This window comes from Desulfovibrio sp. SGI.169, assembly GCF_050313595.1.
Classification (GTDB): Bacteria; Desulfobacterota; Desulfovibrionia; order Desulfovibrionales; family Desulfovibrionaceae; genus Desulfovibrio.
Genome location: NZ_JBNPLS010000004.1, coordinates 1 through 115,343, shown reverse-complemented (window position 1 = coordinate 115,343; position 115,343 = coordinate 1). Strand labels below are relative to the sequence as shown.

Sequence of the window (115,343 nt, the reverse complement as noted above, 5' to 3'; positions counted from 1 at the left end):
CCCTTGCGATCCGGGAAGGTATACATTTCTTTCTGCACCACATCGGTTTCCTCGCCGATGGAGCGCTGAAAGAGCTCGGTAAATTCCAGGAGCGGCGTGCGCAATTCCACAAAACCGTAACGACTGAAAATATCCCGCGCGCAGCCTTCCATGCGGGTGAAATTGTCGCTCCAGGGCGGAAGCATGTCCGCAAAGCCCTTGATGCGTGCAATGCTCATACTGTTCCTCTGCTGATTTCTCGACTCTTGAACGCGTAGCGGCCCTCTATCTTGTCAGCGACGCGGCGTCAAGCCGGGCGGCGCAAAGGCCCCGGGCGACCGCCTGCGCTTTGCCGCGGCGGAGCAAGGGCCGCCGCGCTCAGATAAAATCAGGTGCGTCAGCCCCCCATAAGGGCCCTACCGAACGCCGCAGGCCCCCTCCAGCCGAAACTTCCCGCACTCGTCACAGGGTACGGGATATTCGCCGGTGAAGCAGGCCAGACAATAGCTGTCCGAATGCATAACCGAGCGCAACAGGCCGTCAATGCTCAGATAATGCAGAGAATCCACATCCAGGCGGCTGACGATTTCGGGCAGGCTGCACTGAGCCGCGATGAGCTCGCCGCGCGAGGAAAAGTCGATGCCGTAATGGCAGGGATACTTGACCGGCGGACAGGAAATGCGGATATGCACCTCCCTGGCTCCCAGTTCGCGCAGCTTTTTCACGCGGGTGATCATGGTGGTGCCGCGTACGATGGAGTCATCGACAATACATATTTTCTTGCCTTCTATCATGGCCCGCACCGGATTGATTTTTACCCGCACGCCAAAGTTGCGCATGCTCTGGGTGGGCTGGATGAAGGTGCGCCCCACATAGTGGTTGCGTATCATGGCGTGCTCATAGGGCAGTTCCGCGCACTGGGCGAAGCCCACGGCCGAATATACCCCGGAATCAGGAAAAGGCAGCACAAAATCCACATCCGGCGTGGATTCATGCGCCAGCTGCCAGCCCATCTGCTTGCGGCAGAGATACACCTGTTCGTTGAAAACAAAGGAATCAGGCCGGGCAAAATAAATCAGTTCAAAGATGCACTGGCGCGGTTTTTCGGGCAGCGGGCCGCTCAGGCGCTCACTGCGTTCGCCCCGGGCGTCCACAATAATCATTTCACCCGGCTCCACCGAACGTTCATACTCGGCTTCCAGCAGGTCAAAAGCGCAGGTTTCGGAGGCAAAGACCGGCCTGCCGTCCAGGCGGCCCAGCGCCAGGGGATGAAAGCCGAAGGGATCGCGCACGGCCACCAGGGTTGAACCGGCCAGCACCAGCAGGCAGTACGCGCCGCGCACCTGGGAGCATGCCTCGCGCACGGCGTCTGAAAGATTGTGACGCCGCAGGGACCGCACCAGCAGGTGCACGAAAATTTCCGTGTCATTGCTTGTGAAAAAGATGGCCCCCTCGTTTTCCAGCTTTTCGCGCAATTCTCCGGCATTGACCAGATTGCCGTTGTGCGCCAGGGCGATATCCCGCCCTTTGTAATGGGCCAGAAAAGGCTGGGCGTTGCAACTGGATGAGCGGCCCGTGGTGGAATAGCGCACATGCCCCACGGCGGTGCGGCCGGTGAGAGAACGCAGGCTGCTTTCCGTAAAGATGTCGGGCACCAGCCCCATGCCCTTGTATTCATGCACGCCGTCCGTGTCTCTGGTGACGATGCCCGCGCTTTCCTGGCCCCGGTGCTGCTGGGCATAAAGGCCGAAATACGCCAGACGGGCCGCGTCCTCATGCTCGTAAATGCCAAAAAGACCACATTCGTGCCGAATCATATGCTTATTTCGCCTGTTTCTTCAGTTTATTGCGCAAATGCGCAATGCGATTATCCATAACCGACGGATTGGGATATTCGTCGTGCGCCAGCTCAAATTGTTTCAGGGCTTCCGCGCCCCGGCCCAGCTGCTCCAGGGCATCGCCCAGCAGATAGCCGCTCAGACCCCGCAGGTTCCCGTCCGGCCCGCTGTCCAGAATCTGCTGGCAAAGGTCCGCCACTTCCTGCCAGCGTTCGCGGGCCATATTCTGATCCGCGAGGTCATACATGCACATGATCTTGTCATGGTCCGGCAGAGGCAGGGAAAGACATTGCTGCAAAGTCTCCTCGCCGGCCTCGAAACGCCGCTGGCTGAACTGCGCGGACGCAAGATGGCGGTAACCCTCCACGATTTCCTGCGGCGTCAGCCCGGTCAGGCCTGTATAGGCGCTCCAGGCGTCCGCCGCCCGGTCGTAACGCCGCAGGCTTTCATTAAGGCGGCCCATCCGTTCCAGCACCAGTCTGGCGCGGGCATCGTCATCCGCATATTCCGCCAGCATGACTTCCAGGTACTCCAGAGTGGCGCGCGCTTCCGAATTGGCGGAATTGACCACGGTCAGCAGCTGCTGCCAGGCTTCCCAGCGCTTGTCCGGGCTTTGTTCTTCACGCAGATAGCGCTCCAGCAGGCGTTCGGCCAGGGGCCAGTTGTGTTCGGCCACCGCCGTGCGCGCCGCGCCGAGGTCGTCCGCCAGCAGCGCGTTTTGCTCGCAGCCGGCTGCCAGACAAAGCAGCAGCGCCGCAAGAAAGCGAAACAAAACGCTAGGCATCGCCGCCCGGATCGTTTTCGCCCGCGGAATCGGCGGAATCAGCGCCGGAAGCGCCCGTGAAAGGCTCTTCCTCCGCATCCGGCCCCGCGCCGGGGTCACGCCCGGTCTGGCCGCCCTCGTCCACACGGTCAAAGCCCACCACGCGCCCGCCTTCATCCAGACGCACCAGCATCACGCCCATTGTGGCCCGGCCCTTGCTGCGCACTTCATCCACGCCAATGCGCACAATCTTGTTGGCCGAGGTCAGCAGAATGAGGCCGTCATTATCCCGCACTGGCATGGCGCCCACCACCGGGCCTGTCTTGCCCGTAACCTTGAAATTGATGATGCCCTTGCCGCCGCGCGATTGCAGACGGTAAAGGTCCACCCTGGTGCGCTTGCCGTAGCCGTTGGCCGAGATGGACATTATTTCCGTGGTCTGATCCACATCCTTGAGAATAACTCCGGCCACCACACTGTCCTGACGGCGCAGGGCGATGCCCTTGACGCCCGTGGCCACCCGGCCCATGGGCCGGATGTCCCCGCAGGAAAAGCGAATGGCAAAGCCCTCCGCCGTGGCCAGCACGATATGATTGTCTTCGCGGATGGGCCGCACCATCACCAGTTCGTCGTCTTCGCGCAGGCCCACTGCCATGAGCCCGGTCTTGCGGCAGCGGGCATACAGCGAAGCCGAAGAACGCTTGACCATGCCGCGCCGGGTGACAAAGAGAAAATACTTGTCCTCGGCAAATTCGCGCAGGGCCAGCACGGTGGTGACCCACTCGCCCTCTTCCAGGGGCAACAGATTGTTGATGTGCACGCCCTTGGCCGTGCGGCTGCCCTCAGGCGCCTGATGCGCCTTGAGCTGATGCATGCGCCCCTTGTTGGTGAACAGGCAGAGATATTGATGGTTGGTGGTGGTCAGAAATTCCTGCACATAATCGTCATCCGAGGTGTGCAGGGCCGCGATGCCCTTGCCGCCGCGCTTCTGCTGCTGATAGTTTTCCAGATTGGTGCGCTTCATGTAACCGCGGCGGGAAAGGGTGATGACCACCTCTTCATCCGGGATGAGGTCTTCAATATCGATGCCGGTCAGGGCTTCGGCGAGAATCTCAGTGCGCCTGGGCGTGGCAAAGTTTTCACGGATTTCGCGAACCTCGCGCTTCATCTCGTTGCGCAGCACTTCCGCATTGTCCAGCACGGATTTGTAAAATTCGATTTTTTGCAGAAGCTCCTTGTACTCGGCAAGCAATTCCTCGCGTTGCAGTCCGGTAAGGCGTTGCAGGCGCATATCCAGAATGGCCCGCGCCTGAACTTCTGAGAGCGCGAAAGTCGCCATCAATCCCTGACGGGCTTCGTCGGGATTGGCCGAGGCGCGGATCAAGGCCACCACCTCGTCAATATGGTCAATGGCAATGCGCAGACCTTCCAGAATATGGGCCCTGGCTTCGGCCTTTTCAAGATCGTAGCGCGTGCGGCGGATGACCACCTCGCGCCGGTGATCCACAAAGCAGGACAGGGCGCTCTTCAGGTTGAGCAGCACGGGCCTGTTGTCCACCACGGCCAGCATATTGATGCCGAAGCTGCTTTCCAGGGGCGTGAATTTGTACAGGGCATTGACTACAATATCCGGAATGACGCCGCGCTTGAGGTCAATGACCACACGAATGCCCTTGCGGTCCGACTCGTCGCGCAAATCCGCAATGCCGTCGATTTTGCGATCATTGACCAGGGCCGCGATTTTTTCCACCAGGGCGGACTTGTTCAGGCCATAGGGAATTTCCTTGATGACTATGGCCTGAAGACCCTTCTTGCGCTCTTCGATTTCCACCCGGCCGCGCACTTTCACCGTGCCCCGGCCCGTGTGGTAGGCGTCGCGCAGCCCCTTGCCCGCGTAGACAAAACCGGCGGTGGGAAAATCCGGCCCTTTCACGCATTCCATGAGGTCGTCCACACTGCACTGGGGATTGTCCAGCAGCAGTTGGAGCGCGTCGCAAAGTTCGCCCAGATTATGCGGCGGAATATTGGTGGCCATGCCCACGGCAATGCCCGACGAACCATTGAGCAGCAGGTTGGGCACCTTGGTGGGCATTACCGAAGGTTCCTGCAGGGTATTGTCGTAGTTGGGGCGGAAGTCCACGGTATTTTTGTCCAGATCGGCCAGAAACTCCTGGGCCAGCCGGGACATGCGCACTTCGGTGTAGCGCATGGCCGCCGCCGAGTCGCCGTCAATGGAACCGAAATTGCCCTGGCCGTCCACCAGGGGATCGCGCATGGAAAATTCCTGCGCCATGCGCACCAGGGCGTCATAAACCGCCGAATCGCCGTGCGGGTGGTACTTGCCGATGACGTCGCCCACGATGCGCGCGGACTTTTTGTGCGGTCGGTTGTAATTGTTGGACAGTTCGTACTGGGCGAACATGATCCGCCGGTGCACGGGCTTCAGGCCGTCGCGGGCGTCCGGAATGGCGCGCCCGACAATGACCGAAAGGGAATACTCCAGATAGGACTGGCGGAGTTCTTTTTCTATGCTGATTTGCGGATGCTGTCCGTCTTGCACTTCAGACACGTTGGCCTCACGGGTAGAATATCAGCCATGGCCGCGCGACGCGCGACCGGCAACTCAGGCTCCTATAAAAAACCTGCCCCATACATAAAGAACCAAAAGCAGCGCGCCTTCGCTCAGACATACGCGGCACACGGCCCGGAACAACTTTCCGGCATGCGCCTTGTGGCGCGAGCCCATGAACATGAAGACCAGAATATTGCTGAACAAAAGCGCCACCACGGCCGGAAAGACAAAATCATACGCCCTGGGCCAGACTTCCAGCCGGATGGTCAGCGCAAGACACATGGCCGCGCAAAGCAGCCAGCCGCCCACGACCGTCAGCCAGGCCAGCCAGCCTGTTGAGGATTTTTCTTCGGTTTTCGTTTCCATATCTGTTTTTCCGCTTCCGTTCAGAACACTTTTATTCTGAAAATGCCCCGCTGTCCGCACTGCGGGCGACAGCCGCAAGCGCCGTCCGCCTGTGAAATGCAACTTTCAAAAGCGGAATGCGCTAAATATCCAAATCCTGCACGGCCAGGGCGTTGCGTTCAATGAAATCGCGGCGCGGCTCCACACGGTCGCCCATCAGTTCCTCAAAGGCTTCGGAAGCGGAAATGGCGTCTTCGACGGAAACCTGCAACAGAATGCGGTTGTCAGGATTCATGGTGGTCACCCAGAGCTGATCCGGGTTCATTTCGCCCAGGCCCTTGTAGCGCTGGATATTGATGCCTTTGCGGGCCTCATCCAGCACCATTTGCAAAAGCTGAAAAACAGTATCAGCCGTGGTTTCACCATCCTTGCGGCCAATGCTGAAGGAAAGGCCCCCGCATTCCTCGCGCAGTTCGGAAAAAAGTTGCCAGGTCTGCCGGTAAAGACGCGAGGCAAAAAATTCCATGCCGCGCCGGGTGTGATGCGAGCCCGTGCTTTCAAAATTCGCAAACAGGCGTTCCTCGTCGTCTTCCTCGCTGCGCTGGCGTTCCAGCGTCAGCAGATAGCCATGCTCGTTAAGCCAGGCGGTAAATTCGCTGTCCCGGTCTTCCAGCATGCCGGCTTCCACCCGCACGGGGTAGGTGGTCAGCGCCAAAAAGAGGTCGCGCGGGGTTCCGGCCCCTTCCGCGTCGTTCACGCGCTGTTCCAGCTTTTCAATGCGCCGCATGAGGCTGATCAGGGCCGGGCCGCTGAAGCTTTTGCCATTGCGGGCCGTGACGCTGATATCTTCACTGACCCGTGAAAGCAGAAAGTCATTCAGCTCCGCGTCATCCTTGATGAACTTTTCCATACGCGCATTGTGCGCCCGATACAGCGGCGGCTGGGCGATATAGACAAAACCCTTTTCAACCATTTCCTGATACTGGCGGAAAAAGAAGGTCAGCAGCAGGGTGCGGATGTGCGCGCCGTCCACATCGGCGTCAGTCATGATGATGATTTTGTGATAGCGCAGTTTTTCCAGATCGGTATCATCCTGAATGCCGGCGCCCATGGCCGTGATCAGGGCCTTGACTTCCTTGTTGGCCAGCATGCGGTCAAAGCGCGTGCGCTCGGTGTTCAGAATTTTGCCGCGCAGGGGCAGGATGGCCTGATTTTTGGGGTTGCGGCCCTGTTTGGCCGAGCCGCCTGCGGAATCGCCCTCCACGATGAAAAGTTCCGATTCGGCGGGGTCTTTGCTCTGACAGTCGGCCAGCTTTCCTGGCAGGGCGTTGTCCGACAGCGCCCCCTTGCGCCGCACCAGCTCCTTGGCCCGGCGGGCCGCGTCCCTGGCCCTGGCCGCGTCCACGGCCTTGTCGATAATCAGCCGGATATCTTTGGGATTTTCTTCAAAATAGACATTCAGACGGTCATACACCACCCCGGCCACCAGACCGGCCACCTCGCTGTTGCCCAGTTTGGTCTTGGTCTGGCCCTCAAATTGCGGCTGGGGCAGCTTGACGCTGATCACCGCCGTGAGGCCCTCGCGCACGTCATCGCCGGACAAAGCCATGTTTTTCAGCTTCTTGACCAGATCCTGCTGGCCCTTGATATAGCCGTTGATGGCTCTGGTCAGCGCCGTGCGGAAGCCCACCAGATGCGTGCCGCCTTCCTTGGTGCGGATATTGTTGGCGAAGGTGAGGATGTTTTCCTTGTATCCGGCGTTATATTGCAGCGCAAAATCCACGCTGACATTTTCCACCACGCCTTCCCCGGAAATAATCGAATGGATGCCCTGTTCGCCGGAATTAAGATCAGCCACAAACTGGCGGATGCCGCCCTCGGCGTGAAAAATATGGGTTTCGCCAATACGCTCGTCAATGCATTCAATGGTCAGGCCCCTGTTCAGATAGGCCAGTTCCTCAAAACGCTTTTTCAGCGTTTCATAGGAAAATTCAAGCACCTCAAAGATTTCCTCGTCCGGCTTGAAGCGAACCGTGGTGCCGTGGCCTTCCACGTCTTCTCCGATGACCGCAAGCTGATCCTGCGGCACGCCGCGCGCGTAATGCTGCCGATAGCGCTTGCCGTCGCGCCTCACGGTGACGGTAAGCTCTTCGGAAAGCGCATTGACGCAGGACACGCCCACGCCGTGCAAACCGCCGGAGACCTTGTAGCTGGTGTTGTCAAACTTGCCGCCGGCATGCAGCTTGGTCATGACCACCTGCACCGCGGGCACGCCTTCCTTGGGGTGAATGTCCACCGGAATGCCGCGCCCGTCGTCGCGCACGGTGACGGAATTATCCGCATGCAGGATAACCGTGATCCGCGAACAATACCCGGCCATGGCTTCGTCAATGGAGTTGTCCACCACCTCGTAAACCAGATGATGCAGGCCGCGCCCGTCTGTGGAGCCTATATACATGGCCGGACGCTTGCGCACGGCGGAAAGGCCTTCCAGAATGGTAATGGACGAGGCGGTGTAGTTGCCGTTGCCGGAGGTTTCAGGAACCATCAATATTTCCTTTCTTGCAACTCGGTTGTGTATGCTCTTTCGGGGCGTCTGAAAAAGGCTTCGGACAAAGCGTAAGCGGTTTTATACGTCCTCTTCGCTGTAGTAGGTGGTTTCGGAAACCTTCATGGGCATGATGATCACCGTGTAGTCCGGATCGTCGGCGCCCCGGATGCCGCACGGCCCCTCGGCGCCGGTGAGCAGCATGTCGATTCTGCCGGAAACGAAATGCCCAAGCACATCCATCAGATTACGGGTGGGAAAGGCAATGCGCGTTATATCGCCCTTGTAGGTCACTTCCAGACTTTCCGAAGCCGAACCCACATCCTGGCCCTGGGCGGACAGCCTGACCTCGTTTTCGGCAAGGTCCATATAGGTGCAGCGGTCGCTTTCGGTATTGAAAATCAGAATGCGGCCCAGCGCGTCCATGCCCTCTTTGCGGTCAATGGTCATGGCGCTGACGCCTTCGCCCGCGAGCTTGGACATGAAAATGTTGTAGTCCGGGTATTCGTAGGCCGCGCGGGGCAGGCTGAGGGTTTCGGCCCCGTCAAGGCTGCGCAGGTAAAGACGTTTGTCTGTAATGTTCAGTTCAATTTCATCCACGCCCAGCCATTTTTTTATATCCTGAAGATATTTTTTCTGGATGAGCATGCCCTCGGCGGGCAGGCGCGCGGCCAGATCGTCATGGGTGAAGGAAACCAGGGCAAACTGGTGGCCGTTGAGGCCGCAGACGTCAATATGACCGTTTTCGCCGGGTTTCATGCACAGGCAGGCAATGGCGTCCATGGCGTCGTCGTCGCTGATGCAAAAACCCACCTTGTCCAGCACATCCTGTAAAAAGTCGCCGGACCAGGCCACCGCGTTTTCAGCCGGAAATTCCGAAAAATTCTGAAACCATTCGGAACCGCTGACCGGCAGTTTGTATGACCGCCGCCCCTGCTCCAGCAGAAGATTGCCGGAAGCCTCGTCCAGCGTGAGCTTGAGCACGCCCGCGGGCAGCTGGCGCACCAGATCGACAAAGGCCCGGCCCTGCACGCCAATGAGACCCGGCCGGCTGATCTCCGCCGGGTAACGGCCCGTAAATTCAATGTTGGCATCCGTGGACATGACCGCAAGGCTGCCCTCTTCGGCCTTGAGCCAGATGGAACGCAGATAGGCCGCGCCGGCCTTGGCCGGAATGATGGCCGCGGCTTTTTGCAGGCCTTCGATAATCTGCTCTTTGTTTACAGTAAGTTTCATATTTTTTCCTTGCTGTTATTGATAGTTGTCTGTTTGTGCCTAACTCTCAGAACATACCGTAATATTTTGTTTTTTTATGGAATATTCCGGGAAAATGCCGGGAACGCCACGCACATGAAGTCTTTTTTTCGGCTTGCGGGCCATGCTCAGAGAGCCCTTGTTTCCAATTGTGTCACAAGACGTTGCACATCTTTGTTACTAATCAGCAGTTTCTTAATTTTTTTAATAGCATGGATGACTGTGCTGTGGTCTCTGCCGCCAAAGGCCCTGCCCAGTTCCGGGTAAGACAGGCCCAGTTTTTGCCGGCACAGGTACATGGCGAGTTGCCGGGCCAGAACCAGCTCGGGGCGGCGGCGCGCGCCCAGAATGTCCTCAGCCCGCAGATTGAGCCCGCGAGCCACTTCATTCAGTATTTCACGGCAGCCCGGCGTCTTTTCCGCCCCGCCGGTGCGCACGATGTTTTCCATATCCGCCGGGGTAATATCCCTGCCGTGCATGGCGGCAAAGGCCTCCACTTTCAGCAGCAAACCCTGAAGAAGGCGAAACTGGGAGCAACGCTGGGCCAGATACAAAAGCTGTTCACGCCCCAGCTTAAGCCGCCGTTGCTTGCTGAGCGTCTGCAAATAGCGCAGGCGGACATCCAGATCAGGTTCCAGCAGTTCCACCACCAGGCCGCTTTCCAGACGGGAACGCAGGCGTTCATCCAGAATTTTCAGAGCTTGCGCCGGGCCGGCATGGGCAAAAATCATCTGGCGCGGCCCGGCATGATCCGGAGCGTTGGCCGTGGCTTGCCCGACATGCGGGCAGGCGTCCATGCAGGCTGTCATTTTTTGCTGCCAGGCGTTCTGCCCGGCCAGATCCTGCATGTCGTCCAGCACGAGAGCGTCACACTGTTCCCAGAAAAGCTCAGGCCGGCGCGCCCAGGGCGCATTCTCCGCGCAGAAGCGCGCGGCGCTCTGGCAGATGACGCGCGCCCCGCGGCGTGCGAACGTCGTTGCCAAGGCCCGCAGCAGATGCGTTTTGCCCGTGCCGCTGCGGCCGCAGAGCAAAAAGGGATTATACGCCGCGCCCAAGGCGCTGACGGCCACTTCTCTGGCGGCGGCCAATGGAAAGGCGTTTTTCGCGTTGCTGATGAACGCGGCAAAGCTGTCTTCCCCGTTGCAGACGCCTGGCGCGCCGTCGATGGTTTCATGCCTTGTTCCGCTTTCCGCGTCGCGCTCTGGCGGCGCGTCGCCTTGCTCGTACACCACGCGCAGCGGGGCTTTATTCGTAAAATGACGGTGCAGAGCGGCTTCAAAGACGCCGCGTTTGTGGCGCGCGAACCAGGCGGCGAAATATGTATGGGGAAAAACAACCCGCAAGGTATCGTTTTCCTGATGCAGGCTCAGGCCTTCAAACCAGGATTCCGCATCCTGTCCGCCGTCCTGATTCAGTATGTGCCGCAGTTCATTTTTCAGCATGGCGTTTCATGTCGCTGGCGCTGGCGCGCCGTCCTGTGGATAAGCTTTCGGACCGGGCGCCGGCGGGCGCGGATAAAGCTCCCCGTGCTTTTCCGTCTCAACAGAAGCAAAGTGGATATATAGCATAAAATATTTGCTGAAACAAGTCTTGCGCGCGGGTCGGATGCGCCCTGTGGACAGCTGTGGACAGCCGCCCTGCCGGCGGCGTCTCGCGCCGGTCAAACTGGACAAGGGACTGAGGGCCGGATATGATAATTCACTGGGGTAGCTGATGAAACGACTTTGGCTGGTGGGAATGTTTCTGATTTTGCTGGTGGGTGGCGTGCTGGTGCAGCATGCCGGCAAAACCGGTTTCGCGCCCGCCGACAGGCCGCAACAGCGGCAAAATGCCGCAGCCGGGTCTGAAACGGCGCATTCTCTGCCCGCTGTTTTACCGGATGTTCCGCCGGCGCCGCCCCGGGCCGGCGCTTCCCCGGCCCCTGCCGAAGATGCGCGCGCGCCGGCGGCCGTGGCGGTTGAAGAACCGGCTGAAGTCCGACTTTCGCAGGATGCGCCCGACGCGGCTTCCGCCGACGCGGCTCTGGTCGCGCCTTCCGTTGTCTCTTCTGCTGACCGGCCCTCCACAGACGCGAGCGCCGTGGAACAGGGTGACGGGTCAGCCTCTGGGGAGGAAGTGCTCAAAGGCACTGTGGAAAAAGGCGACACCATCAGCAAAATTCTGGAAGGCACGGGCAGCCAAGACATCTACCGGTATATCAGCGCGGCCCGGCAGGTCTTTTCCATGCGTTCTTTCCGTGAGGGGCAGCCTTACGCCATTGTTACGGATATGGCTTCGGGCCGGGTCAAGCGCTTTGAGTATGAAATCGACAACCGACGCCGCCTGGTGGTGGAAGGCGTCGAAGAGCCAGTGGCCAGGGTGGAGGCCATTGAATACGTCACTTTGCTCGGCGTGGTGGAAGCCACCATCAGCGACAATCTTTTTCAGGCGGTGGCCGATGTGGGCGAAAGCCCGCAAATGGCTTTGAAACTGGCCGAGCTCTTCGGGGCGGAAATCAACTTTATCCGCGACCTGCAGGAAGGCGACAGCTTTTCCGTACTGGTGGAAAAACGTTACCGGGAAGGGGAATACAAGGGTTACGGTCGTATTTTGGCCGCGCATTTCACCAACAAGGGCAAGACCTTCGAGGCTTATCTTTTTCGCGACGGCTCAGAGCGGGCGCAGTATTATAATCGCAAGGGCGAAAACCTGCACAAAACCCTTTTGCAGGCCCCTCTGGCCTTTACCCGTGTAACTTCCCGCTTCACGTCGAGCCGCAAGCACCCCATCCTGGGCTACAGCCGCCCGCATATGGGGGTGGACTACGGAGCGCCCACCGGCACGCCGGTCAAGGCCGTGGGCGATGGCACGGTCACAAAACGCGGGTGGGCCGGGGGTTATGGCAATCAGATTATTCTCAAGCATGCGGTCGGGCTGGAATCCATGTATTCCCATCTTTCCGGCTATGCCCGCGGGCTGCGACAGGGCCAGCGCGTGCGACAGGGCCAGGTCATCGGCTTTGTGGGCAGCACCGGCTTGTCCACCGGGCCGCATCTTGATTTTCGCCTGCGTCAGAACGGCAGGTTCATCAACCCCGCCAAGGCCATCAACCCGCGCGGCGCGCCGGTTTCCGCCAGGCGCATGGCGGAGTTTGAAAAAACCGTGGCTGAGGAACTGGCCTATATGCAGGGGCGTCGCCCCCTGGCGGGATACACTGTAAACAGTGTGGTGCCGGAACATCCCATGCTTGTGAATAATGCGTCGGATGCGGATCGGCAAAAAAAGCCCGTCCGCAAAAAGCGGCGGCGGAGTTAGCGCAAATACGGCATCAGCGGCGGCTGATGCCGTATTTGCGCAGTTTTTCGTAAAGCGTGGCGCGCGAGATGCGCAGACTGCGCGCGGTGCGCGAGACATTGCCGCCCTGTTCGGTCAGCGCCTTGCGGATGATCACGGCCTCGGCGTCGGCCATAATGTCGGAAAGGTCTCCGGCGGTCACGGCGCGCAAAGGCAGGCTCGCGCCGGGCAGAGTGTCCGGCGGAAAGTCCCCCGCTTCGATCAGATCGCCGTGGCGCATGGTGGCCGCGTGAACCACGGCATTGTGCAGTTGCCGCACATTGCCCGGCCAGGAAAAGGCCCGCATGGCCGCTTCGGCTTCCGGCGAAAAACGCAGATGCTCCAGCCCCATGCGCGAGAGCACATAGCGGGCGATGGGCAGAATGTCATCCGGGCGGTCGCGCAGGGGAGGGATTTCCAGCACAAAGGTGTTGATGCGGTAGTAGAGGTCTTCACGAAAGGAACCCGTGCTGAGCATGGCGGAAAGATTTCGGTTGGTGGCCGCCACCAGGCGAAAGTCCACATGGCGGGCATTGACCGAGCCCACGCGGCAGATGCTGCGGCTTTCCAGCACGCGCAGCAGCTTGGCCTGAATTTCCGGCGGCATTTCCCCTATTTCATCCAGAAAGAGCGTGCCCTTGTCGGCCAGTTCAATCTGGCCGATCTTGCCATCCTGGCGCGCGCCGGAAAATGCGCCGCGCGCGTAGCCGAAGAGTTCGGATTCAAAAAGATCCTTGGGAATGGCCGCGCAATTGATGCTGACCAGCGGGCCTTCGGCGCGCGGGCTTTCGGCGTGCAGCGCGTGGGCAAACAGCTCTTTGCCCGCGCCCGTGGCGCCCAGAATCAGCACCGGCGCATCCAGTCGGGCGTAACTTTGCGCCTGTCGCTTGAGGCGACGCATGATCGCGCTTTCGCCCAGAATGCTGCGCAGACTGTACTGTGGCGACAGGCTGGCCTTGATCCGGCGTTTGTACTGGTTGAGGGTGTGCCCCAGATGCTCGATTTTGGCTGAAAGTTTTTTCAGCTCTTCGGGATCATTGAAAATGGCTTGCGAAACCATGCCCGCCAGCCGCCCCTGGCCGTCGCGCACCGGAATCCGGTTGACAATCACGGGCAGGGCGTTGCCTGGTCCGAGCTGGCAGAGTTCGCCCATTTCTGCCCGGCCGTCGCGCAAGACGACGCGCGCGCGCGAGTGGGGGATGATCTCGGTGATGTCGCGCCCCAGCAGTTCTTCGGGCCGCTGCCCCAGCAAATCGGCATAGGCCTTGTTCGCAAAGCGGATGACGCCGTTCATGTCGCAAAACAGCACACCCATGGGCAGACTGTCCAGAATGAGGGAAGTTACCTCGCTGTTTTTTGCGAAAGGGGACATGACGCACTCCTTGCGCGCCTCGCGTCAGGTGACTTCGGGGCGCTTGCCTTAATTCTTATACAGACGGGCGAAGCTTGAGGCAAGCTCTCCCGCCGTGGCGATGCGCCAGCATTTGCGCCTTGCTGCGGCAGTCAGCGAAGCATATTGCAAGGTGAAATGGTGTTGATAGAATAATATATTGAAATATATCAAAAATATTTCAAGCGCTGGAATGTCGTCATGCTTTCTGGCTTGCAGAGAACCATATGCCGGGCAGGTCAAAGGCCTTCCGGCAAGCGTATTTTCTGTCGCTTGTCATGCCGCCTTGCGGGGCATGTCAGCGTGCCGCCACAGCGGCGCAAGATTCAAAGAAGCGGATACGCCAGGCTATGGATATGACATCTCGCTTCTTTTTGCAAAGCGCGCTGTGGAAAAGACATTCTGACGCCAGAGTGGGGAAGCGCCAAAAATTGAACACTCTACTGACTCAGAGTCGGGCCTGTTAATGGGCCGTTGTTGATCGTGTTCCGTCACAATTATTCGTCAAAGACGGCCTTTTTCGCGCTGGCCGCGTCACAGCGCGATTTTTGTCGGTCATGCGCATGAGCACACTCCCTCTAAAAATGCCCATTTTCTTGGCAGCGCAAAAAATTCCTGCCTGCGCTTCGGGCGGCGAGCGAAAAATCTCCCTTTTTACCGAATCCGCAAGGGTTTTGCGGCGGCGTGGCCGGGTTCATTCGCGAAAAACCACGTTTTTTCACCAACAATCCCGCAAAATTCTTCGCGGAATTCCGCGCGGAATTTTTGCAATTAGACACTAGCTGGCAGAGTGTCCAATTCAGACATAAGGTCAAAAAATTTTCTTTACCACCATTTGACAAGGTCTGTAATATGGTTGCGCAGGCGCACAAACTCTGGATCAGCGATATTGCGCGGATGCGGCAAGTGCCGCACATCAACCATTTCTTTAACGTGGGTCGGTTTCGGCGTCAGTACCAACACCCGTTCCGCCAGATAAACGGATTCTTCCAGGTTATGCGTAACAAAAATGACTGTTTGCCCGGTTTTTTGCCAGAGTTCAATCAGCAGATTTTCGATATGAAAACGCGTGCTGGTGTCGAGCTGGCCGAACGGCTCATCCATCAAGAGCATATCAGGCTCTGTCACGAAGGCTCTGGCGACCACCACTCGCTGCTTGGTGCCTGCGGAAAGCTGATTGGGATAGAAATCGCGAAACCTGGTCAAACCCGTCAATTCCATGATATTGTTGACCCTATCTGGTATTTCTTTTTCTGGAATATTCTTGATGGTTAAACCAATTTTTATGTTTTCATATACCGTACGCCATGGCAGGCAGGATGGCTCCTGAAAAACAAATGACACATTATGTTTTTTGAAGTCGATTGCATCATCATCAATAGCAATGCTTCCAGAAGTTACAGGTAAAAGACTTGTAACAACGTTGCAAAAGGTAGTCTTTCCGCAACCTGTCGGCCCTACCACACAAAGAAATTCTCCCTTGTGGATATTGAAACTGATGTCGTCCAAAACCACCAGCTCGCCGAAATGCTTGGACAGGTTTCGCACTTCAATTTTTACAGCACGTGAATCTTCCATATAATATCCTTTTTTGCTGGCCGCATGTTGCCGATGTTGTTCAGAAGCTCAGTTGTTCAGTCCGTCGCTTCGCACATATCCGTCAGCATTTCGCGGAGGCGCAGAAATTCGGGATCAGTCAGATTGCGCGGATGCGGCAAATTGATGTCATATATACCTTTGATGGATGCGGGCAATTTGGACAGCACGACTATGCGGGAGGCAAGAAAGACGGCCTCTTCAATATTGTTTGTAATGAAGATGACCGTCTTGTGCTCCTGCTGCCATATCCGCATGATTTCGCCCTGCATCAGGTAACGTGTCTGGGCGTCCAGATGGCCGAAAGGCTCGTCCATTATAAGCAGATCCGGGTCTGTCACATAGGCGCGGGCAATGGCGACGCGCTGCTGCATGCCGCCCGACAACTGGCGGGAATAATAGGTTTCAAAGCCAGTCAGGCCCACCAGCTCAATAACTTCGGCGGCCCGTTTGGCGGCCTTGTCCGCCGGGATGTTCTTGATGGTGGGGCCAATCATCACATCCTCGAGCAGGGTTTTCCAGGGAACGCAGGAAGGCTCCTGAAACACGAAAGAGATATTGTGTTTCTTGGGGTTCACCTGCTCTCCATGAATCGTCGCCAGGCCGGCAGTTGGCGCTTCGATGCCTGCCAGGATGTTGGCTATGGTGCTTTTGCCGCAACCCGTAGGCCCTACAATGACCAGAAACTCATTTTTGCTGACCGTGAAGCTGACATTCTGCAAGACGTCCATTTTTCCAAAGCGTTTGGAGATATCTACTGTGACGAAGGACATAATATTCTCCTGAAAAGACCTGCTAATCCAGTGAGATTTCCGCACGCCAACGGAATAAATGACGTTCCACCACTATGAATATTTCATTCATGATGAAGCCAATAACACCAATGACAAGCATTCCAACAATGACTTCAGCCAGCCGCATGAGTTCCGCGTATTTCAGGATAAGACGCCCCACGCCCACCATTTCGCCGCCAATCATTTCTGCGGCCACAATGCACATCCAGGCGATGCCCAGTCCCACGCGCATTCCCGTGGCGATGTCAGGCGTAACCGAGGGGATGACAATATTGCGAATGGTATACCAGCGTGAAGCGCCAAAGACTTTTACCACATTGATGTGTACAGGGTTGACCCGTGTAACGCTAAGCAGGGTATTGATGAAAATGGGAAAGAATGCCCCCAGCCAGATGAGGAAGGCATAACGGGAAAAACCCACCAGCAGCACGATGGTCATGGGAATCCAGGCGATGGGCGGAATGAAGCGTATGGGCTCCAGCACGGCGCGGGTGGAGTTATACAGTCTGGGCCACAAGCCCATGGCCAGCCCAAGGGGAATGCCCGTGAGACACGCCATGCCAAAGCCGGTAAGGATGCGAATCAGGCTCCAGAGAATGTGCGAGGACAGGGAAACCCCTTCCACATCCCCCTCGGTGGAAAGGGTAATGAAGGCGTCATAAATTTCGCCGGGCATGGGAAAGAAAGGCGATTTCTGCCAGCTGGCAAACATGCCCCACGCGATGACCACAAAAACAAGGCTACAGATGTTCCAGGCAAATGTTTTGAGTTTCTCTTTTCTTTCGGCTTCCATCCGCTCCCCCTTTTTATCGCTGTTGGCCTTTTGGCCGCTCCGGGTCGCAACCCGCAGCGGCCGAAACGCCGCGGGCTATTTCTTGAGATGTTTCTCCAGCATGTCGCGCAAAACCATATTCTTCACAAAGGCGGCAGAGTCCGGAACATGCTCTTTCTTGATTTTCTTGCTGCTGACCAGACTGTCCACCAGCATGACCATGCTCGTCTCATCCAGATAGGGCGGTTCGGGATAAGTCACGCGTTCCATTGCCTTTGCCACGTCTTCGGCCTTGATGCCTGTCGCCTTGGAGATCATCCGCCTGGCTTCCTCGCGGTTCTGGTCAAACCAGGCCATGGCTTCCAGATAAACATCCAGCACATCGGCGGCCATCTGCGGGTCGGCATTGACGGTTTTTTCGCGCGAAACAAGCACACAGCATTGATGGTTGGGCAGCACATCCTGAGAGGTCAGGAGCACATGTCCATAGCCCAGCCCTTCAGCACGGCTGACATGCGGCTCCCAAGCCACAAAGGCGTCAATTTCGCCTTTCTGGAGAAAAAGCGGCATGTCGGAAACCTTCATGTTGCGCTTGCGCACCTTGATGCCATGGGCTTCGGCCACCTTGTCCACAAGGGCGTCCTGCATGGAACCGATTCCAGGCGTGCCGACGTTTTTGCCATCCAAATCCTTGGGCGACGTGATGTCCTTTCTGACAATGAGTGCGCTGCCATTTGTATTGCTGCTGGCCAGCATCACAAAATCAAGCCCCAATCCCCGAAATGTCAGCACCGGGGCGGCGCCGCCCGTGCCATAGTCAACTTCACCGGAAGCCATGTGCTGCACCAGATTGGCGCCTGACAGAAATTCCTGCCACTTTACTTCATAGCCGCGGTTTTCCAGCAGCTTCAGATTTTTCATGATCATGGGAGCGGGTTCATGAAGCTGGTCTGCCACCAGATACCCAAAAGTAATTTTTTTTGCATTCGCCAGAGCGGCGCAGGGGGCAAGGCATAATCCCAACAGACAGAATGAAAGCAAAATTCTGGGCAGTCGCATACTTCCTCCTTTATTCAGTTTACCGACATTATGGTTCTGTATGGTTTGGGTCCGGGATCCACAAAGGCCAGCTCGCCCGTGGCCAAGGCCTGCGCCATGCGGTCTTCCGCGGCTTCCAATACCAGCCTGTCCGTTTCGTTGCGCTGACGCGCCATGCGGGATGCCGCGTCGCACAGCGCCGATGCGTCAACATCCGTCCACAGAGGGAAGGCCATGCAGAGGCTGTGCTGGGGGCTTGACCCGTCTCTGGCGGGCAGCAGCAATGCCTTGTCCATGACAAAGCAATCCGCCGCGCAGGAAAGGCTGGGCCGTTCTTTATTGCCCAGCGCGCCGCTGCCCAGAATGACGCCTCGTCCCCCGTTGAGCATGATGGTCGCTCCGGCAAAAAGGCTGTCCTTTCCCAGGTTGGCCAGTTCCGTGTTTAACGGCAGGTCATAGATTGTGCTTCGGGCGTAATCCATGACGGAAAGACGTGTAACGGCGTTGTGCCGGGTATGCTCCTGCGAAAGGCATTCCAGACGTATTTCCCGATCATGGAGCAAATCCTCGAACAGAGTTGCGCCGTTGTAGGCGGGGTCTGATGCGGAAGTCATGCCTCCGCTGACCAGCACGTCAACCATGCCGAGCCGTTCATTGGGAGCGGGCCCCACAAAGCCGGCTATACCGTTGAGCGACAGATGTTCCGCACGGGTAAACAGGCCCCGTTCAGCCACCTTGACCAGCAACATGACGCTGCTGCTTTCCATCCCGCCTGGCTGGGCCGCCACCAAGACGTCAATATCGCGAACGGTTTCAGCCGTAAGCTGGTGGGCGCAGCGAACGCGCAGCTTGTTTTGCCGGGCGGCCTCGTTAAGCATCTCATATGCGCCATGCGCGTCGGACGTCATTGCAAGCATGGAAAAACCTCTTCTTGCTGTTACGGTAGACTGATGGCCTCGGCCAGATGGATGACCTTGCCGGAGACGCCATGCTGAGCCGCCATATCGGAAAGCTGAATCATGCAGCCTGGGCAGGCGGTGACGATGTATTCCGCGCCTGAAGCGCGCACATCCCGGGCCTTTTGGGCGCCGATGGCCCTGGACACGGCATAGTGGGACACGTTGAAAGAGCCGCCAAAACCGCAGCAGCGGGAAGGCAGGGGCGTAAAGCGCTCTCCCAGAACCCGTTTTAACAGCGCCAGCGGCTCGCGGTTGACCTTCTGATGTTGAACCAGATGGCAGGGGGCATGCCATGTAACGCGGGCATGGGTAGGAAGCCTGGAGACAAAGGGAAAAGGTTCGGGAAAGCTCCGTGCGAGCAGCACTTCGGAAAAATCTCGTGTTTTTGCCGCTAAGGCGGCAAAGCGCGCGCGCTCTTCACTTGTCGCATCCAGGCTTGGCCAGACTTCACGCAGGGAAGAACCGCAGGTGGCGCAGCCGGTGACAATGATGTCGGCATGGCAGGCTTCCAGTACTTCGGCATTATGCCGGGCCATGGCCAGGGCCGTATCCATATCGCCGTTGGCGTGCATGGGAGTGCCGCAGCAGCCTTGCGCCCGGGGAACAATGACCTCCATGCCGAGGCGACTCAGCAGATCCACCATGGACACCGCCGCATTGGGCAGGGCAAATTCCATAGCGCAGCCGGCAAACAGCGCCACACGCAGGGGTGAACCCGCCTGTGACGCCGGAGGCGTCACCTCGGCTATGCGTTCTGACAAAAAGGTTTCATGCAGGGGAGGCAAGTGACGCCCCCCCGCCAAGCGGGAAAAAAAGAGCGGCAGGTGACGTACGGGCGGCAGGCTTTCACTGTCGGAACGGCCCAGACTCACATCCTTGGTGACGGGCAGCAACTTCTGGAACATGGTTGCCAAGCGCAAGGCCCGCCCCATGCGTCGCCTGTTGGTCAATAAAATTCGGAAGGCGGCCTTTTTGGCAAGCGGCAGGCCGTGACGCCGCGCGGCCTGCGCTCGCAGGCTGGCCACAATGCTGTCGTTGGGGATGCCGCGAGGGCAAACCATGGCGCATCGCCCGCAAACCAGGCATTTGTCCATAGACTCCATCAGCCCTTTCCGCTCCGCCGCAGCCTGCAGGCTGTGCATCCGGGCGTTGCGCCCGCGCGCGGTCAGTTCTTCGCGGGGGTCTTCCTCAAAAACAGGACATACTGTCACGCATGTGCCGCAACTGATGCAGCGAGCGGCTTGCGCCAAGCATCCCTGCGGGGAAAGGAAAAAATCTGCCTTTGTCATGCTAAGCCTCGGCAACTCCAAGTGTCGTTCCAACGCTGGAAACAAAGCGTCTCAGCTACCACAGCCGGCATTGAGCATCTGTCTGAAGGAGGCGGAAAGAGCCTTCCACAAGCTGACGCTTCAATTCCTCCGCCAGCCGCTCGCTGCGCAGGCGGTTGGACTGGCGGAAAATGATGGGCATCAACTTGCCAAAGAGCCGCACCTCGCCCACGCCCCGCCCCGGGCCCCGCCCCACCCCCATGAAGGCGCCCCCCAGGCAGTTCCCCGTGCAGGCGCCACAGGCGACGCAGAGGCTTTGGTCAATGGTTTTGTCTTTCCATGAAATGGCATTCATGGGACAATAGTATTCGGCTTCACACTGGAAAGAGCATCCCACGCAACGGTCAAAGTCGAACTCCACCTCCAACGGGGCGTCTTTCCAGATTTCGGAATACTGTATATGCCCGATAGCCACACGATCAGAAAAATCCCCCACATGGTGGGTGAGGTTTTCGTCAAGGCAGGAGGCGAGTCCGTCCAGGATGGCCTGATTTAAAATCGGAAAGGGCACAGCGAGACTGGAGGTTATCTCCACGCCGCAACTGGTGCGGAACCCGCCCATGTATTGCGGGTCCATATCCCGCATATCCGCCGTGGTGGAGAAGCAGACATGCCCCTTCTGAGCGCGGGTGCCGTAACCAATCAGCGTGCCTTGAGCGCCATTGACCAGAATGCGAACGCCCGGTCTGATGACTTGCAGCGAGGGGTCATTGGCTCCGGGGTTCATCTCGCCACTGCCGCTGACGGCCATGCCGCCGAGAGGCGCAATGGGCCTGCAGGCGAAGATGGAGAAAGGCAGCGCCCGGTAGGAAGGGGCATCCTTGGCGTTGGTAAAGCCCATATAGTTTTGAAAACTGTTGCGGGAGCTGTAGATGCGGGCAAAGGGCATGTCGTCCAAGGTCAGGAATTGATGCAGCCTGCGCCCGGATGTCAGCGCGCATTCCACTTCCACGGTCTGGCGCTCGACCAGGGCGCGCATGACATGCCCGCCGCCGTAACGGCCGAAATTGTCCACGCTTTCCTGGGTGCCGTTGAGGATAACCTCCACCAGGCCCCTTTCTGAACAGACAGGGAATGCCGTCAGGCAGGGCACTCCGTTAAGATGCAGACGGGAAATTCTGTCGGCGCCGCCCACCTCGCGCAACGGCAGGGTCAACATGGCCGCAGTGCCGGACATGACGCCCCGCGTTGCTGTGGTCACAACATCCACCTCCGCCAGTGCCGGAGCCTTGCCGGCGCGGACAAGCGCCTTGAATTCCATGGCCGTCATGACGACAGCGCTGCCGTTCTGAAGCTTGCTGTTGATTTCGCTGATGGTTTTTGCCTGTGTAGTCATGCTGTCGTCCTTGGTGCGGGTTCAAGCGGCAAAGCGAATATTCCCCCTGGCTGCGACCTGATCGAACGCCACAATGACGCAGCCGTCAGCGCCGCGCTCAAGCGCCCAGTCCAGCACGCCCGCAATGTCACACCGGCGACGGACGCGATTGGAAGCCGCAGTGGCCAGCGCATCGGCCAGAGCCGTATCCGTGGCCGCCACGGATACGGCATCGGCATTGCCGAAATTGAGCGATGGCCCCAAACGCCCTGATGAGGTGCAGACGCCAATGCCCGTTCCCGGCACAGTCTCAGACACTTCAATTTGCAGAAAGGCGCTGGGGGAGGACTCCGCCACAATGCCAAAGCGCTGCGGCCCGTCGCAGCGGCAAAAAACATCGCCGCCATTTTCCGCGATTACCTCGGGGCTGAGGGTAAGCATACGCCGTCCGACCATCTGTGAAATGGCTCCAGCCACTGCCGCCATGGGGCCGACCCCCGCCCGAATGCCTGCCAGGAGCATGGCGCGCACGACCTCCGCCGCTTCGGCGTCGTCAGGCCAGGGCGCAAGGCTTTGCTGAAAACCAGGATGCCGCTGGATGTAAGCCTTGACATCTTCCCGGGCCGCGCTGACCCAACGCGCGGCTTCAGCCTCATACCGTCCGTGACAGGATAGCAGCATATCTGTTTCGCCATCCTGAATGCGGAAAGAATGCAGCCTTCCAGGGCGCGCCAGCGACCTGTAAAGCCCGGCATCCAGCTCTTTCCCAGTCCAGCGGGCGGCCCGCATCAGCAAATCTCCGTCTCGCCCATACCGCGCAGGCGCTTTTCCTCCAGTGCAAAGCGCACGTCTTCCGGCCGTCCGGCATAGAGGCATTTCATGCTGCATCGGCTTGCACAGGCCGGGGCCATGCCCTGCCGCAAGCGCTGTTCGCATTCGTCACAACGGGCCGTTTGCACGGCAACCGCTTCCACCCGGTCGGCGGGGCAAAGCGTCCAGAAGTTGTAGCCGTCATCACAGTCGCATGGGGTGGAGCAATGCCGGCAGGAGGTAGGCAGGCTGACCACGCGGGGCATTTTCTGTTCCGGCCCCGCGGTCGTCACCAGCCGCCGCGCGCCCTTTTCCTGCTCCCCGAATGTTCCGTGTTCCGCCCTGCAGGCCAGGGCACAAGACCCGCAGGCAATGCAGCGGTCAACATCCACCACAAGCACCAGGCTGTCTTTGGGAAAATTTCGCAACGAATCCTGCTTTTGGTTGAACTGCCGGCTTACAAAAACAAGATGCATGTCACACTCCTCGACGCTGCACTTCCACATGCAGGGGAACAGGGCGCAGAACCATGTTGCCCGCCACCAGGGCCAAAGCCATTTCAGGAGGGAGGGCCGCCACATTTTCGGGAATGTCCGGCATGACGGCAGCCTGTGCCGTTACGGAGCCAAATTCCGAAGAAAGCCGGATCATATCCCCGTTGGCAATGCCCAGCCGCACGGCGGTATTCACATGAAAGCGCGCGGCATTATCACGGCGGCCACGCGGCCAGAGCCATTCTTGGGGGTGGTCTGCCGCCAGATCCGCCAAACCGCCCACAGCCAGCGCAAGTCCGTCTTGGGGCACGGTCTTATCCAGGGGCGGCAACACCACTTCTTCCAGATGTATCTTGCCGTCAGCCGTGGGGAATCGCATCTTGCTGCCCGGCCAGCAACTGTACGGAGTAAAGAGGATGTTATTCCGTCCGCGCACATTGCCCTGGATATAGCGGGTATTTTCAAAATCCGGCTTGTGATCGGCCTCGGCCAGACACGGCCAAAGAATGCCGCCCGTGGTCTGACCTTCATCACGACGCTCATCATGGGCCAGGTCGGCTGTGCGCACCCCCCCGGCAAGCGCTGAAGAGGCCAGCTTCCAGTCCGCCAGTTTGCGCTGGTTCGTCGCGGATTCTGGGCTATCCGCCCAGGGGGCCTTGGCTTCGGGCTTGAGCAGGCGCATAAGGCGCAGCCAGATTTCCAGCGGCGGCAGCGCTTCGCCATAAGGCGGCAACAGGGCGGAACGCCATTGCAGGGCCCGGCCGTCTGTGCGGTACGCCAGACAGGGGTATTCGCTCCAGTGCGCCGCCGGCAGCGAAACATGGGCAAGACGGCGGGTCGCATTATCAAAGCTGCCCACATGAATCAGCAGGTTTTGAGATGCCAGGGTTTCACGCGCGCTTTGCCCCGCCAGGCGTCCCAGCGGATCGCCAAAGGCCATGAACGCGCCAGAGTCAGAAAGGGCGTCTTCCAAGGCCGTCGGCGTTTCGTGCCCTTCCCAGACAAAGGGACTGGAGGCCAGCAGGTTCAGGCCGCCGCCCGGGCGCCCCAGACAGCCCTTGAGGGTCACAAGCGTGAACGCCAGTCCCAGCGTTGCATCATCAAGCCAGCGGCGCTGCTCAAGCTGCCCTGCCATGACCTGAAAGGAAAAGGCTTTGCCCAGCATGGCCGCCAGATTTTCCAGATCGGCGGCCTCCACTCCGCAAAGCGGAGCGACGCGCCTTAGCGAATATGGCTTGAGGCGTTGACGCAGCTCGTCCAGGCCGCTGGCGCAGTCTGCCAGAAATTCTGCTGAAATCATGCCCTGCCGCAAGAGAGCGTGCGCCACGCCAGCCAAGGCAAGCCCCTCACTGCCCGGTCGGACAATACAGGCGTGGCTGGCCCGGCGTGCCGTCAGCCCTCCGCGTGATCCGAGATAAAAGAGCGTTTTGCCGCGGTCCCGGGCATCCAGGAGAGGGCCAAATGTTATGGGCGCCTCTGCGGCCAAATCGCCGCCCACCAGTAAAATGGCCTCGCTGGCGCACCAGTCGCGCGGAGTGTTGCACAACAGTTGCTCAGCGCTGACCCCCAATATGCGGAACAGGCTGCCGGCCCGGCCAAAAGGCTGCGCAAGGAAGCTGCCGGGCCTGAAGGGCAGCCCCAGCAACTCTGCCGCCCAGTCCGCGCCGCAGATAAAATCGAAGGGATCACTTTCATGCCCCGCCACAACCACTTTTTCGCGGGGAATCGCCGCAAGACGATCTGCCGTGAACTTCAGGGCGGCGTCCCAGTCCACCAGCCGCCAGGGTTCACGGGGCGAGCGCCTGACGCCCGGGCATGGCAACCGCGTGGAATCATATATCTGCCCGTACAGGGCAAGCGCCTTGGGGCAAAGCGCCCCCTTGTTGACGGGATGAAATTCGTCCCCGAACAAATCAACAGGATTATCTTTGTCCCCAAACAGGGTCAGCCCGCAAGCCGACGGGCATAAGCCGCAAACGCCATGCCGGCGTTCATGGCGCGTCCTGGAGGGTAGCTGCCTTTTCCGGGGTCGGTTCTGAAGCTGCATTGGCTTGCTCCTTGCTGCACATCAACTGCCGACCAATCATTACAAAGGGTATGCCACATATATAATATGCTGTAATTACAGGATATATTTATGAAATACGAACATCTTTCACTGTATTTTTCTGATTACATAAACTTGACTTCAAATTTTTCGTTAAATAAATAAAGAGAATTAGTAGAATGTAATCAAAAAAGTATATGTCATCTTTTTATGACATAGATGGAGAGCATATGAATAATGCAGAGAAGAAAATGATACAGTTCTGTGATAATATTTTAGATTATCTGCATATTGGCATTATGGCAAGCCATATTGATGGAACTATTTGTTATATGAATGAAATATTTGCAACAATGTTCGGGTTTAACAGGCGTATTGCTATAGGTGATCATATTTGTAACTACTTTCCAGGATCTGAATTGCTTAACGTAATGAAATCACGGAAACAGCAAGTACGCGTACTCTTTAAGTTCAAAGGCAAGGAAGCCTTTATTTCGCGCTATCCTGTTTTTGACGGCGCGGCATGTGTTGGCGGCTATGTGGAGGCGTATTTTCGCGACATCCATGACCTTTCACCCCTGCTTGCCCGTATTCAGACCCTGGAACAGAAGGCCGAGTACTTTGAAAGGCGGGCCAAGGCCACGCAACCCAAGGCTGTCTTCAGTTTCAACAGCCTGGTGGGCGATAGCGAGGCCATACGTCGTCTGAAAAAACAGGGGACGCGTTTCGCCAACAGCAATCAGCCCATCCTGATTACAGGCGAGTCCGGCACCGGCAAGGAACTCATCGCCAACGCCCTGCATGCCGCAAGCCCCCGCGCTCACAATGCCTTCATCTGCGTCAACTGCGCCGCTATCCCCTCTGAACTGATGGAAGCTGAGCTTTTTGGCTATGCGGAAGGCAGCTTTACCGGCGCAAGCAAAAAGGGGCGCATCGGCAAGTTCGAACTGGCTGACGGCGGAACAATTTTTTTGGATGAAGTGGCTGAAATACCCATGAATATGCAGGCGAAACTGCTGCGTATTCTGGAGAGTCATGAAATTCAGAAAATTGGGAGCAACAGGAAAGTTCATTCGGACTTTCGCGTATTGGCCGCGACGAATAAGGATCTTCGCCAGATGGCCCATGAGGGCGTCTTTCGCATGGATCTTTACCATCGCCTCAGCGTGCTGCAACTGCACACGCCGCCCCTGCGTGAGCGCCTTGATGATCTGGATCTTCTTGTGCCGGAACTGCTTAAGCAGATTGCCCAGCAGGAGCATTGCCCGATGCCGGATATCGACAGCGCCATTTTTCCTGTTCTGAGAAAATATTACTGGCCAGGCAACGTCAGGGAGCTGAAGAACATCCTGATCTATACCTGCTTCTCGCAAGAAAACGGATGGGGCCATGTCACGCCATGCAGCCTGCCGTCCCACCTCTTTGACGTGGGTATGGATGGAGCTCATGTGGAAGGATCTCTCAAAGAGCAATGCCGTCACTACATGCGCATGGTCATTGAGAGGACGCTTGTCCGCTGCAAGGGCAACAAAACGCTCACTGCCCGGGAACTCAAACTCTCACGCAATGAACTTTATAAAAAAATCAAGGAGATGGGCATTGATGTCGCCCTTGGCAAGACGGTTGAATGATTTGTGCCGCCGGCGCGAGGCCGGCACGCCGCCAAGAGCGCCGCGGCTGAACCCGAAAAGTCAGACCAGGGCCAAAATTGTGGCTTTGCATCCACAAAAGTGAAAATATTTGAATTGCAACACGCTCTAAAGACAAACTATCCGTATTGGACGCATGCGGCTGGCATATGAAGGTTTCTCTCCTCGTGGACGTGCGGCTGTCAGTTGCCCCCCACCACAAAGGCGTGGGGGTAGAGGGCCCTGAACAGCTCCAGCATCTGCCGCGCGCCGTTGGAGTCCTGCCACGGCCCCACCTGCACATTCCACATGTTGTTGCTGCCGAACTGCAGGCGGCCCTTATGCCCGGATCGGGTCAGGATGTTGATCAGCCTGCGGGCGTTGTCCTTGCTGGAAAATGCCCCCACCTGCACATAGAAGGGGCCGGACATGTCGCCGTCTTCACGCATCTGGGGAATGCCGCCCAGGCTCTGGATGCGCACCCTGGCCGTGCCCGTGCCCATCATGTTCAGGCGTGTGGCCGCGCCGCGTGAGAGGTCGATGACCCGGTCATCCACAAAGGGGCCCCGGTCATTGACGCGCACAATGACGGAGCGGCCGTTGCCCAGATGGGTGACGCGCACCTTGGTGCCCAATGGCAAAATTTTATGGGCCGCGGTCATGGCGTACTGGTTGTAGCGCTCGCCATTGGCGGTTTTTTTGCCGTGAAAGCCCGGCCCGTACCAGGAGGCCGTGCCCACCTCCACAAAGCCGTGGGCGGACTTCAGCGGGTAATAGGTTTTGCCGCGCACGGTATAGGGCTTGCTGCCCGGCACGCCCCCCTTGCGCCAGGAGCGCGAGCCGCAGCCGCTCAGCAAAACCGCGCAGAGCAGGAACGCCAGGCAGACCCGCAAGGCGCGGAAGGCCCTGTTCATGCGGCGGGCTCCGGCAGGTTCACGCTGCGCGCGTCGCGCGCCCCGGCGGAAGCGCCCTCCAGCCCGCGCAGCAGCTTCATTCCCTCGGCGTTGAGCATATTTTGTCCCCCGGCCCGCAGCAGCAGGGCTCGCGCCGCCTCCATCCGGCCTGATTCCAGAAGGTCCCGCGCCGCCAGCGCATAGAGGCGCGCTGGCTCGTCGCCATACAGGGCCGTGAGCAGCGCCGGGTAATGCCGGCCGAACACCTCGCGGGCCAGCGGCTCCTCACAGGCCAGCCAGCGGGCCAGACGGCTGTTGTCGCCTTCGTTCGCCAGATAACGCGTGAGCAGAAAGAGCCCGTGCGACAGCACATGCAGGATGCGCCCCAGCTCGCGCGCCGAGCTTTCGGCGGTCTGGGCGGCCAGGGCGCTCAGGGGACCGTAAAGTTCGTCGGTTACTGCCGGGTGGCGGCCCAACTGGGTCAGACAATTGGCGTAATGCTGGCCCTGAAACGCGTCTTCCCTGAGCTTGGCGCATTCGTGGAAGGCATAACCGACACACCAGTCAATGAGGGCTTCCACCGGGCTTTGCGCGGTCAGGCCGTCGGGATGCGGGCCGGCCGCGCATTGCCGGGGCCCGACGCCCTGCCCTTCCGGCGCGGCGCGCGCCGAACGGCTGGCGTTGCGGAACAGGTGATGGGCCGTGTCCTTGAGGCGCCAGAACACGCCCTTGCGCATGGCCTCGCCCAGCAGCTCGCGCAGGGCCGAGTAGGATACCGCGCCGTCGCGCTCAAAACGCCGCCGCTGGTCGGACAAGAGCCGGAAGACAGTGCAGTAGTCGCGCACCAGATCGCGCACAAAAAAGGCTCTGTTGGCCAGCAGCCAGCGTCCGCTCACGCTTCGTCCTCCCGCAGCAGGGCGCGGGCCACGGCCAGATCATAGAGCCTGAGGGGGTCGGCCTCCCGGTTGCGTTCGGTCTGGTACAGGCGGGCCGCGCTCCGCACCACATCCAGGCTGAGCCAGGGATGACGTTCCCAGACTTCGGGATGATCCGCCTGCCAGAGGCGGAATTCCACTTCGCCGTCCTGTCCCCGCCGCACATAGACCCTGGCCCGGGTGTTGCCCGCCTGGGGGTGGTAATACAAGCCGAGTGCGTCTTTCATGTTCATCCGTCTGTTTGCTGTGGCTTTCACGCGCATGGAAAGAGGTTTGCTGGCATTCTATAACTAAAAAACGATGTCTTTGCCAAGACCATGCGCGTGCCCTGGCGTGAAAAGGGCCGCGCCGCTGGTGAAAATGTGGACGATGTTCGGCTTGGTGGTTGTCATCAGGAAGAAAATGGGATATGCAACGAAAAGACCGCGTTGCGGCCCGAGGGGCCGAGGTTCTGGCTCGCCCGCTCATTATGGGGCGTTCCGCTGTGGCGGAGCGAGCGTCGCGGCGGCTTGGCGGGTTGCCGGCAGTATTGTGGCGGGAGGCGTTCCGCCGCAGATCGGCTACACGCGGAAGCCCGTTTTGCGAGGCTCCGGGATTGGCGCAGCGGAACGGCATGTCACGCGGTGGCGTGATGCAATCAACCTTAGTGGAGGTATGGCAATGGCGAAACATGCAACTCCCCTGTTGGACCAGCTTGAAAGCGGCCCCTGGCCGAGCTTTGTGTCTGACATCAAACAGGAAGCGGCCGCGCGCGCCGCGAACCCCAAGGGCCTTGACTATCAGATTCCGGCGGACGCCCCCGACGATTTGCTGGGCGTGCTGGAACTTTCCTACAATGAAAAGGAAACCCACTGGAAGCATGGCGGCATCGTGGGCGTGTTCGGCTACGGCGGCGGCGTTATCGGCCGTTACTGCGACCAGCCCGAACAGTTTCCCGGCGTGGCCCACTTCCACACCATGCGCGTGGCCCAGCCCTCCGGCAAATACTACAACACCAAATTCCTGCGCGATCTGTGCGACATCTGGGATCTGCGCGGTTCCGGCATCACCAACATGCACGGTTCCACCGGCGACATCGTGCTGATCGGCACCCAGACCGTCCAGCTGGAAGAAATCTTCCACGAACTGACCCACAAGATGAATGTGGACCTGGGCGGCTCCGGCTCCAACCTGCGCACGCCCGCCGCCTGTCTTGGCCAGTCCCGTTGCGAGTACGCCTGCTACAACACGCAGGACATGTGCTATCAGCTGACCATGGACTATCAGGACGAGCTGCACCGCCCGGCCTTCCCCTACAAGTTCAAGTTCAAGTTTGACGGCTGCCCCAATGGCTGCGTTTGCGCCATGGCCCGTTCCGACTTCGCCGTGGTGGGCACCTGGAAGGACGACATCAAGATCGACCAGGAAAAGGTCAAGGCCTATGTGGCCGGCGAAATCAAGCCCAACGCGGGCGCTCACGCCGGGCGCGACTGGGGCAAGTTCGACCTTCAGAAGGAAGTGATTGACCGCTGCCCCACCCACTGCATGAAGTGGGACGGCTCCAAGCTCTCCATCAAGACCGCCGACTGCGTGCGCTGCATGCACTGCATCAACACCATGCCCCAGGCCCTGCACATCGGCGACGAGCGCGGCGCCAGCATCCTGGTGGGCGCCAAGGCCCCTGTGGTGGACGGCGCGCAGATGGGTTCGCTGCTTGTTCCCTTCATCTCCTGTGAAGCCCCCTATGACGACGTCAAGGAAGTCATCGAAAAAATCTGGGATTGGTGGATGGAAGAAGGCAAAAACCGCGAGCGCGTGGGCGAAACCATGAAGCGCCTCTCCTTCCAGAAGCTGCTGGAAGTCACCGACACGCCTGCCATGGCCTGTCAGGTGAAAGCGCCGCGCACCAATCCCTTCATCTTCTTCAAGGAAGAGGAAGTGCCCGGCGGCTGGAAACGCGACCTGGCCGATTTCCGTAAACGCCATCAACGCTAGTTACAAGGGGGACACGAACATGGCTTTTATTTCTACCGGGTACAATCCCCAGAAACCGATGGAAGGCCGTATTTCCGACATCGGCCCTCATAAGTACGACGACTATTTTCCGCCGGTGATCAAAAAGAACTTCGGCAAGTGGCTCTATCATGAAATTCTGGAGCCCGGCGTGCTGCTGCATGTGGCCGAAAGCGGCGACAAGGTCTACACCGTGCGCGTGGGCGGCACCCGCACCATGTCCATCACCCACATCCGCGAGCTGTGCGACATCGCCGACAAGTACTGCGGCGGCTACCTGCGCTGGACCACCCGCAACAACATTGAATTCATGGTGGAGGACGAAACCACCATGAAGGCCCTGCGCGACGACCTGAACTCCCGCAAGTTTGACGGCGGTTCCTTCAAGTTCCCCGTGGGCGGCACGGGCGCCAGCGTCAGCAACATGATTCACACCCAGGGCTGGGTGCACTGCCATACGCCCGCCACCGACGCCTCCGGCCCGGTGAAATGCGTGATGGACGCCCTGTTTGACGAGTTCAAGAACATGCGCATGCCCGCGCCGGTGCGCGTGGCCCTGGCCTGCTGCATCAACATGTGCGGCGCCGTGCACTGCTCGGATATCGGTCTGGTGGGCATTCACCGCAAGCCGCCCATGATCGACCACGAATGGGCCGACCAGCTCTGCGAAATTCCGCTGGCCGTGGCCGCCTGCCCCACCGCCGCCGTGCGTCCCACCAAGGTGGAGCACAACGGCGAGAAGGTGAACTCCATCGCCATCAAGGAAGACCGCTGCATGTACTGCGGCAACTGCTACACCATGTGCCCGGCCCTGCCCATCGCCGACAGCGAGGGCGACGGCATCGCCATCATGGTGGGCGGCAAGGTTTCCAACCGTATCTCCATGCCCAAGTTCTCCAAGGTGGTCGTGGGCTACATCCCCAACGAACCGCCGCGCTGGCCCAGCCTGACCAAGACCGTGAAACACATTGTCGAAGTCTACGCCGCCAACGCCGAAAAGTACGAGCGCCTGGGCGAATGGGCTGAGCGCATCGGCTGGGAAAGCTTCTTCAAGCTGACCGGCCTTGAGTTTACCCATCACCTGATCGACGACTTCCGCGATTCCGCCTACTACACCTGGCGGCAGAGCACCCAGTTCAAGTTCTAGGCAACTTGCAAACCCGGCGGCGCGCAGGCGCGCCGCCGGGACAGGAGAAAGCTCATGGCTGACGACAAAGATGTTGTTATTGAGTTTCTGAAAGGCAAATCCGCCTCCAAGTCCAAGTTTTATTTCAAGGACTTTCTGGAACTCTTTCCGGACAAGGGCCCCCGCGAGGTGAAGAAGGTTCTCACCAAGCTGGTCAACGAGGAAGTGCTGGAATTCTGGTCTTCCGGTTCCACCACCATGTACGGCCTGAAAGGCGCGGGCAAGCAGTCCCACGCCGAGGGCGAAGACTAGCGTCTGCTCGCAAAAGCAGGCGCCGCGAAGCCCCGGTGGTTTCGCGGCGACTGGCGTCAGCCGTCCGGCGGCAGGCATTTTTGCCGCACGGGCTTGTCGCGCCTGGCGACGCGAGCGGCGCAACACTTCGCTCTTGCGCGTTGTGCCGTTTTTTCAAGATCTGCCGCAACACCTGTTGTGGCATTTCTTGTTTGGCGGTCGGGCGCGGTTGAGAGCGAATTGCCTTTGAAAAGTACATGCGCTTCCGGCGGCCGCGAGGGCGGACGCCCGCGCCGGTGCGCCTGAAAAGCGCGTCTTTCAGGCGCTTGTTCCGTTCTGCGGGGAAGTGCAGCTTTCAGGAGCAAAATACTTTCATGCCTGGCAGGAGGCCGCATGGCGCTTTCCTTCTCCCTGAACAACGCGGAACGGGCCTACCTGAGCCGCGTGGCGCGTCTCTCCATTGAAAGCGTTTTGGCCGGAAAGGCCGCCTGCGCGCCTGAGCCGCCCGCGGGCGAAGATGCGACGGCGACAGGGCGGGGGGCCTTGCGCCGCGCGTTGGGGGCCTTTGTGACTCTCAGCCTGGGCGGCGACCTGCGTGGCTGCATGGGCGTCATTGCGGGCCGCGAGCCGCTGTTTCTGAACGTGTGGCGCATGGCCCGCGCCGCCGCTTTTGAAGACCCACGTTTTCCGCCGTTGCATCCGCGCGAATGGCCCGAAACAGCAGTGCGTATTTCCGTACTGGACGAGCTGACGCCCTGTCCGGACCCGCAGGCCGTTGAAGTGGGGCGGCACGGCCTGCTTTTGCGGCATATGGGCCGCAGCGGCGTTTTTCTGCCGCAGGTTCCCGTGGAACAGGGCTGGGATCGCGCCACCTACCTGGAGCGGCTTTGCGCCAAAGCGGGTCTGCCCGGCGACAGCTGGCGCGCGCCTGGCGCGAGGCTGTTCTGGTATGAGGCGCTGGCGTTCTGAGGGCGGCGGGCCTGCGTGTCTGTCGTTGCGGGGTCGGCCGTCTTTCCGCGCGTTCAGGCAGAACAGAAAATCAATGAGACGGTCTCAGCCTCTGGGCCAGGCGCGTATATCGCTTGCGGGTCTTGTTGTTCCTGATGGCCATGTGCAGGGCGCGTGATTCGCCCACCAGCACCACCAGTTTCTTGCCGCGCGTCACGCCCGTGTAGATCAGATTGCGCTGCAAGAGCACATAATGCTGCATCATGATGGGAATGATCACCGCCGGGTATTCCGAGCCCTGCGACTTGTGGATGGAGATGGCATAGGCCGGGGAGAGCTCGTCCAGCTCGTCAAAATCATAGGGAACCACGCGATCGTCAAAATTGACGCTCAGCGTGCGCTCTTTGGGGTTCAGAAAGACAATGCGGCCCATGTCGCCGTTGAAAACATCCTTTTCATAATTGTTGCGCACCTGCATGACCTTGTCGTGCAGGCGGAAGGCCCGCTCGCCCCGCCGCACCTCCAGGCCGTTGGGATTCAGGGCATCCTGAAGGCGCGCGTTCATCTGCCCCGCGCCCACGGCCCCCTTGTGCATGGGCGTGAGCACCTGGATGTCGTCCACCGGGTCCAGACCGAAGCGGCGCGGAATATGGTTTTTCACCAGGTCCACCATCAGATCCGCCGCTTTTTCCGGGTCGTTCTGGCGGATGAAGTAGAAATCGGAGAGACGGTCTCTGCTGGATTCCAGGTTCGGCGTCTCGCCATGATTGATGAGGTGCGCGTTGCAGATGATTTCGCTTTCGGCGGACTGGCGGAAAATCTCGGTCAGCTCCACCACCGGCGTCGCGCCCGAGGCGATGATGTCCGCCAGCACATTGCCCGGCCCCACCGAGGGCAGTTGGTAAACGTCGCCCACCAGCACCAGGGTCGCGCCCAGGGGCACGGCCTTGAGCAGATGGTAGAAAAGCAGGGTGTCCATCATGGAGGCTTCGTCCACCACCAGCAGGCCGCAGGCCAGGGGATTGTCCTCGTTGCGGGCGAAGCCGTCCTCCCTGGGGCTGTATTCCAGCAGGCGGTGGATGGTGCGGGCTTCGCGGCCCGAAGTTTCGGCCATGCGCTTGGCGGCCCGGCCCGTGGGCGCGGCCAGCAGAATGCGCGCCCGCACTTCGCCGAACAGCCTGATGATGGCGTTGATGATGGTGGTTTTGCCCGTGCCCGGGCCGCCGGTGAGCACCATGACCTTGCTGCGCGCCGCCGTGCGCACGGCCTCCATCTGTTCCGACGCCAGGGCGATGGGCAGCCCGCTCGTGACCTTGTCAACCAGAGCGTCAGGATTTTCAAAGCGCACAGCCTTGGGCGAATGCAGCAGGCGCTGGAGATAAAAGGCGGTTTTGGCCTCGCAATGATGGTAACGGCGCAGGTAGACGCACACCTCATGGCCGTCTTCCTCATCCCCGTCACCTGCCGCGCCGGGCTCGGCAAGGCCGTCGGGGGCCTCCGGCTCTTCCCGCACCAGACGCTCGTCACGCTCCAGGGCGGCGACGGCCTCCAGAGCCTGCCCCGGCTCCACATTCAGCTGGGCGCAGACCTCGCGCGCCAGCTTGCTTTCAGGCAGATAAACATTGCCGTCATCCGTGGCCTTTTGCAGAATATAGAGCGTCCCTGCCTGGATGCGCAGGGGGTTATCCGGCTCGAAGCCAAGCTTGGCGGCGGCGGCGTCGGCTGTGGCAAAGCCGATGCCGTGAATATCCATAGCCAGCCGGTAAGGGTTCTCGCGCACCACGTTCAGGGCCTGGCTTCCATAGGCCCGGTAGATGCGCACGGCATATGCCGGGGTGATGCCGTGGGGCTGGAGAAAAAGCAGCAGATCGCGCATGCCCCGGTGCTCTGCCCAGGATTCTTGAATGCGCGCCAGATTCTTGCGGCCCACGCCGCGCACCTTGAGCAGGCGTTCCGGCTCTTCATCCAGCACGCGGATGGCGTCTGTGCCGAAAACCTCCACAATGCGCCCGGCCAGTTCCTCGCCCACGCCCTTGATCAGGCCAGAGGCCAGATAGAGGCGAATGCCTTCGCTGGTGGCGGGCAGCATTTCTTCCGAGCTGGCAAATTCCACCTGGCGGCCAAAACGGGCGTTGTTCACCCAGCGCCCGCTCACCCTGAGGCGCACGCCCGCCTGTGGATTGACCATATGCCCCACGCAGGCGACAGGGTCGCGGCTTACGGCGCGCGACGGCGCGCCCTCCACCCTGGCGGCCCCGGGCAAGGCATTGTCCGGCAGTAGCCGCAGGACGGTATAGCCGTTTTCCTCATTATGAAAGATCACGCGCTCCACCGTGCCGGTAAGCTCCACGGCGTCGGGGTCGCGCAGCAGGGGCAGAGCGGGCATCAGTCCTCCGGCCCGTTTGTTCCGGCGGCGTTGCGCGCCTTGCGCCGCCGCGACCACCAGAACCAGTCGCGCTGTTCCGGCGGCAGATGGGGGTCGCGGGCCTGGGCCACGGCGCAGCAGAAAAGATCATACTGGCAGATGTCCACCGTGACGCCGCGCAGGCGGCAGAGGCGTTCATAAAGTTCACGCGGGTCAGCCCCGGCCAGGGCCGCCGCGCTGTCCACGCCCAGCAGGCGAAAATCCGCCAGCGTGGCCTTGCCCACGGATTTCAGGGCCGCCAGGGAGCGCGCCTTCACTGCGGCGCGCGTGTTCACAGAGCGTGCCCCATACGGCCTTGCAACAGCAGGGCGTCAGCCAGGGCCAGGGCCGTCATGGCCGAAAGCACGGGCACAATGCGCGGAATGGCGGACAGGTCGTGGCGGCCTCCGACCAGCACTGTGGCGGCCCGGCCCTGTTTGTCCACGGTGCGCTGTTCCGGGGCGATGGAGGCAATGGGCTTGACCGCCGCGCGCAGCACAATGTCCTGACCGCTGGAAATGCCGCCCAGTATGCCGCCCGCGTGGTTGGAGGCAAAGCGGACGGCAGGGAGGGCGCTCTCCGCGTCGGGCGGCGCGCCGGGCAGCAGGGGGTCGTTGTTCTGCGAACCGCGCAGACGGGCCGCCGCGAAGCCTGCGCCCACTTCCACGCCCTTGACCGCGCCCACGCTCATGATCGCGTGGGCCAGCACGGCCTCCAGCTTGTCAAAGACAGGTTCGCCCAGCCCGGCGGGCACATGGCGGGCCACAATCTGCACGATGCCGCCCAGCGTGTCGCCAGCCTTGCGGGCTTCGGCCACAGCCGCGTCCCAGAGGGGCGGGGCGGCGTCGGCGGCCGCGAAATAGGGCCGGGCCGGGGCGCGCTCCATATCCACATCCCCGGCGGGCACGGCAATGCCGCCCAGTTCCACGCAGGCGGCCTGGATGACAATGTCCGCGCGGGCCAGTATTTTTTTGGCGATAACGCCGCCCGCCACGCGCGCCGCCGTCTCCCGCCCCGAAGAGCGCCCGCCGCCGCGGTGATCCCGAATGCCGTTGTATTTTGCAAAATAGCCCCAATCCGCATGGCCGGGCCGGAACACCTCGGCCAGATTGCCGTAATCGCGCGAGCGCTGGTCTTCGTTGGCGATGTAAAAACCGATGGGCGTGCCAGTGGTGCGGCCCTCGAATACGCCAGAGAGCAGACGCAGGGTGTCGGACTCTTTGCGCTTGGTGGCGGTGGGCCCCTGACCGGGCTTGCGCATATCCAGCTCTGCCTGAATGTCGGCCTCGCACAGCGCCAGGCCGGCCGGGCAGCCGTCCAGCACGCCGCCCAGACCAGGCCCGTGGGATTCTCCAAAAGTGGTCAGACGCAGGATGCGCCCGAAGGTATTGCCCGCCATGTTTCGCCTCGTGTTTCGCGCAGCCGCGCCGCTGTTGGTGAAATGCGGGGCGGTCGTTCCCCGCGTGTCAGCCCGCGCCAATCCGGGACGAGTATATGAAAGGCCCCGGCCCCTGGCAAGAAAACATCCCGTTACGGGCCTGGCCTGTAACGGGATGCGCGGGTCAGAAACAAGGTGAGGCAAAGGCTAGACTTTCGCGGCGGTGCGCAGGTCGGCCGCCGCGTCGGTGGACTCCCAGGTAAATTCCGGCAGTTCGCGGCCAAAATGCCCGTAGCAGGAAGTTTTGGCGTAGATGGGGCGCTTGAGATTCAGACGCTTGCTGATGAAGTAGGGGCGCAGGTCAAAGACCTCGCGCACGGCCCTGGTCAGTATTTCGTCAGGAATGTCGCCGCTGCCCTGGGAGGATACCAGCACGCTCACAGGCTGGGCGACGCCGATGCAATAGGCGATCTGCACTTCGCAGACCGGCGCGAGGCCGGCGGCCACCACGTTTTTGGCAATGTACCGGCCCATGTACGCGCCGGAGCGATCCACCTTGGAAGGGTCTTTGCCGGAGAACGCGCCGCCGCCGTGGTGGCCGCTGCCGCCGTAAGTATCCTGAATGATCTTGCGGCCGGTAAGTCCGCAGTCGCCCATGGGGCCGCCCACCACAAAGCGCCCCGTGGTGTTGATGAAGATTTCGCAGTCCTTTTCGTCAAAATAGCCGGAAGGCTCCAGGATGGGGCGGATGACCTCCTTCTTTACGGCTTCGATCACGTCGTCCTGGCTGACGTTGGCCGCATGCTGGGTGGAAACCACCACATTGTTGATGCGCACGGGCTTGCCGTCCTGGTATTCAAAGGAAACCTGGGTCTTGCCGTCCGGGCGGAAGAAATCCACAATGCCGTCCTTGCGCACGCGGGCCAGTTGCAGCGAAAGCTGGTGGGCCCAGTAGATGGGCGCGGGCATCAGGGTGGCGGTTTCATCGCAGGCGTAACCGAACATCATGCCCTGGTCGCCGGCCCCCTGATCTTCGGGGCTGGCGCGCAGCACGCCCTGAGCGATGTCGGGAGACTGGTGGTCGATGGAGGAAATGACCGCGCAGGTCTGCCAGTCAAAGCCCATTTCAGAGCTGTTGTAGCCGATGTTTTTGATGGTGTCGCGCACCACCGTGGGCAGATCCGCGTAACCGCGCGTGCTGATTTCGCCGGCAATGACGGCCATGCCTGTGGTCACCAGGGTTTCGCAGGCCACATGGGCGTCCGGGTCCTGGGCCAGAAGGGTGTCCAGCACGGCGTCGGAAATCTGGTCGGCCACCTTGTCGGGATGCCCTTCAGTCACGGATTCGGAAGTGAAAAAATATTTGCCCTTGGTTTGCATTGTCGTCTCCTTGCGTATGTGAGCCCCGCCGTCATTGGCGCAGCAAAATATTGTCGATAAGCCGGGCCTTGCCCATGCGCACCGCGCAGGCCATCAGCGCCGGGCCGTCCACCGCGGCAAGCGGCGTCAGCGATTCGGGGTGCACGATGGAAAGATAGTCCAGCCGCCCCAGGGGCAGACGGTCGGCCCAGCGCCGCAGCACGGCTTCACGCAGCAGGGGCGCGCTGCTTTCTCCCCCCTGGGCCAGTTGTCGCGCGTAGAGCAGACCCGCGCGGATTTCAGGCGCCTGGGCGCGTTCTTCGGCGGTCAGGTAGACATTGCGGGAGGACAGCGCCAGCCCGTCGGCCTCGCGCACCGTGGGGCGGGCCTCAATGCGCGTGGGCACGTTGAGGTCGCGAACCATACGGCGGATGATGGCCTGCTGCTGCCAGTCCTTCTGGCCGAATACGGCCACATCGGCCCCGGTGAGCAGAAAAAGCTTGAGCACCACGGTGCAGACCCCTCGAAAGTGGATGGGGCGGCTCTGTCCGCAAAGGCTCCTGGCCAGCTCCGGCGTCTCCACCCATGTGGCGTGGTCAGGCGCGTACATGGAGCCCGCTTCGGGCATGAAAAGCACATCCGCGCCGTGGCGTTCGGCAATGGCCGCATCGCGCTCGGCATCGCGCGGGTAGGCGTCCAGATCCTCGCCGGGGCCGAACTGCGTGGGGTTCACGAACAAGCTGACCACCAGATGTTTGGCCAGACCGCGCGCATGAGTCATAAGGTCCTCATGCCCGGCGTGATAATAACCCATGGTGGGAACCAGGGCGATGTCCTCGCCCTGGGCGCGCCAGGCCCGGCATTGGGCCGCCAACTCCTGGGGTGTGGTTAATATCTGCATATCAAGGTATTGTGATATAGTTGATGAATGTCCTCTTATACATGCGCGCCACAGGCTTGTAAAGGAAAAGCGCGACGAGAGCCGGAGCAAAAGCGTGAAGGTATCGGGAGTAGGAATTGTGCGCTGGCAGGAAAACGGGCGATTTTTGGAAGGAGCGCACTCATGCGCATGAACGACAAAATCGCCCGGTGACGCGGCCAGCGCGAAAAAGGCCGTTTTTGACGGGTAATTGTGGCGAACACAACCAGCGACACCCCTGACCGCCGCGCGCGTAAAACGCCCTTGCCGACGCCGCCCCAAGCGGCTATACCTGCCCCATGCCCAAAGACACGCGCCAGCGCGCCGATCAACTGGCTTTTGAGCAGGGTCTGGCCGAAAGCCGCGAGCGGGCCCGCCGCCTGATTATGGCCGGTCAGATCGTCCTCTCGCCCACCGCGCCGGACGGTCGCCCGCTGCTGCCGCCCGGCGCGCCGCCGCAGCGCGTGCCCAAGCCCGGCCATCCCTACCCCGTCGGCACGCGCTTCGCCCTGCTGCAAAGCGAACGCTATGTGAGCCGGGGGGCCTACAAGCTGCTGACCATTCTGGAGCATTTTCACCTGGAGGCGCGCGGCCTGGTCTGTCTGGACGCCGGGGCTTCCACCGGCGGTTTCACGGATTGCCTGCTCCAGCGCGGGGCCGCGCGGGTCTATGCCGTGGATGTGGGCCGCAACCAGCTTCATGAAAAGCTGCGCGCCGACTCCAGGGTGGTCAGTCTGGAGGGGGTGAACCTGCGCCACGCGCCGCCAGAGCTGATTCCCGAGCCGGTGGACCTGGTGGCGGCGGATGTCTCTTTCATTTCCCTGACTCTGGTGCTGCCGCCCTGCATGACCTGGCTGAAGCCCGGCGGCCTGGCGGCGGTGCTGATCAAGCCCCAGTTTGAGCTGGGGCCGGGCGAGACTGTCAAGGGCGTGGTGCGCGACGAGAGGGCCCGCCAGCGAGCGGTGGATAAAATTCTCGCCTTCTGCGCGGCGCATCTGGCCTTGCGCTCCGAAGGCGTGCTGCCCGCCGCCGTCAAGGGGCCCAAGGGCAATCAGGAATACATGGCCCTGTTCAGAAAAATGTGATGTGACTGAACCCGGGAGGCCCTGTCAGGGCCTGGTGGCCTGGCATGCGGCGGATCACCGCTTTTTCGCCGGGCCGCTCGCTTTGGCGCGGTCAGCCTGTTTCTGCCGGAACAGCCTCCCCCGCTGCACGGCTTCTTTGCCGAAGCGCCCCCGCAGGGCGTCCAGGGCCTGATCAAGCCTGCGCCGCCGGGCCTCCTGCCGCGGGTCACGACCGTCACGGCCCGCCGCCCCGCCCGCAAGGCCAGGCAGCAGGAACTGAACCGGGTGTTCCTCAAAGCCGGAGACGCCCAGGCCGATGAGCCGCACGGGCTGCGCCAGCCTGAGTTCGCGCAGCAGTTCCCGGCCTGTCTCAAAGATGCTTTCCGTGGCGTTGGTGGCTTCCGGCAGGGTGCGGGAACGGGTGATCTGGCGAAAATCCGCAAACTTGACCTTCAGGGTGATGGTGCGCCCGCTGAGGCGATGCCGCCGCAGCGAGGCCCCCACCCGTTCGGCATGGGCCAGCAGCGCGCGCGCCAGAAAGTCCCGGTCGCGGGTATCGCGTTCAAAGGTGCATTCCGCGCTCTCGCTCTTCACGGGGCGCTCGGGCGTCACCGGGCGCGGATCAATGCCGTGGGCGCGCTCGTGAAGCGCCCGGCCCCATTTGCCGTAGCGTCCTTCCAGAAATTCCGGGCTGTAACGGCGCAACTGGGCCACGGTAACAATGCCCAGATCACGCAGACTGGCCGCCATGCGCCGCCCCACGCCAGGCAGGCGGGCCACCTCCAGAGGGGCCAGAAAGGCGTCCACCTCTTCAGGCCGCAGAATGAACACGCCGTCGGGCTTGTTCACGTCCGAGCATATCTTGGCCAGAAACTTCACGGGCGCGGCCCCCACCGAACAGGTCAGCCCGCCCGTGACTTCGGCCACCCTGCTCTTGATGCGCGCCGCCAGTTCTTCCAGGGGGCCGAACAGGCGCGTCAGGCCCGTGGCGTCCAGATAAGCCTCATCAATGCTGGCCGGCTCCACCAGAGGGGAAAAATCATTCAGCGCCGTCATGATGGCGCGCGAAAGCTCCGCATAGCGCCCCCGCCGCCCGCGAACAAAAATGCCCTCAGGGCAGAGCCGCCGGGCCGTGGCAATGGGCATGGCCGAATGCACCCCGAAAACCCGTGCCTCATACGAGGCCGTGGATACGACCCCGCGCGGGCCGCCGCCGATGATCACCGGCCTGCCGCGCAGTTCCGGCCTGTCCATCTGCTCCACAGCGGCAAAAAAGGCGTCCATGTCCAGGTGGATGATCATGGCCGGGCGGGGAGTGCTCCTGAGTTATCCGTCCGCGTTATTCCAGCTCTTCGCGCAGCCGCCGCAGCTCGCTCTGCACATGGGCGTCCGCGGCCCCAAGATCGTGCAGCAGAAATTCCGACATGGCCAGCGCCACTTCCCGTTCGCCGCTGAACACCTCGGCCACGCCCAGCTCGCGCAGGCGGCGGGCCTCGCTCAAAAAAGCGGTATTGGCCAGAATGCGGATGCCGGAGTTGACGGCGCGGGCGATGGGCGTCACCTCCCGCGCCGGAATGGCCGGCGTGGTCAGCAGCAGGGCCTCGGCCCGTTCCAGCCCGGCCTCGCGCAGCACCTCGGCCTGGGCCGCGTCGCCGTGTACCGCGGGCCGCCCGCGTGAACGCAGGGAGCGCACCGTATCAATATTGTTTTCTATGACCACCGGGGTGATGCCGCTGTCACGCAGAATACGGCACAGGTTGCGGCCCACCGGGCCATAACCCACCACAACGACGCGGTGGGGCCCGCCTTCCTCCATCGCCTCAGCGGAGAGATGCGGCAGGGGTGAACGCGAAAGCCAGGCCGGGCCGCGCTTTTCCAGCCAGCGGGCCACGCGCTCGATGCGCCGGTACAGCAGCGGATTGAGGGTGATGGAAATCATGGCCGCCGGAATGATGGCGTTATTCGCCTCGTGCCCGAACAGACCGTAACTGATGCCCATGGCCGCCAGAATGAAGGAAAATTCGCCGATCTGCCCCAGGGCCACAGCCACGGAGAGGCTCAGCCGCAGAGGTTTTCTGAACAGCATGGTCATGCACAGCGCGGCCAGGGGCTTGATGACAATGATGATGCCCAGCGTGGCCAGCATCAGCGGCCAGTCGCTGAGCAGGGCCGCCGGGTCGAAAAGCATGCCCACGGAGACGAAAAAGAGCACGGCGAAGGCGTCGCGCAGGGGCAGGGCCTCGGCGGCGGCACGGGCGCTGAAGTCGGACTGGCCCACCACCATGCCGGCCAGAAACGCGCCCAGGGCCATGGAGGCGTCAAAAAAGTAGGCGGCGGCCACGGCGATGCCCAGCGCCAGGGCAATGATCGCCAGGGTGAAAAGGTCACGGGTTCCCGTGCGGGCCACATAGCCCAGAACAACCGGAATAAGCTTCTGCCCCACCACCAGCGTGAACACGGAAAGCGCGGCCAGTTTGATGATGGTCAGCCCCAGCGCGGCCCAGAAGCCGCCGCTGCCGCCATCGGGCGCAAGCAGGGCGGGCAGCAGCACCAGCAGCAGAATGGTGAAAAGGTCCTCCACCACCAGCCAGCCCAGGGCCACATGCCCGGTGCGGGTGTGCAGGGCGTGATTGTCGGCAAGCACGCGGGTGAGCACCACGGTGCTGGCCACGGAAATGGACATGCCGAACACGGCTCCGGCCAGGGGCGAAAAGCCGAACAGGGACAAAATGCCCATGCTGGCCGCCGTGCACAGGGCGATCTGGGCCACGGCCCCGGCCACGGCGATATGGCGCACGGCCAGCAAATCCTTGAGATGAAAATGCAGCCCCACGCCGAACATCAGCAAAATCACGCCGATTTCAGCGCATTGGGAGGCCGTGGCCGCGTCAGCCACAAAACCCGGCGAATGCGGCCCTACCAGCACGCCCGCCAGAAGATAGCCCACCAGGGGCGAAAGCCGCATCTTCTGAGTGATGAAGCCCAGCAGCAGCGCGGCGGTCAGGCCCCCGGTCAGGGTCAGAATCAGGGTTACCTCGTGGGAGCCGCTCATGACGGATTCTCCTCATGCGCCCCGGCCTCGCCGGGCAGCCATTGCAGCCAGAGGGAGCGCCGGCGCGGCCCGTCGCCCTCGCAAAGATACACCGCCTGCCATGCGCCCAGGCGCAGTTGGCCATCCTCCACCAGAAGCAGCAGGGAGGCACCATGCAGGCTGGCCTTGATGTGCGCGTCGCTGTTGCCCTCGGCATGGCGGTAATCGCCGCGCTCCGGCGCGAGACGGCTGAAAAAGGCCAGCATGTCCCGCCGCACGTCCGGGTCCGCGCCCTCGTTGACGGTCAGGCCGCAGGTGGTATGCGGGCAGAACAGAGCCAGCGCTCCGCGCCGCCAGCCGCGATCACGGGCCATGCGTTCCGCAAAGGCGCGCAGTTCCGGCGTAATGTCGCGCATTTCGCAACGCGCGCGGGTGTTCAGCGCCAGTGTCTGCATAAGCCGCTCTCTTTCCGGCGGGGCGTAACCCCGGGCCGCCTTACAGCACCCTGAAATACACCGCCGGCTCCTTGAGCAGGCCCGCGTCCACCGTGCGCTGGAGCGCGTCGCTCATGGCCTGGGCCGATGTTTCGTGGGTCATGAAAACCAGGGGCACGCCATGCCCCTCGTCGGTCTTCTGTATCATCTGGGCCACGCTGATGCCCTCGGCGGCCATGCAGCCTGAAATATCACGCAGCACGCCGGGCGCATCCTGAACCATAACCCGCACATAGTAGCAGGAGCGCCACTCCTCGGGCGGCACTATGGCGGCCTTGGGCAGTTCCCTGCCCACAAAGCCCGTGTTGTTGGGCCGTTCCTCGCGGGCCACGGCCAGCAGGTCGGCCAGCACGGCCCCGGCCGTGGGCAGGTCTCCGGCCCCGCGCCCGTGGAAGAAAAGCGCCCCGGCGGCATTGGCCTCCACACGCACGGCGTTGTACACGCCGCCCACGCGCGCCAGCAGAAAGGTGTGGTGCACCAGCGCCGGAAACACCCCGGCTTCCAGCCGGATGACGCCGTCATCTCCGCAAGCGCCGTCTTTCGGGCGGCGCGCCTCGCGCACCTGGCCAATGAGCTTGATGCGATAGCCAAATTCGCGCGCCAGGCGGATATCCAGAGACGAAAGGCCCCGAATGCCGCGCACGCACAAGGCCGTATAGGGGTAGTTGACCCCGTAGGCCAGACGGATCAGCAAAATCAGCTTGTGGGCCGCGTCGTGGCCGTCGATGTCCAGCGTGGGGTCAGCCTCGGCATAGCCCAGTTCCTGCGCCTGCCTGAGGGCCACGTCAAAATCCAGCCCGTTGGAGGTCATCTCGGACAGGATGTAATTGCTGGTGCCGTTAAGAATGCCCATGAGCGACGCAATGCGGTTGCCCGTGAGGCTTTCCCTGAGGGCCTGAACAATGGGAATGGCCCCGGCCACGCTGGCTTCATAGCGCAGGATGCGCTTTTTGCGTTCGGCCTTCTGAAAGAGCGCCAGCCCCTCCTCGGCCAGCAGGGCCTTGTTGGCGGTGACGATGTGCTTGCCCTGGTCCAGGGCGCGGTCGATGAGCGCGCGGGCCTGGTCAATGCCGCCGATGAGCTCCACCAGCACGTCAATGTCAGGATCATCAGTGAGCGCCGCCGGGTCGGTGGTCAGTTGCGCCCCCTCCGGCAGGGGCGCGCTGCGGGCCTTCTGCGCGTTGCGCACCAGCACGCGCTTGACCACGATATCCCGCCCCGCGCGGCGGCGGATGATGTCCGCGTTTTCCCTGAGCAGGCGGGCCAGACCGCCGCCCACCGTGCCGAAGCCGGCCAGACCGGCCACCAGGGGTTTGCTTTCGTTGACTTTGCTCATGTCTACTCCGGCGCGCCCGAAAGCAAACGGCGCATGTTGCTGACGGCCTGCCGGGTGCGATGCTCGTTTTCAATAAGGGCGAAACGCACATACTCGTCGCCGTAGGAGCCGAAGCCCAGGCCAGGCGATACGGCCACCTGCGCTTCGGTCAGCAGCAGCTTGGAAAACTCCACGGAGCCCATCTTGCGAAACGCTTCGGGGATGCGCGCCCAGACAAACATGGTGGCCTTGGGCGACGGCACTTCCCAGCCGATGCGGGCCAGCCCGTCAATGAGCCGGTCGCGGCGGTCGCGGTAAATCCCGCGGATTTCGTCCACCACGTCTTGCGGCCCGTTGAGGGCCACTGTGGCGGCAATCTGGATGGGCTGAAAAAGGCCATAGTCCAGATAGCTCTTGATGCGGGCCAGGGCATGCACCAGACGCGGGTTGCCCAGGCAGAAGCCCACGCGCCAGCCGGGCATGGAATAGCTTTTGGACAGACTGTAAAACTCCACGCCCACATCCTTGGCCCCTTCGGCCTGGAGGAAGCTGGGAGCCTTGTAGCCGTCAAAAACCAGGTCGGCATAAGCCAGGTCGTGAACCACCCAGAGATTGTTCTCTTTGGCAAAAGCCACCACCTTGCGAAAGAAGTCCAGGTTCGTCACTTCAGTGGTGGGATTGTGCGGATAGCAGAGAAAAAGCAGCTTGGGCTTGGGCCAGGCCTGCCGGGTGGCGGTGGTCAGGTCTTCAAAAAAGTCGCGGCCCGACCCGATGGGCACGCTGCGCACATCCGCGCCCGCGATGATCGGCGCGTATTTATGGATGGGGTAGGTGGGGTCCGGGGCCAGCACCACGTCGCCGGGGCTCAGCATGGCCAGGGAAAGATGGGCCAGACCTTCCTTGGAACCCAGCGTCACGATGGCTTCCGTCTCCGGGTCCAGCTCCACGCCGTAAAGGCGGGCGTAGCGGTCACAGACGGCCTTGCGCAGATTGGGGATGCCCCTGGACAGGGAATAGCGATGGTTGACCGGCTTTTGCGTGGCCTCCATCATCTTGTCCACCACATGGCCCGGCGTGGGAATATCGGGATTGCCCATGCTGAAGTCCACGATGTCGATGTTCTGCCGACGCAATTTCATCTTGAGATCGCCCACCACCGCGAAAACATAGGGGGGCAGCCGCTGGATACGCGAAAATTCTTCCATCTTCCTTACTCGCTTGGTTTAACCGGGGAAAGCGGGCGCGCGCGGCGCGCGGCCCGGCCTGTCGCGCAGGATAGCTGACGGCGCGTCTTGTTGTAAAGGTGCGCCGCGGACGGGGCTGAAGCCAAAGGTCCTACTTCTTCCTCAGCCCCAGGCGTTCCACCACGGCTTCCGCGCCCATACGGGCAAATTCGGCCACATCCCGGCCCTGACGCGCGCTTTCGGGCAAAAGCAGTTCGGGCCGGTTGGCCAGGCTCTTGTCCGGCGTGACGCCGTATTCCGGCGGGAAGCCGTCATTGAAGTACATGCCCTGAAAATCCGCAAACTTCAGGCTGTGGGCCGTGGCGTCCAGCACGGCGTGTTCATCGCCGCCGATAAGCCCCAGGGCGCGGGCGTTGATCAGCCCGGCCAGGCATTCGCCGCCCTGGGTGCAGGCAATGTGGCCGTGGCGGTTGGCCTGAATCATGGCGTCCATGATTTGCTGTTCCGTCACCCGCACCACCTGGAAGGCTTTTTCGCCGCCAGCCTCCACAAAGCGTTCGGCCAGCTTCCGCACGCGCGGGAAAGACACGGGGTTGCCGATCATGGCGGCCTGGGCCACGCTGGGCGCGACCGTCACCGGCTGCCAGCGGCGGGCGTTTTCGGGCGCGGCGTAGTAGCGCCAGACCGGGTCCGCATGTTCGGACTGCACGCCGAAAACGCGCGGCAGGCTGGTGACGATGCCCAGATCCAGCATTTTCAGAAAGCCGGACATGACGGCCGTGATGTTGCCCGCATTGCCGATGGGCACGAACAGGCAAAGGCCGGAGACATCCCAGCCGTACCACTGCGCCGTCTCGTAGGCGTAGGATTCCTGCCCCAGAATGCGCCAGCTGTTTTTGGAGTTGAGCAGGGCCACGCGATAGTTTTCCGCCAGGTGCTCCACCACCTTCATGCAGTCGTCAAACACGCCGGGCAGTTCCAGCACCGTGGCGCCGCTGCCCAGAGGCTGCGACAACTGCTGGGGCGTGACCTTGCCGTGGGGCAGCAGCACCACGGACTTGAGCGGCGCGCCCACATAAGCCGCGTACAGCGCGGCTGCGGCGGACGTGTCGCCGGTGGAAGCGCAGACCGTGAGCACCTCGTCCCACTGATGGCGGCGACAGAGCCATTTCAGATAGCTGAAGGCGCAGGCCATGCCCCGGTCCTTGAAAGAGGCGCTGGGGTTCTGGCCGTCGTTTTTATAGGCGAAGGGCAGGCCCACCCTGTCGCGCAGGGGGGGCGCGGCCTCCACAATGGGGGTCAGACCTTCGCCCAGGTATACGATGTCTTCAGCCTCCAGCAGCGGGGCCAGCAATTCATAATAGCGGAAAATGCCCCTGAGCGCCGTGCAACGCGTGCCCGCGCGCGCGTCGAAGACCTCCCGCCAGGCCGCGCCGTCGCGCTCTTTCAGACGGGAAAAATCCAGATTCTCCAGCAAAAAGACGCCGCCGCACCGCGGGCAGGCGTACAGCAGACTGTCGCCGGGGTAGCGCGCCCCGCAGTCCAGACAGACGTATTCCATGCGGCCGCGATAGGCCGGAAAATCAGCATGCGTCATACCGGTCACTCCTTGTGTTTGCTTTTCAGCCAGGCTTTTTCCGTTCCGGTCAGCAGACGGACGATATTTTCATGATGCCGCCAGGCCACCAGAACCAGCAGGCAAAGGCTCAGGGGCAGCCACTTCCAGGCGCCGCTGAGCATCAGAAGCAGGGGCAGAACCGTCACCAGGGTCAAAGAGCCCAGAGAGACGTAGCGGCTGCGCCAGATGACCAGCAGGCAGAGCGCGGAGGCGAGCAGCAATTGCCAGAAGGCCAGGGGCAGAAAGACGCCGATGCTGGTGGCCACGGCCTTGCCCCCCCTGAAGCCCATGAAGCAGGAAAAAACATGCCCCAGCACGCAGGCCAGGCCCGTCAGGCTGACAAAAAGCGGCGTGGGGCTGATGGCCAGAGCGACCCAGACCGGCAGCGCGCCCTTGAGCACGTCGCAAATCAGGGTGGCCACGCCCCAGCCAAAGCCGCAAAGCCGGGAGACATTGGTGGCCCCGGTGCTGCGGCTGCCGCCCGCGCGGGGGTCCACATCGCAGAAGGTTCTGGCAATGACCACTCCCCAGGGCACGGAACCCAGCGCATAGGCCACGATGATCCAGAGCGTCTTGACAAACATGTTTTTCCTCCTCCAGAAAAAACGCCGCTCCAGGGCGGCTTATCCGTCCACAGTCGCCGCCTCCAGCACCTGGACTTCATTATACAGGGGATGCACCTTGCCCAGCCGCACTTCCACCGCCATGCCGGGGCAGGCCCGCTCGTCAAACATCCGGCGTCTGCCGCGCACAAAAAGCCCCTGATCCGGCAGGCTCACGCTGACAAAGGCATCGTTCTCCTCGGTGATCACGCCGGGCCACCAGACCTTGTCCCCCTTCTGGCGGAAGAAAAGCAGCTTCCAGTAGCGAGGGCGGAATCGCTGCACCTGCCCGGCGGCCTCCAGGGCCGGCGAGAGGCTGTTCAGCAGTTCCTCCAGGGCCTTCTCGTCCCAGCGCGCCCGGCCCGTGCGCAAAAAATGCACCACCTGGGCCTCATTGACAAGGTCGGGATAACGGCGCAGGGGCGAGGTCACGGGCGTATAGCGGGGCAGGCCCAGCGCCGCATGCGGCCGCGCTTGGACTTCCAGCCTGGAAGGCGTCAGGGCCCGCATGATCCGGGCCATATCCTGCGGCGCGGTCCAGACGCCCGCGTATTCCCTGGGCAAGGCCACGTCCTGCGTCCGGTGAAACATGGCCAGACCGCGCTCTTGCGCCCAGCGGGCCACAGCGGCGCTGGCCAGAATCATCATTTCCGCCACCAGCATCTGCGCGTCGGGGGCCGGCTCGTCGGCAAGCACATCCACGCGCAAATCCGCGCCTTCGCCTTCCAGACGAATCACCGGATCGGGCCTGTCCATAATTACGGCCCCGTCGCTGATGCGCGCCGTCCGCCGCCGCCGGGCCAGTTCCAGCCCCAGGCGCAGCAGCCCCGCATGCGGCGCGGCGGGATTGTCCGGCAGGGCCGCATCCGCCGCGTCCAGCACGGCCTGGCTGTCCCTGTAGGTCAGGTTGGCGGCCAGACGCGCCCTGGCCAGAAAAACCTCGCATGCGCCCGCCCGGCCCCCATGATCCACGGATACCCGCACGCAAAGCGCCGGGCGCGCTTCGCCGGCCACCAGCGAAAACACATGCGTGCCCAGGCGTTCGGGCAGCATATGACAAACGCCTTCCGGCAGATAGATGCTCGTGCCCCGGCGCAGCACGGCTTTGTCCAGCGCCCCGCCGAAGGGCCAGGCCAGGGCCGGGCAGGCCAGAGCCAGCGTCAGACTGAAGCCGTCGCCCTCGCTGCGAACAAAGAAAGCGTCATCCACATCGCGGGTGCTGGCGCTGTCAATGCTCACAAAGGGCAGGTCGCAAGGCGGCAGTTCCGCCGTCGCTTCCGGGCCTGGGCGCGCCGCCTGCTCCAGCGCGTCCACCTCCTGGGCGCAGTCCCGCCACCAGGCGTCGCCCGGCGCGTAGTCGGCCCGATCCAGCCAGAAATTGTAATGCGGGGGCAGTTCGCCCCAGGCCACAAGCAGTTGCAGGGGCAGATGGGGCACATCGGGCAAACCCTTGGACAGCATGCGCCAGAGCGTTTCATGCTCCTGACTTTCCGGGTCTGTCATGCGCGCGCGCAGCAAGGCTCTGAGCCGCTCGGCCACCTCCGGCGCGGGCCATTCGGGCGCGCCCTCCGCGGGGGACGGCAGAGCGCGCTTCTTGCAGGCCACATCCCAGAGCAGACGCAAAAAAGCCGCGCCGCCCGCAATGAGCGCCTCGCGCTCTTCCCGGCTTTTTTGCTCGGCCAGCCGCTTTTCCACCGTTTCGGCGGAGAAGACCTGAAAATCCGGCGGCTGAAAACGGAAGTGACTCTTGCAGGCCAGCAGGGCGCGACCGTAGGCGGCCACCTGATCCGGGCCCGGCTCGCTGCCGAAGAGCTCGGCGAACCACTGGGCCGGGGCCGAGGCGACCTCGCCCTGCGCCAGTTCCCAGACTTCCATAACCGGCACGGCGGCGGCCATGTCCTCCCTGATTTTCTTGTGCGCTTCCAGCAGGCGCACCGCCTCTTCCCGTCCGGCGTCAGCCGCGCATACCGGCCCGAGCCAGGGCAGCAGGCGCGCCGCCGTGAGCCGCGTTTCCCGCCGGTTGGGCAGCAAAAGGCGCAGACGGCCTCCCGCCTCTTCGGTGACCACGGCTATCTGGACGGCATTGCCCTCCATGTATTCCACAATGCAGCCCGGCGCGGGATAGCGCACACAACCCGGCATAAAAGCTCCTTATAGAGCGAATCGCCCTTAAAATGGGCTTCGTTTCCGGCGGCCGCGAGAGCGGACGCCCGCGCCGGATGAGCCTGAAAACCTCGTTTTTCAGGCGCTTGCTCCGCCCTGCGGGGAAATGCGGCGCCGTTTTTGAATGGTATGCTTCAAAAGCAAAATGCTCTTGTTCCGAGGCCGCCGCGCGGCCCGAGACCGCAGAATCCTGCATTTTTTCCGTTCTGGCAAGCCCCGCTCCGTCTTGCGCGCCGCCGGCAAAACCCGCGGCGGGCATCCCGCCTCTCAGCCGGCGCGAAGGCCGCCACTGGACGGGCAGGCGGGAAGCGGGTATATGCAGGCTCTACAGCCCAATTTCTACCGTGCCCCAGAGGCGCGCACGAGCGAGACACAGCCCATGAGCATCATTCACCAGCCGGGCGGCAACCGCGTTCTGAGCCTTCAGGAGCCGGAAAAGCCCCAGCTCTACCGTGAACTTTTCCCCTATACAAGCATTTGCCGCACATCGTTTGACGAAGTGCTGCTGGCCCCGCGCCCGGCGGAGCAGATGCGCATCACCGACACCACCTTTCGCGACGGCCAGCAGGCCAGGCCGCCCTACACGGTCAAGCAGGTGGCCAGGATGTTCGACTTTCTGCATCGTCTGGGCGGCAAAACCGGGCTGATCACAGCATCGGAATTTTTTCTTTACTCGGCCAGAGACCGCAAGTGCATCGACGTCTGCCGGGCGCGGGGCTACCGCTTCCCCAGGGTCACGGCCTGGATACGCGCCACCAAGGAAGACCTCAAGCTGGTGCGGGACATGGAGTTTGACGAAACCGGCATGCTCACCAGCGTGTCCGACTACCATATCTTTCTCAAGCTGGGCAAAACCCGCCGGCAGGCAATGGACATGTACCTTGATCTGGCCTCCCAGGCGCTGGAATGGGGCATCATTCCGCGCTGCCATTTCGAGGACGTTACCAGGGCCGACATTTACGGTTTCTGCCTGCCCCTGGCCCAACGCCTTATGGAGCTTGCGCGCCAGAGCGGCATGCCGGTGAAAATCCGCCTCTGCGACACAATGGGCTATGGGGTTCCCTGGCCCGGCGCGGCCCTGCCCCGCTCGGTGCAGCGCATCGTGCGGGCCTTCACCGATGAGGCCGGGGTGCCCGGCCAGTGGCTGGAGTGGCACGGCCACAATGACTTTCACAAGGTGCTGGTCAACGGCGTCACAGCCTGGCTGTACGGCTGCGGCGCGGTCAACGGCACGCTGTTCGGCTTTGGCGAGCGCACGGGCAACACCCCGCTGGAAGCCCTGCTGGTGGAGTATATCTCCCTCACCGGCGAGGACGCGGCGGCGGACACCACCATTCTGAGCGAAGTGGCCCGGTTTTTTGAAAAAGAGCTGCACTACCGCATCCCGTACAATTACCCCTTTGTGGGGCGCGACTTCAACGCCACCAGCGCGGGCGTGCACGCCGACGGCCTGGCCAAGAACGAAGAAATCTACAATATCTTCGACACCAAACGTCTGCTGGGCCGCCCGGCACCCATCATCATTACCGACAAGACCGGACGCGCGGGCGTGGCCTACTGGATCAACAACAACCTGAACCTGCCGGGCGACAAGCAGGTGTCCAAAAAGCATCCGGCCGTGGGGCAGATATACGACGCCATCATGGCCGTGTACGAGGAAACCGGGCGCACGACCAGCTTTTCCCACGATGAAATGGAAGCCCTGGTTCAGCGCTTCATGCCCGAACTCTTCGCCACCGAATTTGATCAGCTCAAGCGCCTGGCCGGCGATCTGGCGGCGCACCTCATCGTGCGCCTGTCCCGCAGCGCCGGGCTGGCCGGGCTCGGCGAACAGGCCGGCGCTCGACTGGACGAATTTGTGCGCGAATACCCCTTCATCCAGTTCTGCTGCCTGGCGGACGCCCAGGGCAAGATGCGCTGCTCGGCCGTCACGGACCCGGAATACAGGGAAGTCTACGAAGCTTTGCCCGTGGGCTATGATTTCTCGCAACGCGAGTGGTTCAAAATGCCCATGAAAACCGGCGACCTGCATATCATGGATGTCTACCAGTCGCACTTCACCGGCAAGCTGGTCATTACGGTGTCCTGCGCCGTGACCGACGAAAACGACCGCATTGTGGGCGTGGTCAGCGGCGACATCCAGCTGGAGGAACTGCTCAGACGCGCCCGCGCCCTGCAACAGGAAGTGGGCTCGCAGGAAGAGGCGGACGGCGACAGCGATTAGCCCCTGAGCCCGTTCCGCCCGCGACGGGGCGGCTCATTTTTCACGGAACACGCAACCGGGACAAGCATCATGCGCAAAAAAATTTACTGGATCGAAGGCGACGGCATCGGGCCGGAAATCTGGCGGGCCGCGCGGCCGGTCATTGACGCGGCTCTGGCCAGGGAATCAGACCTGCGTCTGGACTGGCAGGAGCTGCTTGCCGGGGAAAAAGCCGTGGCCGAAACCGGCTCTCCCCTGCCTGAAGCCACCCTGAACGCCCTGCGCGGCGCTGACATCGCCATGAAAGGCCCCCTGGGCACGCCGGTGGGCACGGGCATCCGCAGCCTGAATGTGGCTCTGCGCCAGGGGCTGGATCTTTACGCCTGCATCCGGCCGGTGCGCCATTTCGAGGGGCTGGAAACGCCGGTCAAGCACCCGGAGCGGGTGGATATGGTCATCTTTCGCGAAAATACCGAAGACGTTTACGCGGGCGTTGAATTTGCCGCCGGAACCCCCGAGGCCCGCAAGCTTGTCGCCTTTCTGCGCGACGAACTGGGCGTGACCAAAGTGGGCGAAAGCGCCGCCGTGGGCATCAAGCCCATGACCGAGGCGGGTTCCAAGCGTCTGGTGCGCCGCGCCCTGCGCTACGCCCTGGACAATGGCCGCGAAAGCCTGACCCTGGTTCACAAGGGCAACATCATGAAGTTCACCGAGGGCGCGTTCCGCCAGTGGGGATATGATGTGGCCGCCCAGGAGTTCGGCGACCGGATCTGCACGGAAAAGGAAGCCGCGCCCGGCCGTCTGGTGGTCAAGGACCGCATTGCCGACGCCATGTTTCAGGAGGCCCTGCTGCGGCCTGAGCAATATCAGGTTCTGGTCACGCCCAACCTCAACGGCGACTATATTTCCGACGCGCTGGCCGCGCAGGTGGGCGGGCTTGGCCTCGCGCCGGGCGTGAACATGTCCGACAGTCTGGCCTTTTTCGAGGCCACCCACGGCACCGCGCCCACCATCGCCGGGCAGGACAAGGCCAACCCCGGCAGCGTCATCCTTTGCGGGGCCATGCTCATGGAGCATCTGGGCCTGCCAGCCGCCGCGGAGCGCATCCGCGCCGCCGTGGGCAAGGCCATTGCCGCCAGGGCCGTCACCGTGGATCTGGCCGCCCAGGTCAGCGGAGCGCGGGTGGTGGGCTGCGCCGAGTTCGGCGATATTATCGGGGCGTATTTGTAAGGCGGCTTTCTTCCGGCTTGCGCCCCGCAAAACCCGCATGGCCAAAGCGCCCGCCACGGGCGCGGCCCGCAGGAACAAGCACGGGAAACGGGGTATGGATTCTCGGGGCCGCGCCCCTGAGCCGCCGGAGGCGCTTTGGCCCTTTCCATGAAAGGCCCTGCCATGATCGCACTGGACAAGCTGCTGCTTTTTGTGCCCCTGACCGCCATGCTGGTGGTGTTGCCGGGGCCGGATTTCGCCCTCATCGCCAAAACTTCGCTGCTGGACGGCAGGCCGCAGGGCCAGGCGGCGGCCTGCGGCGTGGCCCTGGGCATTGTCATCCACACCTGCGCGGCCATGCTGGGCATTTCCGCCATTATTTCGCAATCGGTCTTTCTGTTCGGCATTCTGAAATACATGGGCGCGGCCTATCTGCTCTGGCTGGGCGTTCAGGCCTTGCGCCAGAGCCGCGCCCCTGGCCGGAAAGCGGAGCAGCGCGCGGCGGACGCGCCCCGCCCCGCGGCAGGGCCGGCCAGGGCCGCGCTCTGGCGGGCCTTCAGGCAGGGGCTGCTGACCAATGTGCTCAACCCCAAGGCCGTGCTGATCTTTCTGACCTTTTTACCGCAGTTCATGAACCCGCGCATGCCTCTGGGCCCCCAGTTTCTTGTGCTGGGCGGCATCACCGCGGCGCTCTGCCTGTGCTGGTATGTGCCCCTGGCCTCTCTGCTGGGCCATGCGCGCGGGCTTTTTGAGAGTTTCCGTTTTCAGCGGTGGCTGCGCCGCTGCGCCGGCGTCGTCTTCATCGCTTTCAGTCTCAGGCTGGCCGCGGCGCGCAACGACTGAGCCCGGCGCTTCCACGTCAACACTCTTGCAGAAGGTTTCTTATGATCCAGCTTTTTGACCAGACCACCATTCTTGACGGCACGCGCATTCTGTCCGGCGGCGAGGCCGAAGCCAAAGGCATGAACCTGGACGCCGCGCGCGCGAACACCCTGGCCCGCCGCATTCTGGCCGCGCACAACAAGGCCCCGGCCACGGACTCGGCCCTGCGTCTGCGTTTTGACGCCCTGGCCTCCCACGACATCACCTATGTGGGCATCATCCAGACCGCCAGAGCCAGCGGCCTCACGGAATTTCCCGTGCCCTACGCCCTGACCAACTGCCACAACAGCCTGTGCGCCGTGGGCGGCACCATCAACGAGGACGATCACCTTTTCGGCCTTTCGGCGACGCAAAAATACGGCGGCGTCTTCGTTCCCCCGCATCTGGCGGTCATCCACCAGTATGTGCGCGAAATGATGACAAAATGCGGCGGCATGATTCTGGGCTCGGACAGCCATACCCGTTACGGCGCGCTGGGCGTCATGGGCGTGGGTGAAGGCGGCCCGGAGCTGGTCAAGCAGCTGCTGGGAAAAACCTATGACGTGCCTGTGCCCCAGGTGGTGGCCGTGTGGCTGGAGGGCGCGCCGGCGCCCGGCGTGGGGCCGCAGGACGTGGCTCTGGCCATTATCGGCGCGGTGTTCAAGAGCGGCTTTGTGAAAAACAAGGTTCTGGAGTTCATGGGCCCCGGCATTGACGGGCTCTCGGTGGAGTACCGCTGCGGCATTGACGTGATGACCACGGAAACCACCTGTCTGTCCTCCATCTGGCGCACGGACGACAAGGTGCGCCGCTATCTTGCCCTGCACGGCCGCGAGCAGGATTACGCCGAACTGGCCCTTCAGGCCCCGGCCTGTTACGACGGCCTGATCCGGGTGAATCTGGACAAAATCGAACCCATGATGGCCCTGCCCTTCCACCCCAGCAATGTCTTCCCCGTGGCCGAAGTGCTGCGCCATGCGGATGAAATTCTGGCCGCCGTGGACGCGGAGGCCGTGCGGCAGTTCGGCGAGGCCGGCAAGAGTCTGAACCTGCGCGGCAAGATACGCGACGGCGGAGTGTGGGTGGATCAGGGCATCATCGCGGGCTGCGCGGGCGGCTCGTTTGAAAACATCAGTCTGGCCGCCGCCATTCTGGACGGCAAGAGCACAGGCAATCAGGCATTCAGCCTTTCGGTGTATCCGGCCAGCGAGCCGCAGGCCCTGGCTCTGGTGCGCAACGGCTCCACGGCCAGGCTCATGGCCGCCGGCGCGGTGCTCAAAAACGCCTTCTGCGGCCCCTGTTTCGGCGCGGGCGACACCCCGGCCAACGGGGCGCTGTCCATCCGCCATTCCACCCGCAACTTCCCCAACCGTGAAGGCTCCAAACCGTCGGGCGGCCAGCTTTCCGCCGTGGCGCTCATGGACGCCCGCTCCATCGCGGCCACAGCCGCGCGCGGCGGGCGCCTGACCCCGGCCACGGAGCTGGACTGGGCGTCTCAGGAACTGCATGTGGATCTCAGCTACCACTTCGAGCCCCTGATCTATCAGCGCCGCGTATACAACGGCTTTGGCGCTCCCAGGCCGGAAACGCCCCTGATTTTCGGCCCCAATATAGCGGACTGGCCCCCAATGAGCCCCCTGCCCCGGCATTTGCTGCTTCAGGTGGCCAGCGTGATCACCGATCCCGTCACCACCACGGACGAGCTGATTCCCTCAGGCGAGACCTCCTCCCTGCGCTCCAACCCGCTCAAACTGGCGGAGCACGCCCTGTCCCGCAAAGACCCCGCCTATGTGGGCCGGGCCAAGGCTTTTCAGGCTCTGGAAAAGGCCCGGCTGAAGAATGCCGCTGATTCGGATCTGCTGGCCCGCGTGCGCGAAATCTGCGCCCCCTGCGAGGGCCAGGCCGGTATGGAAGATGTTTTCGACGGGCAGCGGCCCCTGGAGAATATCGGCCTGGGCACCACCATTTTTGCGGTCAGGCCGGGCGACGGCTCGGCGCGCGAGCAGGCGGCCTCCTGCCAGAAGGTGCTGGGCGGCTGGGCCAACCTGGCCGTGGAATACGCCACCAAGCGCTACCGCTCCAATCTGATCAACTGGGGCATGCTGCCCTTTGTGGTCGATGCGGGCCTGGCAGACGCCCTGCATGTGGGCGACTACCTGGTCATCCCGCATATCCGCGAGGCCGTGGAGGAAAAGCGGCCCGCCATCCAGGCGTATCTGGCGCATGCGGGCGAAGAGGGCGGACGGCGCAAGGCCCGCGCCGAACGGATCAGCCTGAGCCTCAGGCAACTGACTGACGACGAGCGCCAGATCATTCTGGACGGCTGCCTGATCAACTTCTACAACAGCAAGCCAACGGCGTAAGCCGTATGCGTTGAGGGCCGGTTCGCGTCATATGCGGGCCGGCCCCGGGGGCCGGGGCATACGCTTTTTACAAGGCCGCTCCTCCCCCAATGCCAGAGATGCGCCGCGCCTGTCGGCGTCAGACGCGCCCGCGCGGCGTGGCGTCGCCGCGCAGGAGCAGCCACAGTCCGACCAGAATCAGGGGCAGGCAGAGCGCCTGGCCCATAGTCAGCCAGCCGAAGGCCAGGTAGCCCAGCTGGGCGTCGGGCACGCGCACAAATTCCACCATGAAGCGGAACAGCCCGTAACCTGTGGCGAACAGGCCGGACACCGCGCCGGGCCTGCGCGGTTTGGCGGAATATATCCAGACCACGATGAACAGTGCCAGACCTTCCAGAAGCGCTTCATAAAGCTGGGAAGGATGGCGCGGGTAGGGGCCGCCGCCGGGAAAGACCATGGCCCAGGGCGCGTCGCTGACCTTGCCCCAGAGTTCGCCGTTGATGAAATTGCCCAGACGTCCGAAAAAAAGGCCCTGTGGAACCAGCGGGGCCACAAAGTCCGCAACTTCCAGAAAGGGCCTTTTGCGGCTGCGCGCGAAGTGCCAGAAGGCCCCGATCACGCCCAGCAAACCGCCGTGAAAGGACATGCCGCCGTTCCAGATGCGCAGGATTTCCATGGGGTCGTGAACGTACGCCGGCAGATCGTAAAAGAGCACATAGCCCAGACGGCCGCCAAGAATAATGCCCAGCATGACGCAGGTCAGCAGGTCATCCACATCGGCGGGCCGCCAGGACGAGCCGGGGCGCGCCGCCCGCCGGCGGCCCAGCGCCCAGCCCACGGCAAAGCCGATGAGGTACATGAGGCCGTACCAGCGCAACTGGAGACCGCCGATGGAAACGGCGACGGGATCAATATGCGGCGTAATCATGCGGGCAGTTCCGGGGCGTTGAATTCTCCGCTTTTGCCGCCGCTCTTGTGCAGCAGCCGCACCCGGCTGATGACGATGTCGCGCTGCACGGCCTTGCACATGTCGTAGATGATGGCCGCGGCGCTCTGGGCCGCCACGATGGCTTCCATCTCCACGCCGGTGTTGCCCGTGGCGCGCGCTTCGGCTTCAATGCGCACCTGCGGCGGCGTGTCGCGCACTTCAAGGCGGATGTCCGCGCAGCTCAGGTTCAGGCTGTGGCAGAGCGGGATAATCTCGCTCGCGCGCTTGGCCGCCATGATGCCGCCGATTCTGGCGCAGGCCAGCGCATCGCCCTTGGGCAGGGCGGATTTTTTGAGCAGTTCCAAGGTGGCCGGGGCCAGTTCCACCACCGCTTCGGCAATGGCCACGCGTTTGCCGGGGCTTTTGTCTCCCACATCCACCATGGTCACGTTGCCTTGGGCGTCCAGATGCGACAATGCAGCTTTCATAAGGCTCATCTTGAGTGAAAGAGTGAAAGTGACATGATTTTGCCGGCTTCACGCAATGAGGCCGTGTTTCTGAGCCGGTTTCCGGCACATACTGCAAGTACGGGCCGGACGCAAGCAGACGGCGGCCATGCCCGCCGGCCTGTTTTCAGCGCAAACCCGTCAGCCGTTGGCCGAGAGTGGGCGGGGCGGGGGCGCGGGGGCGCTGCCAGCGCGAGTCGCGCCTGCTGTCTGAAAAGCGCAGACGCTCGCGCAGCAGAATCGGCCCGTTGTTTTCCGCGCCGGGCGCGGTGTTGGCCGGGGCGCTTTCAGTCATGAGCTGAAAAGGAATATCCGCGTGAGGGCGCAGGGCCATGAGCCTGCGCACAAAAGCCAGGCCGCTGCCGAAGCGCAGGTCATAAAACAAAAGCGTTCGCGCGTTCCGAACGCCTGGGGGCGCTTCCGGCGCATCCTCCGCGCGCAGGGGGGATACGACCGGCAGGAGCGTGAAACGGAAAAAGGAATCGCAGCTTACGGACTGGCGTGAAAAAGCCGCGACCAGCGCGGCGGGCGCGGCCTGATGTGAGGTTTCGGGGGCGCGCGGCCTTCCCAGGGCGTCCAGGCTTTGTTCCCGCACCTGCATGCCGTCCGGGCCTTGTTCTGCAAACAGCGCTCGCCAGAAAAAGGGCGCAAAGGCGTCGGGCAGCACGGTCAGCCGGCTGACCTGACGATGTTCGGCGCGCAGACGGGCTTCGGTCTGCGCCGCATGCCAGGCGTTGAGGCCCACGCCCAAGGCCGGATAGAGGAAAACCCAGGCCAGGGCCAGAAGCATGCGCGCGCGCCCGCGCCGCCAGCGCCAGACCGCCCAGAGCAGGGGCAGGGTGAGCAGCGGGTCAAGGATGAAAACCCCGTTGAGCCGTACCCGCTCGTGCGAGAAGGGCAGAAAAATCATGGTGCCGTAAGTGGTCACCGCATCCAGCCAGATATGCAGCAGCAGCATGGCGCAGGCCAGCAGCCAGACCTTGCCGAAACTCCAGCGCTCCGGCGTTGAGGCGCGCCAGAGAGGGCGGCAGCAGAGCGCCAGCAGCAGGCCGAGCGCGGGCACGCCGGCCAGGGAATGCGTGATGCCCCGGTGCAGCAGCAGAAATTGCAGGGGCGTAGAGGCGAAAAGAATATCCAGATCGGGCGAAGCCGCCGCCAGGGCGGCCAGGGGCACGGCCCAGCGGCTGGCGGGGCGGGACGGCAGGGCCAGCATGGCCACGGCGCCGCTGGCGGCGTGGGTGACGGGATCCATAATGACTTATTGCCGGAAGGGGCTGCGTTGTTTGGGCACGGCCCGATACGCCGGGTCTTCGGGCGAGGGCTGAGCGCCGGTCAGGCGGTTGAAGCGGCTGATCCGCCAGTCCTGCATCTGGCTCATGACATCCGGCCGGTTATAATAGTAGAGCATGCACTGGGTGTTGTTTGTGCCGGTCATGGGATAGCGCAGTTGTTCCGCGGCGGAAAGCGCCGAGCCGCGCTCCCCGTCAGAGGACGAGCCAGCGCCGATGTCCCTGGGGCCGCACCCCGCCAGCGCCAGCCCCGCCAGCAGCGCCGTCAGGAGCAGGCATGCGCGCCCCGCCGGAAGAGCGGCGCGGATATGTTCCGCCAGAGTTTTCATGGTCTCAGTATAGGCATGCGCGGGGCATCCGGCAAGGGGGAGAGGTTGACTCCTGCGGCGGCGGGCGTAGCCCGGCCTGCATGGCTCCGCACGCCGCCGCGCGCGCAGTCGGTCGGCGGCTTGCCATGCGCCCCGGCGCGGGATATATTAATCGCCCATGTTCTGATAACGTCGCCGCGCCATCAGGCGCGGCCTATTTCTGGAGTTGCCATGCGCCCCGCACACTGTGGCGTCACGCCCGAAGGCTGGCCCTGCATCGCCCTGACCGCGCTTTCCGCCCTGGTGTTCGCGCTGCTGGGCTGGAGCCTGCCCGCCTTGCTGCTTCTGGTTCTGTTCTGGTTCAGCCTGCATTTTTTTCGCGATCCGGAGCGGGTGACGCCCCGCGGCGCGGGGCTTGCCGTCAGCCCGGCGGACGGCAGGGTGGTGCGCATCGAGGAGAGGGCTGACCCCTTCAGCGACGAAATATGCTGCTGCGTCAGCATTTTCATGAATATACTCAACGTGCATGTCAATCGCGCGCCCGTGGACTGCGTGGTGGAAGACATTCGCTACTGGCCGGGCAAATTCGTCAACGCCGCTTTTGACAAAGCCTCCACGGACAACGAGCGTTGCGCCTACCGCCTGCGCGGCGCGGACGGCAATGACTGGAGCATGGTTCAGATCGCGGGGCTGGTGGCCCGGCGCATCGTCTGCCGCGTGGAGCCGGGGGACGCGCTGGCGCGCGGCCAGCGCTACGGCATGATCCGCTTTGGCTCGCGAGTTGACCTTTATCTGCCCCGGGGCTATGTTGCGGCTGTGCGTATCGGCGAGCTGGTTTTCGCCGGCCAGAGCGTGATCGCCCGCGCGCGCTGAGGAGCGCGCTTCGCCATCCCGACGTATGGACGTTATGGAAAAGAAAAAGCCGCATAGGGGGGCCTTCCTCCTGCCCAACATGATCACGACGCTGAGCATGTTTCTTGGCTTTTTATCCATGGTCTGGGCGGTGCAGGGCCGTGTTGAGGAAGCCTGCATGGCCATTCTGGTTTCGGCCCTCATGGACGGCCTTGACGGCAAGGTGGCCCGGCTGACCAACACGGCCAGCGAATTTGGGGTTCAGTATGACTCGCTGGCCGATCTGGTGGCCTTCGGCCTTGCGCCGGCCATGCTGCTCTGGCAGTGGCAGTTGCAGACCTTTGGCCGGCTGGGCATGGCCGCGGCCTTCATTTACGCGGCTTGCGGCGCATTGCGCCTGGCGCGCTTCAATGTCAGCTCCGCCGCCGTGGGCAAGCGTTTTTTCATCGGCCTGCCCATACCGGCGGGCGGCTGCACGGTGGTGACGTTTATCTTTTTCGCCTCGCTGTTCCCTGACCTGCTGAATTCGGTCATTCCCTATTTTGCCCTGCTGCTTGCCGTGGGCGTGGGCGTGCTGATGGTCAGCCGCGTGCGCTACTTCTCCTTCAAGGAATATGATTTTCTGCGCGCCCATCCCATCCGCGCCATGGTGACGTTTCTTTTTCTGCTTGCCCTGGTGGTATCCCTTCCCCGTCTGTTCGGCTTTCTGCTCTGCGCCATTTATATCGCGGGGGGGCTCGCCTACACCTTTGTGATCCTGCCCCGCCGCAACCGTCAGCTACTACGCGCCCTATCGCCCCAGAGCGATTAAGGCTGCGTAACGGTTCGCCGCCCGTCGGGCGGAACGCGCTCCCTGGACAGCCGCCCTTTACGGCGGCCGTTATGCAAGCATATATATCTTGTCACACCAGAGGAGTATGAACCATGAAAAACCGCGTCTACTTTTTCGACACCACCTTGCGCGACGGTGAGCAGTCGCCCGGCGCCACCATGAATCTGCAGGAAAAGCTGCGGCTGGCGCATCAGCTGGAAGTGCTGGGCGTGGATATTATGGAAGCCGGCTTTCCGGCCTCCAGCCCCGGCGATTTTGAAGCCGTGCGCGCCATCGCCGCCCAGGCCGGCGACATTCAGGTGGCCGGCTTGGCCCGTTGCGTGGCGGGCGATATCGACCGCTGCTGGGAGGCGGTGAAAGGCGCCCGGAACCCGCGCATCCATACCTTTTTGTCCACTTCGCCCCTGCATATGCGGCACAAATTGCGCAAGGAACCCGAAGAGGTGCTCCGAATGGCCGTGGAAGGGGTCAGGCGTTGCGCCACATACACGGACAATGTCGAATTTTCCGCCGAAGACTTCTCCCGTTCGGAACGCGACTTTCTCTGCCGCATCGTGGAGGCGGCCATCAACGCCGGGGCCTCCACCATCAACCTGCCGGACACCGTGGGCTATGCCCAGCCCGAGGAATTTGCCTCTCTGGTGGAGTATGTGATCAAAAACACGCCCAACAGCGACAAGGCCATTTTCAGCGTGCACTGTCACGATGATCTGGGCCTGGGCGTGGCCAATACGCTGGCCGCCCTGCGGGTGGGCGTGCGCCAGGCCGAAGTGACCCTCAACGGCATCGGCGAGCGCGCAGGCAACGCGGCCCTGGAGGAAGTGGCCATGGCCCTGCGTGTGCGGCAGGATTATTACGGTCTGGAGCACGGCATCAGAACCGAGCAGCTCTACCCCTCCTGCCGCCTGCTCTCCATGATCATCGGCCAGCCCATCCCAAACAACAAATCCATTGTGGGGGCCAACGCCTTCGCGCACGAGTCCGGCATTCACCAGGACGGCATGCTCAAGAACCGCGAGACGTACGAAATCATGACCCCGCAATCCGTGGGCCGCTCCGAGAGCAATCTGGTCATCGGCAAGCATTCGGGCCGCAATGCCGTGCGCAGCAAATTTGAAAGCATGGGCTACCACCTGGACGACGAGCAGCTCAATATGGTCTTTGAAGCCGTGAAGCAACTGGCCGACCGTAAGAAGACCCTGCACGACGACGACCTTATGGCGCTGGTTCAGCAGGAGATTTATCGCATTCCAGATCGTCTGCGCCTGCGTCATGTCAGCGTGCAGAGCTCGGACGCCGGCGGCGTGCCGCCCACGGCCGCGGTGCTCATGGATGTGGACGGCATGGAAAAGAGCGGCGCGGGCTTCGGCGTTGGGCCGGTGGACGCCCTGTTCAACGTCATTGCCGACATGGTGGGCCGTGAGCCGGAGCTGGAGCAGTATGCCATCAACGCCATCACCGGCGGCACCGACGCCTTGGGCGAAGTGACCGTGCGCATCAGGGAAAACGGGCATTCCGCCGTGGGCCGGGGCACGCATCCAGATATTTTCGTGGCCAGCGCCAGGGCCTATGTGGACGCCCTGAACCATCTGGCCAAACGGGAAGAGGAAGGGCGGCGTCTTCACTGTCAGCACGATTAGGCTCTGTCAGCGCTCTCGAATGTTTGCTTGCCCGCAAAGCGGGCGGGCCGCCTTTGAGGGGGCCCGCCCGGCGTCCGACCGAAAAAGCGGCCGGGCTCCAACGTCCAGGCGGGCAAAAGGGCGGCGCGCAACAGGCCCGGCGGGCGGTTTTGCCTTTTCCGCCGAAAGGCGTCACGCGCCCGCTGACCCAACGCATATTTTTGTCAGGAAGGAGTTTGAACATGCCACAGACGCTTGCGCAAAAAATTTTGCAGGCCCATACCGACGAGCCCGTGCGAAGCGACGGCCAGATCGTTCAGTGCCGGGTATCTCTGGTGCTTGCCAACGACATTACCGGGCCGCTGGCCATCAAGTCATTTCGCGGCATGGGCGCGGAAAAGGTTTTCGACAGGGACAAAATCGCTCTGGTCATGGACCACTTCACGCCCCAGAAGGACATTGACTCGGCCAATCAGGTGCTGATCAGCCGCAAGTTTGCGGAAGAGCAGGGCATCACCCACTATTACGAGGGCGGCGACTGCGGGGTGGAGCATACCCTGCTGCCTGAACGGGGGCTGGTGGGCCCCGGCGATCTGGTCATCGGCGCGGACAGCCATACCTGCACCTACGGCGGCATCGGAGCCTTTGCCACAGGCATGGGCTCCACCGACATCGCGGCGGCCATGGCCCTGGGCGAAACCTGGCTCAAGGTTCCGCCCACCATCCGCGTCAACATCAGGGGCGAGATGCCCCGCTGGCTGCGCGGCAAGGATCTCATGCTGCTGCTGATCGGAACCATCGGCGTGGACGGGGCGCTGTACAAGGCCCTGGAGTTCGGCGGCCCGGTCATCGACGCCCTGGATGTGGAAGGCCGGCTGACCATGGCCAATATGGCCATTGAGGCGGGCGGCAAGGCGGGCCTTTTTGCCGTGGACGCCCAGACCCGCGCCTATTGCGCGGAGCACGGCCGCCCCGGTCTGGATATGGCCCTGGCCGCCGATGCGGACGCGACGTACGAACGCGTGGTGGATATCGACGTTACAGGCCGGGAGCCGGTGGTGGCCTGCCCGCATCTGCCCTCCAACGTGAAGCCTGTCTCCGAGGTCGGGGATACGCCCATCCAGCAGGTGGTCATCGGCTCCTGCACCAATGGCCGCATCAGCGACATGCGGGACGCGGCGGCGGTGCTGCGCGGCCGCAAGGTGGACAAAAAGGTGCGCTGCATCGTGTTGCCGTCCACCCCCGCGGTCTGGAAGCAATGCCTGAAAGAGGGCCTTATGGAAGTGTTCATGGATGCGGGCTGCATTGTGGGGCCCTGCACCTGCGGGCCCTGCCTGGGCGGGCATACCGGCATCCTGGGCGACGGCGAACGCGCGGTGGCCACCACCAACCGCAACTTCAAGGGCCGCATGGGCAGTCTCTCTTCCGAGGTGTATCTGGCCAGCCCGGTGGTGGCGGCGGCAAGCGCGGTGGCGGGCAGGGTCGCTTCCCCCGACGCCTTGTAGCGGGCAGGCCGGGCGAGGTCGTGCGCTGTGCCCAGGTTTTCAGAAAAGACGGGGCCAGCGTCGACCTGCCAAAGCGGACACTGAAAAACACATAAGGATTTCTTGGCGGCGCGGTCGCCGCGAATCAGCGAACAGCGCTTTTTTTGAATGATTTCGCAAAAATGTTTCGCATGACCGTGCGCGGGCTTTTTGCAATTGGGCACTGGAGGAGAAGAGCTTCTATCCAGAGTTTTCCTCCCCCGGTTGTCTCCAGCAGAGGGGCAAAGCATGAATTACAAAGGCAAGGCCCACAAAGTGGGCGAACATATTGATACGGACGCCATCATTCCGGCGCGTTTTCTGGTGACCAGCGACGCCAAAAAGCTGGGCGAAAACTGTATGTCCGGCTTGGAGCCGGGCTGGGTCAAACGCGTGACGCCGGGCGACATTCTGGTGGCCGGGCGCAACTTCGGCTGCGGTTCCTCGCGTGAGCATGCGCCCATCGCCATTCTGGGCGCGGGCATGCCCGTGGTCATCGGCCACAGTTTCGCGCGCATTTTTTACCGCAACGCCTTCAACATGGGGCTGCTGCTCATGGAAGTGGGCGACGAGGCGGACAAGATCAACGATGGCGATACGCTGGAAATCGACGCCGCCACAGGGCGCATCCGCGATCTGACCAACGGCGTGGAAATCGCCTGCCCGCCGTTGCCCCCGTCCATGGCCGCCATCCTGGCCAAGGGCGGACTGGTGGGCTATGTGAAGGAGCGTCTGGCCAAGGCCTGATGTTCTCTTTTTTGCGGGGGAGGGAGAGCCTTTTTCAAAAAAGGCCCCTTCCCCCGCGATGTCATGCGCAAAAAAGGATTATTCAATGAACAAAACCATCTGTCTGTTGCCTGGTGACGGCATCGGCCCGGAAATACTGGCCCAGGGCGCCAGCGTGCTGGCGGCTGTGGCCCAGAAGTTCGGCCACATGTTCGAATTTGATGAAGCCCTTATCGGCGGCGCGGCCGTGGACGCCACCGGTTCGCCGCTGCCGGAGGAAACGGTGGAGCTGTGCCGCAAGGCCGACGCCGTGTTTCTGGCCGCCGTGGGCGGCCCCAAATGGGACGGCATGCCGCCGGAAAAGCGGCCTGAAAAGGGCCTGCTGGGCATCCGCAAGGCCCTGGGCCTGTTCGCCAATCTGCGCCCGGCCCTGCTGCTGCCCGAACTGGCCGGGGCCTGCCTGTTGCGTCCGGATGTGGCCGCCAGGGGGCTGGATCTGATTGTGGTGCGGGAGCTGACCGGCGATATCTATTTTGGCGAACCGCGCGGCATAGAGACGCGCGACGGCCGGCGCACGGGCTATAACACCATGATTTATGACGAGGACGAGATCCGTCGCATTGCCAAAGTGGCCTTTGAGACGGCCCGCCAGCGCCGCCGCAAGGTCTGCTCTGTGGAAAAGAGCAATGTGCTGGAAACGTCGCGCCTCTGGCGGGAAGTGGTGCTGGAAACCCACAAGGATTACGCCGACGTGGAGCTTTCCCACATGTATGTGGACAATGCGGCCATGCAGCTGGTGCGCGATCCCTCGCAATTCGACGTCATTCTCACCGGCAACATCTTTGGCGATATTCTCTCTGACGAAGCCTCGGTGATCACCGGTTCCCTGGGCATGCTGCCCTCGGCCTCGCTGGGCGCGTCCGGGCCTGGCCTGTTCGAGCCCATCCACGGTTCCGCGCCTGACATCGCGGGCCGGGACAAGGCCAATCCGCTGGCCACCATTCTTTCCGGGGCCATGCTGCTGCGCCTGGGCTTTCACCTCACCAGGGAGGCGGAGTGCGTTGAAAACGCCGTGCGCCGCGCCCTGCGCGACGGCTTCCGCACCGAAGACATCATGGAGCCGGGCATGATCAAGGTGGGCTGCGAAGCCATGGGACGCAAGGTCATCGAACGGCTGTGACGCCACGCGGAAACCAGGAGCGGCTCGCGGGTTCGCCGCGCCGCAGGCGACTGATTTTCGTGTCTTTCAAGCCGCGCAAGCGGCTTGGGTAGTCTGGGGGCGGGCGCGCAAGCGCCCGCCCCGCGCATCCGCCAATACGCCCGCACTGTGAAAAGCGCCTTTCAGGCCCGTTGCGCCCGGCGCAGAAATTTTCGTATCCGTCCGCCCAGCATGACCAGCAGCACCGAGGCCGCGATAAGGGCCACGCCGCCCGCCAGGGAGGGACTGAAGGGTTCCCCGAATACCAGAATGCCCACGCTCACGGCGGTGAGCGGCTCCAGAACGCCCAGCACTGAGGTCATGGTGGAGCCGATGCGCTGAATGGCCAGAATCAGGGTAAGATTGGACAGCACGGCCGTGACCACAGCCAGCAGAACGGCAATCGCCAGCTCCCGCCAGGAGCTCAGGGGCTGGAACCTCCCGACGCCCAGGGCATTGAGCAGGGAAAGCGCGGCGCTGAACAGCATCACATAAAAGGTCATCACCAGGCCGCTCATGTTGGGGATGCGCGCCGCCTGAATGCCGACGACATACAGGGCGTTGCACAGGGCGGACAAAAGCGTCATGCCCACGCCCAGCAGGCTGACGCTCCCGCCGGCGTCGCTGGGGCCGCCGCTGAGCAGGGCCACGCCCGACACGGCCAGAAGGACGGACAGGGCGATAATCCAGGAAAATCGCTCATGGAAGAAGGCAATCATGATCAGCATGACCATGACCGGATAAAGAAACTGGAGCGTGGCGACCACGCCGCTGGGCAGCCAGCTGAAGGCCCAGAAAAAGAGCAGGGCGGCCAGCATGTACATGACGCTCAGGCCCGCCAGCTTGCAGAGATCCACACCGCGCGCGCGAAAGCGTTCGCCGCGCGCGGCCAGCAGGCCCCAGAGCGTGACGGAGGCGATGCAGAAACGGTAAAACAGGGCGGACTCCGCCGTCATGCCCGCATGCAGCAGCGGCAGGGTAAAGAGGGGGATCAGCCCGAATGTGGCTGAAGAAAGCAAGCCGAGAAAAAAACCCATCAACGCCTCCGCCCGGAGGCATACAGGAGTTCACGCCGCCGCGCAAGAAGGCCGTCCGGAGATGCCGGACGGCCTTCCGCGCAGAATATGTCCGAAGCGCGCCTGTCTGACGGCCTTGTGGCAAAAACGCCCTATATCTTCCTGACTTCCGTATACCAGGCCGCCGCTTCGGCCAGCAGATCGTTGGAGCGCGCGGCCAGAGCCTGCGGGTCCTTGAGGTAGCCGTCCAGCAGCAGGCTGGCGTCAAAAAGGCTGCGGGTCATTTCAGCCAGAATCCTGTCCTGCCCGTCAGCCTTGAACATGCGCAGCATGCTGCGCAGCAGGGGGTGATCCCGGTTGACCTCCAGCGCCTTGACCGGCAGCGAGTCATCCTTCTGCATGACCTTGAGCAGTTTCTCCATGGAGGAGCTCATGCCGCCGTCGGGCGAAACCAGCATCGCCGGGCTGTCGGCCAGACGGCGCGAAACGCGCACTTCCGTCACCATGTCGCCCAGAATTTCCTTCATGCGGGCCAGCAGCCTGTCAAAGGAGGTGCTGTCCTCCTCCGAAAGAGGCGCGGCGGCCTCTTTTTCCGGCTTTTCCTTGTCCGCGAAAGAGGCCAGGGCGTCGTCCGCCGCGTTTTCGACGGCCTTGAAATCCCATTCCTTGTACTTGCCCAGCCCCTCCATGACAAATTCATCCACCGGCTCAAAAAGGTACAGCACCTCAATGCCCTTTTTGCGGAAAAGCTCCATGTGCGGGTTGAGCCGCGCGGCCTCGCGGTTGGGCGCGGCCACATACCAGAAAGTCTTCTGCCCCTCGGGCGCGCGGGCCATGTATTCGTCCAGGCTGGTCAGGGCGTCGGCGTCGGGCAGGGTGGAGGAATTGAAGCGCAGCAGGGCGCTGACCCGCTCCCGATTGGGGAAGTCGTGGTAGCCCAGTTTGAAAATCTTGCCGTGCAGCCGCCAGAAACGCCCGTATTTCTCCGCGTCATCCCCGGCCATCTTTTCCAGATGGCTGAGGGTCTGCTTGACGATGACCTGGTTTATCTTGCGCAGGAGCACATTTTCCTGAAGCGTCTCGCGCGAGATGTTCAGGGGCAGATCCTCGGTATCCGTCACGCCTCTGAGAAAAGCCAGATATTCGGGGATCAGCTCTTTGTTGCGGTGCTGAATGAGCACGCGCCGGGCATAGAGGTCCAGACCCCAGAAGTCGCGATCCGCGCCGAAAAAGTCCTGGCTGGAATCGGGGATGTACAAAAGGGCGTTGAACTGCACCGGCGCGTCCACGGCGATATGCTGCACATCCAGAGGGGCCTTGGCGTCATAGGTCAGGGCCTTGTAGAAATCGTCGTACTGCTCTCGGGTCACGGAGGTCTTGGGCTCACGCCAGAGCGCGGGTTGGGTGTTGACGCGCTCGCCGTCCACAAACACCGGGAAGGGCACAAAGGCCGAATGCTTGCGAATGGCGGACTCTACCCGGAATTTTTCCAGAAATTCCACCGCGTCGTCCTTGAGGTGGGCCCTGACCACGGCGCCGCGTTTGGGCTCTTCGGCGTCGCATGGCTCCACACTGTACGAACCCAGGCCGTCGCTGACCCAGACATGGGCCTGGGCGTCTTCGTCAAAAGCCGGACGCGAGATCACCTCCACCTTGTCGGCCACCATGAACACCGAGTAAAAACCCACGCCGAAACGCCCGATGATGTTGGCGGCGTCGGCCCCGCCGCCATTGTCGCCGCCGTTTTCCTGGGCGGCGCGGGATTCGGCGGCCAGACCGGCCAGAAATTCCTCTGAGCCGGACTTGGCGATGGTGCCCAGATTTTCTGCCAGTTCCCCGGCGGTCATGCCCAGACCGGTGTCGGCGATGGTCAGGGTTTTGGCCTCCTTGTCGATGCTGATTCGGATTTCCAGCGGCAGGTCGGGATGGCGCGGGCTTTCGCCCCGGTTGACGCGAAAGCGCAGCTTGTCCAGCGCGTCCGAGGCGTTGGAAATAAGCTCGCGCAGAAAAATTTCACGGTTGGTGTACAGGGAATTGGTAAGAATATGCAAGACCTTGCGCACTTCGGCGCGGAACTGGCGGGTTTTTTTACCGGCTTCGGCCATGACGAACCTCCTGAAAAAATTGTGTTAAAGATAAGACCGGCCAGGCCCGCGTCAAGGGGAAGGCGACATGGGCGAGTCCTTGCCTTTTAAGCGCGAACAGGCTATCAGGCTGAAAAACTCTTTAGAGCGGACGCCCGCGCCGGAAGTCAGGCGGGCAAACCGGGGTTTTTCCGCAAAGCGAAAGCAGCGCAAGAATTGCACACGCAGTGTTTCAATACATCCTTTAAAGGAGGGCTTATGGACGTCGTGATGCTTTCACGGCTGCAATTCGCTGTAGCCGTTTTTTTCCATTTTATTTTTGTGCCCCTCACCTTGGGGCTTTCCGTGATTCTCGCCTGGATGGAAACACGCTATGTGCGCACCGGCGATGAGGTCTGGAAACGTCATGCCAGATTCTGGGGCAAACTTTTTCTCATCAACTTCACGCTGGGCGTGGTGACCGGCATCACCCTGGAATTTCAGTTCGGCACCAACTGGTCGCGCTACTCCGAATATGTGGGCGACATTTTCGGTTCGCTGCTGGCCATTGAAGCCACGGTGGCCTTTTTTCTGGAGTCCACCTTCCTGGCCGTCTGGCATTTCGGCTGGAACAAGCTGGGCAAAAAGGCCCACTGCGCCTGTATCTGGCTGGTGGCCTTCGCGGGCAACCTCTCCGCGCTCTGGATCATCCTGGCCAACGGCTTCATGCAGCATCCCGTGGGCTATGTGATCAACGAGGCCGCCGGCCGGGCCGAGCTTTCCAATTTCTGGGAAGTGGTCTTCAACGGCTACGCCTGGGGCATGTACGCCCACACCGTGCTGGCCTCCTGGGCTCTGGGCGGCTTTTTTGTGCTGGGCGTTTCGGCCTGGCATCTGTTGCGCAAAAGCCATACTGACTTTTTCCGCCGCTCCTTTCGGATGGTCGCGCCCTATACGCTGGCCCTGACCCTGATTCTGGCCCTGAGCGGCGACCAGCAGGGCAAGGCCGTGGCCGAGCATCAGCCCGCCAAACTGGCGGCCATGGAATCCCACTGGGAAAGCGCCCGCAACGCGCTCTTTTATCTGCTGGTCTGGCCTGACCCCGCCAATGAAGGCAACAGCGTGGAGACGCTGGGCATTCCCGGCCTGCTGAGCTGGATATCCTTCGGCAGCGCGGACGCCGAGGTGAAAGGCCTCAAAGACTTCCCCAAGGAAGACCGGCCGCCGGTTTCGCCCACGTTCTGGTCTTTCCGGGGCATGGTGGCGCTGGGCGCGCTCTTCATTCTGCTGGCGCTGGGGGCCACGCTTCAGCGCAAGCGCGAAACGCCCTGCCCCCGCCTGCTCAAGGCCCTTGTCTGGAATATCCCCCTGCCCTATATGGGGTTGATGCTGGGCTGGGCCGTGGCTGAAATCGGTCGTCAGCCCTGGATCGTCCACGGCCTGATGCGCACTTCGGACGCCGTTTCCCCTGTGCCGGCGGGCAATGTGGCCATTTCTCTGGCGGCCTTCATCGTGGTGTATTCGGTGCTGGGCATTCTGGATATCTATCTGCTGCGCAAATACGCGCTCAAGGGCCCCGACGCCCAGGAGGCTTAATATGGAGTTGGAAACCCTCGCCACCATCTGGTTTGTGCTCTGGACCCTGCTCTGGGCCGTGTATTTTGTGCTGGACGGTTTTGATCTGGGCCTGGGCGTTCTGCTGCCCTGCCTCGGCAAAAACGAGGAAGAACGCCGCATCATCTATAACGCGGCCGGCCCCTTCTGGGATGGTAACGAAGTCTGGCTGATCTCGGCCGGCGGCGTGACCTTCGCGGCTTTTCCCAAGGCATACGCGGTGATGTTCAGCGCCTTGTACGCGCCCCTGCTGCTTCTGCTCTTCGCTCTGATTTTCCGCGCCGTGTCCTTCGAGTTTCGCAACAAGGTGGAAAGCGCCTCCTGGCGCGCCCTCTGGGACGGCGTGCACTTTGTCTCCAATCTGGCGCCCTGTCTGCTGTTGGGCGTGGCCTTCGCCAATCTTTTCATGGGCATCCCGGTAGACGCCCAGGGCGTCTACCACGGCAGCCTGCTCGGCCTGCTGAATCTCTACGGTCTGGCCGGCGGCCTGCTTTTCCTCAGCATATTCATGATGCACGGGGCCATCTGGCTGGTCATCAAAACCAAGGGCGATCTTCAGACCCGCGCCCTGGCCGCGGCCGGGCTGCTCTGGCCCGCGGTGCTCGTTCTGCTGCTGCTCTTCCTGGTGCTGACCTTCTTCTACACAGATATTTTCGCCAACTACTGGCGCATGCCCTACCTCGTCATTCTGCCGCTGCTGGCTCTGGCCGGGCTGCTGGGCGTGCCCACCATGCTCAATGCGGGCAAGCCCTGGCTGGCCTGGGGAAGCAGCGCCCTGTTCATCGTCTGCGTGACCTTTTTTGGCGTGATGGGCATGTTCCCCGGCATGATCATTTCCTCACTGGACCCCGCCGCCACGGTGACGGCCTTCAACGGCGCTTCCAGCCCCATGACCCTGAAGATCATGCTGGGCGTGGCCCTGGTCATGGTGCCCATCGTGCTTCTTTACCAGCTCTGGATGTACCGGCTTTTCTCGCATCCGCTGACGGCCGACGATCTGGACGACCACGCCTATTAGACGCCGCTCATACCGTTGGCGAATTGTTCCAGGCCAGCGCCAAAGCCGTATCCCCTTCAACCCAGCCGCGCCGGAATACCGGCGCGGCTTTTTACACCCGGAGACGCCTCATGAAACCATCCACAGCGTGCCTGCCGCTGCTGCTGGCGCTGAGTCTCTTTGCCATGACCGGTTGCGCCGCGCGCCATCCCCGACCCCTGAGCTTCGAGGAGCAGCAGGCCCAGGCGGCCAAAACGCAATGCCTCGAGGAAGCCACATCCATGAACAGTGAAGGCGCGCACAACTCCAGCAATCCTTTCTGGACAGCATACTTTGAAATGTGCATGCGCCGTCTGGGCGTGACCAATGCCGAACTGAAAAAAATGTGGTACTGAGGGCCGTACCGAGGGAATGACAAGCGGAATGACAGCATGATGCGGCCACCGCAGCAACATGGAAAAGCAAGGTCATGAGTCTTGCCGCTCTCTGGGGCCTGTTTTTTGCCGCCTTTGCGGCCGCAACGCTTTTGCCGGCCCAGTCCGAACTGGCGCTGGCCGGTCTGCTGGCCGCCGGGCGCAAGCCCGTCTGGCTGCTCATTGCCGTGGCCACGGCTGGCAACACGCTGGGCGCGGCCGTCAACTGGCTGCTGGGGCGCTATTGCCTTCGTTTTCAGAACAGGCGCTGGTTCCCGGTCAAAAAGAAAAGCATGGACAAGGCCGCGACCTGGTATGGCAGGTACGGGCGCTGGTCTCTTCTGCTGAGCTGGGCTCCGGTTATCGGCGATCCCCTGACTCTGGCCGCCGGGCTGCTGCGCGAGCCCTTCGCCTCCTTCATCCTGATTGTGGGGCTGGCCAAACTGGGCCGGTATCTTGTGGTGGCGGGCGCGGCGCTGCACTGGCTCGCATAAACGACGAAAGTCCCTTTTCCTTGCGGAAAAGGGACTTTTCACATCGGGATGACGTCGGTCGGTTACTTCTTGTCGCTCTTGGGCGCGTCGGCGGGCCGCTCCCTGTCCTGCTGCTGGGCGGCGGGAGCCGGGGCGGCTTCAGGCGCGGCCGGTTCGGGCAGCGGCCTGAAGTCGATCTTCTGCTTGTTCACTTCAGCAATAACAGCCGCTGTCACGTCCGCCCCGGGGTTGAACGCGACGGCCACTTCGGCGCTGAGAATGACGTCGTAGCCCTGCTGTTCGCGATAGGTGTTAATGACGCGCTGAATGGCGTCATACAGCAGGTTGACCACATTCTGCTGTTCGGCCTGCATGCGCTGCTGCGAGGTCATGTACACGCTCTGCAACTCTTTCTGCGCGGCCTCGTCCTTGGGGTCTTTTTCCAGACGGGCCTGAATGGCGTTGAGCTTGTCCTGCATGCCGTTCTGAAGGCTTTCCAGAAATTTGACGCCGGCCTTGCCCGGTTCGCTGTCGCGCATGACGCGCGCCATATCCACGACCGCCAGTTTGGGCTGAGTTTCCCTGGTTTCCGTCTGCTGGCAGGCCAGCAGCATGAAACTCAACACAAAAACAAGCGGCGTAAAAAAACGAATTTGCATAGTAATGAGCACTCCTCTCAAAGCGTTGTTGCTTCTGGATACGTGTTTTTCACGCGCAGCTCAACAGTTTTTTGCCCGCGTCGACCGACCTGCCCGGCCGCGTCAGCGCAGTGCGGCATACTGCCCCTTCATGCGCCGCACCTTGGCCACATAGAAGCGTGTTTCGCGCACCGGCAGCCGCGCGGTCAGGTCTTCGTACAATTCTTCGGCGCTCATGGCGTTGAGCCGCGCCACGGCTTCCTCGCCGTTTTTGCCGTAAAGGCGCAAAAAACGGTTGGGCCCCATGTTATAGGCGGCCACGGCGCAGTATTCGCGCGCCAGGGGGTCGCTCACATGCTGGAAATAGCGGGTCAGCAGAATGTGCAGGTAGGCGGTGCCGTAGCGGATGTTGATTTCGGGAACGCGCAGTTCATTGAAGCTCACGTCGCCAGGGCGGCCGTACAGAAAACGGTGCACCTCGTCGCTGGCCGTGCTGGGCAGCAGTTGCATGAGGCCCATCGCCGACTTTCCGCTGACAAGGGTGGGCGAGAAGTCGCTTTCGCTGTGAATGATGGCGTAAACCAGTTCGACGCTGAGGTTGTAGCGACGGGCAAAGCTCTCCACCAGTTGCTGATAGCGCCTGGCCCTGGAGAACAGATCGCCGCGCTCGAAATACGCGCTTTCCGGCGGTATGCCCCCAGCCGTCGTTTCGGCCTTGTCAGCCGCGCGCGGGTTCACCGGGATGTAGCCGGAAAGCAGGTTTTCCGCCGCCTGCCAGCGCAGGGGACGGCCGCGCGCGTCCAGGGCGTCGCCGTACTGGCGGGGCTGGGCCGTCACCAGCAGCGGCATGGACACGCCGTCCAGAGCCAGCAGGGGCGCTAAATCCGCCGGCGCGACCGCTTCGTCGAAAAACAGCTCGTCCCCGCCCATGTCCAGACGGACGCCGCTTTTTTCAAAGCTGATGATCTGCTCCCCGCCGGCCAAACCAGCCCCCGCGGTCAGCGCCGGATCGTTCTCCCCTGGCCCGCGCGCCTCGTCCGGGGAAACGGCGGCCCGTCGCACGGCCCAGAGGCGCGTGCCGTCGCCAAGCGTCAGAATGGGCGCGGGCATATCCTCAGGGCGCATGCTGACCACATGGGCGCTGGCCCGGCGGCGCACCTCCGGCCCTTCGCTCTGCGGCACAAAACCCGCCAGCAGGCCCAGCAGAAGCAGGGCGCCGCCAAGGCTCAGCGAAAGAATTACGAAGGTTTTGCGGCGTAGCATACAGAACATCCTCATAGCGGGGTTCCGGCATGGCCTGGCCGGCTCATCCGGGAAAAAGGCTGCGCCCTTCCCCTGCAATTATTTTGCCATGTAAAATAAATTCTATGATTTCATATTGTTGTCAAGAGGTGAAAAAATATTGCAAGCTGTTGGTCAAAAAAATGAACCCCCATTGACCGTCTTGCCTTTCCGCACTATGCTTAGTGTTCCCGATAAGCGCCGCCGCTCCGGCGCGCTGCAATCCGGCGGGCAAGGCGCCGCGCCGCGGGAAAGGCCGGGTTCATCGTGTCGCAACATTCACCGCAAGCCATTGGCAAGGAAATCGGGCGTCTTCTGAAATACGCCCCCCCTGAAATGCGCGCCGCCGTACTGGGCGTTCTGCCCGCGGCCAAGCGCACCCTCGACTCCGGCTATCGCCCGGAGGTGCGCGGCGTGCCGCTCAAAAGCTGGCGCTGCCTGCTGCATCTGCTTTCCTCCGTGGCCTCCATGCAAAGCGACACCGAGACCCTGTTGCGGGTTTCCAACGACCTGCTGGGCATTGCCGACCACATGGCCCCGCCGGATGAAGTGCTGCGGCAGAGCGCGGAAATTCTGGTGCACGCCCTGCATGCCGAAATGTACGTCTGCCGCCTCAGAAACGCCAAAGGCGAGTGGGTGACCCGCGCGGCCGACAACATTCACGGGCAGAGCATTCCCATTGTGGCCCCCTATCTGGATGAAAGCCTGCGCCGCCATCCGGTCATGAGCGCCATCATGAACGGGCATGTGCGCTATGTGGTTTCCAACAACCTTCAGGGGCTGGAGCGCGGCGGCGGCTCTTTTGACTGCGTGGTGTACAAGGAAGGCTACCGCTCGCGCCTGGCCTTTGTGCTGCGCGAGCGCAACGACCGTCCGGCCTTCGGGCTGGTGCAGCTCTACACCAAACGCGAATACGGCTTTGAGGCTTACGACGAGCGCTTTCTCGCCAAGTGCGCGCGCATCGTCTCGCTGACCGTGGGCCGGCGCGTGGCCGTGGCCCGCGATACGCTGGAAAAGGCCGCCGGGGCCATGGCCCATTATGGCAACAACGCTCTCAACATCATGCGCAACCAGGCCGAATACTGCGGCGAACTGGTGGAGGATATTGACGCCAACCTGGCCCGCGCCCTGCGCCTTTCGCGCGAGCTGGCGGCCGAATTTCCCTCGGATTCGCGCGGTCGCCGCCTGGCGCTGGAGCTGGAAAGCATCCTGGCCCGCGCGGATCTTACGGAACTGGCCGGGCATCTGGGCGGCGTGCTGGAAGGCGCGCGGCGCATGACCCGCATCATCAGTTCCCTGAAAAAATCCGTGGAACGGCCCCGTCTGATGCACTACGCTCTGGGCCGCGACGTGCTCAAGCTGGAAGACGACGCCCGCCAGGAGGACTGAAATGCGCGCCGCCGGGTTCTTTCCCTTTCTGGAAACGCTGCGAACGTACACGGCCCGCGATTTCCGGGCGGATTTCACAGCCGCGCTGACCGTGACGCCCGTGGCCATTCCCCAGGCCATGGCCTATGCCCTCATTGCCGGGGCGCATCCGCAGTACGGCATCTACGCCTGCATGCTGCCGGTCATTGTGGCCGCGCTCTGGGGGTCGGCCCGCTATCTGGCCGCCGGCCCCACCAACGCCATCTCCATGGTGCTTTTTTCCACCATGGCCACGGTGAGCGTGGGCGGCGCGCAGCTCTCCAGCCTGCCCGAAGAGGCGCGCATGACCTATATCTTTGGTCTGGCGCTGCTCTGCGGGCTGATTCAGGTGGGCATGGGCCTGGCGCGGCTGGGCGAGCTGGCCAATTTCATCTCATATTCGGTCATGGTGGCCTTCGCCACGGGCGCGGCCCTGCTCATCGCCGCCGGACAGCTTAAAACGGTGCTGGGCCTGACCGGCCCGAAACCCGCCGGCTTTTTTCCCCAGATCGGCATGGCCGTTCAGCATATCGGCCAGATAAATTGCTGGAGCCTGGGTCTGGCCCTGCTGACCATCGGCCTGATACTGATTTTGCGCCGCGTTTCCCGGCGCTTTCCGGCCACACTGGGCGCGCTGGCCCTGGCCGGAGCCGCGGGCGCGCTCTTGCGGGTCGAAGAACACGGCGTGGCCCTGGTGGGGCCTGTTCCCAACATCATCCCGCCTTTTTCCCCGCCGCCCTCCTTTGATCTCACGGTTCTGGGCGACCTGTTCATGCCCGCCCTGGCCATCGCCCTGCTGGGCGCTGTGGAATCCCTGGCCATCGGCAAGCAGATGGCCGCCGTCAGGGGCGACAGCTTTGACGGCAGCCAGGAGCTTGTGGCCCAGGGCCTGGGCAACATGGCGGCGGGGCTCACGTCGGGCATTCCCGGCTGCGGCTCCTTTACACGCAGTTCCCTGGTCGTCGCCTCAGGCGGCAAAACCCGCATGAGCACCGTGTTTTCCGGCCTGCTGGCCCTGCCCATGCTTTTCGCGCTGGCTCCGCTGATGAGCTGGCTGCCCCTGCCCGCCCTGGGCGGCGTGCTGCTGCTGATCTCTTTTCAGATGATCAACCGCGAGGCCATTCGCCTCTGTCTGGTGGCGACGCGCATTGACCGCGCCGTGCTGCTGCTGACCTTCGCCGCCACCCTGATACTGGACTTGGAGCGGGCCATTTTTGTGGGCGTGCTGATTTCGCTGATTCTGTTTATCTACAAAACCGCCCACCCGCGTGTGCGGCGGCTGCGGCCCGAAGACCCCCTGCTGCGCAACGCCCCTCCAGACATGCCGCCCGGCGTGGCCGTGTACGTTATTGAGGGCACGCTCTTTTTCGGGGCCATCCATGAACTGGAGCGCCAGCTTTACGAGGAGGATCGCGAGCCCGCCCGCCTGGTGCTGCTGCACCTGACCCGCGTTTTCTGGCTGGACGCGTCGGGCGCGCACGCCCTGGCCCAGTTTGTGGAGCGCTGCTACGCCCGCTCCATGCCCGTCATTCTGGTGGTGGGCAGCCGCAATGTACGCGAGATACTTCAGCGCACCGGCATTCTGGACTACCTCAGTTCCGGTTTCGCGGCCGCCACCATCAACGAGGGGCTGTCGCTGGCCGCCAGCCTGCTCAACCGGATTTCCTGCCGGGAGCGGGGCGCGCCTTCCAAAGCGCAATGCGCCGTTTCACGGGGCAAACACGGGGAAAAGCCATGAGCAGGGCCGCCCCCCTGCCGCGCTGTCCGGCCCATCCCGAAAGCCTGCCCTTCGGTCGGGACAAGCCCTGGCTGGCGCCGCTGGCCGGTTACAGCGATCTGCCCTTCCGGCTGCTCTGCCGGGAATACGGGGCCGCCGTCTGCGTGACCGAGATGGTCAGCGCCAAGGGGCTGGTCTACCAGAGCCCCGGCACCAGCGAGCTGCTGGCCAGCCTGCCCGAAGATCAGCCCCTGGTGGTTCAGTTGTTTGGCGCGCAGGCGGACTTTCTGCGTCGGGCCGTGGCCCTGTTGCGCGAGGCGGGCTACGGCTGGTTTGACCTGAATATGGGCTGCTCCGTGCCCAAGGTTCTGCGGCAGGGCGCGGGCGCGGCCATGCTGGGCGATGTGGAGAACAGTCTGGCCGTGGCCCGCGCCATGCTGGAGGAGGCCGGGCCGGGCCGGGTGGGCTTCAAGCTGCGTCTGGGCCTGGACGGCGCGCGCCCGGTACTGCCTGATCTGGCCCTGCGCCTGGAAGACCTGGGAGCCGGCTGGCTGACCCTGCACCCGCGCACCGCCCGCCAGGGCTTCGGCGGCACGGCGCGCTGGGAGGCCCTGGCCGACCTGGCCCCGCGCCTTTGCCTGCCGCTGCTGGCCAGCGGCGACCTGTTCAGCGCCGCCGACGGCCTGCGCTGCCTGGAGCAGACCGGCGCCGCGGGCGTGATGTACGCGCGCGGCGCCATGCACGATCCGGCCATTTTTGCCGCCCATCTGGCCCTCTGCCGGGGGGAGCGGCCCGCGCAGGCCACGCCCGCCGCCTTGCGGGCCATGATACTGCGCCACATGGAGCTGGCGCGCGCCCTCTGCCCCGGCAAGGCCGCGCTGTGGAAGATGCGCTCGGTGGCGCCGCGTTATGTGCGGGCCCTGCCCGGCGTCAGGGCCTTGCGCCAGCGGCTCTGCCGCTGTACAGATTGGCGGGAGTTCGCGGACGCGATGGAGGACTTTCTGGCGGCCGCCTCCCGCTGAGCTTTCCCTTTCGCCGACTTGCAAGGAGCGACAGCATGGAAGTTATCCGCGCCAAAACCGCGGGCTTCTGCATGGGCGTGAGCCTGGCCCTGCAAAAGCTCGACACGGCCCTGAGCGAGGCCGCCGCGCGCGCCGGCGAGCCGCGGGGCCGCATCCGCACTCTGGGGCCCATCATTCACAATCCGCAGGTGCTGGCCCACTACGAGGCCAGGGGCGTGCTTTGCGTGCGCGACGCCGCCGAACTGCGGCCCGGCGACCGGGTCATCATCCGCGCCCACGGCATACCCCGGCAGGTCGAAGAGCGGGTGCGGGCGGGCGGCGCGCTGGTGGTGGACGCCACTTGCCCCAAGGTCAAAAAGGCGCAGCTTGCCATCGCGCGGGCCACGCGACAGGGGGAAACGCTGCTGCTTTTCGGCGAGGCCGACCACCCGGAGGTGCGCGGCCTCATCTCGTACGCCCGCGGCCCGGCATATGTTTTCGGCAGCGCGGAAGAGCTGGCCGATCTGCGGCTGAACCCCGCCCGGGCCCATGTGCTGGCCTCTCAGACCACGCAGGACCGCAAAACCTTCTCCAACCTTGAAGCGGCGCTGCGCGCCCGCTTTCCCGGCCTGACAGTGCTTTCCACCATCTGCGACGCCACCCGCGAACGCCAGGAGGAGGCCCGCAGCATTGCCTCTTCGGTGGATGTCATGGTAATCGTGGGTGGCAGACAAAGCGGCAATACCCGGCGTCTGGCTGATGTGGCGGCGCTGAGCGGCATTGACACCTTCCATGTGGAAAGCGTGGATGAGCTTGACGCCAAAAGTTTTGCGCAAAAAATGCGCGCAGGCCTAACGGCCGGCGCATCTACGCCGAAAAGCCTTATTGACGCCGCCGAAAACTGGCTGGCGTCATTGTAGGCCGGCACGGCCATCCGCCGGGCCGCCAAACGCGGAACAAGCTGAACCATCGGGCTTTTCCCCGCCGCGTCATATGTAAGAGCGTCTTTTCGGAGGCAGCATGGCTCAAACCAATATTCTGCTGGAAGCCGGCACCAACGAGCTGGAAGTGGTGGAGTTTTATCTGGATGAGGCCGACCCGCTCCCGGTCGAGGGCATGGAGAATGTGGCGGCCGACCCGCAGACGCCCGCCGGCGCGGGCGGCACGGGCCTCTACCGGGGGTATTACGGCGTCAATGTGGCCAAGGTGCTGGAAATCATCCGCATGCCCAAGGTTACGGAGCTGCCCGAAGTGCAGCACCCCAGCGTGCTCGGCGCCTTCAACCTGCGCTCCCGGATCATCCCGCTGGTGGATCTGGCCATGTGGCTGGGCAAAACCCATGCCCAAAGCGAGGAAGAACCCAAGACCATCGTGACGGAATTCAATAACGTCACCACGGCCTTCATGGTGTCCGGGGTCAACCGCATCCACCGCATCAGCTGGGAGAGGGTGGAGCAGCCCAACAAATATGTGGCCGCGGTCTCCAGCAATACCATCGTGGGGGTGGTCAGGCTGGAGGAGCGCATCGTTTTCCTGCTGGATCTGGAAAAGGTGGTGGCCAACCTCAACCCCAAACTGGGCCTGCGGCTGGATGACCTGGGCGAGGACTGGGACGCCTCGCGCGGCTATCGCGCCCTCATCGCCGACGACTCGGCCCTGGTGCGCGAAATGCAGCGCGACCTGCTGGAAAAGGCGGGCTTCAGCGTTATTGTGACTACCAACGGGCGCGAAGCGTGGGATTATCTGACCACCTTCAAGCGCCGTGTGGAAGAAGAGGGCCGCCCGCTCAGCGATTTCGTGCAGGTGGTGGTGTCGGACATTGAAATGCCCATGATGGACGGTCTGAACCTGACCAGCCGCATCAAGGAAGACCCTGTGCTCAAACATCTGCCCGTGCTTCTCTTTTCCTCTCTGATCACGGACAAGCTGCGCCACAAGGGCGAAAGCGTGGGCGCTGACGGCCAGATTTCCAAACCGGAGGTGGGGCAGCTCGCCAAGCGCGCCGCCGCCCTCATTGAAGAGCGCAACCTGGGCGGCAACGCCCGCCCCGAGGCCAAATAAACCACTCATCCACAGTACGCGGCTTACAAAGAAGCGGGGAACGCCCAAGGGCCTTCCCCGCTTCTTTGCGCTCTGCGCACAGCCCGGCTGCGTGCGCTCATTGACAGACTTACTGTCAATGAAGTGTTCGCAATCAATACCTGACAAGCCCTCTTTTAGCAAGCGTCGCTCTGAAATAAATCGCTTTGTCGGGCGCTTGCTGCGGCTGCAACAAAATGTTAGCCATGCGTAAAGCGTGCTGGCTCTGTTGGAGTCGCTGACCTGTCGGATGTGACGCGAGTCACGCCAGAACTCTGTCCACCGCATGACGCCCTGAAACTGGGTGGCGTGTTCTTTCGGCATGCCGGCAGCGCCGGCGACAAACCTGATGCCGCGCGGCAAATCGGCCTGCGGATTCCGCGCGGCGGCATGGTCGGGCTTATCAGTCCGTCAGGGGCGGGCAAGAGTGCGGCGGCGGGCCTGCTGGACCCCACACCGGCGATTTGCCTGTGGATGGCCAGCCCCTGACGCCCGCCCGGCGGGGAGGCTGGCAAAGCCCCATTGGTTACGCGCCGCAGTCGCCTTTTCTGCTCAATGCCAGCAGAGCGGAAAAGGCGACCTTCAGCCAGTGGGGAGGAAATTGACCGTGAGCGGGCGCTCCGGCGCTGCCGCATGGCGCTATGGATTTTCTGGATGAATCGCCGGAAGGCATGGATACAGTTATCGGCGAACCGGCGTGGGGCTTTCAGGCGGCCAGGTGACTATGGTCGGCGTGGCCCATCGGCTGACGATAGTGGAGAAGTGTGATTATATACACTGACATGTCTACTTGCAAAAGTGGACACTACAAAACCCGCAAGGGTTTTGCGGCGTTTGTTTGATTTCATGGGGAATCCCTGATCTTGCTGAAATGCTTGCGGCTGTTTCAGAATTTAAAGTTCTTATCTTCTACAGTTGATAAACGGGATTGAAGGGATGCGATATATAGCGTTGACAGCACTGCAAAGCCATTGGAAAGGGCCGAAGGAAACTCTACTTTTGACTGATGGATGTCGATTGTACGATGGTGGAAATAAATGGAAAGATTATTCACAGCCGATTGATATTGAACGATTTCATTCAATTAAAAAACTTGAATCTTCATATGTGTATTGTAAAAAAATAGTAGATAATATATTTCCATATTTTGCAGATGTGCTAGAAAATAAATATTTATTAAAACTGCCACTACGTGCTTATAAGCAATTATTATACCCTTGGATGCTACAATTTGTACAGGCGTTATATGACAGATATTTATCAGTATGTGTTGCCGGTAAAAAATTCACTGATTTTTGTTTTCTGACAACAGAAAGGGAGATGTTAACTATATGCGATACTTTAGATTATACAAAACGCGCTTCTTCTTGTGATGCTTTTAATCTTAACTTATATTCGGATATCATTCGCTTGCTAGACTTGCCTAGGCATGATTTGCCTGCCCCGAAGATCGCAAATCCTGATTTTTTGAATTTGGGAACATTGAAGAAAAATATTGGGTGGAAAGAAATATTAGCGCGCGCTACTCTGAAATGTGGGCTCACTATATGCAACAAGGCACAGCATCTATTGTATGGAGTTTATGGCGTCCCAGACCTTAAGGCATTATTGCGAAATCATGTCATAAATCTTTTCCCCAGCTGGCATCAGATAAATATCAAAATGCCTGCTCTTGACAGAAGCTTTCGTGGACAACGATTGTCGTTTGCGGGTAAAGATCCTTTTGTCTCCTTGCTTGGCGCGCTGGCGCTTCGCTATTTGCCGGTTGTGCTTTGTGAAGCGCTCCCCGATATTCTGGGGTGGGCCAGGGCGCAACGCTTGCCGTGCAAAGGGGCGCTTGTCACCTCTACTGGCATGTACAATGATATTCTGTTGACGGCGCTTTCAGTTGTTTCGAATATTCCTTTGGCTATCGTGGAGCATGGTGGTGGAGGAATGAATCGTATAAATTTCCATGAAGATATTCAACTGACTGTGGCTGATCGCTATTATGGGATGGGCTGTCATTATGATTTTTGGTTGCCAAGCCCATATTTGAATTTATCTGGAAATCGACAAGAGCTTTCGCCTCCGGTTCTGGTGGCGAACGATTCATATCGCTTCCTGCCGCGCTTATTTCCTGTTTGGTCAGAAGGCTCCATGCAGCCTTATCATAACAGGCGAATTTCTTTTTTGAGATTGCTTCCCAAAGATAAGCGACCTTGCATTCGTTTATTCTCCAGAGAGTTCGGGTGGGGGGTGCGCAAACGCCTTGATGCCGCTCTGCCAGGCTTGCACTATCAAGACGCAATTGCTGTGCCAATGGAACAGTGTCTTGCGGATAGCTGCCTGCTGGTTCTTGATCATTATGGCACAACATTTCATCGTTCAATGGCAACAAATTGCCCGACGCTTGTATTTACGCGGCCGGACATTTTTTCTGCTCGCGCGGAGCCCGTCATTGCGGCTTTGCGCGCATGCGGCGTCTGGCATGACACGCCAGAAAGCGCTGCCAAGTTTTATATGAACCTTGTTGGAACCGCTTCTTCCTGGGACAGCGCCGCAATCAATATATTGGACTGGTGGACAAGCGGTGATGTGCAAAAGGCCAGGAAAAGCTTTTGTGACGCTTATGCTCAAACTTCTGAATATTGGACGCGGGACTGGGTAACAGCCTTTGATATTTTGGCCGAAGAAGCTGGGGCAAAATCGTCCTATTAAAGATGCTTATAATATGCTATAAGAGAGATGGATATGAAAATCAAAATATTTTTTACATTAGTGAATATCGCAGAAGATTAAAAAATATTACTGTATGCTGTAACGTTATGTGAATATTTATATGTGGCATAAAAAATTATGGACAAAACTTATCGGTCGATATATATTGTTGCCCTCTGCTAGAGAGTTGAGAATATAAAATCAAGTCGCGTATGGAGAGTTAAAATTTTATAGGCAAGGTAAAAAGTAAAGGAGTTGAAGTGGCTTCTGTTAAAAAATTTATTAAGCATCATTTCCCATCGCTTGCTTCTATTGGGTCTGAATTGAAGCGACAGGATTATGTAATTCTGAAAGGAATGTTATGGCACTTGCCCCTGCCCTCCATTATCCCGATTCAGATTACAAATTTGTGTAATGCGCGTTGTATATTCTGCCAATACCCGCAGAATATTGATAAAAAAGAATGCATGTCTTTTAATACGTTTAAAAGCATCATTGATGAAGCTGTTAACTGCCATATTTCAAAGATACATTTAATAGGCGCTGCTGGAGAGATTTATCTTGATAAAGGTATAATCAGCAAAATAGCATATGCCAAGGAAAAAAATATTTGTGTATATTTAACTACTAATGGAACTCTCTTTCATGTAAATGATTACGCAAAAAAGACGCTTGATTTGGGAGTGGAGAGAATATTTATTAGTACTCCTGGTTTTTCAAAGGAAGCATATGCCCGCCTTTTTGGCGTAAAAAACTATTCGCAGTTTTTCCCTGGAATTCTCAGGCTACTTGAATATAAAGAAAATAATAATCTGAATACAAATATTTGTTTTGGTTTTAGATCTGATAGACCTATTGCCGAAGTGGAAAAAGACCCGGATTATGTCTCCTTCATAAAAAGGTTTGTCGATAACGGCATTTTACGGGCTGAGGACCATCGGACGGCCTTCGATACCTGGGGGGGGGAAGTTGCAGAAGAAAATTTTATCGGGTCTATGAAAGTTTTGAAAGAAACATCCAGGATATTTTGCCCTAAATTATATACGCCGCAAATAGCCATCCTTCATGATGGGTCTGTGAAGTTGTGCGGATGTAGCTATCATAAAACTGAGTTTGATGATATGGTTATCGGGCATATTGATTCCGGGCTTGTGCGCTGTCTCGGCTCTCGTCGCGTCAAAAAGGTCTTCTTTGACTATATTTTTAAGAAACAGATTCCCTCTATCTGTCAAGCGTGCACACGCCCTGAAGAGAGAAAAAGATAGGAAGACGGACATGAAGATCAAAAATATTCTTAACCCTGCTTCTTATTATAGAAGACTAAAAAAAATCGCTGCAAGCTGTGCTGTTTATGCGGCGCTTTATCTCCACCGGCTTGCCCAGTGGCTGGCACAAAAAAATTTGACGTGGGGCATTGCGGCATTGCCTCAGCGTAAAAATTATATTGAAGCATCAATGCTGCCCATTGCCGGCTGTCAACTGCGCGAAGTCCCTGGCGAAGAGGCTTCCCTCTATTTTTACGTTACGAACCCTCTTACCGCTTTCCGGGTGGAAACATTCTACACTAAAGAGCCAGAGACTTTGCAATGGATTGAAGGCTTTTCTGATAATGAGGTGCTTTGGGATATCGGCGCCAATATAGGATTGTACTCTGTATATGCCGCAAAAAAACGGAATGCGAAAGTATATGCATTTGAACCATCCGTTTTTAACTTGGCATTATTGGCAAAAAATATTCATGCTAACAAATTGACTCGTAATATAACAGTAGTTCCATTAGCGCTTTCAAGAGATTCTAAGAGCGCGCTTTTTAAAATTGGCGGAGATGATGGTGTGGCCGAAGGCGGCGCCTGTTCCAGCTTTGATGCCGACTTTGATTTTTCAGGAAATCCCTTCAAGACTGATTTTAGTTATCAAACCGCAGGCATAACCGGAGATGCTCTTTGTTCTCTGAATATAGCGCCCGAGCCAAATTATATTAAACTTGATGTTGATGGAATAGAGCATTATATCCTCGCGGGCTTACAGTGTACTCTGAAAAAAGATACTGTTAAAAGTATTCTTGTTGAGTGCAATGATGCCTTTTGCGAGCAGGCGAGTGGAATAGCCAATATGCTTGCAGCGAATGGGTTTGCCTTGTCAATCAAAACTCATTCTGAGATGTTTGACAACGGAGGGGTATATTCAAAAACATATAATCAAATATGGATTAGAGAGAGGCATAATCGTTAATTTAGCATTCTGCCCTTGTAGCCGGCAGTATTTATTCAGAAAGAAAAGGTTTTGAAAGAACTCCCAAGCTATTCAAATGTTCTTTCATTGGGCTGTGGGATGAGATCTCCTGAATATAAAATGCTACCTTTATTTCGTGCACACGAGTTGAATTTATATTGCTGTGATCCACAGTTTTATTTTTAAAAAAAGTATATTGATCCCTCTTGTTGTTTATCTGGTTCTGTTCAGAAAAGTATTTTGAAAGATGTTAAATTTGATTTAATCTATTTATGGGCTGTCGACCATGCTTTAGCAAACCATCAATAAAGACTTATGAAAAATTATCAGAAGTATTTAAGCATGTTAATAAGGATTCAGAAATTCAATTCTGGGGCTGGAGCAGAACAGTTGATGAAATCTTAAAGCTATGCCTCCAGTCTGGCTTGCAATTGAAAGAGTATGGATCATTTGAAAATATCAAAAATTTATATATCAAGCTAGGGTTATAATCAGCTCATGGATCAACTGAAAAAAATTATCCTAATTGATGATGAAAGCAAGGATGTGCCATTTGATGAAAATACTTTGTTGTGGAGTCGTTTTTCTGAAACCGCCAATGAGCGAAGCATTCTTGATGTTGAAGAGCAATTTTTTCTGGCAACGCGTGCGGAATTTCTGGAATTTATAGAAAACACTGGTCGGGCTGAGATAAATGGCGGCATGTTGCGAGACATTCTCCGCTTGAAGGATGGATTTTCTTTCTGGTGGCTTACCAATATCTTTGAGCGTCATCCCAGCTTTTATGGGGGGCGGCTTTTTGAAATTTTCAAGCTCAGGGCGTTTGAGCGTTATATGGAGGATAAGCCAGGCGTACAGGTGGCTTTGCGCTCAAAGAACAAGGAACTTGCCCAAGCCCTGCAACAGTGGTGTGATAGGACGAATCGTGTTTTTGAATGGCGGCGGGTGGAAGCTGCTGAAGATTTGCGGCCCCTCTTCTGGCGGCGCGTCAAAAAATCTATAAAAAATACCTGGCCTTGGCGTGCCCTGCAACTGGTTTTGGCGCTGAAGCGCTGGTGGGGCGGCATTCGGAGGTTATATCCGCATAAACCGCGCGTATTGCGGCGCCGAGGTATTTTGGTGGGGACATGGTTTCCCAATTTTGATGCTCAAGAGGCTATGGCTGGGAAATATCGGTCGCGATATTGGGAAGATGCTCACAGGCTTTTGGATGAAACAGGCAAATATGTTCACTGGTTTTGGATCAATGCTAACCCGCCTGAGAAAGTCGCTGCCTCTGTATCGCAACGAGAAGAATTCAGGCTTCATGATAAAAAGTCACAGGATTTTACATTTTGGGAAGAATGTGTAACGCCCTTGATGGCTATAAAGGCGCTTGTTCAATCATGGATTTTAACCAGAAAGTACAGAGGCATATTCCATTCCTTGCCGGAGCTGTGTCGATGGCCCAACTCTGCCTTTAATTTTAAGCCGTTGTTGCAACCTGTTTGGCTTGGATCCCTCTCCGGTTTTGGTTTACTGCGGAACCTGTTATTGTACCATGCTGTTAAATATTATTGTTCATCTATTGGGGCTCAGGATGTTTGTGTGACATCCACTGAGCTCCAGTTTTGGGAACGACTTTTATTTAAATTTTCTCGAGAAAATGGAACATCTTCCGTCCTAGGCGCTGTTCATACGCGCATTTCTCCCGCTGATTTTCGTTATTTTATTGCTCCACGGGCATGGCGCGACAAAGAATTTCTTGAGCTTATGCCAGACAAGATTCTGGCGAACGGTACGGCCGCCTTGCAGGCATTGAGCTCTAGCGGCGTTCCACAGGAGCGTATAGGAGCGGTTGAAGCATTGCGCTTTATGCATCTCACTGAAGCTAAATGTAACTCACCAATGAAGCCACAAAGAATTTTAGTTGCTACATCTTACTATACTGAAAATAATGAAGTTATGTTAAAGACGCTTGCTTTGGCGCAGCAGCGGGAGAATTTGCCTATTTTGAATAACATATATATTAAACCTCACCCTATTTGTCCTGTAGAAAATCTTTTAGAAAAATATTTTAATGAAGCGCCTCGGCAAGTATTTGGCCGAATAGAAGATTTTTTGACTGAAGGAACGATAGTTTATACGGACTCCTCTACATCAGTCGCGCAACTTGCGCTTTATAGAAGTCTGCCATTAATTGTACACGCGCCAGAAAATAATTTTGACCTTGGTTCTTTGAGTGATATTGATAATATTTCATTCGTTAAAAATAGTCAGCAATTTTTGCAGAGTGTAAAGGCGTGTTCTATTATTCAGATACAGAAGGATTATTTCTATCTTGACAGAGATTTTCCCAGATGGCGACGTATTTTGCGCTGAATAAATGAGGGTTTCCATGAATTTTGCTGATACAAAAAAGTTTCCTGTAGTCTCTGTTGTTATGAGCGTGCGCAATGGAATGCCGTATCTGCATGATGCGATGACTTCCATATTAAGCCAGTCATTGCGGAATTTTGAAATAATTATTTTGGATAACGCGTCCACTGATGCGTCAGTTGAATGTATTAAGAGCTTTAATGATTCACGCATTCATTTGATTAAAAATGAAAAAGATATAGGGCTTTCAGCCTCATTGAATCGAGGTTTTTCGCTTGCGAAAGGGAAGTATATTGCCAGAATGGATGCGGATGATATCTCTCTGCCACAGAGATTGGAGCTTCAAGTTGCTTTTCTGGAAGCGCATCCTGATATTGGCTTATGTGGCGGCGCGTATGAGGTATTTGGCATATGGAATGGCGTGTGCCATCCTCCGCTGCATGCATCTGATATTTTGGCGAATGTTTTTTTTCAGACTCCTTTTGCTCATCCCGCGGTCATGTACAGAAAAGAGATGTGGGATAGAAATCATTTGAAATATGATGAATCACTTGTTTTGACTCAGGATTATAAAATGTGGTGTGAAGTTTGCTTTTTTTTTAAAGAAAAAACGGCCAATCTTTCAGAGGTGATCCTGAAATATCGCTTGCATGAAAACAACGAAACTCAATCTAAGGTGGATAGGCTTAACCATGAAATGAGTTCATGCTATAAGGAAATATTGACTTCTTTATGCCGTAAAGCTGGAATGTCTTCTAGCGATGCTGATAATTATGTTTCTGAGAATATTCTCTGGCACGAAATGCTTTCACAAAGAAAAAAGATCGGTTCATTACGCGAATTGAAAATGTCTGGCTATTGGATGGAAAAACTTCAAAATATTTATATGGCGTCAGGATGTCAATGTCCGAATTTATTTCAAAAAGCGCTGTATCAACGCTGGATTGCTTGTTGTAAAAGTTTATTCCCCAAAAAGATTGGCGCAATTTTCATATTTTACTTTTTTGTTAGAAAAATACACGTTCATGGGATAATAATCGAAACAACAAAAATTTTTCTTTCAGATTTTTTTCAAGCCATTATAGGCAAACTAAAAAAGAGTCTGCGGAGATGAAAAAAACTAAGCCTCGTATTGCAATCCTTTCTCCATCATGTCCTCCCTTAGGGGCGGGGGGCGTGAGTTCGGCTCACTTCAATCTTGCGTTGACGCTAAAAGAGAAGGGCTACCCTATTATTCTTGCTACTTTTGGCGATCAAACATCAGGTCGCTGCGAGGCGGGTTTTATTTATCGCTTCGGAACCCCCTGGTTTCTGAAAAAAATATTGCAGATTTTACTTTCGCGATTCTTCAGGTGGAAAGAACCGGGAACGCTGTCTTTCCAGACTTGCGATATTTTAAATTCTCAGTGGGGCGCATGGCGTTGCCGGCGAGTATTGAAAAGTTTCAGGCCCGACATAGTGATCTTTCCAGATCGCGGATGTCCAGGCCTCAGCACAGACAAGGTTGGACGGGAAAAAACCATATTTATCTGTCACCATAATCCGGCCAGGTTCACCAGCCCTCTTCTTTTTCACATGCCTCTGTCAAGGCGGGATATAAAATATGCGGTGATGCTGGAAAAGAAAAGTCTGAAGGGGGTGGATTGCGTTATCTGTCCATCATCTTATATGGCGGGTTTTTTTAAAAAATCGCATGATTATAAGGGCCCTCTGCATGTTGTGCCTAATATTTTGAATAATAAGCTGCTGGATGATGTTATCCCCGCCTCGGTTGCAGAAAAGCTTGGCATGCCAACAGACTCTCCGGTGGTGTACATTCCGTCAGGCGGCAACAGCGTCAAGGGGGGGAGATATCTATTTGAAATTATACGACGTATCGCGCATGTCAAGCCTGGGTGTCTGTTTTATGTATCAGGCGCGCAAGATATTGTAACCTTGTATGAACTTCAGGCCCAGGGGCTTGATGAACGTGTTTTCTGGCCTGGGCATGTAGATTATGTGCAGAACCTTGCCTATGTGGCTTCCTGCACGCTTTGCCTATCTCCCACGCTTGCTGAAAGCTTTGGCATGGCCCTGCTTGAGGCGAATTATCTGGGTTTGCCCGCCGTTGCGTTTGATGTGGGCGGCAATGCTGATATTATTCAAAATGGGGAAAATGGTTATTTGGTTCCCTTGCTGGACATTGATTCTCTGATAGAAAAAACAATATTTTTACTGCATGTTCAAAATGCCGAATTACTGCGGCGAATGTCAAAATGCGGTTTAAATTCCGCCAGAGCTGTGGGATCAAATTTCAGTGTGGAAAATTACGAAAGGATTTTTGAAAATCTGATTCAGGGGAAGTAAGCGTGTTTATTGCGCCTGTTGCTGTTTTTGCTTTTAATCGTCCAGACCACTTGCTGAAAGTATTGACGGCTTTAGCGGCCAATGATTTGGCAAAAAAAAGTGATGTGACAATTTTTTGTGATGGCCCCCGCCATGATGAGGAAAAAAAGGCGACGGACAGCGTGCGCGCGCTTGCGCATTCGGCCCGAGGGTTTGCCTCGGTGCATGTTGTGGAGCGCCAGCGCAATATGGGCTGCGCCGCTTCGATTATTGACGGGCTCACGCAGATGTTCGCGGCGCATGAGCGGCTTATTGTCGTGGAGGATGATATTCTGTGCTCCCCGCATACGCTCAAATTTCTGAATGCGGGTTTGGACTTTTATGCGAATGATTCAAGGGTGTTTGATATTTCCGCATGGTCGCCGCCCCCATCGCTGTTCAAAGTTCCCGGGGATTACCCGCATGACGTGTATGCCATCCCCCGTTTTAACTGTTGGGGGTGGGCTTCATGGCGGAATCGTTTTCAGAATATTGACTGGGCGGTTGCCGATTATAGAGATTTCAGGGCATCGTCGGCCATGCGAAAAGCCTTTGACGCCGGGGGCGGGGATATGAGCGCCATGCTGGATGCGCAAATGGAGGGAAAGATAGATTCTTGGGCCATTCGGGCTGACTATGCGCGCTTCAAACAAGGGCAATTCGGAATCAACCCCGTCAAATCATACACGACGAATATTGGGATGGAAAGCGGCACTCATTGTGCGGAGTCAACTGGAAAATTTGATAATGATATTGCGGCCGCTTTGCAGAAAATAGAATTTGTTCCGAATATCATATTTGATAAAAAAATCATAAAGGGATATAGATGCGTTTACTCCAGCTTGCCGGATAATATTTTTTATAGTGTTGGCATGCGCATATACCGGCGTTTACCAAATACTGTCAAGAAGTTAGTGAAGTTTTTATGGAGGTTTTGTAAATAGAAACTATGAAGCTGTTGCAAGTTAATACTCTTGATGCACAAGGTGGCGCTGCTATCGCGGCCCACCGCTTGTATACCGCACTGGGCCGGCAACCTGGCGTTACATCCCTGATGGGGGTGATGGAAAAAAAAGGTGATGCCAGCGCCATACATGTCCTGAAGCGCAGTCCCTCGCGGATAAAGCAAAAATTGTTGGACAAATGCGGTAGTGCGCTTCTCAAATGGGCTAATCCTGATGGCAGGGCCTTTTTTTCAGCCTATCTGTTTCCAGGGGCCGTTGCGCGCTCTATCTCTAATCTGCGTCCTGATATAATTCATCTGCACTGGATATCAAATAATTTTATCAGTCCATTGACTTTGGAGCGAATCGCTGCGCTGAATCGTCCTGTTGTATGGACACTTCATGATACATGGCCTTTTACCGGTGGATGCCATTATTTTGGAAGCTGCCGGCAATGGTTGGCCCAGTGCGCGCATTGCCCTGTCTTGCAACGGCGTTTTCCTTATAATCTTGCAAAATTGCTGTGGAAGAGCAAACGCAGGGCTTATGCTCGGCTCAAACCGGTTTTGGTTGCTTTGAGCAGACAGTTTTTCGATGCTGTCAAACGCAGCTCATTGTTGAGCCCATATCGCGTGGAGATGTTGCCTAATCCGATCGACGCCGCGGTCTTCCGGCCTGTGCCGAGGCGTCTTGCGCGGCAACTGCTTGGCTTGGCGCCCGAGACCAGGTACATCCTCTTTGGCGCGTGTTCCGCTGTGGCGGACAAGAGAAAAGGCTACGATTTGCTTGCCGCGGCGCTGAACGCCTTGCCTTCTGCCAGTCGTGAAAATACCTGCTGCCTGGTTTTTGGGGCTTCCCACGGCGAAAGCAGCCCGCCGCTTCCCCTTCCCACGCGTTTTCTGGGCGTTTTGCATGATGAAATTGCTCTCGCCCTGGCCTATTCCGCGGCGGATGTTTTTGTCTGCCCCTCGCGTGAGGAAAGTTTTTCCAACACGACTCTCGAATCCCTTGCCTGCGGCACGCCGGTGGCCGCCTTTGCGGTGGGCGGCATTCCTGATATGGTTGAACATCAGGTCAGCGGCATGCTTGCGGCCCCGCATGATCCTCATGAGCTTGCGGAATGCATCGCGTATATACTGGCGCGGGACGACCGCCGGCGGCGCATGGGCGAGGCCGCCCGTGAGAAAGTGGCGCGGCAGTATGATATGCCCGTCGTGGCCAAGAAGTATATGGCTCTGTATGAAGAGCTTCTGAACAGACAGTGAGTGCGTGACCATGCCGTTCTTTTCTGTTGTCACCGCCACCTATAACGCGGCTGCGACCTTGCCGCGTCTTCTGGATTCCCTGGCCGCACAGACGTGCCGTGATTTTAACTGGATAGTGCAGGACGGCGCCTCCACGGACGCGACTATGCAGATAGTGGAAAGCTATCGCGCCCGCTTGCCCGCGGTGCTGGCTGAAAGCGCAGAGGACAGCGGCATTTACAGCGCGTGGAACAGGGCACTGGACAGAGCCGGGGAACAGCTTGGGCAATGGGTGCTTTTTCTGGGAGGGGATGACCTCTTGGCCGCAAACGACACGCTTGAAAGAGTCCGGCGGTTTTTGCTGCCGCAGCCGGAATATTTGCTGTTTTGCGGCGGACATTTGGAAGAATTCCATGATGACCCCATGCGCGGCGCAACGATTTTTTTTGATCTCAACTTTGCGCTTCGTCGTATGCGCTATGGCATGTCATTTCTTCATCCCGCATTGTTTCATGCCCAAAAATTGTTCTGCAGCGAGCGATTTTCAGAAAAATACGCCATTTCCAGCGACTATGAATTTCTTCTGCGAATGCGGTCACAACGAAAAAATTATATTGTTTTTGATGGGGTTGTAACAAAAATGTCGCAATTTGGCATAAGCCGGACAAACAAAAGGACAGCGGATGCTGAATCCGATTTAATCAGAAAACAATATTTCCCCATATTTTATTATGTCGTGAAATTCTTTTGGTGGTTGAAAGCCCAGCTTGGCAGAACAACCTTGGGGGGGCTGTTTTGGAAAAGGATTTCAGACATGCGGGAGGCCGCGGTTCGCTGTCTGGACAAGATTCTGAATCGTTCCTGACCGTCAGGCGGCGCCCCTGCTGTTTTTTACTGTAACGCCATTGAGATGCTTATGTCTGTCGAGCTTTTTGCCTCCTGCCTGGCGCGTCGCCTTGGTTCATTGCCTTTGGTCAGCTTTATTATTCCCCATTACAACAACGAGCTGTTTTTGCCGGCCGCGGTGGCTTCGTGCGTCGCCAGCTACCCCGGCCCCCGCCAGATCATTGTGGTGGATGACGGCTCCACCTCGCCCCGGACTGATGCGGCGCTTGGACTGTTAGAACGAGAATACAGGGATGTGGAAATCATCCGGCAAGCTAACAAGCGTCTCCCTGGCGCGCGCAATACGGGGCTGAGGGCAGCGCGCGGAGCGTATATAAAATTTTTGGATGCGGACGATCTGCTTGCCCCGCATACCGTGCTGTATCAGCTAGCTCATTTACTTGCCACAAACGCGGATATTTCTCTCTGCGAATGGCTGCGGATGGACGAAACCGGCAGTCTGCTTGAACGCCCTTCGAATTTTTTGTCCCATGAATCAGGGTTCACTCTGCGGGATTTTCTCTTGCGTTGGGAACGAGAGCTATCCTTTCCGATACATTCGGCCCTGTTGCGTGTGGGGCGGCATGCGTTGCCTTTTTTTGATGAAGGTTTTTTCGGCAAGGAGGATTGGGTATTCTGGAGTGAGCTGTCAGCTGAGAAACTTCAATGGGCTGTGTTGGCGTATCCTGGGGCGCTATACCGGCAGCATAAAAATTCCATGACCTGTTGCCAGCGGGAGCGTATGGCGCAGGAATTTTTGAACGCATCAGAGTTGTTGCAAAAACGCTATATTGGCATATACCCAGAAATGATTGATGCGCATCAGAAGCACTATGACTTCATGTATGGCTCAGAAGCCCGGTCAACGCCAACCTTGCGGGCGCAGCTGACCAAGGTATGCCATATCGCACGGCTGGATGGCCCCTTGGCGGCCCTGCTTTCTCTTGTGCAATTTCTGTGGCGCAAGCTCGGCTTATCGGGGCGCTGGTGGCCGCGTCGACTGCCCTCGGCCGGGCATCTGGCCTTGCGCAGGCATGACCCCGCGCGACGATTACAGGCGGCCTTGACCGCTAAAACGCCGCGTTGAACAAGGGGAGAGCGCTGATGCGAAAGTTAGCCCAATAAGGGGCTATGCCCATAGCCCTGTGAGACCACGCCGGACTGTCTGTTTCAAGAAAAGCGAAGCCCCGCGTGGCTTTTGGGGCTTCGCGGGACTTTGTGAGAAGAAAACTTGGTGGGTCGTGCGGGGATCGAACCTGCGACTCTCTGCTTAAAAGGCAGATACTCTACCTACTGAGTTAACGACCCGTTGCGGGGAGTACCATAGCCGCTCGCGCGCGGGCTGTCAAGCCAGCGCCCCCTGCGAAAGCGGGGCAATCGCCTGAAGGCATCGGGAGGCGGGGGCCGCGCGAAGGGCGCATAAAGAAAAGCGTCATCTCAAGCCGTCCGTTTCTTGCGCGTCTTTTCAGCGTTCGTCGGTCTTGCGCCCGGCGGACAGGCCGTGACCCGGCTTGATGATTTTGGTCATGGCGGCCACCATGCCGGCGGCGTCGGCCACATCGGCGGGAATGATCATGCTGTTGCCCGTTTGGGCCAGCTTGCCGAACTCGGCAATATAGGCTTCAGCCAGGCGAAGCTGGGCGGCGGCCACGCCGTCGTTGCCCAACTGGCCGCCCACAATGCGCAGGCCCTCAGCCGTGGCTGTGGCCACAGTGCGAATCTGGGCGGCCTCGCCTTCGGCCTGGTTGATCATGGCCTGCTTCTGCCCTTCGGACTGGGCGATGGCGGCAGCCTTGGCGCCTTCGGCCCGGTTGATCTGCGACTGCATCTCGCCCTCGGATTCGGCAATGGTGGCGCGCTTTTCGCGCTCGGCGCGCATCTGCTTTTCCATGGCTTCCATCACCGTGGCCGGGGGCGTGATGTCCCGGATTTCGTAGCGCAGCACTTTCACGCCCCAGGGCGCGGTGGCCGCGTCCAGCGCCTCCACCACTTCCTGGTTGATGCGGGTGCGTTCCTCAAAGGTCTTGTCCAGTTCCAGCTTGCCGATGACCGAGCGCAGCGAGGTCTGGGCCAGCTGGATGGCGCCCCATTCGTAGTCGGAAATGCCGTAGGCGGACTTCTCCGGCGTGATGACCTGAAGGTAGAGCACGCCGTCAATGTCCACGCTGACGTTGTCGCGGGTGATGCAGGTCTGCTTGGGCACGTCCAGCACCTGCTCCTTGAGGCTGCGCTTGTAGGCGGTCACGTCCACAAAGGGCAGCAGCAGGTGAAAGCCCGCATAGAGCACCTTGTGGAATTTGCCCAGACGCTCCACCACGTAGGCCGACTGGTTGGGCACCACCACGGCGGTTTTGACCAGCACAATGATGACCAGCGCGGCCAGCAGAAACAGCCAGCCCAACTGACCCATTTGGGAAAGCATATTCATGTGTCCTCCACATCCGGCCTGCGCGCGGTACGCCGCCGGGCGGCGGCCCGGGATGCTTGTTGCGTGTTATTCCGCGGCGTCCACGCGCAGCAGCAGCGCGTCGCCGGGGCGCGCGCCGAGCACGCGCACCGCGCGCCCCGCGTGAATTTCCGTTTCCGCCACGGCCCGCCAGAAGCTGCCGTCAATGCTCACTTCGCCCACTTCGCCGGGGCGCAGCGTCTTGCTGACCACACCCACGCGGCCCGTCAGCGGGTGGTCTGGCGCATGGCCGCCCTGAGCGTCGGCGTCGGCGTCGGCGGCGCGGCGCGCCCGGCCGCCAAAGACGGCCCGCAGATGGCGGCGCAGCAGAAGCAGGGTGAGCAGGGAAACAAGAATGAACAGCACAAGCTGCCAGTCCGGGGGAATATCCAGCAGCGCGGCGCAAGCCGTGACCCAGGCCCCGGCGCTGAAAAAAATCAGCACCAGGGTCGGGGCCATCAGCTCCACAAACAGAAAAACAAGACCCAGCAGAAACCAGAGCAGGGGCGCGCTCATGCCGAGCCTCCGAACGCGCCGTGCGCGCTATTGCTGCGGACCCTGGTCAATATCAATGATGCGCGCCTGCAACCAGACATAGGCATCCACTTCCTGCCCCTTTTCCGGCTCAAAGTCGCCCAGCGTCATCTGGGAGACGTAGAGCGCAAGGCGCATGGGCTCGCGGGTTTCAAAGGGAAAGCTCAGGTACAGGATTTTGAGCGGCATTTTTTCCAGCCGGCAGTCCTGCACCTCTTCAATGACGGCGCGCAACTGGTATTCGCAGAAACGGCGGCCCGGCATGATCAGATGGCGACCCGCCACCTCGACCTTGAGCGGCGGCACGTCCAGCCTGGCCTTGCCGGGGTTTTCGGCCAGCCATGCCTCGGCATACGCCTCAAAACGCGGCCCCTGGGTGATGGTCACCTCGTCCAGCAGCGCCTTGCGCAGTCCGTAGGCCAGGCCGGCCAGCAAAAAGGTGTGGGTGACGCCGGGGGTGAGGTCGTCATGATCGCGCCCGTAGAGCGGGTCAAAGAACCACATGGGGTTCTTGCCCTCGATCATGCTCACGGCCACATTGGCGCCCAGGCCGCTTTCCCAGGGGTGCACCTTTTCCACGGTGAGGTCATTGGGCAGACCTTCCAGCAGGGGCGCCACGCTGACAGGAACCAGCTTGCCGCCCTCTTCTCCGGCCATCAGCACCGAGGCGCGCGCGGGCTGGTCCTTGGGCCAGGCCATCAGCACATGATCCCTGCCGCCGCGCTTCCACTGCCAAGCTGGGCGCGTGCCGCCCGCGTGCAGCACCGTGCCGGCCACCTGCGGCATGATTGCCGCCGGGTTCTGGCCGGTGAGCACGGCCCAGGCGTCGCCCAGACCTTCAAAATGGGTGCGGTTTTTGCCCTGAAGCATGGCTCTGGTTTCTTCAGTGCCGTGCTCCCGCGCGTCGGGATTCGTGTCGTCGGCCCGGGCCACCTTGACAAACTGCTCGCCGGCGGCTTCGGGCGGAGTTTCCTTGCTTTTTTTGGGCATGCGAAAAATCCCCGTCTGTTCTCTGTCCGGCCCGTCGTTCCCCCGCGGGGAGAGCGCGACGGGCCGGGGTGCATGTATCTAATGTCTGATCGCAAAAATTCCGCGCGGAATTCCACGAAGAATTTTTGCGGGGTCGTTCGCGAAAAAACGTGGTTTTTCGCAAATGAACCTAGTGTCTGCTTTTGCAAGCAGGCGCTTCATCAGCGTCGTCCGCCACGGTCACGGCCGCGACCGCCGCGGTCATGCCTGTCGCCCCGGTCGGAGCGGGGCGGGCGGGCGGTTTCCTCGGGGTTCCAGGGATGTCCCTGTTCTTCCAGAAGAACGGCCTTGCGGCTGGCGCGAATGCGGTCGCCGTTGATCTCAATGACCTTGACCAGCATATCCTCGCCCAGACGCGCCACATCGCCGGGCTGCTCCACCCGGTTCACATCCAGCTGGGAGACATGAACCAGGGCTTCCACATTGGGCAGCACTTCCACAATGGCCCCGATCTCCATGACCTTGCGCACCTTGGCCATGTAGTTCCTGCCCAGCTCCGGGCGCTGGTCGTAGTAGGAAACCATTTCGCGGGCTTTTTCCAGGGCCTCGGCCGTGGGCGCGAAAATGGACACCCGGCCGGAATCCTCGATATCGACGGATGCGCCGGTGGCCGCAGTGATGGCCTTGATGTTTTTGCCGCCGGGGCCGATGATCAGGCGGATAATATCCGGGTTCACAAAGATTTCGGCGTGCTGCGGGGCGAAGCGCGAAAGCTCCTTGCGGGGCTCGGCGATGGCCTTGGCCATTTCGGCCAGGATGTGCAGGCGGCCTTCACGGGCCTGCTGCATGGCCGCGCGCATGATGTCCGTGGTCAGGCCGGTGATCTTGATGTCCATCTGCACGCCGGTGACGCCTTCAGCCGTGCCGGCGATCTTGAAGTCCATGTCGCCCAGCGCGTCCTCGTCGCCCAGAATGTCGGTGAGCACGATGAATTTGTCGCCCTCCTTGATCAGGCCCATGGCAACGCCGGCCACCGGCGCGCTGACCGGCACGCCCGCGTCCATCAGAGAGAGAGAGCCGCCGCAGACCGCCGCCATGGAGGAAGAGCCATTGGATTCCATGGTTTCGGCCACCACGCGCAGGGTGAAGGGAAAGTCCGCGTCAGCGGGCAGAATGGGCCGCAGGGATTTTTCCGCCAGAGCGCCGTGGCCGATTTCACGGCGCGACACGCGCACGGGCTTGACCTCGCCCACACAGTAGGGCGGGAAATTGTAATGCAGCATGAAGCGCTTGGTCACGTCGCCGGTGAGCGAATCCATACGCTGTTCGTCCGTGGATGAGCCAAGGGTGGTCACCACCAGCGACTTGGTTTCGCCCCGGCGGAAAAGCGCCGAACCGTGCGCCCTGGGCAACACCCCGGTTTGAATCTGGATGGGCCGCACGCTTCTGGTGTCGCGACCGTCGATGCGCGTGCCCTCGTTGACGATGCGGGCGCGCACCAGGGCTTTTTCCATGCCGCCGAGGATGTCGGCCACGCTCTTCAGCGCGGCTTCGTTCTCGGCCCAGGCCGGATCAGCCTTGAGGGCTTCCATGACCTTGTCTTTCACGGCCTTGCGGGCGTCCTTGCGCGGCAGTTTGTCCGGCACGCGCAGGGCCTCCTCAATGCCGGCCCCGCGGGCCAGTTCCTGCACCCGCGCCACCAGGGCCGGGTCATCCTCATGCGGGGTAAAGGCCATCTTGGCCTTGCCGCAGAGTTCGCGCAAACGAAACTGGGCGTCGATGAGCGGCTGGATTTCCTTGCGGCCCCAGTCCAGGGCTTCAATGATCACATCCTCCGGCAGAAAGCGGGCGTCGCCCTCCACCATGGTCAGGGCGTCGCGCGAAGCCGCGAAGAGAATGTTCAGGTCGCTCTGGGCCTGCTGTTCAAAGGAGGGGTTGAGCACAAACCGGCCGTTGACCCGGCCGATGCGGCCGCCGGCCACCGGCCCTTCAAAGGGCAGCGGCGAAACCATCAGGGCCGCTGACGCGCCGGTGAGGGCCAGCACGTCCGACTCGTTCTCCTGGTCGGCGGAAATGACGCTGGCCAGCACCTGCACGTCTTCATTCAGGCCCTTGGGGAAGAGCGGGCGGATGGGCCGGTCGATAAGGCGCGCCACCAGAGTTTCGCGCTCCGAGGGGCGGCCGATTTCGCGGCGGAAGAAGCTGCCGGGAATGCGGCCGGCGGCGTACATTTTTTCGGAATACTCCACAGTGAGCGGGAAAAAGCCCTTGTCGAACTCCAGCGGCTGGGAGCAGACCGTCACCAGCACCACCGTGCCGCCGCATTGCATCCAGACCGCGCCGTGGGCCTGATTGGCCAGACGGCCGCACTCGAAAACGATTTCCTTGCCGCCCACCTGGGCCGTAACCCTGGCGGGATTGAAAATATCCTGCAACATAGTGATATCCTTTGCTCCTGCGAAGGGGATTCCGGCAAAAACGGGCAAAAGGCGCGCATCCTTCCGCCTGCTTTTCCCGGACCCCCCTTCTCTCGCGTTTATGCCCCGCGGGGCGTGTGATCATGCCGCGCGGCCCCGGGGCGCTTCAACACTGACGCGCCCGGGGCCTGATGCGGCAAGGGGGAGTCTGGCGACCCCCCCTTTTTTTCAGCCAAATATTACTTGCGCAAGCCAAGCTTCTCGATGAGCGCGCGATAACGCTGCACATCCTTCTTTTTCAGGTAGTTCAGAATCTTGCGGCGATGCCCCACCAGCTTGAGCAGGCCGGTACGGGAGTGAAAGTCTTTCTTGTGCACCTTGAAGTGGCCGGTCAGGCCTTCAATGCGCGCGGTGAGCAGCGCCACCTGAACTTCCGGGGAACCCGTGTCGCCCTCATGCTTGGCGTGGGCGTCAATGACCGTTTTTTTCTGTTCAGCATCCATAACCACAGCAGTACTCCTCAAGGATGAAGTTAGTTCCAAAGCCCCCGCAACACGGCCCAGCAAGGCCCGCCAGGCGCTGCTTTGCGCCGCGCCAGGGCCAGGGCCTCGCCCCGGTCCAGCAGCAGCGCCGCTTCCCCGCCGCCCGACGGCAGCGACGCGCAACGCACGGCGATGCCGTTACGAACCTGCCGCGCCTGTTCCGGCGTGAGCTCCACCCTGGGCCAGTGCGGCAAGGCCTCGGCGATAGGGCGCAGGCTTGCGGCCAGCAGGGCGGGATCAGCCGTGAGGTCCCGCAGGTCGCGGGCGGCGTCAAGGCCGAAGGGGTGACTGTACTCCCGGGTCAGTTCCGTGAGCACGGCTCCGCATCCCAGTCGCATCCCCAAGCTGTGGGCCAGGGAGCGTATATAGGTGCCGGAACTGCAAGCGACCCGAAAGCGTACAAGCGGCAGGCTCACATCAAGCGTGTCCGCCTGTGAAATTTCCACGCGTTTGACCTTGGCGGGAGCCGCCGCGCCCTTGCGCGCCAGCCTGTACAGGGGCTGGCCCTCGTGCTTGGCCGCCGAATAGGGCGGCACGGGCTGCTCGCGCGTTTCGCGCCAGAGGGCGATCTCGCGGCGCACGTCGTCTTCGCTGACATGCTCCCATGCGGCCTCGGCCAGGATATTCCCCTGACAGTCCCAGGTGTCCGTGGTCTGGCCCAGGCGCAGAACGCCGCTGTAAATCTTACCGCCGCCCGCCATCAGGTGTGAGGAAAGTTTGGTGGCCTGGCCCAGCAACACCAGCAGCACGCCTGACGCCAATGGGTCCAGCGTGCCGGCGTGGCCGATCTTTTTCTGCCCCAGACGCTTGAGCGCCGCCAGACAGCGGGCCGATGTGGGCCCCGAGGGCTTGTTCAGCACCAGCACCCCGTGCAGTTGCGGCAGCGGTTGGGCCTGGCGCGGGCGGGGCGCGGCGGTCGTCATTTCTTCATCGGGCATACGTAAACCAGCATCATAGCCGCAGAACGGTCTGAAGTCAAAATGTTATCGCGCCGCGGCGGACGCGGCGTCTTCTTTGTCCAGCTGGGCGTTGATGGCGGCCAGCAGCGTCGAGGCGGCCTGCTCCGGCATCTGGTTCAGAGCGCCGCCCGCCGCGTTGAGGTGCCCGCCCCCGCCCAGAGCGGCCGCCGTGGCGCGCACATCCGTATCGCCATAGGAGCGCAGGCTGAACCTGCATATTCCTGGCTCTTCCTCACGCAGCACGGCAGCCACGCGCACGCCGCCCAGCCGTCGCAACTGATCCACAAAGCCTTCCAGGTCTTCCTTGAGGGCCCGGCATTGGCGCAGGTCTTTCAGCGTCACCAGGCAGAAGGCCACTTCGCCGCCGCGTTCCAGACGCGCGCGTTCCATGAGTCTGCCCCAGAGGCGCATGCGGCCCAGGGTCCAGTTGTTTTCCAGGCGTTCGCGCAGCTCCGTCAGGTTGCAGCCGTTCTCCACCAGGTGCGCGCAGAGGGCGAAGACAGCGGCGCTGGTGTTGCCGTGGCAGAAACCGCCCGTGTCAGTGATGACGCCCAGGGCCACGGCGCGGGCCAGGTCGCCTTGCAGCGGCAAGCCCGCGGCCAGAGCGATGTAAGCCATGAGCTGGGCTGTGGCCGCCGCCGCCGGCTCCACCCAGTTGGCCAGGCTGCCCATGCCGTCTCCGCCCAGGTGATGATCAATATTCAGCGTTGTGAAGTCGGGCAGGCGTTCGGCCAGTTCCCCGCCCAGGCGGTGGGGCTCGCCGCAGTCCAGCAGCAGGGCGCAACGCGGCGTGAAGGGCAGATGCTCCAGGCTGGTGCGCACCGTGCCGGGCAGGGGGAAAAACCGGAGATACTGCGGCAGGCCGGTACCGCTGTAAAGAATGAATTCCTTGCCCAGAGCGCGCAGAATATGCCCGGCGGCGGCCAGGGAGCCCACGGCGTCGCCGTCGGGATGAACATGGCCGGCCAGCAGCACGCGATCCAGCCCACGCAGGGCCGCGACCATACGGAATGCGCCGTCGTAAAAGCGCGCCGGAATCAGTTCAGTCTGTGGCATAAATCTCTACTTGGCTGTTAACCATCTCTTCGGGGCAGACCGCTTCCATCATCAGAGCGCATTTGTCCATGCGGCTGCGGAGATGGGTCTCGCTGTTGGAAATGGAAGCCACGGCCAGGCGCAGGCGCGTGAGGCTGTCTTCGGTGCCGGCCTCGGCGATGGCCACATTGAATTTGTTGCGGGTTTTCTGCTTCAGACTGTTGGCGACGCGGCGCTTGGCCTTGAGATTGTCGTTGCCGTCCAGGCTGAATTCGACAGTCAGAACCGCCATGAACATGGACATAAATTGAGATTTGACTCCGGCTTGGGCTTTTGTTGAGCCGCGATGGTTTGGCGAAAAACAATCTTTTTTCCGCGGCGCTCCTGCGAAAGCGGGCCCGCGAAAAGCCGCCGGCAAGAGCGCCGGAGGAAAAAAGAGCGTTTTTCGTTGCATTACCCGGCAATGCAAACCGGCCGGGCCGAGGCCCGGCCGGAGCAATCGCAATCATTACAGCGTGGCGGCTTCTTCCACGGTTTCAAAGGCTTCGATAATGTCGCCGATCTTGACATCATTGAAGTTTTCGAGGCCCACGCCGCATTCATTGCCCTTGACCACTTCCTTGGCGTCATCCTTGAAGCGCTTGAGCGACAGAATCTTGCCGGTATACACCACCACGCCGTCGCGCAGCAGCCGCACCCCCGCATTGCGGGCGATCTTGCCGTCAGCCACATACGAGCCGGCAATGACGCCCACCTTGGGCACGCTGAAGGTGTCGCGCACCTCGGCCTGACCCAGATATACCTCGCGTTGCACCGGGGCCAGCAGACCGGCCATGGCGCTTTTGATATCGTCTATCAGTTTGTAGATGATATCGTAGTAGCGAATGTCCACATTTTCATGTTCGGCCACATCCTTGATTTTGGAGGTGGGCCGCACGTTGAAGCCGATGATGATGGCCTTGGAGGCCGACGCCAGCAGAATGTCGGATTCGGTGATGGCGCCGGCGCCGCCGTGCACCACGTTGAGGCGCACCTTGTCCGTGCTCTGCTTGTTCAGGGCCTCGGTGATGGCCTCCAGGCTGCCCTGCACATCGGCCTTGAGCACCAGATTAAGGGTCAGGGCTTCCTGATCCGAAGCCCGCTGGGAGAGGAAGGTCTCCAGCGTTATCCTGGATTCGGAGGCCAGGTCGCGTTCGCGTTGCTTGGCCGCGCGGGAATCGGCAATGCGGCGGGCCAGCTTTTCGTCGGCCACCACAAAAAATTCCTCGCCGGCTTCAGGCACGCCTTCAAAGCCCTGCACCTCCACCGGCAGGGAGGGCCCGGCCTCCTTGACTTTTTTGCCCTGGTCGCTGGTCAGGGCGCGCGCGCGGCCTGAGAACGGGCCGCAAACGAAGTTGTCGCCCTGCTTGAGCGTGCCTTCCTGAATCAGCACCGTGGCAATGGGGCCGCGCCCCTTGTCCAGCCTGGCTTCCACAATATGGCCACGGGCCGCCTTGTCCGGGTTGGCCTTGAGCTCCATGATTTCCGATTGCAGGGCCACCATCTCCAGCAGGTCGTCCAGCCCTTCGCGGGTCTTGGCCGACACTTTGGCCACAATGGTGTCGCCGCCCCAATCCTCGGGCTGGAGGCCCAGTTCGGAAAGTTCGCGCAGCACGCGATCCGGGTCCGCGCCGGGTTTGTCCATCTTGTTCACAGCCACCATGATGGGCACGTTGGCCGCGCGCGAGTGGTTGATGGCCTCGCGGGTCTGCTCCATAACGCCGTCATCGGCGGCCACCACCAGAATGACCAGGTCCGTGACCTGCGCGCCGCGCGCCCGCATGGCCGTGAAGGCCTCGTGGCCGGGCGTGTCCAGAAAGACGATGTCGCCGCGTTTGGTTTTCACATGGTAGGCGCCGATGTGCTGGGTGATGCCGCCCGCCTCGCCGCTGGTCACGTTGGACTTGCGAATGGCGTCCAGCAGTGAGGTCTTGCCGTGGTCCACATGGCCCATGATGGTCACCACCGGCGGACGCGGCTTGAGGGTTTCGGGCGCGTCAACCTCCTTGGGGGCCAGATAGTCCTCTTCGGAGAAGCCGGCCTTTTCCACCTCATAGCCGAATTCGGCGGCTACCAGAGTGGCCGTGTCAATATCCAGAGACTGGTTGATGGTGGTCATCACGCCCAGGCCGAAGAGCACCTTGATGATCTCGTTGGCCTTGAGACCCATCTGGTGGGCCATGTCCGCCACGCGAATGGCCTCTGCGACGCGTATTTTGCGCTTGGCCGCCTTCAGGGGCTGCGTGGTCTGGGGCGCAACGGGCTTGCCGCCCTTGCGGCGGCCCTTGCCCCGGTTCAGCCGCGGCGCGTCATCGTCGTCCTGATGACGGCCGAAATCGCCCTGCTGAAAATCCACGGTGCGGCGGCCCTTGAGCCGCTTTTTCTTGCTCTGGCCGTCGCGGCCGTCCGCGGGCTGGGCGGGCGCGGGCTGGGCAAAGCCGCCGGGTCTGCCGGGGCCGCCGGGGCGTCCCCCCCCCGGTCCGGCCGGTCTGCCGGGCGCGCCCGCGCGGGGAGCGCGCGAGCCGTCGCCGGATCGTCCGGAACCGCCGGGGCGAAAGCCGGAAGCGGCGCGCGGGGCGGGGCGGCTGTCTTGCGAGCCGGGCGCGGGGCGTGAAATGATGCGCACCTGGGGCGCGGCGGGTTCGACGCGGGAAGCGCGGCGCGGCGCGGCCTCAGCGGCGTCGGCCCCCTCAGCGGCCGAGGCGTTCGCCTGTTGATTTTCGGCGTGGGAATCGACCGCGCGCGGGGGCAGGGTCGGCGCGGAAGAACCTTCAGGCATGGCCGAAGCGTCGGGACGGGCCAGCCGGGAAGTTTTGGCGCTTTTTTCCGGGGTTTCGGCGGGGGGAATATCAACCGGAACCACGGGATCGGCGGTTTTTTCTTCCACAACGGGGGCGTCCTGCGTCACTGGCCCGGCGGCCCTGTCAGTGGCCGCGGGGCGCGCGACTTCGTCGCCGGGGCGGCTGATGACGCGCGCCGCGGCCACCACGCGGGCGGTCTTTCGCGCTTTGGGCGCGGGGGCGTCCGCACCCGCCGTCGCGGGCGCGGCGTCATCGTTCGCGGCGGATGCTACCGGGAGGCCGTCAGCCGCCTCGGCCTTGCCCCCGCTCGCGGCCGCCTCGGGCGCGCTTTCCGCTTCGGGCCGGGCCGGCGGAGCGGCTTCAGCCCCGGGGGCTTTCGCTTCGGGCGCGGGAGCCGCGCCGGCCTCTTTGCGGCGGCGGCGCACGATGACATTGGGCTGAACCTCCGTGCGCTCCACATCGCCCTGCTTCTGCCCGGCAAAGTAGCCGCGCAGGCGGGTCGCATCCTCCACGGATACGGAACCGGCGGTGCTCTTGGCCGGCAGGCCAAGTTCACGCAGGGCGCGCAGCATGTCTTTGGACTGCACGTCAAGCTCTCCGGCGAGATCCTTTATCTTGATTTTTTCTTCAGGCATGTTTACCCCCCTTCTCAAGGCTGTCGCCAGCCGTACCGCGCGTTTTCCGCCTGGCGGCCGCCGCGCGCCGTGTACCGGGCCTGTATTTGGCGAATTTTTGTTCGCAGACAGGATCGGAACACACATACCAGCCCCTGCCCGGTCTGGTTTTTTCCGCGTCAATACTCAAATTTCCCTGTGCTGTCAGCACATGGCGGTTCAGCTCGTTCTTGGCGAAGCGGCGGCGGCAGATCACGCACATTCGCACCGGCCCTTCAGGTCTTCCCGGGCTGTCAGCGCCACGGGCCCCCACGAGCGGGGTCTTATTTTTCGGCATCGCCGCTCCCGGCGTCTTCCGCGCTTTCCGGCGTCGCTTCGGTCCCGCTTTCGGGGCGCCCCAGCTCCACAGCCGAAGATTCAGGCGCGCTTTCCACCACCGGCGCCAGGAAGTTGATGGCGGAGCGCAGATCCGAAATGCGTGACGCGCTGATGGTCAGCTTGTCGGCCAGCTCCTCGTCGCTGGCTTCACGCAGCGCGTCCAGCGAGGAGTAACCCGCTTCCAGCAGGGCTTCGATGGAGACTTCCGCCACGCTGGCCACCTGCTCCAGACCGTGGCCGATGGCGTTGGCCTCGTTGTAGCGGGTTTCGGTGAAGATATCGACCTTCCAGCCCAGCAGGCGCGCGGCCAGCTTGACGTTTTGCCCCTTGCGGCCGATGGCGTTGGTGAGCTGGTCGTCGGGCACGATGACTTCCAGGAGATTCTCCTCTTCATCCACCACGATGCGCGAAACCAGGGCCGGGGCCAGGGCGTTGCGGGCGTATGTGGCTATTTCGGGGCTCCAGACCACAATATCGATGCGCTCGCCGCGCAGCTCCTGCACGATATTCTGGATGCGCGAACCGCGCACGCCCACGCAGGCGCCCACCGGGTCCACATCACGTTCACGCGAGAGCACCGCCACCTTGGCGCGTGAGCCGGGGTCGCGGGCCACGCCCATAATCTGCACCACGCCGTCATCCACTTCAGGCACTTCACGGCGGAACAGGGCGGCCATGTAGTCGCGGTGCGCGCGCGAGATGACCACCTGCGGGCCGCGTCCTTCCTTGCGCACCTCGATGATCAGGGCCTGCACGCGGTCGCCGCGCTTGTAATGCTCGCGCGGAATCTGTTCTTCGCGGGGCAGAATGGCCTCGGTGCGGCCCAGGTTGACCACCCAGCCGCCCTTGTCGCGGCGCTGGATGATGCCGGAGACGATTTCGCCCACGCGGTCCTTGTATTCCTCGTAAATGATTTCCTGCTCGGCGTCGCGCATGCGCTGGATGATGACCTGCTTGGCGGATTGGGCCGCAATGCGCCCCAGGTCCTCCACCTTGACCCGGAAGCCCATTTCGTCGTCCAGTTGCACAGAGGGGTCATGCTCGCGGGCCTTGGCCAGCGCGATCTGGGTATCCTCATTGGCCACGTCGTCGTCTTCCACCACGATTTTGAACTGGTAAACCTCAATGTCGCCGGTATCGTCATTGTAGGTCACTTCCACGTCCATATCTTCGCTGAAGCGGCGCAGCACCGAAGTGCGCACGGCGTCTTCCAGCGTGTCGATGAGCATATCGCGGTCAAGGCCCTTGTCTTTGCTGATCTGGTCAATGGCCTTTTTGAGTTCAAGATTCATGTCTGCCTCCGACTGCCGCGCCTGGCGGCGTAAAATCGCTATTTGGCTTCAGGTGACGCACTGTTGCGAGTGTCGCGGGAACCTTTGCCGCCTTCTTTTTTCGGCCCCTTGCCGGCCCTTTTTCCGGGCCCCTTGCCGGGTTTGACCGGCTGACGGAAAATATGCATGCGGCTGGCGCGACGCACTTCCGCCCAGGGCAAACGCACGGGGGGCAGCGCCTCCGGGCGGATTTCCCCCTCGGCCGAAACCGCGACGGGCTCCAGCACAAAGGCGTCCGCCTCCACGGCGATGAGCCTGCCGCGCCAGAGGCGGCGGGGGGCCGCCCCGGATTCCGCGCCGCCTTCGGGCGCGCGAGGCGCATGCAGCCGCGCCTCCACCACGTCGCCCAGGTAGGGGCGCATCTGCCCAAGGCTGAAAAAAAGACGGCTGAGACCCGGCGTGGATACTTCCAGCACATAGGCTGAGGGTACGGCGTCTTCCACCTCCAGGGCCAGCCCCAGATGGCGTGAAATTTCTTCGCACTGGTCAATGCCGGCCGAGCCGGGGGCTTCGCCCCGCCCTTCGCCGGGCGGGAGGGCCGGGGCGGAATCTTCCGGTCCGCGCGCGGGCGCATCCACAAAGAGGCGCAGCACCATGCGACCGGCCTGGGCCACCTCCACCCCCCAGATGACCAGCCCCAGAGCGCGAACCACAGGCTCGGCCAGGCGAATGACGGTTTCTTTGAGAACGGTTTCGTTCATAGCATCCTTAAAAAGCGATGGCGTCGCGAGGGGCCAGCCCGCGGCCTGCCGCGGGGACAAAAAAAAGGGGGCCCATTCAGGCCACCCCGTTGTGAACATGACGTCCTGCATCAGGATGTGACGGCTTGCGCCAAAGCGCCAGTCGTCTTGAATTTTTTCCAATTACCATCAGTGGCGGGCGCTGTCAAGTATCGCCGGCGGTAAAACACAGGCCGGATACAGCCAAAAGAATCTTCATTTCTGGAAGATACGCCAGTCGTCGACGAAAAGGCCGCTTTTGACGGATGCTCACGGCAAACCGCCGCCCGCCGAAATGCAAAACAGATACGGTCGCCCTGTCGGCAAGGGCGGGAGGGCGCGCGGCGTTTCTTGCGTCCGCCCATGGCGGTGGGCTATGCGCCCGGCAGGCGGCGCCCGGCGGCGGCAAAAATCCGGTCCGCAAGCTTGCGGTGGGCCGCGGGCATGGCCAGGGCCTCCAGTTCCCGAGGCGTGGCCCAGCGCCAGGCGCTGGCCGCCGTGAGCAGCGGCGGGGCCGGAGCTTCCTCCGGGTCGCCGCCGGCCATGCTGAGGGCGAAACAGTGCAGGGTGATTTTATAGGTGGTGTAGCCGTGGCGGATGACGCCATATTTGCTGTCCACACTCACGGCGAAACCGGTTTCTTCCGAAAATTCGCGCACAATGGCGGCATCCGGGCTTTCGCCCGGTTCCACCCGACCGCCGGGAAATTCCCAGAGATTGCCCCAGACGCCGGAGGGCAGCCGCTTTTGCACAAAAATTTTGTCGTTGCGGCGCAGCACGCCGGTGACCACTTCAATGGGCGTGATGGGCGCGCGTTTGCCGGGGGCCGGGCGCTGATCCACAATGCCCAGATGCAGGCTGATGCAGAAGGCGGCCAGCGGGCAGGCCGCGCAGCGCGGTTTTTTGCCGCAGACCAAGGCCCCCAGCTCCATCATGGCCTGATTGTGCTCGCGGGCCTTGCCTTCAGGCACCAGGCGCAGCGCCCAGGCCCGCACGGCCGAGGCCGCCGGCTCCTGCCTGACCGGCGTGTCCAGGTCAAAAACGCGGGCCAGCACCCGTTCCACATTGGCGTCCACACAGGGCAGTTTTTCGCCGAAGGCGATGCTGGCGATGGCACCGGCCGTATACGGCCCCACGCCGGGCAGCGCGCGGATGTCCTCCAGTGCGGCGGGGAAAACGCCGCCATGCTTGTTCATGATCTGACGGGCGGCGGCCAGCGCGTGACGGGCGCGCGAATAATAGCCCAGACCTTCCCAAAGGCGCAGCACCTCCTCTTCGGAGGCGGCGGCCAGCGAGGCCACGTCTGGAAAGCGGGCCATCCAGCGCGTAAAATAGCTCACGCCGCGTTCCATTTGGGTTTGCTGAAGCATGACCTCGGAAATCCAGACCTCGTAGGGCGTATAGTTGACGCGCCAGGGCAGGGGCCGCTGGTGCGCCGCGAACCAGGTCAGCAGCGCCTGCCGCAGTTGCGGCAGATGCGCGTCGGGCGGCAGATGGCGTGGCGGGACAAAGGCGGACGACGCGGGTTCAAGACCGGGCAGGGCGGCCGGCACGGCCCGCGGTCGCGTTGCGCCGCGCGTTGTGGAGGATCTGGCTGTTCTGGACATGGGCCGCAGTGTATACCCGGCTTGCGGCATTGTCATCCGGCCCGGCCTGGCCTATATTGCAAAAACGGCCCGCGTCGGGCCGGAATATTCCCCATCAAGGAGCAGGCATGGCTAATCCCACCGTATTGCTGGAAACCTCGTCCGGCGATATCCTGATTGAACTTTTTCAGGACAAGGCCCCCAAAACCGTCGCCAACTTTCTGCGGTATGTGGACGACGGCTTTTATGAAAATACCATCTTCCACCGCGTGATACCCGGTTTCATGATTCAGGGCGGCGGTCTGGGCGCGCGCATGGACGAAAAGGCCACCCGCGAGCCTGTGCAGAATGAGGCCGACAACGGTCTGAAAAACGAGCGCGGCTCCATCGCCATGGCTCGCACGCGTGATCCGCACAGCGCCACGGCCCAGTTTTTCATCAATCTGGTGGACAATGATTTTCTGAATCACAGCCAGCCCAGCCTGGACGGCTGGGGCTACTGCGTGTTCGGCAAAGTTGCCGACGGCATGGATGTGGTGGACAAGATCGCCAAGGTCAAGACCAAGAGCATGGGCATGCATGAAAATGTGCCCGTTGACATGGTTCTGATCACCGGCGCGAGCCGTTTTGAATAGAGCCTGAAGCGGCCAGGCGTTGCGCCTGCCGAAAGTTTCTGCGCTCTCCATGCGCTAGCGCGCTGGAGGCGTGGAAAACAAAAAGTCCGCCGCTGCCTTTGGGCAGCGGCGGACTTTTTGTCGCGGCGCCGGCGGGTTTACCTGATCTTGCAGTTGCCGTCCTGGCAGTCGTCGCTGGGTTCCACAGGCGTGGCCTGAAACAGCGCCACCTGCTCAACGCCGTTATTATTGGCGAGCACCATGCTGAAGCGCATCAGGCCCTGCGGCAGGGCGGGCGTGGCCGTTCCCTTGAAATGGCCGTTGGCCGTGAGCAGCCTGGTATTGCCGACCTGGGTTTCACGCACATTGGTGAGCGTCAGACGATCCACGACCAGCTTTTTGCTCTTGATGCCGGCGATGAAGTTTTCCTTGTCCTGAATGTGACCATTGGAGCTGACGTGCCAGTAGTTGGGCGCCAGCAGTTTTTCCAGAACCGGTATATCGCCGGTCATCACGGCTTCGGTATACAGGGCCACGGTATCGGCTTTGGCGTGCGCCACACCGCCGGCAAGGCAAAGGGCCAGAGCCAGAAAAAGCGACGCCAGCTGTATGAATTTCATGATATTTCCTCCATAAAATCAAAGGGTTGTTGCCGGGCAACGCCGGTTCCGCACCAATGGACGCTTTCTTTACGGCGAGTCGTTCCGTCTGTCAAGAGGGCGAGGGAACTATTTGCCAAGCGGCACGCTTTCCACTACCTTATATCTAAGCGGCATCTGCAAAAAGTAAATGCCGGCGACGCTTTCGAAGCCGATGCATCCAATCGCACATGTGAGGCAATAGTATGTTGACCACTCTCTTGCAGACTATCGGCAATACGCCCCTGCTTCGCCTTGGGCTTTCGCGCGACCTGCCGGGCACTGTCTGGCTGAAGCTGGAAAACCGTAACCCCGGCGGCTCCATCAAGGACCGGGTGGCCTTTCACATGATCGAGCGCGCCCTGTCGCGGGGCGAACTGAAGCCCGGCGGCCTGCTGGTGGAGGCCACCAGCGGCAACATGGGCATCGGCATGGCCCTGGTGGCCGCCGCGCGCGGCCTGCGCTGCGTGCTGACCATGCCCGAATCCATGAGTCTGGAGCGCCGCAATCTGCTCAGGGCGCTGGGCGCTGAGCTCAGGCTCACGCCCGCGGGCGAGGGCATGAGCGGGGCCGTGCGGGAGGCGCGGCGCATCGCCGAGAGCGCCGGGGGTCGCATTCTGGGCCAGTTTGCCAACCCGGAAGCCGTGGAGGCCCATTATCAGACTACCGGGCCGGAGATATACAAGGACAGCGTGGGCAAAATGGATGTTCTGGTGGCCGGCGTGGGGTCGGGTTCGTCCATTACCGGCGCGGGGCGTTTTTTGAAAGAGAGCATCCCCGGCTTCAGGGTGGTGGCCGTGGAACCCAGGGATTCGCCTGTGCTTTCCGGCGGCAAGCCGGGGGCGCATCTGATTCAGGGCATTGGCGCGGGCTTTGTGCCGGAAATTCTGGACCGTTCTCTGCTGGACGAGATCATGCCGGTTGATGGACAGGCGGCCATTCACATGGCTCGCAGGCTCATGGGCGTCGAGGGCGTCTGCGCGGGCATTTCCACCGGGGCCAATGTGCTGGCCGCGCTGGATGTGGCGGCGCGGCCCGAAATGCGTGGCAGGAACATCGTCACCTTTGCCTGTGATACCGGCGAGCGCTACATGTCCACGGCTCTGTTTCAGAATCAGGGCTGACGTTCAGACATGCGGGCGGCGGGTCGGCTTATTTGCCGGATCGCCGCTAATCTTTTTCGGAGAACGACCGATAAGGAGACTCAACGGCACAGGAGGCTTGCACCGTCGGGTTCGCATCCTGAATGTTTTTATTTGACTTTCAAATAAAAAGGGCATGAGTTTTGTCTTATTTGCCGGCGGCGGCGCGAACGCGGTCGCGCATCCCGGTTCCGGCATGGAGCCCGGAAGCGGAATTACCTGTCCGCGCGGCGTCCCCGCATATGGAGTGGCTATATGGCGCAAACCAATATTTTGCTGGAAACCGGCACCAATGAGCTGGAAATCGTGGAATTTTACGTCAATCAGGACGGCTACGAAGCGCACTACGGCCTGAATGTGGCCAAAGTTGTGGAAATCGGACGGCGGCAGACAGTCACCGCCATGCCGGAAATGCGCCATAAAGCTCTGCTGGGGGCCTTTCCCCATCGCAACGGTCGCATCGTGCCGCTCATTGACATGGCCCTGTTTCTGGGCAGCGAGCCCATTACCAACGAAGACGCCAAGGTCATCGTTACCGAGTTCAATACGGTCTGCACGGGCTTTCTGGTATCGGGCGTCAACCGCATCTACCGTCTGAGCTGGACGGATGTGGAAGCGCCGGGCAATTTTTTGCAGAACGTCAGCCGCAGTTCGGTGACGGGCGTGGTGCGCCTGGAAGAGCGGGTCATCTTTCTGCTGGATCTGGAAGCCATTGTGGCCGAGCTGCATCCGGCCATGGCCATCAGCTTTGAAGGGGCCGCCGTGAGCGATACCGACGGCAAGACCTATGACATTCTGCATGTGGACGATTCCAGCAGCATTCGCTCTCTGGTGCAGGATCTGCTCGCCAGGGAGGGGCGCTTCAACCTCACGCAGCGCGTCAACGGCCAGGAGGCATGGGATTATCTGCAGGAATTGCGCGCACGCAGCGAGGAGGAGGGCAAGCCTATCTCTTCGTATGTGCAGGGCATCATCACCGATATTGAAATGCCCTCCATGGACGGTTTGGCCCTCTGCAAGCGGATCAAGGAAGACCCGGTGCTGAAGCGCCTGCCGGTGGCCATCTTTTCTTCCATGATCAATGACAGCCTGGCCCGCAAATGCGCCAGCGTGGGCGCGGACGCCCAGTACACCAAGCCGGATCTCAAGGCTCTTTCGGAAAAGCTGTATGAGCTGATCACCAAAACCTGGACCTAAAATCGGCTGCTTTAGCCCGACTTGCCGCGCCCGCCGCCGGAATTCCCGGCGGCGTTTTTTTTTGGGGGGGGGCGGCGGGGCTGCCCCGGGCGCGGCGGATCAGGCGGCCGGGCAAAAAACGGGCGCGAAAAACCTCGGTGGCCTATGACAAGAAACTTTACAAACAGCGGCACAAAATAGAAATCATGTTTGGCAGACGCAAGGATTGGCGCGAAATTGCCACGCGTTATGACCGCTGCGCCCACACTTTCTTGTTCGCTATTTGCATCGCTGCCATTGTCATCTTTTGTATTTAATGAGTCCTGAACCTAGTTGCAAAAATTCTGCACAGAATTCTGTGGAGAATTTTTGCAGGATCGTTCGCGACGTGGTTTTTCGCGAATGAACCCGGCTACGCCGCCGCAAAATCCTTGCGGGTTTAGAACCAACCCCGTAAAAAGATTGCGCTATCTTTGCATCTGCCGCAGAGAGATTTTCTCTATCCGTCCAAAGCGAAGCGGAGAGCGGCCTTTCTCCGCGTCGGGGGGCTGGCCTTAAAAACCTTCTTCCAGGGGCGGCCAGACCAGCCAGTGCCCGTCCGGCTTCAGGGCGGGCCGCGCGCCCGGCGTCAGAAGCACCTGGCGACCCTGCGTGCTGATGCGCCCCTCGGCGAACCACTGCAGCGCCTGCGGATAGATGCGGTGCTCCAGAGCGTGAATGCGGTTCATCAGACTGTCCAGAGGCTCTCCGGCCTCCGCGGGCACGGCGGCCTGGATGATCACCGGGCCGCTGTCCATCTTTTCTTCCACAAAATGCACGGTGCAGCCGGAAATTCTGACCCCGTAGGCCTGGGCGTCGGCCCCGCCGCGCACGCCCGGAAAGCTGGGCAGCAATGCCGGATGAATGTTGATGACGCGCCCGGCAAAGGCTTCCAGAAAAACGGAGGAGAGCAGGCGCATATAGCCGGCCAGCACGATGAGTTCCGCGCCGCTTTCGCGCAGGGCGGCGACGAGCCGCCGGTCAAAGCTCTCCCGGTCGGGAAAGCGGGTGTGGTCCAGAGTCAGGCGCGGCAGCCCGGCCCTG

The 115,343-nt window shown here is 60.7% G+C and carries 99 protein-coding genes and 1 tRNA gene (1 of these 100 running past the window's edge); 41 read left to right on the top strand and 59 right to left on the bottom strand.

The features are described 5' to 3' along the window. The 8 genes from hisS to ACQRA4_RS03615 form a co-directional block, all read right to left on the bottom strand. Positions 1-218, bottom strand: the start of a protein-coding gene (gene hisS, locus ACQRA4_RS03650; RefSeq protein WP_427821724.1) for a histidine--tRNA ligase. 1,039 nt of this gene lie to the left of the window's left edge; the window shows 218 of its 1,257 coding nt (coding positions 1-218); the start codon lies at positions 216-218; its stop codon lies off the left edge, out of view. 177 nt (positions 219-395) lie between these two features. After that, the gene (gene purF, locus ACQRA4_RS03645) at positions 396-1,796 is read right to left on the bottom strand and encodes an amidophosphoribosyltransferase (protein ID WP_427821723.1); all 1,401 of its coding nucleotides are present in this window, start codon (positions 1,794-1,796) and stop codon (positions 396-398) included. A gap of 4 nt (positions 1,797-1,800) precedes the next feature. Next, the gene (locus ACQRA4_RS03640; RefSeq protein ID WP_427821722.1) at positions 1,801-2,601 is read right to left on the bottom strand and encodes a tetratricopeptide repeat protein; all 801 of its coding nucleotides are present in this window, start codon (positions 2,599-2,601) and stop codon (positions 1,801-1,803) included. Then, positions 2,594-5,149: a DNA gyrase subunit A gene (gene gyrA, locus ACQRA4_RS03635; RefSeq protein ID WP_427821721.1), complete on the bottom strand. Its 2,556-nt coding sequence runs from the start codon at positions 5,147-5,149 to the stop codon at positions 2,594-2,596. The genes ACQRA4_RS03640 and gyrA overlap by 8 nt, the downstream gene beginning before the upstream one ends. 54 nt (positions 5,150-5,203) lie before the next feature. Continuing rightward, the gene (locus ACQRA4_RS03630) at positions 5,204-5,518 is read right to left on the bottom strand and encodes a hypothetical protein (protein WP_427821720.1); all 315 of its coding nucleotides are present in this window, start codon (positions 5,516-5,518) and stop codon (positions 5,204-5,206) included. Positions 5,519-5,639: 121 nt separating this feature from the next. After that, complete coding sequence (gyrB, locus tag ACQRA4_RS03625) at positions 5,640-8,045, bottom strand: DNA topoisomerase (ATP-hydrolyzing) subunit B (RefSeq protein WP_427821719.1); 2,406 nt, start codon at positions 8,043-8,045, stop codon at positions 5,640-5,642. Between the two features lie 81 nt (positions 8,046-8,126). Beyond that, on the bottom strand, positions 8,127-9,281 hold the full coding sequence (dnaN, locus tag ACQRA4_RS03620; RefSeq protein ID WP_427821718.1) for a DNA polymerase III subunit beta: 1,155 nt from the start codon (positions 9,279-9,281) through the stop codon (positions 8,127-8,129). 146 nt (positions 9,282-9,427) lie between these two features. Then, entirely contained in the window at positions 9,428-10,741 is a 1,314-nt protein-coding gene (locus ACQRA4_RS03615; RefSeq protein ID WP_427821717.1) for a helix-turn-helix domain-containing protein, read from the bottom strand. A gap of 271 nt (positions 10,742-11,012) precedes the next feature. Between ACQRA4_RS03615 and ACQRA4_RS03610 the strand changes: the two genes are divergently transcribed. Beyond that, on the top strand, positions 11,013-12,593 hold the full coding sequence (locus tag ACQRA4_RS03610) for a peptidoglycan DD-metalloendopeptidase family protein (RefSeq protein WP_427821716.1): 1,581 nt from the start codon (positions 11,013-11,015) through the stop codon (positions 12,591-12,593). Positions 12,594-12,606: 13 nt separating this feature from the next. Here ACQRA4_RS03610 and ACQRA4_RS03605 read toward each other — a convergent pair whose 3' ends face one another. The 11 genes from ACQRA4_RS03605 to ACQRA4_RS03555 all read right to left on the bottom strand — a co-directional run bounded on the left by ACQRA4_RS03605 (position 12,607) and on the right by ACQRA4_RS03555 (position 25,154). Continuing rightward, positions 12,607-13,983, bottom strand: coding sequence for a sigma-54 interaction domain-containing protein (locus ACQRA4_RS03605; RefSeq protein WP_427821715.1), 1,377 nt, complete (start codon positions 13,981-13,983; stop codon positions 12,607-12,609). Positions 13,984-14,826: 843 nt separating this feature from the next. After that, a complete protein-coding gene (locus ACQRA4_RS03600; RefSeq protein WP_427821714.1) occupies positions 14,827-15,579 on the bottom strand; it encodes an ABC transporter ATP-binding protein in 753 nt (250 codons plus the stop codon). Positions 15,580-15,635: 56 nt separating this feature from the next. Beyond that, on the bottom strand, positions 15,636-16,370 hold the full coding sequence (locus ACQRA4_RS03595; RefSeq protein WP_427821713.1) for an ABC transporter ATP-binding protein: 735 nt from the start codon (positions 16,368-16,370) through the stop codon (positions 15,636-15,638). Positions 16,371-16,392: 22 nt separating this feature from the next. Beyond that, positions 16,393-17,184, bottom strand: coding sequence for an ABC transporter permease (locus ACQRA4_RS03590; RefSeq protein WP_427821712.1), 792 nt, complete (start codon positions 17,182-17,184; stop codon positions 16,393-16,395). Positions 17,185-17,259: 75 nt separating this feature from the next. After that, entirely contained in the window at positions 17,260-18,222 is a 963-nt protein-coding gene (locus ACQRA4_RS03585) for an ABC transporter substrate-binding protein (protein ID WP_427821711.1), read from the bottom strand. 14 nt (positions 18,223-18,236) lie between these two features. Beyond that, positions 18,237-19,118 (bottom strand): homocysteine biosynthesis protein, encoded by an 882-nt coding sequence (locus tag ACQRA4_RS03580; RefSeq protein WP_427821710.1) that lies wholly within the window; start codon positions 19,116-19,118, stop codon positions 18,237-18,239. Positions 19,119-19,138: 20 nt separating this feature from the next. Further along, on the bottom strand, positions 19,139-20,449 hold the full coding sequence (locus tag ACQRA4_RS03575; protein WP_427821709.1) for a (Fe-S)-binding protein: 1,311 nt from the start codon (positions 20,447-20,449) through the stop codon (positions 19,139-19,141). A 55-nt stretch (positions 20,450-20,504) separates the two neighbouring features. Continuing rightward, on the bottom strand, positions 20,505-21,824 hold the full coding sequence (locus ACQRA4_RS03570) for a homocysteine biosynthesis protein (RefSeq protein WP_427821708.1): 1,320 nt from the start codon (positions 21,822-21,824) through the stop codon (positions 20,505-20,507). A 21-nt stretch (positions 21,825-21,845) separates the two neighbouring features. Beyond that, positions 21,846-22,592, bottom strand: coding sequence for a UPF0280 family protein (locus ACQRA4_RS03565; RefSeq protein ID WP_427821707.1), 747 nt, complete (start codon positions 22,590-22,592; stop codon positions 21,846-21,848). Then, a complete protein-coding gene (locus ACQRA4_RS03560; protein WP_427821706.1) occupies positions 22,592-23,089 on the bottom strand; it encodes a 4Fe-4S binding protein in 498 nt (165 codons plus the stop codon). Before ACQRA4_RS03560 ends, ACQRA4_RS03565 begins: the two co-directional genes overlap by 1 nt. A 1-nt stretch (position 23,090) precedes the next feature. After that, positions 23,091-25,154, bottom strand: coding sequence for a molybdopterin-dependent oxidoreductase (locus tag ACQRA4_RS03555; RefSeq protein WP_427821705.1), 2,064 nt, complete (start codon positions 25,152-25,154; stop codon positions 23,091-23,093). 230 nt (positions 25,155-25,384) lie between these two features. Between ACQRA4_RS03555 and ACQRA4_RS03550 the strand changes: the two genes are divergently transcribed. After that, entirely contained in the window at positions 25,385-26,785 is a 1,401-nt protein-coding gene (locus ACQRA4_RS03550; RefSeq protein ID WP_427821704.1) for a sigma-54 interaction domain-containing protein, read from the top strand. A 200-nt stretch (positions 26,786-26,985) separates the two neighbouring features. Here the strand turns inward: ACQRA4_RS03550 and ACQRA4_RS03545 are convergent, their stop codons facing one another. From ACQRA4_RS03545 to ACQRA4_RS03535, 3 genes are read right to left on the bottom strand one after another with little or no spacing between them, the layout of a single operon-like run. Continuing rightward, positions 26,986-27,696: a septal ring lytic transglycosylase RlpA family protein gene (locus ACQRA4_RS03545; RefSeq protein WP_427821703.1), complete on the bottom strand. Its 711-nt coding sequence runs from the start codon at positions 27,694-27,696 to the stop codon at positions 26,986-26,988. After that, positions 27,693-28,571: a hypothetical protein gene (locus ACQRA4_RS03540; protein WP_427821702.1), complete on the bottom strand. Its 879-nt coding sequence runs from the start codon at positions 28,569-28,571 to the stop codon at positions 27,693-27,695. Before ACQRA4_RS03540 ends, ACQRA4_RS03545 begins: the two co-directional genes overlap by 4 nt. After that, on the bottom strand, positions 28,568-28,837 hold the full coding sequence (locus ACQRA4_RS03535) for a hypothetical protein (protein ID WP_427821701.1): 270 nt from the start codon (positions 28,835-28,837) through the stop codon (positions 28,568-28,570). Before ACQRA4_RS03535 ends, ACQRA4_RS03540 begins: the two co-directional genes overlap by 4 nt. Positions 28,838-29,270: 433 nt before the next feature. Here ACQRA4_RS03535 and dsrA point away from each other — a divergent pair, with 433 nt between their 5' ends. From dsrA to amrA, 4 genes are all read left to right on the top strand, one after another. After that, on the top strand, positions 29,271-30,584 hold the full coding sequence (gene dsrA / locus ACQRA4_RS03530; protein WP_427821700.1) for a dissimilatory-type sulfite reductase subunit alpha: 1,314 nt from the start codon (positions 29,271-29,273) through the stop codon (positions 30,582-30,584). 19 nt (positions 30,585-30,603) lie between these two features. After that, a complete protein-coding gene (gene dsrB, locus ACQRA4_RS03525) occupies positions 30,604-31,749 on the top strand; it encodes a dissimilatory-type sulfite reductase subunit beta (protein ID WP_427821699.1) in 1,146 nt (381 codons plus the stop codon). A 54-nt stretch (positions 31,750-31,803) separates the two neighbouring features. Then, positions 31,804-32,040 (top strand): dissimilatory sulfite reductase D family protein, encoded by a 237-nt coding sequence (locus tag ACQRA4_RS03520; protein WP_427821698.1) that lies wholly within the window; start codon positions 31,804-31,806, stop codon positions 32,038-32,040. Positions 32,041-32,412: 372 nt separating this feature from the next. Beyond that, positions 32,413-32,988, top strand: a complete 576-nt coding sequence (gene amrA / locus ACQRA4_RS03515) for an AmmeMemoRadiSam system protein A (RefSeq protein WP_427821697.1) — start codon at positions 32,413-32,415, stop codon at positions 32,986-32,988. Between the two features lie 70 nt (positions 32,989-33,058). Here the strand turns inward: amrA and recD2 are convergent, their stop codons facing one another. The 5 genes from recD2 to panC all read right to left on the bottom strand — a co-directional run bounded on the left by recD2 (position 33,059) and on the right by panC (position 39,009). Next, positions 33,059-35,353, bottom strand: a complete 2,295-nt coding sequence (recD2, locus tag ACQRA4_RS03510; RefSeq protein ID WP_427821696.1) for an SF1B family DNA helicase RecD2 — start codon at positions 35,351-35,353, stop codon at positions 33,059-33,061. Next, complete coding sequence (locus ACQRA4_RS03505) at positions 35,353-35,667, bottom strand: helix-hairpin-helix domain-containing protein (protein WP_427821695.1); 315 nt, start codon at positions 35,665-35,667, stop codon at positions 35,353-35,355. Before ACQRA4_RS03505 ends, recD2 begins: the two co-directional genes overlap by 1 nt. Beyond that, positions 35,664-36,770 carry a chorismate synthase gene (gene aroC, locus ACQRA4_RS03500; RefSeq protein WP_427821694.1) on the bottom strand — a complete coding sequence of 369 codons (1,107 nt, stop codon included), beginning with the start codon at positions 36,768-36,770 and terminating at the stop codon, positions 35,664-35,666. Before aroC ends, ACQRA4_RS03505 begins: the two co-directional genes overlap by 4 nt. 186 nt (positions 36,771-36,956) lie before the next feature. After that, the gene (metK, locus tag ACQRA4_RS03495) at positions 36,957-38,129 is read right to left on the bottom strand and encodes a methionine adenosyltransferase (RefSeq protein WP_427821693.1); all 1,173 of its coding nucleotides are present in this window, start codon (positions 38,127-38,129) and stop codon (positions 36,957-36,959) included. Between the two features lie 31 nt (positions 38,130-38,160). Then, complete coding sequence (gene panC, locus ACQRA4_RS03490; RefSeq protein ID WP_427821692.1) at positions 38,161-39,009, bottom strand: pantoate--beta-alanine ligase; 849 nt, start codon at positions 39,007-39,009, stop codon at positions 38,161-38,163. A gap of 317 nt (positions 39,010-39,326) precedes the next feature. On the opposite strand from panC, the gene ACQRA4_RS03485 reads away from it, so the two are divergent. Continuing rightward, on the top strand, positions 39,327-40,112 hold the full coding sequence (locus tag ACQRA4_RS03485) for a TlyA family RNA methyltransferase (RefSeq protein ID WP_427821691.1): 786 nt from the start codon (positions 39,327-39,329) through the stop codon (positions 40,110-40,112). 54 nt (positions 40,113-40,166) lie between these two features. Here ACQRA4_RS03485 and ACQRA4_RS03480 read toward each other — a convergent pair whose 3' ends face one another. From ACQRA4_RS03480 to ACQRA4_RS03445, 8 genes are all read right to left on the bottom strand, one after another. After that, positions 40,167-41,393 carry a DNA polymerase IV gene (locus ACQRA4_RS03480; RefSeq protein ID WP_427821690.1) on the bottom strand — a complete coding sequence of 409 codons (1,227 nt, stop codon included), beginning with the start codon at positions 41,391-41,393 and terminating at the stop codon, positions 40,167-40,169. Between the two features lie 37 nt (positions 41,394-41,430). Beyond that, positions 41,431-43,143 (bottom strand): cation:proton antiporter, encoded by a 1,713-nt coding sequence (locus ACQRA4_RS03475; protein WP_427821689.1) that lies wholly within the window; start codon positions 43,141-43,143, stop codon positions 41,431-41,433. Further along, the gene (locus ACQRA4_RS03470) at positions 43,140-43,577 is read right to left on the bottom strand and encodes a secondary thiamine-phosphate synthase enzyme YjbQ (RefSeq protein WP_427821688.1); all 438 of its coding nucleotides are present in this window, start codon (positions 43,575-43,577) and stop codon (positions 43,140-43,142) included. The genes ACQRA4_RS03475 and ACQRA4_RS03470 overlap by 4 nt, the downstream gene beginning before the upstream one ends. 40 nt (positions 43,578-43,617) lie before the next feature. Continuing rightward, a complete protein-coding gene (locus ACQRA4_RS03465) occupies positions 43,618-44,952 on the bottom strand; it encodes a homoserine dehydrogenase (RefSeq protein ID WP_427821687.1) in 1,335 nt (444 codons plus the stop codon). A 2-nt stretch (positions 44,953-44,954) separates the two neighbouring features. Beyond that, positions 44,955-46,136, bottom strand: coding sequence for an aminotransferase class I/II-fold pyridoxal phosphate-dependent enzyme (locus tag ACQRA4_RS03460; protein ID WP_427821686.1), 1,182 nt, complete (start codon positions 46,134-46,136; stop codon positions 44,955-44,957). Between the two features lie 130 nt (positions 46,137-46,266). Further along, the gene (gene thrC, locus ACQRA4_RS03455) at positions 46,267-47,712 is read right to left on the bottom strand and encodes a threonine synthase (protein WP_427821685.1); all 1,446 of its coding nucleotides are present in this window, start codon (positions 47,710-47,712) and stop codon (positions 46,267-46,269) included. A gap of 5 nt (positions 47,713-47,717) precedes the next feature. Then, on the bottom strand, positions 47,718-48,317 hold the full coding sequence (gene plsY / locus ACQRA4_RS03450; protein WP_427821684.1) for a glycerol-3-phosphate 1-O-acyltransferase PlsY: 600 nt from the start codon (positions 48,315-48,317) through the stop codon (positions 47,718-47,720). 39 nt (positions 48,318-48,356) lie between these two features. After that, positions 48,357-50,477 (bottom strand): ribonuclease catalytic domain-containing protein, encoded by a 2,121-nt coding sequence (locus ACQRA4_RS03445; RefSeq protein WP_427821683.1) that lies wholly within the window; start codon positions 50,475-50,477, stop codon positions 48,357-48,359. Positions 50,478-50,877: 400 nt separating this feature from the next. Between ACQRA4_RS03445 and ACQRA4_RS03440 the strand changes: the two genes are divergently transcribed. The 4 genes from ACQRA4_RS03440 to ACQRA4_RS03425 all read left to right on the top strand — a co-directional run bounded on the left by ACQRA4_RS03440 (position 50,878) and on the right by ACQRA4_RS03425 (position 57,134). After that, on the top strand, positions 50,878-52,722 hold the full coding sequence (locus tag ACQRA4_RS03440; protein WP_427821682.1) for a triose-phosphate isomerase: 1,845 nt from the start codon (positions 50,878-50,880) through the stop codon (positions 52,720-52,722). Between the two features lie 69 nt (positions 52,723-52,791). Next, complete coding sequence (gene icd / locus ACQRA4_RS03435) at positions 52,792-53,931, top strand: NADP-dependent isocitrate dehydrogenase (protein WP_427821681.1); 1,140 nt, start codon at positions 52,792-52,794, stop codon at positions 53,929-53,931. Positions 53,932-54,093: 162 nt separating this feature from the next. After that, positions 54,094-54,753: a LysE family translocator gene (locus ACQRA4_RS03430; RefSeq protein WP_427821680.1), complete on the top strand. Its 660-nt coding sequence runs from the start codon at positions 54,094-54,096 to the stop codon at positions 54,751-54,753. Positions 54,754-54,794: 41 nt separating this feature from the next. Next, on the top strand, positions 54,795-57,134 hold the full coding sequence (locus tag ACQRA4_RS03425) for a hydratase (protein WP_427821679.1): 2,340 nt from the start codon (positions 54,795-54,797) through the stop codon (positions 57,132-57,134). 118 nt (positions 57,135-57,252) lie between these two features. Here ACQRA4_RS03425 and lgt read toward each other — a convergent pair whose 3' ends face one another. The 4 genes from lgt to ACQRA4_RS03405 all read right to left on the bottom strand — a co-directional run bounded on the left by lgt (position 57,253) and on the right by ACQRA4_RS03405 (position 60,165). Continuing rightward, positions 57,253-58,041, bottom strand: a complete 789-nt coding sequence (gene lgt, locus ACQRA4_RS03420) for a prolipoprotein diacylglyceryl transferase (RefSeq protein ID WP_427821678.1) — start codon at positions 58,039-58,041, stop codon at positions 57,253-57,255. After that, positions 58,038-58,529, bottom strand: a complete 492-nt coding sequence (gene moaC, locus ACQRA4_RS03415; protein ID WP_427821677.1) for a cyclic pyranopterin monophosphate synthase MoaC — start codon at positions 58,527-58,529, stop codon at positions 58,038-58,040. The genes lgt and moaC overlap by 4 nt, the downstream gene beginning before the upstream one ends. A 145-nt stretch (positions 58,530-58,674) precedes the next feature. After that, positions 58,675-59,799, bottom strand: a complete 1,125-nt coding sequence (locus tag ACQRA4_RS03410) for a metal-dependent hydrolase (RefSeq protein ID WP_427821676.1) — start codon at positions 59,797-59,799, stop codon at positions 58,675-58,677. Positions 59,800-59,805: 6 nt separating this feature from the next. Next, positions 59,806-60,165, bottom strand: coding sequence for a chemotaxis protein (locus ACQRA4_RS03405; RefSeq protein ID WP_427821675.1), 360 nt, complete (start codon positions 60,163-60,165; stop codon positions 59,806-59,808). Positions 60,166-60,375: 210 nt separating this feature from the next. Here ACQRA4_RS03405 and ACQRA4_RS03400 point away from each other — a divergent pair, with 210 nt between their 5' ends. From ACQRA4_RS03400 to leuB, 6 genes are all read left to right on the top strand, one after another. Continuing rightward, positions 60,376-61,017: a phosphatidylserine decarboxylase family protein gene (locus ACQRA4_RS03400; protein ID WP_427821674.1), complete on the top strand. Its 642-nt coding sequence runs from the start codon at positions 60,376-60,378 to the stop codon at positions 61,015-61,017. A gap of 25 nt (positions 61,018-61,042) precedes the next feature. After that, positions 61,043-61,807, top strand: a complete 765-nt coding sequence (pssA, locus tag ACQRA4_RS03395) for a CDP-diacylglycerol--serine O-phosphatidyltransferase (RefSeq protein WP_427821673.1) — start codon at positions 61,043-61,045, stop codon at positions 61,805-61,807. A gap of 113 nt (positions 61,808-61,920) precedes the next feature. Continuing rightward, positions 61,921-63,468 carry a 2-isopropylmalate synthase gene (locus ACQRA4_RS03390; RefSeq protein WP_427821672.1) on the top strand — a complete coding sequence of 516 codons (1,548 nt, stop codon included), beginning with the start codon at positions 61,921-61,923 and terminating at the stop codon, positions 63,466-63,468. A 221-nt stretch (positions 63,469-63,689) separates the two neighbouring features. Next, the gene (locus ACQRA4_RS03385) at positions 63,690-64,952 is read left to right on the top strand and encodes a 3-isopropylmalate dehydratase large subunit (RefSeq protein ID WP_427821671.1); all 1,263 of its coding nucleotides are present in this window, start codon (positions 63,690-63,692) and stop codon (positions 64,950-64,952) included. A 267-nt stretch (positions 64,953-65,219) separates the two neighbouring features. Next, a complete protein-coding gene (locus tag ACQRA4_RS03380; protein ID WP_427821670.1) occupies positions 65,220-65,717 on the top strand; it encodes a 3-isopropylmalate dehydratase small subunit in 498 nt (165 codons plus the stop codon). 85 nt (positions 65,718-65,802) lie between these two features. Next, positions 65,803-66,876 carry a 3-isopropylmalate dehydrogenase gene (gene leuB / locus ACQRA4_RS03375; RefSeq protein WP_427821669.1) on the top strand — a complete coding sequence of 358 codons (1,074 nt, stop codon included), beginning with the start codon at positions 65,803-65,805 and terminating at the stop codon, positions 66,874-66,876. 161 nt (positions 66,877-67,037) lie between these two features. Here leuB and ACQRA4_RS03370 read toward each other — a convergent pair whose 3' ends face one another. Continuing rightward, positions 67,038-67,931, bottom strand: a complete 894-nt coding sequence (locus ACQRA4_RS03370) for a DMT family transporter (RefSeq protein WP_427821668.1) — start codon at positions 67,929-67,931, stop codon at positions 67,038-67,040. 131 nt (positions 67,932-68,062) lie between these two features. Beyond that, complete coding sequence (gene htpG / locus ACQRA4_RS03365; protein ID WP_427821667.1) at positions 68,063-70,015, bottom strand: molecular chaperone HtpG; 1,953 nt, start codon at positions 70,013-70,015, stop codon at positions 68,063-68,065. A gap of 237 nt (positions 70,016-70,252) precedes the next feature. Between htpG and ACQRA4_RS03360 the strand changes: the two genes are divergently transcribed. The 4 genes from ACQRA4_RS03360 (at position 70,253) to ACQRA4_RS03345 (ending at position 73,491) form a co-directional block, all read left to right on the top strand. After that, positions 70,253-71,569: a cytochrome ubiquinol oxidase subunit I gene (locus ACQRA4_RS03360; RefSeq protein ID WP_427821666.1), complete on the top strand. Its 1,317-nt coding sequence runs from the start codon at positions 70,253-70,255 to the stop codon at positions 71,567-71,569. Position 71,570: 1 nt separating this feature from the next. Continuing rightward, entirely contained in the window at positions 71,571-72,605 is a 1,035-nt protein-coding gene (gene cydB, locus ACQRA4_RS03355; RefSeq protein ID WP_427821665.1) for a cytochrome d ubiquinol oxidase subunit II, read from the top strand. Between the two features lie 110 nt (positions 72,606-72,715). After that, positions 72,716-72,979, top strand: coding sequence for a hypothetical protein (locus ACQRA4_RS03350; RefSeq protein ID WP_427821664.1), 264 nt, complete (start codon positions 72,716-72,718; stop codon positions 72,977-72,979). Positions 72,980-73,053: 74 nt separating this feature from the next. Further along, positions 73,054-73,491: a YqaA family protein gene (locus ACQRA4_RS03345; protein WP_427821663.1), complete on the top strand. Its 438-nt coding sequence runs from the start codon at positions 73,054-73,056 to the stop codon at positions 73,489-73,491. Between the two features lie 62 nt (positions 73,492-73,553). On the opposite strand, the gene ACQRA4_RS03340 is transcribed toward ACQRA4_RS03345, so the two are convergent. Further along, positions 73,554-74,129 carry an OmpH family outer membrane protein gene (locus ACQRA4_RS03340; protein ID WP_427821662.1) on the bottom strand — a complete coding sequence of 192 codons (576 nt, stop codon included), beginning with the start codon at positions 74,127-74,129 and terminating at the stop codon, positions 73,554-73,556. A gap of 102 nt (positions 74,130-74,231) precedes the next feature. Further along, a complete protein-coding gene (locus tag ACQRA4_RS03335; protein ID WP_427821661.1) occupies positions 74,232-75,371 on the bottom strand; it encodes a transglycosylase SLT domain-containing protein in 1,140 nt (379 codons plus the stop codon). Between the two features lie 285 nt (positions 75,372-75,656). Here ACQRA4_RS03335 and ACQRA4_RS03330 point away from each other — a divergent pair, with 285 nt between their 5' ends. The 16 genes from ACQRA4_RS03330 to ACQRA4_RS03255 all read left to right on the top strand — a co-directional run bounded on the left by ACQRA4_RS03330 (position 75,657) and on the right by ACQRA4_RS03255 (position 95,407). Beyond that, a complete protein-coding gene (locus ACQRA4_RS03330) occupies positions 75,657-76,778 on the top strand; it encodes a hypothetical protein (protein ID WP_427821660.1) in 1,122 nt (373 codons plus the stop codon). Between the two features lies 1 nt (position 76,779). Further along, entirely contained in the window at positions 76,780-78,534 is a 1,755-nt protein-coding gene (locus ACQRA4_RS03325; RefSeq protein WP_427821659.1) for a SulP family inorganic anion transporter, read from the top strand. Continuing rightward, entirely contained in the window at positions 78,531-79,535 is a 1,005-nt protein-coding gene (locus ACQRA4_RS03320; RefSeq protein ID WP_427821658.1) for a tRNA dihydrouridine synthase, read from the top strand. The genes ACQRA4_RS03325 and ACQRA4_RS03320 overlap by 4 nt, the downstream gene beginning before the upstream one ends. A gap of 35 nt (positions 79,536-79,570) precedes the next feature. Continuing rightward, positions 79,571-80,434, top strand: a complete 864-nt coding sequence (gene ispH / locus ACQRA4_RS03315; RefSeq protein WP_427821657.1) for a 4-hydroxy-3-methylbut-2-enyl diphosphate reductase — start codon at positions 79,571-79,573, stop codon at positions 80,432-80,434. 100 nt (positions 80,435-80,534) lie between these two features. Further along, a complete protein-coding gene (locus ACQRA4_RS03310; protein ID WP_427821656.1) occupies positions 80,535-81,575 on the top strand; it encodes a chemotaxis protein in 1,041 nt (346 codons plus the stop codon). Between the two features lie 270 nt (positions 81,576-81,845). Then, positions 81,846-82,082 (top strand): hypothetical protein, encoded by a 237-nt coding sequence (locus ACQRA4_RS03305; RefSeq protein ID WP_427821655.1) that lies wholly within the window; start codon positions 81,846-81,848, stop codon positions 82,080-82,082. A 447-nt stretch (positions 82,083-82,529) separates the two neighbouring features. Then, entirely contained in the window at positions 82,530-84,293 is a 1,764-nt protein-coding gene (locus ACQRA4_RS03300) for a hypothetical protein (protein ID WP_427821654.1), read from the top strand. Positions 84,294-84,553: 260 nt separating this feature from the next. After that, positions 84,554-85,558, top strand: a complete 1,005-nt coding sequence (locus tag ACQRA4_RS03295; protein WP_427821653.1) for a radical SAM protein — start codon at positions 84,554-84,556, stop codon at positions 85,556-85,558. A 10-nt stretch (positions 85,559-85,568) separates the two neighbouring features. Continuing rightward, positions 85,569-86,525: an FkbM family methyltransferase gene (locus tag ACQRA4_RS03290; protein WP_427821652.1), complete on the top strand. Its 957-nt coding sequence runs from the start codon at positions 85,569-85,571 to the stop codon at positions 86,523-86,525. 498 nt (positions 86,526-87,023) lie between these two features. Continuing rightward, the gene (locus tag ACQRA4_RS03285) at positions 87,024-88,886 is read left to right on the top strand and encodes a TIGR04326 family surface carbohydrate biosynthesis protein (protein WP_427821651.1); all 1,863 of its coding nucleotides are present in this window, start codon (positions 87,024-87,026) and stop codon (positions 88,884-88,886) included. Positions 88,887-88,902: 16 nt separating this feature from the next. Then, the gene (locus tag ACQRA4_RS03280) at positions 88,903-89,997 is read left to right on the top strand and encodes a glycosyltransferase family 2 protein (RefSeq protein WP_427821650.1); all 1,095 of its coding nucleotides are present in this window, start codon (positions 88,903-88,905) and stop codon (positions 89,995-89,997) included. Beyond that, positions 89,994-91,229 carry a glycosyltransferase family 4 protein gene (locus tag ACQRA4_RS03275; RefSeq protein ID WP_427821649.1) on the top strand — a complete coding sequence of 412 codons (1,236 nt, stop codon included), beginning with the start codon at positions 89,994-89,996 and terminating at the stop codon, positions 91,227-91,229. Before ACQRA4_RS03280 ends, ACQRA4_RS03275 begins: the two co-directional genes overlap by 4 nt. Before the next feature lie 2 nt (positions 91,230-91,231). Then, positions 91,232-92,191 carry a hypothetical protein gene (locus ACQRA4_RS03270; protein ID WP_427821648.1) on the top strand — a complete coding sequence of 320 codons (960 nt, stop codon included), beginning with the start codon at positions 91,232-91,234 and terminating at the stop codon, positions 92,189-92,191. 5 nt (positions 92,192-92,196) lie between these two features. Further along, a complete protein-coding gene (locus tag ACQRA4_RS03265) occupies positions 92,197-93,456 on the top strand; it encodes a glycosyltransferase (RefSeq protein ID WP_427821647.1) in 1,260 nt (419 codons plus the stop codon). Positions 93,457-93,466: 10 nt separating this feature from the next. Then, entirely contained in the window at positions 93,467-94,300 is an 834-nt protein-coding gene (locus tag ACQRA4_RS03260) for a glycosyltransferase (protein ID WP_427821646.1), read from the top strand. 51 nt (positions 94,301-94,351) lie between these two features. Then, complete coding sequence (locus tag ACQRA4_RS03255) at positions 94,352-95,407, top strand: glycosyltransferase family 2 protein (RefSeq protein WP_427821645.1); 1,056 nt, start codon at positions 94,352-94,354, stop codon at positions 95,405-95,407. Between the two features lie 145 nt (positions 95,408-95,552). On the opposite strand, the gene ACQRA4_RS03250 is transcribed toward ACQRA4_RS03255, so the two are convergent. From ACQRA4_RS03250 to mutY, 14 genes are all read right to left on the bottom strand, one after another. Then, positions 95,553-95,628 (bottom strand) — tRNA-Lys (locus tag ACQRA4_RS03250). Between the two features lie 157 nt (positions 95,629-95,785). Then, positions 95,786-96,742 carry an SPFH domain-containing protein gene (locus ACQRA4_RS03245; RefSeq protein WP_427821766.1) on the bottom strand — a complete coding sequence of 319 codons (957 nt, stop codon included), beginning with the start codon at positions 96,740-96,742 and terminating at the stop codon, positions 95,786-95,788. 72 nt (positions 96,743-96,814) lie between these two features. Beyond that, complete coding sequence (locus tag ACQRA4_RS03240) at positions 96,815-97,282, bottom strand: NfeD family protein (RefSeq protein ID WP_427821644.1); 468 nt, start codon at positions 97,280-97,282, stop codon at positions 96,815-96,817. A 27-nt stretch (positions 97,283-97,309) separates the two neighbouring features. Further along, complete coding sequence (locus ACQRA4_RS03235) at positions 97,310-98,290, bottom strand: hypothetical protein (protein ID WP_427821643.1); 981 nt, start codon at positions 98,288-98,290, stop codon at positions 97,310-97,312. A gap of 200 nt (positions 98,291-98,490) precedes the next feature. Continuing rightward, on the bottom strand, positions 98,491-100,704 hold the full coding sequence (gene pnp, locus ACQRA4_RS03230; RefSeq protein ID WP_427821765.1) for a polyribonucleotide nucleotidyltransferase: 2,214 nt from the start codon (positions 100,702-100,704) through the stop codon (positions 98,491-98,493). 221 nt (positions 100,705-100,925) lie between these two features. After that, complete coding sequence (gene rpsO, locus ACQRA4_RS03225) at positions 100,926-101,195, bottom strand: 30S ribosomal protein S15 (protein WP_427821642.1); 270 nt, start codon at positions 101,193-101,195, stop codon at positions 100,926-100,928. Between the two features lie 23 nt (positions 101,196-101,218). After that, positions 101,219-102,166 (bottom strand): tRNA pseudouridine(55) synthase TruB, encoded by a 948-nt coding sequence (gene truB / locus ACQRA4_RS03220; protein WP_427821641.1) that lies wholly within the window; start codon positions 102,164-102,166, stop codon positions 101,219-101,221. A gap of 45 nt (positions 102,167-102,211) precedes the next feature. Continuing rightward, positions 102,212-103,243, bottom strand: a complete 1,032-nt coding sequence (locus ACQRA4_RS03215; protein ID WP_427821640.1) for a DHH family phosphoesterase — start codon at positions 103,241-103,243, stop codon at positions 102,212-102,214. After that, the gene (locus tag ACQRA4_RS03210; RefSeq protein ID WP_427821764.1) at positions 103,230-103,520 is read right to left on the bottom strand and encodes a DUF503 domain-containing protein; all 291 of its coding nucleotides are present in this window, start codon (positions 103,518-103,520) and stop codon (positions 103,230-103,232) included. Before ACQRA4_RS03210 ends, ACQRA4_RS03215 begins: the two co-directional genes overlap by 14 nt. 210 nt (positions 103,521-103,730) lie before the next feature. Continuing rightward, positions 103,731-106,697 (bottom strand): translation initiation factor IF-2, encoded by a 2,967-nt coding sequence (infB, locus tag ACQRA4_RS03205; protein ID WP_427821639.1) that lies wholly within the window; start codon positions 106,695-106,697, stop codon positions 103,731-103,733. Then, positions 106,690-106,938 (bottom strand): YlxR family protein, encoded by a 249-nt coding sequence (locus tag ACQRA4_RS03200; protein WP_427821763.1) that lies wholly within the window; start codon positions 106,936-106,938, stop codon positions 106,690-106,692. Before ACQRA4_RS03200 ends, infB begins: the two co-directional genes overlap by 8 nt. Before the next feature lie 61 nt (positions 106,939-106,999). After that, positions 107,000-108,346, bottom strand: a complete 1,347-nt coding sequence (gene nusA / locus ACQRA4_RS03195; RefSeq protein WP_427821638.1) for a transcription termination factor NusA — start codon at positions 108,344-108,346, stop codon at positions 107,000-107,002. A 38-nt stretch (positions 108,347-108,384) separates the two neighbouring features. Next, positions 108,385-109,086: a ribosome maturation factor RimP gene (gene rimP, locus ACQRA4_RS03190; protein WP_427821637.1), complete on the bottom strand. Its 702-nt coding sequence runs from the start codon at positions 109,084-109,086 to the stop codon at positions 108,385-108,387. Positions 109,087-109,478: 392 nt separating this feature from the next. Beyond that, positions 109,479-110,711 carry an A/G-specific adenine glycosylase gene (gene mutY / locus ACQRA4_RS03185; RefSeq protein WP_427821636.1) on the bottom strand — a complete coding sequence of 411 codons (1,233 nt, stop codon included), beginning with the start codon at positions 110,709-110,711 and terminating at the stop codon, positions 109,479-109,481. A gap of 107 nt (positions 110,712-110,818) precedes the next feature. Between mutY and ACQRA4_RS03180 the strand changes: the two genes are divergently transcribed. Continuing rightward, positions 110,819-111,325: a peptidylprolyl isomerase gene (locus tag ACQRA4_RS03180; protein ID WP_427821635.1), complete on the top strand. Its 507-nt coding sequence runs from the start codon at positions 110,819-110,821 to the stop codon at positions 111,323-111,325. A 137-nt stretch (positions 111,326-111,462) separates the two neighbouring features. On the opposite strand, the gene ACQRA4_RS03175 is transcribed toward ACQRA4_RS03180, so the two are convergent. Further along, complete coding sequence (locus ACQRA4_RS03175; protein WP_427821634.1) at positions 111,463-111,924, bottom strand: nuclear transport factor 2 family protein; 462 nt, start codon at positions 111,922-111,924, stop codon at positions 111,463-111,465. A gap of 224 nt (positions 111,925-112,148) precedes the next feature. On the opposite strand from ACQRA4_RS03175, the gene cysK reads away from it, so the two are divergent. The 3 genes from cysK (at position 112,149) to ACQRA4_RS03160 (ending at position 114,577) form a co-directional block, all read left to right on the top strand. Then, entirely contained in the window at positions 112,149-113,066 is a 918-nt protein-coding gene (gene cysK, locus ACQRA4_RS03170) for a cysteine synthase A (RefSeq protein WP_427821633.1), read from the top strand. Positions 113,067-113,339: 273 nt separating this feature from the next. Further along, positions 113,340-114,281 carry a chemotaxis protein gene (locus ACQRA4_RS03165; RefSeq protein WP_427821632.1) on the top strand — a complete coding sequence of 314 codons (942 nt, stop codon included), beginning with the start codon at positions 113,340-113,342 and terminating at the stop codon, positions 114,279-114,281. Positions 114,282-114,361: 80 nt separating this feature from the next. Beyond that, positions 114,362-114,577 (top strand): transposase, encoded by a 216-nt coding sequence (locus ACQRA4_RS03160; RefSeq protein WP_427821762.1) that lies wholly within the window; start codon positions 114,362-114,364, stop codon positions 114,575-114,577. Positions 114,578-114,814: 237 nt separating this feature from the next. Here ACQRA4_RS03160 and purN read toward each other — a convergent pair. Continuing rightward, positions 114,815-115,343, bottom strand: a 529-nt coding sequence (gene purN / locus ACQRA4_RS03155) for a phosphoribosylglycinamide formyltransferase (protein WP_427821631.1), incomplete at its 5' end; no start/stop codon positions are given.

Coding starts and splice junctions, on each gene's coding strand:
- purF (WP_427821723.1), bottom strand. CDS start 1,796: ATGATTCGGCACGAATGTGGTCTTTTTGGCATTTACGAGCATGAGGAC.
- ACQRA4_RS03640 (WP_427821722.1), bottom strand. CDS start 2,601: ATGCCTAGCGTTTTGTTTCGCTTTCTTGCGGCGCTGCTGCTTTGTCTG.
- ACQRA4_RS03630 (WP_427821720.1), bottom strand. CDS start 5,518: ATGGAAACGAAAACCGAAGAAAAATCCTCAACAGGCTGGCTGGCCTGG.
- gyrB (WP_427821719.1), bottom strand. CDS start 8,045: ATGGTTCCTGAAACCTCCGGCAACGGCAACTACACCGCCTCGTCCATT.
- dnaN (WP_427821718.1), bottom strand. CDS start 9,281: ATGAAACTTACTGTAAACAAAGAGCAGATTATCGAAGGCCTGCAAAAA.
- ACQRA4_RS03615 (WP_427821717.1), bottom strand. CDS start 10,741: ATGCTGAAAAATGAACTGCGGCACATACTGAATCAGGACGGCGGACAG.
- ACQRA4_RS03610 (WP_427821716.1), top strand. CDS start 11,013: ATGAAACGACTTTGGCTGGTGGGAATGTTTCTGATTTTGCTGGTGGGT.
- ACQRA4_RS03605 (WP_427821715.1), bottom strand. CDS start 13,983: ATGTCCCCTTTCGCAAAAAACAGCGAGGTAACTTCCCTCATTCTGGAC.
- ACQRA4_RS03600 (WP_427821714.1), bottom strand. CDS start 15,579: ATGGAAGATTCACGTGCTGTAAAAATTGAAGTGCGAAACCTGTCCAAG.
- ACQRA4_RS03595 (WP_427821713.1), bottom strand. CDS start 16,370: ATGTCCTTCGTCACAGTAGATATCTCCAAACGCTTTGGAAAAATGGAC.
- ACQRA4_RS03590 (WP_427821712.1), bottom strand. CDS start 17,184: ATGGAAGCCGAAAGAAAAGAGAAACTCAAAACATTTGCCTGGAACATC.
- ACQRA4_RS03585 (WP_427821711.1), bottom strand. CDS start 18,222: ATGCGACTGCCCAGAATTTTGCTTTCATTCTGTCTGTTGGGATTATGC.
- ACQRA4_RS03580 (WP_427821710.1), bottom strand. CDS start 19,118: ATGCTTGCAATGACGTCCGACGCGCATGGCGCATATGAGATGCTTAAC.
- ACQRA4_RS03575 (WP_427821709.1), bottom strand. CDS start 20,449: ATGACAAAGGCAGATTTTTTCCTTTCCCCGCAGGGATGCTTGGCGCAA.
- ACQRA4_RS03570 (WP_427821708.1), bottom strand. CDS start 21,824: ATGACTACACAGGCAAAAACCATCAGCGAAATCAACAGCAAGCTTCAG.
- ACQRA4_RS03565 (WP_427821707.1), bottom strand. CDS start 22,592: ATGCGGGCCGCCCGCTGGACTGGGAAAGAGCTGGATGCCGGGCTTTAC.
- ACQRA4_RS03560 (WP_427821706.1), bottom strand. CDS start 23,089: ATGCATCTTGTTTTTGTAAGCCGGCAGTTCAACCAAAAGCAGGATTCG.
- ACQRA4_RS03555 (WP_427821705.1), bottom strand. CDS start 25,154: ATGCAGCTTCAGAACCGACCCCGGAAAAGGCAGCTACCCTCCAGGACG.
- ACQRA4_RS03550 (WP_427821704.1), top strand. CDS start 25,385: ATGAATAATGCAGAGAAGAAAATGATACAGTTCTGTGATAATATTTTA.
- ACQRA4_RS03545 (WP_427821703.1), bottom strand. CDS start 27,696: ATGAACAGGGCCTTCCGCGCCTTGCGGGTCTGCCTGGCGTTCCTGCTC.
- ACQRA4_RS03535 (WP_427821701.1), bottom strand. CDS start 28,837: ATGAAAGACGCACTCGGCTTGTATTACCACCCCCAGGCGGGCAACACC.
- dsrA (WP_427821700.1), top strand. CDS start 29,271: ATGGCGAAACATGCAACTCCCCTGTTGGACCAGCTTGAAAGCGGCCCC.
- dsrB (WP_427821699.1), top strand. CDS start 30,604: ATGGCTTTTATTTCTACCGGGTACAATCCCCAGAAACCGATGGAAGGC.
- ACQRA4_RS03520 (WP_427821698.1), top strand. CDS start 31,804: ATGGCTGACGACAAAGATGTTGTTATTGAGTTTCTGAAAGGCAAATCC.
- amrA (WP_427821697.1), top strand. CDS start 32,413: ATGGCGCTTTCCTTCTCCCTGAACAACGCGGAACGGGCCTACCTGAGC.
- recD2 (WP_427821696.1), bottom strand. CDS start 35,353: ATGCCCGCTCTGCCCCTGCTGCGCGACCCCGACGCCGTGGAGCTTACC.
- aroC (WP_427821694.1), bottom strand. CDS start 36,770: ATGGCGGGCAATACCTTCGGGCGCATCCTGCGTCTGACCACTTTTGGA.
- metK (WP_427821693.1), bottom strand. CDS start 38,129: ATGCAAACCAAGGGCAAATATTTTTTCACTTCCGAATCCGTGACTGAA.
- panC (WP_427821692.1), bottom strand. CDS start 39,009: ATGCAGATATTAACCACACCCCAGGAGTTGGCGGCCCAATGCCGGGCC.
- ACQRA4_RS03485 (WP_427821691.1), top strand. CDS start 39,327: ATGCCCAAAGACACGCGCCAGCGCGCCGATCAACTGGCTTTTGAGCAG.
- ACQRA4_RS03480 (WP_427821690.1), bottom strand. CDS start 41,393: ATGATCATCCACCTGGACATGGACGCCTTTTTTGCCGCTGTGGAGCAG.
- ACQRA4_RS03475 (WP_427821689.1), bottom strand. CDS start 43,143: ATGAGCGGCTCCCACGAGGTAACCCTGATTCTGACCCTGACCGGGGGC.
- ACQRA4_RS03470 (WP_427821688.1), bottom strand. CDS start 43,577: ATGCAGACACTGGCGCTGAACACCCGCGCGCGTTGCGAAATGCGCGAC.
- ACQRA4_RS03465 (WP_427821687.1), bottom strand. CDS start 44,952: ATGAGCAAAGTCAACGAAAGCAAACCCCTGGTGGCCGGTCTGGCCGGC.
- ACQRA4_RS03460 (WP_427821686.1), bottom strand. CDS start 46,136: ATGGAAGAATTTTCGCGTATCCAGCGGCTGCCCCCCTATGTTTTCGCG.
- thrC (WP_427821685.1), bottom strand. CDS start 47,712: ATGACGCATGCTGATTTTCCGGCCTATCGCGGCCGCATGGAATACGTC.
- plsY (WP_427821684.1), bottom strand. CDS start 48,317: ATGTTTGTCAAGACGCTCTGGATCATCGTGGCCTATGCGCTGGGTTCC.
- ACQRA4_RS03445 (WP_427821683.1), bottom strand. CDS start 50,477: ATGCCGGGTTGTGTGCGCTATCCCGCGCCGGGCTGCATTGTGGAATAC.
- ACQRA4_RS03440 (WP_427821682.1), top strand. CDS start 50,878: ATGAGCATCATTCACCAGCCGGGCGGCAACCGCGTTCTGAGCCTTCAG.
- icd (WP_427821681.1), top strand. CDS start 52,792: ATGCGCAAAAAAATTTACTGGATCGAAGGCGACGGCATCGGGCCGGAA.
- ACQRA4_RS03430 (WP_427821680.1), top strand. CDS start 54,094: ATGATCGCACTGGACAAGCTGCTGCTTTTTGTGCCCCTGACCGCCATG.
- ACQRA4_RS03425 (WP_427821679.1), top strand. CDS start 54,795: ATGATCCAGCTTTTTGACCAGACCACCATTCTTGACGGCACGCGCATT.
- lgt (WP_427821678.1), bottom strand. CDS start 58,041: ATGATTACGCCGCATATTGATCCCGTCGCCGTTTCCATCGGCGGTCTC.
- moaC (WP_427821677.1), bottom strand. CDS start 58,529: ATGAAAGCTGCATTGTCGCATCTGGACGCCCAAGGCAACGTGACCATG.
- ACQRA4_RS03410 (WP_427821676.1), bottom strand. CDS start 59,799: ATGGATCCCGTCACCCACGCCGCCAGCGGCGCCGTGGCCATGCTGGCC.
- ACQRA4_RS03405 (WP_427821675.1), bottom strand. CDS start 60,165: ATGAAAACTCTGGCGGAACATATCCGCGCCGCTCTTCCGGCGGGGCGC.
- ACQRA4_RS03400 (WP_427821674.1), top strand. CDS start 60,376: ATGCGCCCCGCACACTGTGGCGTCACGCCCGAAGGCTGGCCCTGCATC.
- pssA (WP_427821673.1), top strand. CDS start 61,043: ATGGACGTTATGGAAAAGAAAAAGCCGCATAGGGGGGCCTTCCTCCTG.
- ACQRA4_RS03390 (WP_427821672.1), top strand. CDS start 61,921: ATGAAAAACCGCGTCTACTTTTTCGACACCACCTTGCGCGACGGTGAG.
- ACQRA4_RS03385 (WP_427821671.1), top strand. CDS start 63,690: ATGCCACAGACGCTTGCGCAAAAAATTTTGCAGGCCCATACCGACGAG.
- ACQRA4_RS03380 (WP_427821670.1), top strand. CDS start 65,220: ATGAATTACAAAGGCAAGGCCCACAAAGTGGGCGAACATATTGATACG.
- leuB (WP_427821669.1), top strand. CDS start 65,803: ATGAACAAAACCATCTGTCTGTTGCCTGGTGACGGCATCGGCCCGGAA.
- ACQRA4_RS03370 (WP_427821668.1), bottom strand. CDS start 67,931: ATGGGTTTTTTTCTCGGCTTGCTTTCTTCAGCCACATTCGGGCTGATC.
- htpG (WP_427821667.1), bottom strand. CDS start 70,015: ATGGCCGAAGCCGGTAAAAAAACCCGCCAGTTCCGCGCCGAAGTGCGC.
- ACQRA4_RS03360 (WP_427821666.1), top strand. CDS start 70,253: ATGGACGTCGTGATGCTTTCACGGCTGCAATTCGCTGTAGCCGTTTTT.
- cydB (WP_427821665.1), top strand. CDS start 71,571: ATGGAGTTGGAAACCCTCGCCACCATCTGGTTTGTGCTCTGGACCCTG.
- ACQRA4_RS03350 (WP_427821664.1), top strand. CDS start 72,716: ATGAAACCATCCACAGCGTGCCTGCCGCTGCTGCTGGCGCTGAGTCTC.
- ACQRA4_RS03345 (WP_427821663.1), top strand. CDS start 73,054: ATGAGTCTTGCCGCTCTCTGGGGCCTGTTTTTTGCCGCCTTTGCGGCC.
- ACQRA4_RS03340 (WP_427821662.1), bottom strand. CDS start 74,129: ATGCAAATTCGTTTTTTTACGCCGCTTGTTTTTGTGTTGAGTTTCATG.
- ACQRA4_RS03335 (WP_427821661.1), bottom strand. CDS start 75,371: ATGCTACGCCGCAAAACCTTCGTAATTCTTTCGCTGAGCCTTGGCGGC.
- ACQRA4_RS03325 (WP_427821659.1), top strand. CDS start 76,780: ATGCGCGCCGCCGGGTTCTTTCCCTTTCTGGAAACGCTGCGAACGTAC.
- ACQRA4_RS03320 (WP_427821658.1), top strand. CDS start 78,531: ATGAGCAGGGCCGCCCCCCTGCCGCGCTGTCCGGCCCATCCCGAAAGC.
- ispH (WP_427821657.1), top strand. CDS start 79,571: ATGGAAGTTATCCGCGCCAAAACCGCGGGCTTCTGCATGGGCGTGAGC.
- ACQRA4_RS03310 (WP_427821656.1), top strand. CDS start 80,535: ATGGCTCAAACCAATATTCTGCTGGAAGCCGGCACCAACGAGCTGGAA.
- ACQRA4_RS03300 (WP_427821654.1), top strand. CDS start 82,530: ATGCGATATATAGCGTTGACAGCACTGCAAAGCCATTGGAAAGGGCCG.
- ACQRA4_RS03290 (WP_427821652.1), top strand. CDS start 85,569: ATGAAGATCAAAAATATTCTTAACCCTGCTTCTTATTATAGAAGACTA.
- ACQRA4_RS03285 (WP_427821651.1), top strand. CDS start 87,024: ATGGATCAACTGAAAAAAATTATCCTAATTGATGATGAAAGCAAGGAT.
- ACQRA4_RS03280 (WP_427821650.1), top strand. CDS start 88,903: ATGAATTTTGCTGATACAAAAAAGTTTCCTGTAGTCTCTGTTGTTATG.
- ACQRA4_RS03275 (WP_427821649.1), top strand. CDS start 89,994: ATGAAAAAAACTAAGCCTCGTATTGCAATCCTTTCTCCATCATGTCCT.
- ACQRA4_RS03265 (WP_427821647.1), top strand. CDS start 92,197: ATGAAGCTGTTGCAAGTTAATACTCTTGATGCACAAGGTGGCGCTGCT.
- ACQRA4_RS03260 (WP_427821646.1), top strand. CDS start 93,467: ATGCCGTTCTTTTCTGTTGTCACCGCCACCTATAACGCGGCTGCGACC.
- ACQRA4_RS03255 (WP_427821645.1), top strand. CDS start 94,352: ATGTCTGTCGAGCTTTTTGCCTCCTGCCTGGCGCGTCGCCTTGGTTCA.
- ACQRA4_RS03245 (WP_427821766.1), bottom strand. CDS start 96,742: ATGCTTTCCCAAATGGGTCAGTTGGGCTGGCTGTTTCTGCTGGCCGCG.
- ACQRA4_RS03240 (WP_427821644.1), bottom strand. CDS start 97,282: ATGAGCGCGCCCCTGCTCTGGTTTCTGCTGGGTCTTGTTTTTCTGTTT.
- ACQRA4_RS03235 (WP_427821643.1), bottom strand. CDS start 98,290: ATGCCCAAAAAAAGCAAGGAAACTCCGCCCGAAGCCGCCGGCGAGCAG.
- truB (WP_427821641.1), bottom strand. CDS start 102,166: ATGCCCGATGAAGAAATGACGACCGCCGCGCCCCGCCCGCGCCAGGCC.
- ACQRA4_RS03215 (WP_427821640.1), bottom strand. CDS start 103,243: ATGCCACAGACTGAACTGATTCCGGCGCGCTTTTACGACGGCGCATTC.
- ACQRA4_RS03210 (WP_427821764.1), bottom strand. CDS start 103,520: ATGTTCATGGCGGTTCTGACTGTCGAATTCAGCCTGGACGGCAACGAC.
- infB (WP_427821639.1), bottom strand. CDS start 106,697: ATGCCTGAAGAAAAAATCAAGATAAAGGATCTCGCCGGAGAGCTTGAC.
- ACQRA4_RS03200 (WP_427821763.1), bottom strand. CDS start 106,938: ATGTGCGTGATCTGCCGCCGCCGCTTCGCCAAGAACGAGCTGAACCGC.
- nusA (WP_427821638.1), bottom strand. CDS start 108,346: ATGAATCTTGAACTCAAAAAGGCCATTGACCAGATCAGCAAAGACAAG.
- rimP (WP_427821637.1), bottom strand. CDS start 109,086: ATGAACGAAACCGTTCTCAAAGAAACCGTCATTCGCCTGGCCGAGCCT.
- mutY (WP_427821636.1), bottom strand. CDS start 110,711: ATGTCCAGAACAGCCAGATCCTCCACAACGCGCGGCGCAACGCGACCG.
- ACQRA4_RS03180 (WP_427821635.1), top strand. CDS start 110,819: ATGGCTAATCCCACCGTATTGCTGGAAACCTCGTCCGGCGATATCCTG.
- ACQRA4_RS03175 (WP_427821634.1), bottom strand. CDS start 111,924: ATGAAATTCATACAGCTGGCGTCGCTTTTTCTGGCTCTGGCCCTTTGC.
- cysK (WP_427821633.1), top strand. CDS start 112,149: ATGTTGACCACTCTCTTGCAGACTATCGGCAATACGCCCCTGCTTCGC.
- ACQRA4_RS03165 (WP_427821632.1), top strand. CDS start 113,340: ATGGCGCAAACCAATATTTTGCTGGAAACCGGCACCAATGAGCTGGAA.